Annotated in this window: 107 protein-coding genes, 2 pseudogenes and 2 riboswitches (2 of these 111 only partly in view); of the genes and pseudogenes, 30 read left to right on the forward strand and 79 right to left on the reverse strand. The window is 54.2% G+C overall.

The annotated features are described in order from the left end of the window. The 9 genes from atpA to upp form a co-directional block, all read right to left on the reverse strand. On the reverse strand, positions 1 to 904 hold the 5' portion of the coding sequence (gene atpA / locus AC0LWM_RS04640; RefSeq protein WP_474673731.1) for a F0F1 ATP synthase subunit alpha. Its footprint begins 611 nt before the window's first position; the window shows 904 of its 1,515 coding nt (coding positions 1-904); it begins with the start codon at positions 902 to 904; its stop codon lies beyond the left edge, outside the window. Between the two features lie 16 nt (positions 905 to 920). Next, complete coding sequence (locus tag AC0LWM_RS04645; RefSeq protein ID WP_474673732.1) at positions 921 to 1,469, reverse strand: F0F1 ATP synthase subunit delta; 549 nt, start codon at positions 1,467 to 1,469, stop codon at positions 921 to 923. Then, positions 1,466 to 1,951, reverse strand: coding sequence for a F0F1 ATP synthase subunit B (atpF, locus tag AC0LWM_RS04650; protein ID WP_474673733.1), 486 nt, complete (start codon positions 1,949 to 1,951; stop codon positions 1,466 to 1,468). The genes AC0LWM_RS04645 and atpF overlap by 4 nt, the downstream gene beginning before the upstream one ends. A gap of 93 nt (positions 1,952 to 2,044) precedes the next feature. Further along, positions 2,045 to 2,257: a F0F1 ATP synthase subunit C gene (gene atpE / locus AC0LWM_RS04655; RefSeq protein WP_474673734.1), complete on the reverse strand. Its 213-nt coding sequence runs from the start codon at positions 2,255 to 2,257 to the stop codon at positions 2,045 to 2,047. Between the two features lie 62 nt (positions 2,258 to 2,319). Next, positions 2,320 to 3,072, reverse strand: a complete 753-nt coding sequence (gene atpB / locus AC0LWM_RS04660; protein ID WP_474673735.1) for a F0F1 ATP synthase subunit A — start codon at positions 3,070 to 3,072, stop codon at positions 2,320 to 2,322. A gap of 9 nt (positions 3,073 to 3,081) precedes the next feature. Beyond that, entirely contained in the window at positions 3,082 to 3,462 is a 381-nt protein-coding gene (locus AC0LWM_RS04665; RefSeq protein WP_474673736.1) for an ATP synthase subunit I, read from the reverse strand. After that, a complete protein-coding gene (locus tag AC0LWM_RS04670; protein ID WP_474673737.1) occupies positions 3,455 to 3,685 on the reverse strand; it encodes an AtpZ/AtpI family protein in 231 nt (76 codons plus the stop codon). The genes AC0LWM_RS04665 and AC0LWM_RS04670 overlap by 8 nt, the downstream gene beginning before the upstream one ends. A 188-nt stretch (positions 3,686 to 3,873) precedes the next feature. Next, positions 3,874 to 5,022, reverse strand: a complete 1,149-nt coding sequence (gene wecB, locus AC0LWM_RS04675; protein WP_474673738.1) for a non-hydrolyzing UDP-N-acetylglucosamine 2-epimerase — start codon at positions 5,020 to 5,022, stop codon at positions 3,874 to 3,876. Between the two features lie 25 nt (positions 5,023 to 5,047). Continuing rightward, positions 5,048 to 5,677: a uracil phosphoribosyltransferase gene (upp, locus tag AC0LWM_RS04680; RefSeq protein ID WP_474673739.1), complete on the reverse strand. Its 630-nt coding sequence runs from the start codon at positions 5,675 to 5,677 to the stop codon at positions 5,048 to 5,050. Between the two features lie 243 nt (positions 5,678 to 5,920). Here upp and AC0LWM_RS04685 point away from each other — a divergent pair, with 243 nt between their 5' ends. Next, positions 5,921 to 6,832, forward strand: a complete 912-nt coding sequence (locus AC0LWM_RS04685; protein WP_474673740.1) for an S-layer homology domain-containing protein — start codon at positions 5,921 to 5,923, stop codon at positions 6,830 to 6,832. Positions 6,833 to 7,136: 304 nt separating this feature from the next. On the opposite strand, the gene AC0LWM_RS04690 is transcribed toward AC0LWM_RS04685, so the two are convergent. Further along, on the reverse strand, positions 7,137 to 7,610 hold the full coding sequence (locus AC0LWM_RS04690) for a MarR family winged helix-turn-helix transcriptional regulator (protein WP_474673741.1): 474 nt from the start codon (positions 7,608 to 7,610) through the stop codon (positions 7,137 to 7,139). A 153-nt stretch (positions 7,611 to 7,763) separates the two neighbouring features. On the opposite strand from AC0LWM_RS04690, the gene AC0LWM_RS04695 reads away from it, so the two are divergent. Together AC0LWM_RS04695 and AC0LWM_RS04700 are read left to right on the forward strand one after the other, a co-directional pair. After that, positions 7,764 to 8,180, forward strand: coding sequence for a DoxX family protein (locus AC0LWM_RS04695; RefSeq protein WP_474673742.1), 417 nt, complete (start codon positions 7,764 to 7,766; stop codon positions 8,178 to 8,180). A gap of 111 nt (positions 8,181 to 8,291) precedes the next feature. Continuing rightward, on the forward strand, positions 8,292 to 8,621 hold the full coding sequence (locus AC0LWM_RS04700; RefSeq protein ID WP_474673743.1) for a rhodanese-like domain-containing protein: 330 nt from the start codon (positions 8,292 to 8,294) through the stop codon (positions 8,619 to 8,621). A 216-nt stretch (positions 8,622 to 8,837) separates the two neighbouring features. On the opposite strand, the gene AC0LWM_RS04705 is transcribed toward AC0LWM_RS04700, so the two are convergent. The 16 genes from AC0LWM_RS04705 to AC0LWM_RS04780 form a co-directional block, all read right to left on the reverse strand. Beyond that, complete coding sequence (locus AC0LWM_RS04705; RefSeq protein ID WP_474673744.1) at positions 8,838 to 9,890, reverse strand: glycine-rich domain-containing protein; 1,053 nt, start codon at positions 9,888 to 9,890, stop codon at positions 8,838 to 8,840. Positions 9,891 to 9,942: 52 nt separating this feature from the next. Continuing rightward, positions 9,943 to 11,031 (reverse strand): acyl-CoA dehydrogenase family protein, encoded by a 1,089-nt coding sequence (locus tag AC0LWM_RS04710; RefSeq protein ID WP_474673745.1) that lies wholly within the window; start codon positions 11,029 to 11,031, stop codon positions 9,943 to 9,945. A gap of 270 nt (positions 11,032 to 11,301) precedes the next feature. Continuing rightward, positions 11,302 to 12,549, reverse strand: a complete 1,248-nt coding sequence (glyA, locus tag AC0LWM_RS04715; RefSeq protein WP_474673746.1) for a serine hydroxymethyltransferase — start codon at positions 12,547 to 12,549, stop codon at positions 11,302 to 11,304. Between the two features lie 72 nt (positions 12,550 to 12,621). After that, on the reverse strand, positions 12,622 to 13,239 hold the full coding sequence (locus tag AC0LWM_RS04720) for a TIGR01440 family protein (RefSeq protein WP_474673747.1): 618 nt from the start codon (positions 13,237 to 13,239) through the stop codon (positions 12,622 to 12,624). 39 nt (positions 13,240 to 13,278) lie between these two features. Beyond that, positions 13,279 to 13,737 (reverse strand): ribose 5-phosphate isomerase B, encoded by a 459-nt coding sequence (rpiB, locus tag AC0LWM_RS04725; protein WP_474673748.1) that lies wholly within the window; start codon positions 13,735 to 13,737, stop codon positions 13,279 to 13,281. A 187-nt stretch (positions 13,738 to 13,924) separates the two neighbouring features. Continuing rightward, positions 13,925 to 14,003, reverse strand: a riboswitch (ZMP/ZTP riboswitch). A gap of 98 nt (positions 14,004 to 14,101) precedes the next feature. After that, on the reverse strand, positions 14,102 to 14,686 hold the full coding sequence (locus AC0LWM_RS04730) for a low molecular weight protein arginine phosphatase (RefSeq protein ID WP_474673749.1): 585 nt from the start codon (positions 14,684 to 14,686) through the stop codon (positions 14,102 to 14,104). Between the two features lie 237 nt (positions 14,687 to 14,923). Beyond that, positions 14,924 to 15,496, reverse strand: a complete 573-nt coding sequence (locus tag AC0LWM_RS04735) for an Hcp family type VI secretion system effector (RefSeq protein ID WP_474673750.1) — start codon at positions 15,494 to 15,496, stop codon at positions 14,924 to 14,926. 167 nt (positions 15,497 to 15,663) lie between these two features. Beyond that, positions 15,664 to 16,224, reverse strand: a complete 561-nt coding sequence (locus AC0LWM_RS04740; RefSeq protein ID WP_474673883.1) for a manganese efflux pump MntP — start codon at positions 16,222 to 16,224, stop codon at positions 15,664 to 15,666. Between the two features lie 195 nt (positions 16,225 to 16,419). Beyond that, positions 16,420 to 17,547, reverse strand: a complete 1,128-nt coding sequence (locus AC0LWM_RS04745; RefSeq protein ID WP_474673751.1) for an L-threonylcarbamoyladenylate synthase — start codon at positions 17,545 to 17,547, stop codon at positions 16,420 to 16,422. Between the two features lie 170 nt (positions 17,548 to 17,717). After that, positions 17,718 to 18,557: a stage II sporulation protein R gene (gene spoIIR, locus AC0LWM_RS04750; RefSeq protein WP_474673752.1), complete on the reverse strand. Its 840-nt coding sequence runs from the start codon at positions 18,555 to 18,557 to the stop codon at positions 17,718 to 17,720. Between the two features lie 247 nt (positions 18,558 to 18,804). Continuing rightward, on the reverse strand, positions 18,805 to 19,209 hold the full coding sequence (locus tag AC0LWM_RS04755) for a pyrophosphohydrolase domain-containing protein (protein ID WP_474673753.1): 405 nt from the start codon (positions 19,207 to 19,209) through the stop codon (positions 18,805 to 18,807). A 46-nt stretch (positions 19,210 to 19,255) separates the two neighbouring features. Beyond that, the gene (locus AC0LWM_RS04760) at positions 19,256 to 20,299 is read right to left on the reverse strand and encodes a N5-glutamine methyltransferase family protein (RefSeq protein WP_474673884.1); all 1,044 of its coding nucleotides are present in this window, start codon (positions 20,297 to 20,299) and stop codon (positions 19,256 to 19,258) included. Between the two features lie 254 nt (positions 20,300 to 20,553). Then, positions 20,554 to 21,630 carry a peptide chain release factor 1 gene (gene prfA / locus AC0LWM_RS04765; RefSeq protein WP_474673885.1) on the reverse strand — a complete coding sequence of 359 codons (1,077 nt, stop codon included), beginning with the start codon at positions 21,628 to 21,630 and terminating at the stop codon, positions 20,554 to 20,556. A 229-nt stretch (positions 21,631 to 21,859) separates the two neighbouring features. Then, the gene (ychF, locus tag AC0LWM_RS04770) at positions 21,860 to 22,960 is read right to left on the reverse strand and encodes a redox-regulated ATPase YchF (protein WP_474673754.1); all 1,101 of its coding nucleotides are present in this window, start codon (positions 22,958 to 22,960) and stop codon (positions 21,860 to 21,862) included. Positions 22,961 to 23,230: 270 nt separating this feature from the next. After that, positions 23,231 to 23,701 (reverse strand): ferritin family protein, encoded by a 471-nt coding sequence (locus tag AC0LWM_RS04775; RefSeq protein WP_474673755.1) that lies wholly within the window; start codon positions 23,699 to 23,701, stop codon positions 23,231 to 23,233. Between the two features lie 150 nt (positions 23,702 to 23,851). Then, on the reverse strand, positions 23,852 to 24,664 hold the full coding sequence (locus AC0LWM_RS04780) for a DUF6612 family protein (protein ID WP_474673756.1): 813 nt from the start codon (positions 24,662 to 24,664) through the stop codon (positions 23,852 to 23,854). Positions 24,665 to 24,833: 169 nt separating this feature from the next. Here AC0LWM_RS04780 and AC0LWM_RS04785 point away from each other — a divergent pair, with 169 nt between their 5' ends. Then, complete coding sequence (locus AC0LWM_RS04785; RefSeq protein WP_474673757.1) at positions 24,834 to 24,977, forward strand: hypothetical protein; 144 nt, start codon at positions 24,834 to 24,836, stop codon at positions 24,975 to 24,977. A gap of 66 nt (positions 24,978 to 25,043) precedes the next feature. Here AC0LWM_RS04785 and AC0LWM_RS04790 read toward each other — a convergent pair whose 3' ends face one another. The 5 genes from AC0LWM_RS04790 to AC0LWM_RS04810 all read right to left on the reverse strand — a co-directional run bounded on the left by AC0LWM_RS04790 (position 25,044) and on the right by AC0LWM_RS04810 (position 31,682). Further along, positions 25,044 to 26,789, reverse strand: coding sequence for a hypothetical protein (locus AC0LWM_RS04790; protein ID WP_474673758.1), 1,746 nt, complete (start codon positions 26,787 to 26,789; stop codon positions 25,044 to 25,046). Positions 26,790 to 27,099: 310 nt separating this feature from the next. After that, the gene (locus AC0LWM_RS04795; protein WP_474673759.1) at positions 27,100 to 29,481 is read right to left on the reverse strand and encodes an S-layer homology domain-containing protein; all 2,382 of its coding nucleotides are present in this window, start codon (positions 29,479 to 29,481) and stop codon (positions 27,100 to 27,102) included. Positions 29,482 to 29,564: 83 nt separating this feature from the next. Next, complete coding sequence (locus tag AC0LWM_RS04800) at positions 29,565 to 29,828, reverse strand: DUF2651 family protein (protein WP_474673760.1); 264 nt, start codon at positions 29,826 to 29,828, stop codon at positions 29,565 to 29,567. A 22-nt stretch (positions 29,829 to 29,850) separates the two neighbouring features. Beyond that, on the reverse strand, positions 29,851 to 30,684 hold the full coding sequence (locus AC0LWM_RS04805; protein WP_474673761.1) for a DUF2339 domain-containing protein: 834 nt from the start codon (positions 30,682 to 30,684) through the stop codon (positions 29,851 to 29,853). Further along, on the reverse strand, positions 30,651 to 31,682 hold the full coding sequence (locus tag AC0LWM_RS04810) for a DUF2339 domain-containing protein (RefSeq protein WP_474673762.1): 1,032 nt from the start codon (positions 31,680 to 31,682) through the stop codon (positions 30,651 to 30,653). The genes AC0LWM_RS04805 and AC0LWM_RS04810 overlap by 34 nt, the downstream gene beginning before the upstream one ends. 164 nt (positions 31,683 to 31,846) lie before the next feature. On the opposite strand from AC0LWM_RS04810, the gene AC0LWM_RS04815 reads away from it, so the two are divergent. Continuing rightward, on the forward strand, positions 31,847 to 32,467 hold the full coding sequence (locus tag AC0LWM_RS04815) for a LysE family translocator (RefSeq protein ID WP_474673763.1): 621 nt from the start codon (positions 31,847 to 31,849) through the stop codon (positions 32,465 to 32,467). Positions 32,468 to 32,683: 216 nt separating this feature from the next. Here the strand turns inward: AC0LWM_RS04815 and AC0LWM_RS04820 are convergent, their stop codons facing one another. Genes AC0LWM_RS04820 through AC0LWM_RS04835 form a run of 4 tightly spaced genes read right to left on the reverse strand, consistent with a single transcriptional unit; the run spans position 32,684 to position 35,764 of the window. Beyond that, the gene (locus tag AC0LWM_RS04820) at positions 32,684 to 33,172 is read right to left on the reverse strand and encodes a DUF5946 family protein (protein ID WP_474673764.1); all 489 of its coding nucleotides are present in this window, start codon (positions 33,170 to 33,172) and stop codon (positions 32,684 to 32,686) included. 17 nt (positions 33,173 to 33,189) lie between these two features. Further along, positions 33,190 to 33,693, reverse strand: coding sequence for an NUDIX domain-containing protein (locus tag AC0LWM_RS04825; protein ID WP_474673765.1), 504 nt, complete (start codon positions 33,691 to 33,693; stop codon positions 33,190 to 33,192). A gap of 15 nt (positions 33,694 to 33,708) precedes the next feature. Further along, entirely contained in the window at positions 33,709 to 34,362 is a 654-nt protein-coding gene (locus AC0LWM_RS04830) for a response regulator (protein ID WP_474673766.1), read from the reverse strand. Beyond that, entirely contained in the window at positions 34,334 to 35,764 is a 1,431-nt protein-coding gene (locus AC0LWM_RS04835) for a sensor histidine kinase (protein ID WP_474673767.1), read from the reverse strand. Before AC0LWM_RS04835 ends, AC0LWM_RS04830 begins: the two co-directional genes overlap by 29 nt. 150 nt (positions 35,765 to 35,914) lie before the next feature. Here AC0LWM_RS04835 and AC0LWM_RS04840 point away from each other — a divergent pair, with 150 nt between their 5' ends. From AC0LWM_RS04840 to phnW, 4 genes are all read left to right on the forward strand, one after another. Further along, positions 35,915 to 37,183 (forward strand): copper amine oxidase N-terminal domain-containing protein, encoded by a 1,269-nt coding sequence (locus AC0LWM_RS04840; protein WP_474673768.1) that lies wholly within the window; start codon positions 35,915 to 35,917, stop codon positions 37,181 to 37,183. 66 nt (positions 37,184 to 37,249) lie between these two features. Continuing rightward, a complete protein-coding gene (locus tag AC0LWM_RS04845) occupies positions 37,250 to 38,551 on the forward strand; it encodes a stalk domain-containing protein (protein WP_474673769.1) in 1,302 nt (433 codons plus the stop codon). 179 nt (positions 38,552 to 38,730) lie between these two features. After that, on the forward strand, positions 38,731 to 39,528 hold the full coding sequence (gene phnX / locus AC0LWM_RS04850; RefSeq protein ID WP_474673770.1) for a phosphonoacetaldehyde hydrolase: 798 nt from the start codon (positions 38,731 to 38,733) through the stop codon (positions 39,526 to 39,528). 77 nt (positions 39,529 to 39,605) lie between these two features. Next, complete coding sequence (gene phnW, locus AC0LWM_RS04855; protein ID WP_474673771.1) at positions 39,606 to 40,736, forward strand: 2-aminoethylphosphonate--pyruvate transaminase; 1,131 nt, start codon at positions 39,606 to 39,608, stop codon at positions 40,734 to 40,736. A gap of 193 nt (positions 40,737 to 40,929) precedes the next feature. On the opposite strand, the gene tnpB (AC0LWM_RS04860) is transcribed toward phnW, so the two are convergent. Continuing rightward, complete coding sequence (tnpB, locus tag AC0LWM_RS04860) at positions 40,930 to 42,036, reverse strand: IS200/IS605 family element RNA-guided endonuclease TnpB (RefSeq protein ID WP_474673772.1); 1,107 nt, start codon at positions 42,034 to 42,036, stop codon at positions 40,930 to 40,932. Between the two features lie 342 nt (positions 42,037 to 42,378). Here tnpB (AC0LWM_RS04860) and AC0LWM_RS04865 point away from each other — a divergent pair, with 342 nt between their 5' ends. Both AC0LWM_RS04865 and AC0LWM_RS04870 read left to right on the forward strand, forming a co-directional pair. Beyond that, on the forward strand, positions 42,379 to 43,164 hold the full coding sequence (locus AC0LWM_RS04865) for a DeoR/GlpR family DNA-binding transcription regulator (protein ID WP_474673773.1): 786 nt from the start codon (positions 42,379 to 42,381) through the stop codon (positions 43,162 to 43,164). Between the two features lie 318 nt (positions 43,165 to 43,482). Beyond that, positions 43,483 to 43,655: riboswitch (cyclic di-AMP (ydaO/yuaA leader) on the forward strand. A gap of 8 nt (positions 43,656 to 43,663) precedes the next feature. Then, positions 43,664 to 44,329 carry a 3D domain-containing protein gene (locus AC0LWM_RS04870; RefSeq protein WP_474673774.1) on the forward strand — a complete coding sequence of 222 codons (666 nt, stop codon included), beginning with the start codon at positions 43,664 to 43,666 and terminating at the stop codon, positions 44,327 to 44,329. An 87-nt stretch (positions 44,330 to 44,416) separates the two neighbouring features. Here the strand turns inward: AC0LWM_RS04870 and AC0LWM_RS04875 are convergent, their stop codons facing one another. After that, positions 44,417 to 45,538 carry a polysaccharide deacetylase family protein gene (locus AC0LWM_RS04875; RefSeq protein ID WP_474673775.1) on the reverse strand — a complete coding sequence of 374 codons (1,122 nt, stop codon included), beginning with the start codon at positions 45,536 to 45,538 and terminating at the stop codon, positions 44,417 to 44,419. A 105-nt stretch (positions 45,539 to 45,643) separates the two neighbouring features. On the opposite strand from AC0LWM_RS04875, the gene AC0LWM_RS04880 reads away from it, so the two are divergent. After that, entirely contained in the window at positions 45,644 to 47,353 is a 1,710-nt protein-coding gene (locus AC0LWM_RS04880; protein WP_474673776.1) for a sigma-54 interaction domain-containing protein, read from the forward strand. Between the two features lie 94 nt (positions 47,354 to 47,447). Here AC0LWM_RS04880 and AC0LWM_RS04885 read toward each other — a convergent pair whose 3' ends face one another. Both AC0LWM_RS04885 and AC0LWM_RS04890 read right to left on the reverse strand, forming a co-directional pair. After that, complete coding sequence (locus tag AC0LWM_RS04885) at positions 47,448 to 48,779, reverse strand: TrkH family potassium uptake protein (protein ID WP_474673777.1); 1,332 nt, start codon at positions 48,777 to 48,779, stop codon at positions 47,448 to 47,450. An 89-nt stretch (positions 48,780 to 48,868) separates the two neighbouring features. Next, the gene (locus AC0LWM_RS04890) at positions 48,869 to 49,960 is read right to left on the reverse strand and encodes a branched-chain amino acid aminotransferase (RefSeq protein ID WP_474673778.1); all 1,092 of its coding nucleotides are present in this window, start codon (positions 49,958 to 49,960) and stop codon (positions 48,869 to 48,871) included. A 173-nt stretch (positions 49,961 to 50,133) separates the two neighbouring features. On the opposite strand from AC0LWM_RS04890, the gene AC0LWM_RS04895 reads away from it, so the two are divergent. Then, the gene (locus AC0LWM_RS04895) at positions 50,134 to 51,027 is read left to right on the forward strand and encodes a LysR substrate-binding domain-containing protein (RefSeq protein WP_474673779.1); all 894 of its coding nucleotides are present in this window, start codon (positions 50,134 to 50,136) and stop codon (positions 51,025 to 51,027) included. On the opposite strand, the gene AC0LWM_RS04900 is transcribed toward AC0LWM_RS04895, so the two are convergent. From AC0LWM_RS04900 to AC0LWM_RS04910, 3 genes are read right to left on the reverse strand one after another with little or no spacing between them, the layout of a single operon-like run. Beyond that, positions 50,975 to 51,307, reverse strand: a complete 333-nt coding sequence (locus tag AC0LWM_RS04900; protein ID WP_474673780.1) for a hypothetical protein — start codon at positions 51,305 to 51,307, stop codon at positions 50,975 to 50,977. The two genes, AC0LWM_RS04895 and AC0LWM_RS04900, sit on opposite strands and share 53 nt — an antisense overlap. Positions 51,308 to 51,344: 37 nt before the next feature. Further along, on the reverse strand, positions 51,345 to 52,925 hold the full coding sequence (gene pruA, locus AC0LWM_RS04905) for an L-glutamate gamma-semialdehyde dehydrogenase (protein ID WP_474673781.1): 1,581 nt from the start codon (positions 52,923 to 52,925) through the stop codon (positions 51,345 to 51,347). A 50-nt stretch (positions 52,926 to 52,975) separates the two neighbouring features. Beyond that, the gene (locus AC0LWM_RS04910) at positions 52,976 to 53,893 is read right to left on the reverse strand and encodes a proline dehydrogenase family protein (protein ID WP_474673782.1); all 918 of its coding nucleotides are present in this window, start codon (positions 53,891 to 53,893) and stop codon (positions 52,976 to 52,978) included. Positions 53,894 to 54,135: 242 nt separating this feature from the next. Between AC0LWM_RS04910 and AC0LWM_RS04915 the strand changes: the two genes are divergently transcribed. Together AC0LWM_RS04915 and pcp are read left to right on the forward strand one after the other, a co-directional pair. Further along, positions 54,136 to 55,197: a M42 family metallopeptidase gene (locus AC0LWM_RS04915; protein ID WP_474673886.1), complete on the forward strand. Its 1,062-nt coding sequence runs from the start codon at positions 54,136 to 54,138 to the stop codon at positions 55,195 to 55,197. 177 nt (positions 55,198 to 55,374) lie between these two features. Beyond that, complete coding sequence (gene pcp, locus AC0LWM_RS04920; RefSeq protein ID WP_474673887.1) at positions 55,375 to 56,028, forward strand: pyroglutamyl-peptidase I; 654 nt, start codon at positions 55,375 to 55,377, stop codon at positions 56,026 to 56,028. A 71-nt stretch (positions 56,029 to 56,099) separates the two neighbouring features. Here pcp and AC0LWM_RS04925 read toward each other — a convergent pair whose 3' ends face one another. The 19 genes and pseudogenes from AC0LWM_RS04925 to AC0LWM_RS05015 form a co-directional block, all read right to left on the reverse strand. Beyond that, complete coding sequence (locus AC0LWM_RS04925) at positions 56,100 to 56,978, reverse strand: hypothetical protein (protein WP_474673783.1); 879 nt, start codon at positions 56,976 to 56,978, stop codon at positions 56,100 to 56,102. A gap of 52 nt (positions 56,979 to 57,030) precedes the next feature. Further along, positions 57,031 to 57,750 (reverse strand): hypothetical protein, encoded by a 720-nt coding sequence (locus AC0LWM_RS04930; RefSeq protein ID WP_474673784.1) that lies wholly within the window; start codon positions 57,748 to 57,750, stop codon positions 57,031 to 57,033. After that, positions 57,726 to 58,262 (reverse strand): VanZ family protein, encoded by a 537-nt coding sequence (locus tag AC0LWM_RS04935; RefSeq protein ID WP_474673785.1) that lies wholly within the window; start codon positions 58,260 to 58,262, stop codon positions 57,726 to 57,728. The genes AC0LWM_RS04930 and AC0LWM_RS04935 overlap by 25 nt, the downstream gene beginning before the upstream one ends. A 19-nt stretch (positions 58,263 to 58,281) precedes the next feature. Further along, the gene (gene tuaD / locus AC0LWM_RS04940; protein WP_474673786.1) at positions 58,282 to 59,625 is read right to left on the reverse strand and encodes a UDP-glucose 6-dehydrogenase TuaD; all 1,344 of its coding nucleotides are present in this window, start codon (positions 59,623 to 59,625) and stop codon (positions 58,282 to 58,284) included. A 4-nt stretch (positions 59,626 to 59,629) separates the two neighbouring features. Continuing rightward, positions 59,630 to 60,532, reverse strand: a complete 903-nt coding sequence (galU, locus tag AC0LWM_RS04945) for a UTP--glucose-1-phosphate uridylyltransferase GalU (RefSeq protein WP_474673787.1) — start codon at positions 60,530 to 60,532, stop codon at positions 59,630 to 59,632. After that, positions 60,519 to 61,691, reverse strand: a complete 1,173-nt coding sequence (locus AC0LWM_RS04950) for a DegT/DnrJ/EryC1/StrS family aminotransferase (RefSeq protein WP_474673788.1) — start codon at positions 61,689 to 61,691, stop codon at positions 60,519 to 60,521. The genes galU and AC0LWM_RS04950 overlap by 14 nt, the downstream gene beginning before the upstream one ends. A gap of 76 nt (positions 61,692 to 61,767) precedes the next feature. Beyond that, positions 61,768 to 62,442: an acetyltransferase gene (locus AC0LWM_RS04955; RefSeq protein WP_474673789.1), complete on the reverse strand. Its 675-nt coding sequence runs from the start codon at positions 62,440 to 62,442 to the stop codon at positions 61,768 to 61,770. After that, positions 62,439 to 63,140 (reverse strand): sugar transferase, encoded by a 702-nt coding sequence (locus AC0LWM_RS04960; protein ID WP_474673888.1) that lies wholly within the window; start codon positions 63,138 to 63,140, stop codon positions 62,439 to 62,441. Before AC0LWM_RS04960 ends, AC0LWM_RS04955 begins: the two co-directional genes overlap by 4 nt. A 63-nt stretch (positions 63,141 to 63,203) precedes the next feature. Next, positions 63,204 to 64,253: pseudogene (locus AC0LWM_RS04965) on the reverse strand (glycosyltransferase family 4 protein); the annotation flags it as partial. Next, positions 64,250 to 65,266 (reverse strand): NAD-dependent epimerase, encoded by a 1,017-nt coding sequence (locus tag AC0LWM_RS04970; protein WP_474673790.1) that lies wholly within the window; start codon positions 65,264 to 65,266, stop codon positions 64,250 to 64,252. The pseudogene AC0LWM_RS04965 and the gene AC0LWM_RS04970, both read right to left, overlap by 4 nt. A gap of 4 nt (positions 65,267 to 65,270) precedes the next feature. After that, a complete protein-coding gene (locus tag AC0LWM_RS04975; RefSeq protein ID WP_474673791.1) occupies positions 65,271 to 66,482 on the reverse strand; it encodes a glycosyltransferase in 1,212 nt (403 codons plus the stop codon). Beyond that, a complete protein-coding gene (locus tag AC0LWM_RS04980) occupies positions 66,460 to 67,062 on the reverse strand; it encodes an acyltransferase (protein ID WP_474673792.1) in 603 nt (200 codons plus the stop codon). The genes AC0LWM_RS04975 and AC0LWM_RS04980 overlap by 23 nt, the downstream gene beginning before the upstream one ends. After that, a complete protein-coding gene (locus tag AC0LWM_RS04985; RefSeq protein WP_474673793.1) occupies positions 67,052 to 67,246 on the reverse strand; it encodes a hypothetical protein in 195 nt (64 codons plus the stop codon). Before AC0LWM_RS04985 ends, AC0LWM_RS04980 begins: the two co-directional genes overlap by 11 nt. Beyond that, positions 67,243 to 68,376, reverse strand: coding sequence for a glycosyltransferase family 1 protein (locus AC0LWM_RS04990; RefSeq protein ID WP_474673794.1), 1,134 nt, complete (start codon positions 68,374 to 68,376; stop codon positions 67,243 to 67,245). The genes AC0LWM_RS04985 and AC0LWM_RS04990 overlap by 4 nt, the downstream gene beginning before the upstream one ends. Beyond that, positions 68,373 to 69,716: a flippase gene (locus AC0LWM_RS04995; protein WP_474673795.1), complete on the reverse strand. Its 1,344-nt coding sequence runs from the start codon at positions 69,714 to 69,716 to the stop codon at positions 68,373 to 68,375. Before AC0LWM_RS04995 ends, AC0LWM_RS04990 begins: the two co-directional genes overlap by 4 nt. 73 nt (positions 69,717 to 69,789) lie before the next feature. Continuing rightward, positions 69,790 to 71,613 carry a polysaccharide biosynthesis protein gene (locus tag AC0LWM_RS05000; protein ID WP_474673796.1) on the reverse strand — a complete coding sequence of 608 codons (1,824 nt, stop codon included), beginning with the start codon at positions 71,611 to 71,613 and terminating at the stop codon, positions 69,790 to 69,792. A gap of 156 nt (positions 71,614 to 71,769) precedes the next feature. Next, positions 71,770 to 72,453: a CpsD/CapB family tyrosine-protein kinase gene (locus tag AC0LWM_RS05005; protein WP_474673797.1), complete on the reverse strand. Its 684-nt coding sequence runs from the start codon at positions 72,451 to 72,453 to the stop codon at positions 71,770 to 71,772. Beyond that, the gene (locus AC0LWM_RS05010; protein ID WP_474673889.1) at positions 72,434 to 73,198 is read right to left on the reverse strand and encodes a YveK family protein; all 765 of its coding nucleotides are present in this window, start codon (positions 73,196 to 73,198) and stop codon (positions 72,434 to 72,436) included. Before AC0LWM_RS05010 ends, AC0LWM_RS05005 begins: the two co-directional genes overlap by 20 nt. 22 nt (positions 73,199 to 73,220) lie before the next feature. Continuing rightward, positions 73,221 to 74,024, reverse strand: coding sequence for a tyrosine-protein phosphatase (locus tag AC0LWM_RS05015; protein WP_474673798.1), 804 nt, complete (start codon positions 74,022 to 74,024; stop codon positions 73,221 to 73,223). Positions 74,025 to 75,107: 1,083 nt separating this feature from the next. On the opposite strand from AC0LWM_RS05015, the gene AC0LWM_RS05020 reads away from it, so the two are divergent. Then, positions 75,108 to 76,193: a bifunctional 3-deoxy-7-phosphoheptulonate synthase/chorismate mutase gene (locus tag AC0LWM_RS05020; protein ID WP_474673799.1), complete on the forward strand. Its 1,086-nt coding sequence runs from the start codon at positions 75,108 to 75,110 to the stop codon at positions 76,191 to 76,193. A gap of 52 nt (positions 76,194 to 76,245) precedes the next feature. Here AC0LWM_RS05020 and AC0LWM_RS05025 read toward each other — a convergent pair whose 3' ends face one another. Together AC0LWM_RS05025 and AC0LWM_RS05030 are read right to left on the reverse strand one after the other, a co-directional pair. Continuing rightward, on the reverse strand, positions 76,246 to 76,785 hold the full coding sequence (locus AC0LWM_RS05025; protein ID WP_474673800.1) for a chromate transporter: 540 nt from the start codon (positions 76,783 to 76,785) through the stop codon (positions 76,246 to 76,248). 17 nt (positions 76,786 to 76,802) lie between these two features. After that, positions 76,803 to 77,417: a chromate transporter gene (locus AC0LWM_RS05030; RefSeq protein WP_474673801.1), complete on the reverse strand. Its 615-nt coding sequence runs from the start codon at positions 77,415 to 77,417 to the stop codon at positions 76,803 to 76,805. 255 nt (positions 77,418 to 77,672) lie between these two features. Between AC0LWM_RS05030 and AC0LWM_RS05035 the strand changes: the two genes are divergently transcribed. Next, positions 77,673 to 78,875: an ROK family protein gene (locus AC0LWM_RS05035; RefSeq protein ID WP_474673802.1), complete on the forward strand. Its 1,203-nt coding sequence runs from the start codon at positions 77,673 to 77,675 to the stop codon at positions 78,873 to 78,875. Between the two features lie 151 nt (positions 78,876 to 79,026). On the opposite strand, the gene AC0LWM_RS05040 is transcribed toward AC0LWM_RS05035, so the two are convergent. Next, complete coding sequence (locus AC0LWM_RS05040; RefSeq protein WP_474673890.1) at positions 79,027 to 80,094, reverse strand: HD-GYP domain-containing protein; 1,068 nt, start codon at positions 80,092 to 80,094, stop codon at positions 79,027 to 79,029. Between the two features lie 373 nt (positions 80,095 to 80,467). Between AC0LWM_RS05040 and tnpB (AC0LWM_RS05045) the strand changes: the two genes are divergently transcribed. Beyond that, positions 80,468 to 81,571 (forward strand): IS200/IS605 family element RNA-guided endonuclease TnpB, encoded by a 1,104-nt coding sequence (tnpB, locus tag AC0LWM_RS05045; RefSeq protein WP_474673804.1) that lies wholly within the window; start codon positions 80,468 to 80,470, stop codon positions 81,569 to 81,571. A gap of 97 nt (positions 81,572 to 81,668) precedes the next feature. Here tnpB (AC0LWM_RS05045) and AC0LWM_RS05050 read toward each other — a convergent pair whose 3' ends face one another. After that, positions 81,669 to 83,387 carry a methyl-accepting chemotaxis protein gene (locus AC0LWM_RS05050; RefSeq protein WP_474673805.1) on the reverse strand — a complete coding sequence of 573 codons (1,719 nt, stop codon included), beginning with the start codon at positions 83,385 to 83,387 and terminating at the stop codon, positions 81,669 to 81,671. Between the two features lie 207 nt (positions 83,388 to 83,594). Between AC0LWM_RS05050 and AC0LWM_RS05055 the strand changes: the two genes are divergently transcribed. After that, positions 83,595 to 84,428, forward strand: coding sequence for a protein-glutamine gamma-glutamyltransferase (locus tag AC0LWM_RS05055; RefSeq protein ID WP_474673806.1), 834 nt, complete (start codon positions 83,595 to 83,597; stop codon positions 84,426 to 84,428). A 331-nt stretch (positions 84,429 to 84,759) separates the two neighbouring features. Continuing rightward, positions 84,760 to 84,879: a DUF6254 family protein gene (locus AC0LWM_RS05060; RefSeq protein WP_474673807.1), complete on the forward strand. Its 120-nt coding sequence runs from the start codon at positions 84,760 to 84,762 to the stop codon at positions 84,877 to 84,879. 70 nt (positions 84,880 to 84,949) lie between these two features. Here the strand turns inward: AC0LWM_RS05060 and AC0LWM_RS05065 are convergent, their stop codons facing one another. Next, the gene (locus AC0LWM_RS05065; protein WP_474673808.1) at positions 84,950 to 86,611 is read right to left on the reverse strand and encodes a glutamine--tRNA ligase/YqeY domain fusion protein; all 1,662 of its coding nucleotides are present in this window, start codon (positions 86,609 to 86,611) and stop codon (positions 84,950 to 84,952) included. Positions 86,612 to 86,761: 150 nt separating this feature from the next. Here AC0LWM_RS05065 and AC0LWM_RS05070 point away from each other — a divergent pair, with 150 nt between their 5' ends. The 9 genes and pseudogenes from AC0LWM_RS05070 to AC0LWM_RS05110 all read left to right on the forward strand — a co-directional run bounded on the left by AC0LWM_RS05070 (position 86,762) and on the right by AC0LWM_RS05110 (position 95,950). Further along, complete coding sequence (locus AC0LWM_RS05070) at positions 86,762 to 87,133, forward strand: c-type cytochrome (protein WP_474673809.1); 372 nt, start codon at positions 86,762 to 86,764, stop codon at positions 87,131 to 87,133. Positions 87,134 to 87,319: 186 nt separating this feature from the next. Next, complete coding sequence (locus AC0LWM_RS05075; protein WP_474673810.1) at positions 87,320 to 88,918, forward strand: spore germination protein; 1,599 nt, start codon at positions 87,320 to 87,322, stop codon at positions 88,916 to 88,918. Beyond that, a complete protein-coding gene (locus AC0LWM_RS05080; protein ID WP_474673811.1) occupies positions 88,896 to 90,062 on the forward strand; it encodes a Ger(x)C family spore germination protein in 1,167 nt (388 codons plus the stop codon). The genes AC0LWM_RS05075 and AC0LWM_RS05080 overlap by 23 nt, the downstream gene beginning before the upstream one ends. A 9-nt stretch (positions 90,063 to 90,071) precedes the next feature. After that, a complete protein-coding gene (locus AC0LWM_RS05085; protein ID WP_474673812.1) occupies positions 90,072 to 90,296 on the forward strand; it encodes a hypothetical protein in 225 nt (74 codons plus the stop codon). A 27-nt stretch (positions 90,297 to 90,323) separates the two neighbouring features. Then, positions 90,324 to 91,613, forward strand: a complete 1,290-nt coding sequence (locus AC0LWM_RS05090; RefSeq protein ID WP_474673813.1) for a GerAB/ArcD/ProY family transporter — start codon at positions 90,324 to 90,326, stop codon at positions 91,611 to 91,613. A 22-nt stretch (positions 91,614 to 91,635) separates the two neighbouring features. Next, a pseudogene (locus AC0LWM_RS05095) lies at positions 91,636 to 93,024 on the forward strand (FMN-binding glutamate synthase family protein); the annotation flags it as partial. A 668-nt stretch (positions 93,025 to 93,692) separates the two neighbouring features. After that, positions 93,693 to 94,445: a YqjF family protein gene (locus AC0LWM_RS05100; protein WP_474673814.1), complete on the forward strand. Its 753-nt coding sequence runs from the start codon at positions 93,693 to 93,695 to the stop codon at positions 94,443 to 94,445. 190 nt (positions 94,446 to 94,635) lie between these two features. Beyond that, positions 94,636 to 95,592, forward strand: coding sequence for a helix-turn-helix transcriptional regulator (locus tag AC0LWM_RS05105; protein ID WP_474673815.1), 957 nt, complete (start codon positions 94,636 to 94,638; stop codon positions 95,590 to 95,592). A gap of 85 nt (positions 95,593 to 95,677) precedes the next feature. After that, positions 95,678 to 95,950 carry a zinc ribbon domain-containing protein gene (locus tag AC0LWM_RS05110; RefSeq protein WP_474673816.1) on the forward strand — a complete coding sequence of 91 codons (273 nt, stop codon included), beginning with the start codon at positions 95,678 to 95,680 and terminating at the stop codon, positions 95,948 to 95,950. Between the two features lie 54 nt (positions 95,951 to 96,004). On the opposite strand, the gene AC0LWM_RS05115 is transcribed toward AC0LWM_RS05110, so the two are convergent. Together AC0LWM_RS05115 and AC0LWM_RS05120 are read right to left on the reverse strand one after the other, a co-directional pair. Next, the gene (locus AC0LWM_RS05115; RefSeq protein WP_474673817.1) at positions 96,005 to 96,889 is read right to left on the reverse strand and encodes a pirin family protein; all 885 of its coding nucleotides are present in this window, start codon (positions 96,887 to 96,889) and stop codon (positions 96,005 to 96,007) included. A 213-nt stretch (positions 96,890 to 97,102) separates the two neighbouring features. After that, on the reverse strand, positions 97,103 to 98,437 hold the full coding sequence (locus AC0LWM_RS05120) for a uracil-xanthine permease family protein (RefSeq protein WP_474673818.1): 1,335 nt from the start codon (positions 98,435 to 98,437) through the stop codon (positions 97,103 to 97,105). A gap of 207 nt (positions 98,438 to 98,644) precedes the next feature. On the opposite strand from AC0LWM_RS05120, the gene AC0LWM_RS05125 reads away from it, so the two are divergent. Then, complete coding sequence (locus AC0LWM_RS05125; protein WP_474673819.1) at positions 98,645 to 99,622, forward strand: aromatic ring-hydroxylating dioxygenase subunit alpha; 978 nt, start codon at positions 98,645 to 98,647, stop codon at positions 99,620 to 99,622. A gap of 148 nt (positions 99,623 to 99,770) precedes the next feature. Here the strand turns inward: AC0LWM_RS05125 and AC0LWM_RS05130 are convergent, their stop codons facing one another. The 11 genes from AC0LWM_RS05130 to AC0LWM_RS05180 all read right to left on the reverse strand — a co-directional run. After that, on the reverse strand, positions 99,771 to 99,968 hold the full coding sequence (locus AC0LWM_RS05130; protein WP_474673820.1) for a hypothetical protein: 198 nt from the start codon (positions 99,966 to 99,968) through the stop codon (positions 99,771 to 99,773). Between the two features lie 271 nt (positions 99,969 to 100,239). Then, complete coding sequence (locus AC0LWM_RS05135) at positions 100,240 to 102,246, reverse strand: endo-beta-N-acetylglucosaminidase (protein WP_474673821.1); 2,007 nt, start codon at positions 102,244 to 102,246, stop codon at positions 100,240 to 100,242. A gap of 190 nt (positions 102,247 to 102,436) precedes the next feature. Continuing rightward, entirely contained in the window at positions 102,437 to 103,846 is a 1,410-nt protein-coding gene (locus AC0LWM_RS05140; RefSeq protein WP_474673822.1) for an ABC transporter substrate-binding protein, read from the reverse strand. Between the two features lie 248 nt (positions 103,847 to 104,094). Then, positions 104,095 to 105,054 (reverse strand): carbohydrate ABC transporter permease, encoded by a 960-nt coding sequence (locus tag AC0LWM_RS05145; RefSeq protein WP_474673823.1) that lies wholly within the window; start codon positions 105,052 to 105,054, stop codon positions 104,095 to 104,097. A 27-nt stretch (positions 105,055 to 105,081) separates the two neighbouring features. Further along, on the reverse strand, positions 105,082 to 105,957 hold the full coding sequence (locus AC0LWM_RS05150) for a carbohydrate ABC transporter permease (RefSeq protein ID WP_474673824.1): 876 nt from the start codon (positions 105,955 to 105,957) through the stop codon (positions 105,082 to 105,084). A 3-nt stretch (positions 105,958 to 105,960) separates the two neighbouring features. Further along, positions 105,961 to 108,273, reverse strand: a complete 2,313-nt coding sequence (locus AC0LWM_RS05155) for a DUF5696 domain-containing protein (protein ID WP_474673825.1) — start codon at positions 108,271 to 108,273, stop codon at positions 105,961 to 105,963. Beyond that, entirely contained in the window at positions 108,270 to 110,408 is a 2,139-nt protein-coding gene (locus AC0LWM_RS05160; protein WP_474673826.1) for an SMP-30/gluconolactonase/LRE family protein, read from the reverse strand. The genes AC0LWM_RS05155 and AC0LWM_RS05160 overlap by 4 nt, the downstream gene beginning before the upstream one ends. A 23-nt stretch (positions 110,409 to 110,431) precedes the next feature. Further along, positions 110,432 to 111,340 carry a carbohydrate ABC transporter permease gene (locus AC0LWM_RS05165; RefSeq protein WP_474673827.1) on the reverse strand — a complete coding sequence of 303 codons (909 nt, stop codon included), beginning with the start codon at positions 111,338 to 111,340 and terminating at the stop codon, positions 110,432 to 110,434. A 2-nt stretch (positions 111,341 to 111,342) separates the two neighbouring features. Next, on the reverse strand, positions 111,343 to 112,290 hold the full coding sequence (locus tag AC0LWM_RS05170) for a carbohydrate ABC transporter permease (protein ID WP_474673891.1): 948 nt from the start codon (positions 112,288 to 112,290) through the stop codon (positions 111,343 to 111,345). Positions 112,291 to 112,318: 28 nt separating this feature from the next. After that, positions 112,319 to 115,309 (reverse strand): extracellular solute-binding protein, encoded by a 2,991-nt coding sequence (locus AC0LWM_RS05175; protein ID WP_474673828.1) that lies wholly within the window; start codon positions 115,307 to 115,309, stop codon positions 112,319 to 112,321. 13 nt (positions 115,310 to 115,322) lie between these two features. Then, positions 115,323 to 115,343, reverse strand: the 3' end of a protein-coding gene (locus AC0LWM_RS05180) for an ABC transporter ATP-binding protein (RefSeq protein ID WP_474673829.1). 1,098 nt of this gene lie beyond the right edge of the window; only the last 21 of its 1,119 coding nucleotides appear in the window; the start codon falls outside the window, past its right edge; it ends in the stop codon at positions 115,323 to 115,325.

A 115,343-nucleotide genomic window follows, 5' to 3' on the forward strand; every position in this document is an offset into this window, starting at 1 on the left:
CAGCGCGCTCAAGTAGACGGGAATGCAAGTAGAATACGTCGCCCGGATAAGCTTCGCGACCCGGCGGACGGCGGAGCAAGAGCGACATCTCGCGGTATGCTGCCGCTTGTTTCGACAAGTCATCATAAATGATCAAGGCATGTTTGCCTTTGTACATGAAGTATTCGCCCATTGAGCAGCCTGCGAACGGAGCCATATACAGCAATGGAGCCGGCTCGGATGCGCTTGCTGTAACGATAATCGTGTAGTCCAGAGCTCCATGACGACGAAGCGTTTCGGTTACGCGAGCAACCGTCGATTGCTTTTGGCCGATAGCGACGTAGATACAAATAACGCCTGTGTCTTTTTGGTTCAAGATCGTATCGATCGCGATCGTCGTTTTACCTGTTTGACGGTCGCCGATAACGAGCTCCCGTTGGCCGCGGCCGATTGGGATCATCGCGTCGATCGCTTTGAGACCCGTTTGCATCGGCTCATGTACCGATTTACGGTCCATAACGCCTGGCGCCGGGGATTCCATCGGACGAGTTTGCGTCGTGTTGATCGGTCCTTTGCCGTCAAGCGGCTGTCCGAGCGGGTTTACGACGCGGCCGAGCAGTTCCTCGCCGACAGGTACTTCCATGATACGGCCCGTACGTTTAACTTGGTCGCCTTCGCGGATGTCCGTGTAAGGGCCGAGAATAACGACACCCACGTTGCTTTCCTCGAGGTTAAGTGCCATACCTACAACGCCGTTCGCGAATTCGAGCAGTTCGCCCGCCATCGCGTTTTCCAGTCCGTGTACGCGTGCGATACCGTCACCGACTTGGATAACCGTACCTACGTCAACGACTTGAATTTCGGATTTATATTGTTCAATTTGCTGTTTAATCAGCGTGCTGATTTCTTCAGGTCTGATACTCAATTCTCTTCACCCCTGTCTACAATGCTTGACTTTTCAAAGATTTTTCGAGCCGCGACAGCTTGCCGGACAAGCTGCCGTCGTATAGGCGATCGCCGATGCGAACCTGGATGCCGCCTAACAAGCCTTTATCGATCACGTTTTGCAAACGAATTTTCTTGCCCGTTAATTTGCCGAACGATTCGGCGGTATGCGCAAGCTCGCTTTCGGTGAGCGGCAGCGCCGAAAATACGGTCGCGTCCGCTTGTCCGAGCACTTCGCCTGCAATCTTGACGTAAGCTTCAAGCAGTTCGGCAAAAATGCTTTGTCTGCCCCGAGCGATCAGAAGCTCGATCGTGCTCATGACGGCAGGGGACACGCTGCCTTCGAACGCTTTTTTGACAAGCCCGATTTTGGCGGTTGCGTCAATGTTCGGATAGCTTAGAAACTTCTTGAACTCGGCATCGCCTTCCACGGTACCGACAACAAGCTTCAGCTCAGCTTCCACCTGGGAAACCGCGCCTGCGCCTTGAGCGACCTCGAACAGCGCCTTTGCGTATCTTTTCGCTACGACCGTTTCCTTGCTCATGGTTTTTCCCCTACCTCTTTCAGGTATTGGTCAACCAGCTGCTCTTGCGTTTTTTCGTCGACTTGCTTCTCGATGATCTTCGAAGCGATCATGACGGACATGCCGGCCACTTGGCTGCGCAGCGCCGCAACCGCTTTGTTCTTCTCGCTGTCGATTTCCTTGACCGCATCTTGCTTGAGTCTTGTCGCTTCGGACTTCGCCAGTTGAACGATTTCGTCCGCTTGCTTCACGCTAGTCGTTTTGGACAGCTCAATAATTTCATGCGCTTCTTTGCGCGCTTGCTGCAATGCTTGCTTCTGCTCCTCAAGCAGCTGTTCCGCTTGCTTGCGGCTCGTTTCCGCTCCGTCGATCTGCTCTTTGACCAGCTGTCTGCGTTTTTCCATGATGCCGAACAAAGGTCCGAACGCATATTTATTCAACAACCAGTACAAAATCCCGAAGGAGATGATCGCGAAAACGAATGTTTCCCATTTCCAATCCATAGCTGCCACTCCCTTCTTCCATGCATCATCTTAGGCAATCAAAACGAAGGCGTGGAGGGCTAAGGCCTTCCCCGCCAATGGCTGTCTAAACGATTATTTAAAGAACGCCAGGAAGCCGATAACGACGCCGATGATCGGAACGACCTCGACGATACCTACGCCGATAAACATCGTTGTTTGAAGTTTGCCTTGCAATTCTGGCTGACGGGAGATGCCTTCTACCGTTTTGCTTACGATCAGACCGTTACCGATACCAGCGCCAAGTGCGCCCAGACCTACTGCTAATGCTGCTGCCAATACTTCCATTGTTTAAAATCCTCCTCAAAATTGGGGTTATATATTTGGGTGATACTTTAATACCGGTTTCATCAATGCTCTTCGTGAATCGTCGCTTCCGAGATGTACACCATCGTCAGAATCGTAAACAGGAACGCCTGAATGGCGCCTACGAAAATACTGAAGCCTTGCCATGCGATCAGGAACGGAGTGCCTACCCAGCCCAACATCAAAATCGTTGAGATCAAAACCTCGCCGGCAAAAATGTTCGCGAACAAACGAAGCGCGAGCGTCAGCGGTTTGGAGACCACTTTCATCAGGTTCAACGGCAAGAAGACCGGGAACGGCTCCAGGTAGTGCTTGAAGTAATGCTTCGTGTTCAGCTTGACACCCAGGATGTGGATCAAGAAGAAAACGACGATGGCAAGACCCGAAGTCACAGAAAAATCTGCGGTCGGCGATTTCCACCAAGCGATTTCGTAATGCTCCTTCGCCGCCAGCTTGTCAGCGGTGATGCCCAGCCAATCAATCGGATGGTGCACCTCCGTTACAATCCCGAACGGAAGTCCGAGCATGTTGGAGACAAAAATAAACATAATCAGTGTCATCCCGAGTGAAACATAAGGCTTGACTTTATTCAGCGGCATTGTGCTAGCAATAACGCCTTGGACGAATTCGACGACCCACTCCATGAAGTTCTGCAGTTTGCCTGGATTTTCAACGGATAGATTGCGAACAGCCAAACGGGCAAGCACGAACGTAATAATGAAAGAGATGATAATCGTTCCAAACGCCGCGATGTCGATGTTAAGTCCGCCAACGTGCAGTATCGGAGATTCATGCATTTTTTAGTTTCACCCCTTTCCGCTGGAATCTTTGCTATTGTGATAGTACGCTGCGATAAGCGCAGCAAAAGACATAAAAAAACAGGCGGACAATACAGCGACGATATGAAAACGATCCGGGAATTTAAGCGCAACCATCGCAGCCAGCAATACCATCGCGAGACGGCTTGCGAGCCCCATGCCCACTTTGCGCGGGCCTTGCGAGGAAACCGCTTGTCCTAAAAACTCGACTCTTCTCCGAAGTAATAACGCATTCATAACACTTGCGGCCAATCCTAGCAAAAGGCCCGCCGCAACCGTTTTCCACTCCGGGAACACCGCCCAAACCAATAAACATAACGATGCAAAATAGAGCGCCGCACGTGTTGTCGTCTTCCAAATCTTATCCATCGGCTTCTCCTAACACCTTCTTTACTAGCATGAAGGCACCAAAAAGACCGGCAGCCAATCCGAACAGAATGCCTCCGACAAGCCAACCTGAACCGCCTCCCCAGTAATGGGACGCCAAACGACCGATGCCGTATCCGATCAGGATGCAAACAGCGACTTCTATGCCGATTGCGCCGACAACGCCGGCGGCAATCCAAGGGTTGTCTTTTCGACTTTCTTTCATGGCTACCCCCTGCCAATCCAACATTTATTGTAGCGAAGCGGTACTCCCTTTGTCAATTCCAAAAGCTGCAAACATTCAGTGAACGGAACCGCGAAAACCCTTGATTTTAAAGCCTTTTGCGTCTTCAAAACCGCACAGTACCACTGTATGCTAGATGCTTTTGACGTATTAGTCGAAACCCATGTCAATTATGAACGTTGTGTGAACCGTTCGGGAGGATTCGGGATGATGCCGAAATGATGAAGAATCGCCTGTACGATCCGCTGCGATGCTTTTCCGTCGCCGTACGGATTGGCGGCCTTGCTCATTTTGTCGTAAACGGCTTGGTCGGTGAGCAGCGTTCTCGCCCGCTCGAACACGTGCTGTTCGTCGGTGCCGACCAGCTCCAGCGTTCCCGCGTCGATTCCTTCCGGACGCTCCGTTGTATCGCGCAGGACTAGCACCGGCACGCCGAACGACGGTGCTTCTTCCTGTAGTCCGCCGGAGTCGGTCAGAATGAGATGAATATGCGGGAAGAAATTATGAACCTCAACGACGTCAAGCGGATCGATCAACTTAATTCGAGGATGGCCGCCCAGCATTTCGTGCGCCGGGCCTTTGACAGCCGGGCTTGGATGGACCGGATATACAATGGCGATATCTTCGAATTCGTCAGCAAGACGCTTCACGGCACGGAAAATTTGACGATGCGGCTCTCCCTGCGATTCACGGCGATGCGCCGTCATAAATACAAGCCGCTTGCCCTTCGCCCACTCGAGGATCGGGTGCTCGAAATGCTCCTTCACCGTGTATTGGAAAATATCGATCGCTGTGTTCCCGGTAATGTAGATGCGGTCCTCCGGCTTGTTTTCACTGCGCAAGTTCCCGGCCGACCATTCCGTCGGCGCAAAATGCAGGTCGGTGAGTACGCCCGTCAGCTGACGGTTCATCTCCTCCGGATAAGGCGCCATCTTGTCCCACGTACGCAGTCCCGCCTCGACGTGACCGACCGGGATTTTTTGCAGAAACGCCGCATAGCTGGCCAAAAATGTCGTAGCCGTATCGCCGTGAACAAGAATCAGATCCGGCTTCGCTTCGCTGAATACCGGCTCCAGTCCTTGCAGCACGCGGATGGCGACCTCGTTCATCGTTTGGCCGCCTTTCATGACGTTCAAGTCGTAATCCGGCTTGATGCCGAACAATTCGAGCACTTGGTCCAGCAATTCGCGGTGCTGTGCGGTGACGCACACGAGCGATTCGATGTGCTCGGGGTGCTTTTCCAGCTCCAGAACGAGCGGCGCCATCTTGGTCGCTTCCGGCCTCGTTCCGAAAATCGTCATTACTTTGAGTCGCTTCATTTAAAAAGGTCTCCTATTCGACAATTTATTTCGTGCCAAACAACCGGTCTCCGGCATCGCCGAGCCCAGGCACGATATATCCATGGTCGTTCAGGTAGTCGTCGACTGCAGCAACGTAAATGTCAACGTCTGGATGGGCTTTTTGTACCGCATGAACGCCTTCCGGCGCCGCGATGAGGCACATCAGCTTGATTTGGGTGCAGCCGCGCTTCTTCAGCACGTCGATTGCCGCATTCGCGGAACCGCCGGTCGCCAGCATCGGATCGATGACGATGTTGAGACGCTCCTGCACGTCCGTCGGCAGCTTCGTGTAATATTCCACCGGCTGGAGCGTTTCCGGATCGCGGTACAAACCGACATGCCCGACTTTGGAGGCGGGCAGAAGTTTCAGAATCCCGTCCACCATGCCGAGTCCTGCGCGCAAAATCGGAATGAGACCCAGCATGCGGCCGGAGATGATTTTGCTATCGGCTTCCGTTACGGGTGTTTTTACCTTGATGTCTTCCAGCGGAATATCACGCGTAATCTCGTACGCCATCAGTGTCGCCACTTCGTCGACAAGCTCGCGGAAATCTTTCGTTTTCGTGTTTTCGTCGCGGATATACGTCAGCTTATGCTGGATTAGCGGATGATCGCAGATAAATAATTTGCTCATAAGTTGTTCTTCGTCCCCCTACACGTTTTGCGAAGCAAAACTGTTTCGTCACCGTTCGTCACGAAATGCTCTGCAAACCTGATCTATTATATCACTGTCTTGGCTTGACTGCACGTAGCTTTTCCATTTTCGTCCCGATTCATCATTCTATTGTTGTATTTTTTGCCAACCCGCTATTCAAAGCCCCAGAACCTCAATTAATATAATGCTTGGGAACTATATCTCTAGGGGGAGTCAATCAAAATGAACAAAGGATTCAAGTGGAAATGGCTGCTGCTCGCCGCGCTTGCGGTTGCATGCATCATGCCGCAATTCGCATCCGCCGCAACGAATGCCGACGAGCAGGCTGCGGCCGCGCGCATGAAGGCGCTCAAATTAATCAGCGGGGACAAAAACGGCGATCTGCGTCTTAACGACAACATCACCCGCGCCGAGCTGGTCACGATCATCGTCCGCTCCTTCGGCCAGGAAAGCAGCGCCAAGTCACTTGCGGGCTCGAGTACCTTCGCCGATACGTCCGGTCAGTGGTACAGCGGATATATCGCCGCAGCGAAGTCGTTGGTTGAAAAACAAGGCGGGACCATCGGCCAGCCGGACGGTAAATTTAACCCGAACGGCAACGTAACTTCGGCCGAAGCGATCGCCTTTATGATGAAGTTTGTCGGCGTTAAGCCCGACACAACGAAGAAATGGCCGGACGACTACATATCAGCCGCAGTACAAGCCGGGTTAATTACGGCAGACGATCAGAAGCAATTGGACGGGAACAAGAACAGCAAAGCCGACCGGGGCCTCGTCTTTTATTTGGCCGATCAGGCTTTTTCCTCTTATAAGCTGGCAGGGGGCAAAACGGTATACACGACGTATCTCGACAAAACGCCGCCGACGCTTACCGTCGACAAATACGAAAGCGCGACGAAGGAAGAATCGATCCCGCTTAGCGGAACCGTCTCCGCGGATAGTACCGTTGCGATCGGGGACAACAAAGCGACCGTCGGCAAAGACGGCAAATGGAGAGGCACGGCCAAGCTGAAGGTCGGAGAGAAGCAGGAAATCGCCATTACGGCGACCGATCTTGCGGGGAATAGAACCGTAAAGAAAATTACAGTCGACCAGCAGGGCGAGTCGGTGCTTGATGAGGTTTACGCGAAGTAAAACAAATACGCCGTTTTTCGCATTCAATTGCTTCAGATGCGAAAAACGGTTTTTTGCCGGCTAATCGCCCCCGCCGGTACTTTAACGTCCCGGGTTTGCGGGAACGGCTTGCGATTCCTCTTTCGCGCAAAGGCAGATCGGCGCGGTCGCTAAAGCGGGAAGAGGATGTCGAAAGCTTGTTATTACGCATCCCGGCGATCCATAGGGCACATAGCGATAATCCCGCAACAAAGCGGCAATCCATAACATCGTACTCATCCATATCCCTCCAGACAGGATTGATTACACGTTTTAAGATGCAATCTTAGGACGGTTTACCCTCTTCGCCCCGCGGCGATTGCAATGCACGATACATCGCTCCAAAGGAACTGATGATCGATTGCACCTCGGCATCGGACAGCAACTTGGCGAAATATTGCTTGATTCCCTTTGCATATACCGGCCACGCTTTGCGCAATTGCATTTCTCCTTCCTGCGTAAGTACAGCATATGCTCCCCGCCGGTCTTCGTCGCTTCTTTCCCGTTGAATCAACCCATCGCGCTCCAGCCGGTCAACAAGCCGCGTCAAGCCGCTTTTGCTCAAGACTACCTTCCGATTGAGCTCCCCGAAGCGAAGCTTGCGGTCCGGCGCCTCGAACAAAGCGATCAGCACATCGTAAGTGGTCAGCGGCACTCTTTTTTGCTCGGCCAAATCCTGTTCGATGTTTTCGATAATTTTGGCATGCGTCTTTATAAACAGCCGCCAAGCGGCCAGTTCTTGTTCCGATACTCTTTCCATCAGGCTATCCTCCACTGCAATCAGGTTAAAATCAATATACGCCTTTTTTGTTGCGTAATCAACAAATAATTGTTGACTACGCAACTTTATTGTGTTAATTTTGTTGTGTGGTCAACTGTTGATTTAACAACAAATAAAGGAGTTGAAATTTATATGGATAACAGAAGCTTGCATGTTTATGCCAACATTGCCCTTCGATTATTGGTTGGATTCATCTTCATTATGCATGGAAGATTTAAGCTGATGTGGGGGTATTCCAATTTATCGGAATGGCTGCAAGGTCAAGGATTTCCGTTTGCGGATTTTTTCGCTTACGTGCTCCCTTGGATTGAGCTGCTTGGAGGCATCGTCATGGTCATCGGAATCGGCACGCGCTACCTGGCTTCCCTGTTCAGTCTAATTCTGCTGATTGCCCTGTTTAAAGTGAAACTCTCCGTCGGTTTTATCTCGAACACGGCGACAGGCTACGAGTTCGAACTGCTGCTGCTGATCGTCAGCTTGCATGTAGCGGTAACCAGCTCGAATTCGCTCAAGCAAGTCTGGAAAGTTTCCCGAAAGGAGGTGAGCTGAACCGTTTCCGGGCAAATGCCCTACTTTGCTGCCCCATGTCGATACTTCAACGAATGAAGGGCGTAACACGCCCTCGACACTAAAATAACGAAGAAAAAGGAGGTAACAACTATGGTTGTTACAAGCATTAGCCGTTCGGAAATTAAGGAAAAACTGGATCGGGGCGCGAGCGTGATTCTCGTAGAAGCGCTGCCTCCAAGATACTATGAAGACATGCATTTGCCGGGGGCTATCAATATTCCTCATACCGAGGTCGAAGCCCTGGCACCAAAAATGTTGCCCGATAAATCTGCGGAAATTATTACTTATTGCGCTAACTTGCCTTGCCCTAATTCCGAGATCGCGGCTAAACGCCTGATCGAACTCGGTTACACGAATGTCAGAGAATACCGGGAAGGCAAGCAAGACTGGTTCGAAGCCGGATATCCGGTCGTACAATAAGCGAACTAAATTTGAATCGTCATCGAAGACCCTCTAGCGAGTGTTGTGGGAGACTACAGTTCACACTCGATTAGAGGGTTTTTTGCCAGCCGCTGAAACCGGGCAAAACGCAAAAAGGCCCCTTCAAGCATCAGCTTTGAAGGAACCTTTCCCCTGGGATACCTAATATTTTGACCGGCACATTGAATATCGCTCTACCCAAAGCTCCGAGCTCCGTTAACTTCCTCCTCCACATCCGGAAGAGCAGCTCGAGGATGAACAGCTGGAAGACGAACTGCCGGATGAAGAGCAGCTTGACGAACCGCCGTCTGAACTGCTTTCGCCGCCCCCGCCGTCGTTGTCTCCGTTCGGGCCATCTCCATCCGAGGATGCGCTGCAAGCTAAAACCGACGAGCAGGAAGAGCCGTTGTACTGCTCTTCGCGACGTTCTTCCTCCATATGATGACCGAATTGCAGCGGATCGGAGATCGAATAAAAGAGCATCATGCCGGATAGCATCATGAGCGGGTCCATGCCCGAATAGCCGCTCGAATACCGCTCATATTCGTCCCGGTCCTCGCTTCGTTTCGCATCTTCCAGTTGACGGCGCGCCCGCTCGATAAGCGCGTCGATCGTGGCCGAAACCTCAGGCAGCGTCGCTGCGGTACGCGCGTTAAACAGCGTGCCTGCCAGTTCGTCCCGCGAGCTGCGGGCAAGCGTCTCCAGCCGATCCGGGGCAAGCGGCGACCGGAAAAAACCGCCCCATAGCCTTGCGCTGTACGGCGTATCCGTGAACAGCTGGGCGTAAACCCAGTCGAACCACGCGCGCTCGTTAGGCATCGGCCTTGGCTCCGTGTGGGGCGAATGGTGAATCGTGTAGCCGACGAAGCGATCTCCGAACTTTTCGTAGTCGCGGGTAAACATGAGCATCTCGTGCCAAACGTCGTCCACGGCGTTGCTGAACATCGGCACCTGGTGCAAGATCGAATTCATCAGGAAAAAGCGCTTCAATTCAAAAAACGTCCAAGCGAACTCCGCTTCCGACATCCGCGGATGCTGCTTCATCACCCGTTGCTTCAGCTGCTCCGCAAATTCCGCGCCAATCGCCGCTTCCAGCCGCTCCGCAAGCGGAACTAACGGCAATCCGGAACGCACGCCCAAATGGGCCGGCGGAACGCCCGTGAAGCCGTGCGGCTTTTGCGGAACGCGCGAAGGCGACAGCCGAGTCGATGTACGGCCGCTTTGTGGACTTCCCTTTTTTGCACCAAACAACTTCGACAACCAGCTCATTCGTATCCCTCCGTTCTTCTCCCTCAGAAGTAAGGTTGAAACTTATACTTACTTAGTATTTTTGAAAAGCGACAAGCATCGTATGATGGCAAACGGTTTGCAAATCGCGGAAAATACGGTTAAGCGGCGTATCCTCCATCACGGCCGCAATTCCCATGTAAGGGAACACGGAATTCGCGCAAGCAAGCGAAGTCTGGGCCGTTGCTTTGCACTGGCGGCTGATTTGCTCCAAATCCGGTTCGGAGAACGGCATGCCGTTCAGATGACGATCCCAGGAGCCGCCGATCATCCGATAAAAATCGTCTCCCGCCTGCCCCAGCTGCAATTCGGCTCGATCGATGAGTTCCGCGACAAATGCATACCGATTCGTTCGGGAGGCTTCCCAAGATTCCTTGTTTCGCGCAAGCATCGCCCTCGCCTCCTCGACAAAATGTCGCCCGACTCCAAGGCTGACCACCGCGAACGAAGCTTCCGCAAACGGCAGAAACGGATAAGTATAAATTGGATCGCGATAGTCCGATTGCGGGGTGAAAATATCGAACGTTCTTTCATCGGGAACGAATGCGTCCGCGACTTGGATCGAATGGCTTTCGGTCGCTTTTAACCCGAAGGAGTTCCAGTCTTTGATGATTTCTACCTGTTCCGGCATAAAAATAAACGAACGGATTCGCGGCACTCCGCCTGTCGCTTCCGGCACGCCTTCTTCCTCGATTACACAGTTCGCGGTAAACATCGTAGCATATGTAGAACCGCTGCAAAACTTCCATTTCCCGTTCACGCGAAAGCCGCCTTCCACCCGTTTTGCCACACCGGACGGATGCCCGCTTCCGGCAATGACGGCCTCCGGGCTGGCGAACAACCGCGCCGCGGAAGTCGTGAAGGCCGGCACGAAAAATCCGCCGCCCGAGCCAATTGTCACAAGCCAGCCGAAGCTTCCGTCGACCCAGGCTGCTTGCTCGAAAATGCGCAGTGCTTCCGGCAGCGGGGTCATCCATCCACCCAGCTCGCTTGGCACAAAAAGCTTAAACAGCTTGTGCTCATAGATGAGCGGCAGCAGCTCTCGGGCAAATGTTCCCGATTCCTCCATTTGCCGCGATCGCTCCCGTACGGCTTTTACCAGCTGTTCCGTAAATAACGACACAATCATCAACTCCCGCTCTAATTACTATACTCATTCTATCAAAGGAGAGGAATGGTGGGAAGAAGCCATGAATCGCTGCAGGCGGCCGGTCAAGGATAAATGGCTTACACCGTTCCAATCGGCACATTCGTTGGCCGAAGCAATTCGATGAAGTCGCTGCATTGCGGACCGAAGGCGTTCCCATTCGAAGAGCGTCATCAGCAGGCAGCTTTAACGCAAAAAACGGCCTTCCGCAGCATATGCGGAAAACCGTTCCTTCAAATTCCATTATTAATAGGACAAACCGTCGTACAACGGGAATTGCGCCGTCAGATCGCGAACCAGGCCACGCGCCGTTTCCAGCGTCGCTGCGTCTTTCGGGTTTTTCAAAGTCATCGCGATGACTTTGGCGATCGTCTTCATCGCTTCGCCGTCCATGCCGCGGGAAGTCACTGCAGGCGTACCCACGCGGATGCCGCTCGTAATGAACGGGCTCGTCGGGTCGAACGGAATCGCGTTTTTGTTCACTGTGATGCCTACTTCGTCCAATACGTGCTCCGCGTCTTTACCCGTAATGTTCAGGTTGCGCGTATCGATCAGCATCAAGTGGTTGTCCGTACCGCCGGAAACAAGGTTCAAGCCTTCGGCTACAAGTCCTTCAGCCAGCGTTTGCGCGTTGCTGACGACGTTTTGCGCATACGTCTTGAACGACGGCTGCAGCGCTTCGCCGAGAGCTACCGCTTTCGAAGCGATCACGTGCATCAACGGACCGCCTTGCGTGCCCGGGAATACCGCTTTGTCGATCGCTTGCGCCCACGGCTTGCGGCACAGGATCAGACCGCCGCGAGGTCCGCGCAGCGTCTTGTGCGTTGTCGTCGTCACGAAGTGCGCATGAGGCACTGGGTTCGGATGAAGGCCTGCTGCAACGAGACCGGCAATGTGCGCCATGTCGACGAAGAACAGCGCGCCGACGTCGTTCGCGATCGAAGCCAGCTTTTCGAAATCGATAATGCGCGGATACGCGCTGGCGCCGGCAACGATCATGCGAGGGCGGTGCTTGAACGCCGCTTTGCGCACTTCTTCGTAGTCGATGCGGAAGTCGTTTTCGCTTACGCCGTAAGCAACGAAGTTGTATAAAATGCCGGAAGCGTTAACCGGGCTGCCGTGCGTCAAGTGGCCGCCGTGCGCGAGGTTCATGCCGAGCACCGTGTCTCCTGGCTTCAGCGCGGCGAGATATACCGCCATGTTCGCTTGCGCGCCGGAGTGCGGCTGTACGTTTGCATGCTCTGCGCCGAACAGCTCTTTCGCGCGGTCACGGGCGATGTCCTCGGCGATGTCCACATATTCGCAGCCGCCGTAGTAACGCTTGCTTGGGTAACCTTCCGCATATTTGTTCGTCAGAACCGTCCCCATCGCTTCCATAACCGCGCGGCTAACGATGTTCTCCGAAGCGATCAGCTCGATGTTGTCGCGTTGGCGTTTCAATTCAAGGTTCAGTGCTTTGACGATTTCCGGATCTGCATTGCGCAAATGTTCCATTTTCGATTTCTCCTCTTCGCTTTGTAATAAATATCTTTATCAGGTCATCACAGGCCCATGGCCGATGTCATCTTATTCGCAGTGTTCCGACACAGGAGCGTCTGGGGCAGTCGGAGCAGCCGGCCCACCCGGTTCGACTTCAAGCGCATAGACGGCACGCGCGCCGCCGATCAGCTTCGGCCGCGTATAGGCCATGTTCACGTGCGCCTGTCCGATCCGCCGGATGGACGGACGCACTGGCACCGCGACCCGGCGCAGATGCATGCCGATCAGCGTGTCGCCGATGTCGATGCCGGCATGCGCCCGGATCGACTCGACCAGACACGGCCGCTGCATATGCCGGTATGCATGCGCGGCCATCGAGCCGCCCGCCTTGCGCACCGGCACGGCGGCGACCTCCTCCAGCGAGCCGTCTCGCTCGAGCAGCTCGCGTTCCACGACGAGCGCACGGTTCAGGTGCTCGCAGCATTGGAACGCGGCGTAGAAGCCGACCTCCTGCCGCACCGCCTCGACGCCGCGGTAAATGCCCTCCGCCACGTCAGCGCTGCCTTGCGTGCCGATCCGCTCGCCGATCACCTCGCTCGTGCTCGTGCCGATGACGACAATGTGCCCTCGGCCGATGCCTCCGGCTGCGACAAGCTCACGCAAGATCGTTTCGACCTGCGATGCAATCTCTTGGGCATTCAACATACCGGATCACCTCTCCTTTACAACTTGGTGTTGTTCCGTTTAAGGGTGAAGGTTGTATTTGTCCTCGATCGACTTGATTTTGTTCACGCGGTTTTCGTGGCGCGGCCCGTGCGAGAACTCGGTTTCGAGCCAGACGCGGATGATTTCCTGTGCGACGCCGGGGCCGATAATGCGCTCGCCCATCGCCAGCACGTTGGAATCGTTGTGCTCGCGCGTCGCTTTCGCCGAAAACAAATCGTGCACAAGCGCGCAGCGAATGCCAGGCACCTTGTTCGCCGCAATCGTCATGCCGATGCCCGTCCCGCAAATAAGAATGCCTTTGTCGGCATCGCCGGAAACGACTCTCTCGCAAACCGGCAGAGCATAATCGGGATAATCGACCGAGTCAAGACAGTTGCAGCCGAAATCTTCGACCGAATGGCCCAGCGATTCGATAAATCGAATCAGCTCATCCTTCAAACGAACTCCAGCGTGGTCAGCACCTATTGCAATTTTCACACATTCCGCCTCCTCGTAATTGGTTCTTCGCGTAGTATGTCCCAACGACGGCTTTCTGTTGTGTTGACGACATCCATTCGAGCCGCGGCCTGCCGGTGAACGATTTCAAGCGGCGCGCCTTGAAGGCGGGTACGCTCAAAATCACGGTTAAAGACAAAAAAGAGCAACACGCGCATCACTGCACGCTGCTCTTTGCCCAGGCGACCGGCCGTATCGCCCGGTGCTCCACTGTGGTATCCCACTCGTCGCCAGTTACACCGGGTTCTCATTCAACTATCCCCATCATAACGCAAACATCGCCAGAAATCAATCATCATTCCCGTGAAGGAAGAGTGAAATCGACTGAGCTCATTTGGCTCTACCGTTATTGCGACGCGCGCTTTAACTTCTCCAGGAGCTTATCGAGCGCTTGCTCGATTTCGGCCGCGCACGCTTGATAGTCCTGCAGCGATCCGCCGAACGGATCGGCGATGTCCGCATTCGGCAGGCGCCGCTCCAGCTCCGCTATTCGGCGACGATCGCCTTCCGTGATCGGTTCCCCGAGCGCCTGCTTCAGCTGTACGTCGGCGATGAGCCGTTCGAGCTCCGCAATGGCGTCCAGCGCGCCGGCGTTGTCCTCAACGTATTCTTTTAACGTGAATGTTTTATCGGCGGCATCCGGGTGACGCTGAACGACATGCCTTTTGTGGCTTGACGTCATCGTCAAGATCAGATCGGCCCAAGCCGCGGTTTCGCTTGTCAGCATCCGGGATGAATGGCGGCCGGCAACGTCCTTTTCCTTTAACACCGCCTGCGAATGCATGGACATCGGCATCCCGTCTACGGTCGATACGCCGGAAGAACGGATTTCGAGCCGAATGCCTTGTTTGCCCGCCCGGTCGCGCAACAGCGCCTCCGCGAGCGGACTTCGGCATGTATTTCCCGTACAGACGAACAATATTCGTTTCAAGGCCGCACACCTCCTGACCGATACGATTTTTTATTACGTCCATCTTACCACGTTCGTTCCTTCGTTGAAATGGCGCCCGCGCCCATCATTTGTATTAGCCCCTACAATTAGAAACCTCCGTGTGTATAATATTTCCGGCAGTTATAAAATTAAAACCCATATTCAAAAATACATCTGACGAAATCCAACTCCTAAAAAGAGCAGCCTCTTAGCCAGAAGAGACTGCTCGTTCCCATGCTATTTTATTGGCGAATACTGCGAGAAATCCCAGCCGCCGGTGATCGAAGGGGTGCCTGCCGAATTCACTGTCGAATATTTCATACTAATGGAACCGAATTTTAATCCAATCGATTCGTAACCATCGTTAAAACTATATTCGGATATCGTAATTTTTTCTAAATCGATAGTTAGAAAAGGATGGGGACTTTTGCCTTGGGTCACGAATGCAATCTGCCCGTTCTTGATCGTTGATCCGGATAACGAAGCCAAGAACAAGGGGATGGAGGATGCATCAAATATTTTAGCGATAACAAAATGGTTTAGGTTAGCTTTTCCCGAGCCTGATCCTGAACCCGCTGCATTTCCGGACGTATTGGATACATCGAATTGAACGTCGGAGAGCTCGATCCATTTTGCATATTTACTGGCGGTTGATTCGCCTGCAATGCCGTCCAATTTCAAATAAACATCAAAGGCAAGGCGAGGTTGTTCCTCGGAAGCCGCAGCCGGCGCGGCCGATAAGGGTCCGGAAACGATTGCCAATAAACAGACGATGATCATCGCAAGCAGCTTCTTGCTCATATTTTTCATGGATGTCACCCTTCTAATCCGATCATTTATGCAATGTATAGTTATTCCACGTCACAGGTGTTTAGAACTTCAACGGGGTACATCTTGCGGAAAGACCCGGAACGTCAAAAGCCGATGGATGCTTTCATCCGCCGGCGCTGAAATTCTTTTTTTGAAGTTGTATATTGTCAAAAAATAAAAAGCAAACCAAACACGAACAAAATAACGCCGCCAAACGCTTCCCCGTATTCCCCCATGCTGTAGCTCACGCGACGTCCGAGCGACAGGCCGAGGACGGACATGATGCCTCCGACAAAGCCAAACAGCAGCACGGTGAGCATAATATCGGTAGCGAACATCCCGAGCGATATTCCAACGGAAAAAGAATCGATGCTTACGCTAAGCGCAAATACGAGAATTCCCCATAACGTCCGGTGGTCGAACGGCCGCACCGCCTCTCCTCGCAGAGCGCTATAAATCATATGACCGCCCAGCAGGAGCAGCAATCCGCCGGCGGCGAATGTCGCTACATTGCCAAGCAATGAGCTGACATAATACCCCGCGTACATGCCAAGCAGCGGCATGACGATATGGAACACTCCAATCACAAAGCTCAGCTTCACGATGTCGAGCCGCCGGATGCCTCGCATGCCGATGCCGATCCCGAGGGAAAAAGCGTCCAGACCGAGCGCAAACGCCATGATCAGCACGGTGATGAGTTGTCCCGCCTGGGCCGAAGCCGTCTCCACATCCATCTCCCCTTGTCCCGCCGTTTCTTGTTTCAGCATATGCGGACAAACTGGGAAACATGACGTTTGTCCCGGGGTTGAGGGGAGAAAAATGAGTGAAGGGACTTGACGGGCAAAGCGCTGCGCTATGAATGATTCCCATCACGAATATAACGACGATTCGATCCATAGAAGCCGCTTAAAAAACTCTTAACGTTATACGTAGGTTACGCGGCCCGCGGCGGCCTTCGTCAGCCGGTTCATGACGGCGAGACCGATGCCTTCGTCGCTGCAGCCTTCGGCGGCGATGAAGCCGATGTCGGCGGCGTCGAAGCGGCGCAACGCGGCGTACAGCTCATGCGCCGTCGTTGCGAGGTCGCCCAGGCTGCCGCAGGCGACGACGAGGTCGGCGCGGTAGAGCGCGGCGTGCTCGGCATACGTCAGCACGCCGGTCGTCAGGCCGCGCCGCTTGGCGTCGTCGACCGCCGCCTGGATACGGGTGGCGACGGCGTCGGCGGACTCGCCGCAGACGAGCTGCAGCTCGCCGCGCGGCGCGTAGGGCGCGTACTTCATCCCGGGCGAACGTGGGATGAAGTCGGGGTTTGCCGGCGCAGCGGCGTCGGCGGCGGTGGCGGCGGTGGCGGTGGCGGCTGAGGCGCTCGCTTGCGCCGCGAGGGCGGGGTCGAGCGCGACGTCGGCCGCGACCGACCGCAGCTCGGCGAGCGTGACGCCGCCGGGACGAAGCACGGTGACGCGCTCGCCGTCGACGGCGACGACGGTCGACTCGACGCCGACGCCGGTCGGGCCGCCGTCGACGATGCCGTCGATGCGCCCGGCGAGGTCATCGCGCACGTGCGACGTCAGCGTCGGGCTCGGCCGGCCCGAGCGGTTCGCACTCGGCGCGGCGATAGGGCAGCCAGAGGCGGCGATCAGCGCGAGCGCGTCCGGGTGCGCCGGCATGCGCACGGCAACCGTCGCGAGCCCGGCTGTGACGCGCGGCGATACCGCGCCGGGGCGCGCCGGCAGCACGAGCGTGAGCGGCCCCGGCCAGAAGCGCGCCATCAGCTGGCGCGCGGTGTCGCCGTAGGGCAGCACGAGCTCGTCCAACTGCGTCGCATCGGCGATGTGCACGATGAGCGGGTTGTCCGACGGCCGGCCCTTAGCCGCGAAAATCCCCTCCACCGCCTCCGTCCGCCGCGCATCCGCGCCCAGCCCGTACACGGTTTCGGTCGGAAACGCGACCAGTTTGCCTTCTCGCAGCATCGCCGCCGCTTCCTGAATCGCCCGCTCCCGTTTTTGTCCATCTGTATGATCAATCGTCCAATAGGTTGTTTGAATGGTCATCACGTCATGCTCCGTTCTTTCACGTTGCTGTTTTTGGCATAATGCTCCCATTATAGCATGTTCCTAATGCCACGAAAAACGAAGGATAAAAGATTTACGATGTCCGAAAAATGAGGCCCTATAAGATAAAATAAAAAATCCTCTCCCGATCAAAGGAGAGGATTTCTGATCTATTTCCCGAACAGACTGCTGAAAAAGTCTCCAATTCCGGCGAAGAGATCCGCGAAGAAAAATCGTACCTCAGGCTCCTCCACAGGTTGCATTGGCTGGTCAGCATCCACTTCCGCCGACGCCAACGCTAGAGCAGGCCCCGCCGCTGCTTCTGCCTTCCCGCCATCTGCCGATTTTGCTTGTCCTGCCTCTTGCTTCCCAGCTGCTTGCTTCGAATCGCCCGCAACATCCGCATTGCTCTCGCCACCGCGGTCTGCGTCGGCCCCGACTTCTGCTGCCGCCTGTTCTTGCACAGCCGCTTCTTTCGCGGCGTCTTTCGCGTCCGAGACGGCTTCGCCGCTCGTTGAATCGATGAAGCATAGCGGCGGGAACAGCACGCACCACCAATTTTGACCTGCACCCTCGCCTAGTGTAACGCGCAGCGCTTCGTACATGCCGGCCGGGTACACTTTGTCGCCGTACATTTTGGTCGGGAACGGCACTTGGCCTAACTCGACTTTGTAGCCATAGCTGTATCCGTATAATTTCAGCTGACTGCCCACCAGCTCGCTCAGCTCAGGCAAATGCTCGCGTACCGTAGCACGCGCAGCTTCAATGCCTTGCGGCTCTTTCACCCAACGGTTCATTTGCTCCACGATCGCGTCGCGGATTTGCCTTTTTACCAACTGGTCCATCGGCGAATCCGAGTTGGCGAGAATGCGCAGTCGGATCGACTGCTCCGGTATCGTTTGGTCGATGACCGCCGCTTGCGCGCGGTTCGACTCCCAGCTCATGATCATCACAATAAGTGCAAATGCTAGATACATATAAAAGGATAATGATTTCGGCTTCCGTACCATTCCGTCCAACTCCCTTTCAGCGGTTCCTGATAATCAGTATGTCCGCCTCTGCGAGAGTTAAACCTCGGAATCTATTATTTTTTGCTAGAGAACAAGATTGCAAGTTTCAATAAAAGAAATACGTGTTCATGCCAAATTTCAATAGGGAGGGAAAACGCCGCATATGCAAAAAACCTCCGATTTTCTCGGAGGCTTTCATTGCATGCTTCTATAACTCTATGAAAATGACATTTGCGAGTCTGCTATCCTACTCGGAGGCTTGCTCAAGCTGACGCCGGATTTCGGCGCGGAGCTTGTCCCCCGGGTCTTGCCAACCCGGCGGTTTGACGACTTTGCCGTCTTCGGGACGCCGATGCACGGTCCCGTCAGGCCATACCTTCGCCATATTCGCCTGCTGCACGATGTTGAACAACGGTTGCGGGTCAACCCCCATCGAAACAAGCGTACCTAAGTTAAAATAAATTTCGTCGATGATCGCGTCGACTTCGTCCTCGAGCGTTTCCGCCGCTTCGAACTCGTCCAGCTCCTCACGCATCCACGCGAGGCGTGCCGCCTTATAAGCAGGATCAAGCCGCTGCGGCTTGGACGCAACCGGATGGTCGAACGTTTCGTGGAATTTTTTTACGTCTTCGAATGCGTTTTTCAAATTCATGTAGCCGTTTCCCCCTGATCTTGCCGCAGCTCACACGCTGCGACGATTATTCCATCATGCCGATGACATGACGCTCAATGCCTGCGTAGTCAAGCACGATCCGCGTCGCGTAACCGAGCTCGCGCAGCATCGCAGCGACATCCTGCGCTTGTCCGATGCCGACCTCGAAGCCAACGAGGCGCGGCATCGTCGCAAGCTGCGGCAGCTGACCGACCAGGCGGCGGTACAGGTCGAGCCCGTCCGCGCCGCCGTCCAGCGCGGACATCGGCTCGTGCAGCCGCACTTCCGGCTGCAGCCCGGCGATATCGCGCGTTGGGATGTACGGCGGGTTCGATACGACGATATCGAACCCGTCATACGCTGCTGAGGCACTGGCTATCGTTTCCGAACGGCTACCTAGCTCCGCGTCATCGCTCGGCGGCGCATCGGCTCCGCTCTCTCGAACCGCACCAACGTTCGATGCCCCCGCTCCGACGTACCGCGTCGCGCCCCCGCCCGGCGCATCCGCTGCGCTGGCTTGCGGCGCGGGCAAGCCCGCGCGCGCAAGGAACGGCCCGAGCAGATCGCCTTCGTGGAAGGCGATCTGCTTAGCCACGCCGTTCCGCTCCGCGTTTGCCCGCGCTACGCCGAGCGCCGCCGGCGAAATGTCCGAAGCGGCAATGCGCCACTTCGGACACAGCGTCGCCAGCGTCACGGCGATCGCGCCGCTGCCGGTGCCGACGTCAACGAGCGACGGCGCGCCGTCCGGCCACAGCCTGCGGCCTTCGGCGGCTAGCTCCTCGACGAGCAGCTCCGTCTCCGGGCGCGGGATCAGCACCGCCGGCGTCACCGCCAACGGCAAGCCGTAGAACGCTTGCTCGCCGATAATGTATTGCGCCGGCTCTCCGGCAGCTTTGCGCGCCAGCACGTCCAGCCAGCGGTCGCGAAGCGCTTCCGGCAGCGGCTCGTTCCATCGCAGCAAATACTCCGCCCGCTCCCAGCCGAGCACATGGCGAAGCAGCAGCTCGGCAATAAACGCCGGCTCCCCGATTCCCTTCGCCGCCAAAAAAGAAGAAGCCTTCATAAAGGCTTCGCGTATCGTTATCGTCATACCCTGCTTGCCTTCGGCAAGCTCTATCATAGCCGGATCGCGGCGAACTTCGGCAACATCATTGCTTTCGGTCTGATCCACGTCCTCGCTCCTCTCAATCACGCTCAGTACTTCATCACTTACCCTGCCGACCTGCCCTTCGGGCCGGAGAGCTTATTATCCCGTGGTCCAGCCTACAAAAAACGAAGGTGAATCAACGCCATCTGTCAAGCGTGACACTCATCAACGCATGATTCCTCCCGCTCAAATCCGGCTTACGCCAATTGCTCCCCACGATCCAGCAGCTCAGATTGCTCGGCAAGCGTCAGCGACGAAATGATCTCGTCCATGTCGCCGTTCATAACGGCGTCGAGCTTATGCAGCGTCAGGCCGATCCGGTGATCGGTCACGCGGCTTTGCGGGAAGTTGTACGTGCGAATCCGTTCGCTTCGGTCGCCCGTGCCGACTTTGCTTTTCCGCTCGCTGGCGTATTTCGCTTCCTCTTCCTGCCGCGCAATATCGAAAATCCGTGCCCGCAAAACTTGCAGCGCACGTGCTTTGTTGTCGTTCTGCGACTTGCCGTCTTGGCACGTCGCCACGATACCGGTCGGGATATGCGTCACGCGCACAGCCGACTTAGTCGTGTTGACCGATTGCCCGCCGGCGCCGCTCGAGCAGAACGTGTCGACGCGGATATCGTTATCCTTAATATCGACCTCGACGTCTTCAACTTCCGGCAATACGGCAACCGTCGAAGTCGACGTATGGATACGCCCGCCGGATTCCGTCGTCGGGATACGCTGCACGCGATGCGCGCCGCTCTCGTATTTCAGGCGGCTATAAGCACCCTTGCCCGTAATCATAAAAATTATCTCTTTAAATCCGCCGAGGTCGTTAATGTTCGCCTCCAGCACTTCCGTTCTCCAGCCTTGCGTATCGGCGTATTTCGTATACATCCGGTACAGGTCAGATGCGAACAAAGCCGCTTCGTCGCCGCCCGCCGCGCCGCGGATTTCCACGATGACGTTTTTGTCGTCGTTAGGGTCTTTCGGCAGCAGCAGAATGCGAATCTGTTCCTCCAGTTCCGTTTTGCGTTCGGTCAGTTCCTCGATCTCCATTTTGACCATTTCGCGCATTTCGTCGTCCAGCTTCTCGCCTTGCATCAGCTTGGCTTCCTCCAGCTGTTCGATCACTTGCTTATATTCAACGTATGCGTTGTACGCATCCTGCAGATCGGATTGCTCTTTCGAATATTCGCGCAACTTCTTGGTGTCGTTCGCCACGTCCGGGTCACACAGCAGCTCGCTGAGCTTCTCGTAACGGTCGGCGAGCGATTGAAGCCGGTCCAGCATAGCCATTCACCCTTTCTCCATTAAAAATGCTATCCTATATTATAACACAAAGAGAGCCCGTTCAGAAACGGGCGACAAAACATTCCACAGCGGTAATTGCCAACGCCGAATATCGTTCGACCACCGTCCTAGCGACGCCATCGATCTTCGCTAGGAAAGTGTGAAATTCGGCTCATTGCTTTTGCCGTGATATATAAATCTGCTTTTATCCGAAACTTATACAGAAAAACTAAACGTTAAAACGGAAATGCATGACATCGCCGTCCTGCACGACATACTCCTTGCCTTCCAAACGAAGCTGCCCTTTCTCCCGTGCGGCCGCCATCGAACCCGCGGCAACAAGGTCGTCGTAAGATACAACCTCTGCACGAATAAACCCGCGCTCAAAATCCGTATGAATAACGCCGGCCGCTTGCGGAGCCTTCATGCCAACGCGAATTGTCCAAGCACGAACCTCCTGAACGCCCGCCGTAAAATAAGTGTACAGCCCGAGCAAACGGTAAGCGGCGCGAATCAAGCGGTTCAAGCCCGACTCCTGCAGCCCCAGCTCCTCAAGGAACATTTCTTTGTCCTCGCCTTCCAGCTCGGCGATTTCGGATTCCACTTTGGCGCTGATCGGCACCACTTCGGCATTTTCCGCCTTGGCGTACTCGCGAACTTGCTGCACGAACGGGTTGTCGTCCGCATTCGCCGCTTCGCTTTCGCTGACGTTCGCCGCATACAGCACCGGCTTCATCGTGAGCAGGTGCAGTTCGCGCACGACCAGCTTTTCTTCGTCGGTCAGCTCTACGCTGCGCGCCGGTTTGTCGTTGTACAACGCTTCCTTGATGCGTTCCAGCACTTCGACTTCCTGTGCGTACTTCTTGTCGCCGCCCTTCATATTTTTGCGAGAGCGCTCGATCCGTTTCTCCACCGAGTCGACATCGGCAAGAATGAGCTCAAGATTAATCGTTTCGATATCGCTGATCGGGTCTACTTTGCCCGACACGTGCGTGATGTTCTCGTCCTGGAAGCAGCGCACGACGTGAACGATCGCATCCACCTCGCGGATATGCGCGAGGAACTTGTTGCCGAGTCCTTCACCTTTGCTCGCACCTTTCACGAGACCGGCAATGTCAACAAACTCGAATGCCGTAGGCACGACGCGGTTCGGCACGACGATTTCCGTCAGCTTCACAAGCCGCTCGTCCGGTACTTCAACGACGCCGACGTTCGGATCGATCGTACAGAACGGGTAGTTCGCGGATTCCGCGCCCGCCTGCGTAATTGCATTAAACAAAGTCGATTTCCCGACGTTCGGCAAACCGACGACTCCACATGAAAGACCCATATATCAATACAACTCCTTATTTTCAGAAAATATCCCTATTCATTATATAGTACTTGCCTGCCGCTGTCATCTTCCGTTCTTTGCAGCCTGTTCCAGAAGAGGCGCAAGCAACCAAGCTGTATTTGCCGGATGCACTCATCTTCCAATATCCTTACGAGCTTAATCCCGGGGAGACAGCCTTGCGCGATTTCAAGTGCACTCGCTTGCTTGCCTAGTAAGCATAAAAAATGCCCGCCGAGTTGAAAGGCAGGCTCATTCATCATTTTCAATTTATGCTGTTCGATTAAGCGTAAACAAATAGTTATACTTGCTCGCATGCTTCAGTTCGTCCAGGATGATTTCGAACAACATATCGCGGTACGGACCCACGGGTAGCGCCTTCCAAATGTCGCGATACCGTTCTACCGCAGACAATTCGCCGAACAACGCATGCTGGATTCCGTCCAGATACGTTTTTGGCTTGTAATACTGCTCGCTGCTGACACCTGTAATTTGCTGGCCGGTGAACGAACGGTAAATGTGACGAAACATCTGGTTATGTTTCCGCTCGTCATCGCGGATCGAAGTAATGATCTGCTTTTGCTCTTGCGTAGGGGCCAGCCGAATCAGTTCTTCGTAGAAAAGCTCGTCGTTTCTTTCGCCCTGCACCGATTGCTTGATGGATGCAAGCGCCTGCTGAAGCGCGGAATGATCCGGATAGCTTGCCTGCGGTCTGATATCGTAAGGAATCGTCCAATACACTTCGGGAAGCCTCCATTTCAGGTGAGAGTCTGGATGCTTCAACGTATGCACGATCGCCTAATTCCGTTCTTCCTTACTCCAACGCCTTTTTACAGAGCATGCATCGGCGATCATCTCCGAGTCCTTGCAGCAACCCTTCTTATTGGCTGGTCACTCTCCAACTACGGCTTCCTTCGCCTTCTCCAGCGCCTCCTCCGGTACCTTTATCGCCGGAATGCTGTCGAACTTGGAATACGTGCCGTTCATATGCTGAATGATGTGCACCGGCTTGCCTTTTTCGATCTCCATGGTCATGTCGGTATCAACGATGACGTTTTGCGGCAAAAATGTTTTTTTGTCGACGGTGAACGCGTATCCGGTATTCGTTATTTTCATCGTGTCCAGCACTTCCTTCGGCAGCGCCCCCGCTCCGGCGAACGAGTTCTTCATAATATCCTCCATCAGCTCCTTCATGCCCTCGCCCGATGCCGTCATCTTGAGCGCATAACGTTCGGCTTCCTCGGTCAGCGTAAATTGCCCGGCATACTTGCGCAGAAGCTCCAATTGCTTGCCCGGGTCGGTTTGCATCACCGAAATCGTATTTTTCAACTGCTCGACTTGATTGGATGGCATTCGAAGCCACTGCTTGGCGGCATCGTCGTACATGAATATTCCTTGGTCGGCCAAATACATTTCGAACACCATATTTTGACCTTGAAAAGACGTCGTCATCTTCTGGTGCATCGACAAAGGCGTGAGGATCGCGTCGGAATTCATTTTGAACGTCATGTCCATCTTGTTGCCCGCTTCCTCCATCGACTGCGTCATATCCATCATTAAGTTAAAGCTTTGCAGCGATTTGGACGCCTCGATCGTTTTGCCGAATACGACATCCGATGTCATCGGTTCTTTCCCGCATCCCGCGGCAAGCAGACAGAGTATCGCCAAACCGCCAAGCATCCGTATATACCTTAATCTTTTCACGAGAATAGTCCTCCATATCCTGTCGAAATCTTTTTATTCTCGCCTAATATTCCCAGTTCTTGCTTTTTCCATGTGCCTCAAATGAAACGAATTGCATAGCAATCGCCCGATTTGCAAACGATATAGCCGAACAAATTTATCCGAATGCGCAAAGGAGCTTATTCTCGCCATGGAAAATAAATCGCACAAGGGCAATTACAAAGGCACCACGCATATGAAAGCAAAAAACCAGGACATGGCCTTCGTCAACGATACCGTTGAAGGCGCAAAGTCGATTTGGCCGTATAGCAAGAAGGATAAGAAGTCTGACTAACGCCGCCTCATTTTGCAAAAAAACGCCCTCCTAAGCTTATAGGAGGGCATTTGTGCTTCGATTCGATTATTTTTCGGCCGAATAGGTGGACGATACTCTTTCGGACTCCAGCTTATTTTTGCCTGTCACTGTAATTTCAACAGACCCTCCGTCTACACCTAGCTGCTTAATAATAATATCCAGCTTTGTCCTGCCTTGGGCAACGACTCCGCTTCCAAGCAACGTTTTCTTGCCGGACACATAAACTTTAACGACATCTCCGGGCTGCAATCCGCCTACTGTAATGAAATCGGATAAACCTTTATTGTTTTCAATGGTAATATCCGTAGGTTGTTCCGTCTGCACTTCTTCCTCGTAGTCTAAAGCCACGACATCGCTTTCTCGTTTGTCTGGCGCCGTTGCGGTTGCATAGATGGTACCGGAGGTCGCACCCAGTTGAGATATAGAAATCGTAACCTCAGAACCGCCTTTCTTCACAATCCCCGATCCTAGTAGCTTGCCTTTCGTATCTTTGGAATAAAGCTTGATCGTGGTTCCTTCATCCAAATTCGAAACGGTAACGGTATCTGCCGCGTTCGCATTGTTGGTAACCACGCTATCAGCAACATCTACCGGTTTGGTTTGTTCCTCAGCAATGAAATTTACTTCAACAGTATCACTTTCTTTTTTGAACGGCTCCGTCGCCGTAATGTATACAGATCCATCCTCCGTACCCAATTGAGCAATCTTGATCAGGGCTTCCCCATTTTTCGTAATGGCAGAGCCTAATAGAACACCGTTGGTCGCTTTGTTGTAAACCTTGATTGTAACGCCTGCTTTTACCTCTTCAACGGTCACGAGATCCGCACTTCCGGCTTTATTGACGATCGTAACATTACCGGCATCCGGTACGTTTGTGACCTCTTCTTTTATAAAGGTTTGCTCGGTAGTTTTACTTTCTCTCTTGTTCGGTTCTGTCAAGGAGACAAATACCGAACCATCCTCTGAGCCGAGCTGCTTAATGCTAATAACAGCTTCTCTTGTTCCCTTTTTGGCACTCGCTTGTCCTAGCAATCGGCCATTTAAAGCTTGATCATATACTTTCGCCAAAGTACCCTCTGCGGACAACGCTACGGTGACCGTGTCAGGCGCACCCACTCGGTTCACGATCGTGATGTCGTCAGCCAGCGGTTCCTTCGTTTCCGCTTCTTTATCATAATCCTTCGAAACCCGGCTGCTTTCTCTCATGTTGGGTTCCGTAATCGTCACGTATACGGTTCCGTTCTCCACGCCTAGCTGTATGACGTTAATGATAACTTCGTTTTTTCCTTTCGTAACATTCCCGGAGCCTAGTAATTTGCCTCCCGTTTCTTGGTCATAAACTTTAATAATCGTTCCTACGTTTAATTGCTTGACGGTTATTGTATCTTTCATTCCTGAATTGTTTGAGATCGTAATTTTGTCGGCATCCAGAGCAGTCGAAGTTTGTTCGTCATCAAAACTTAATTCTTCGGTAGCCGATTCCAGCATTACGCTGACATAGATTTTCCCTGCCGGTCCGAGTTCTTTAATTTTTACGATCGCTTCCGTTTTCCCTTTGCCTACGGTTGCACTACCGAGCAAAGTGCCCTTCGTCGGCTTATCGTACACTTTAACGACAGCGCCTTCCGTAAGTCCTTTCACTTCAACGGTATCGGGGGTACCTACGTTATTCGTAATCGTGACATTTGCTGTATCCCACTCTGTAGTTGAAGTTGCCGCATGAGCTGTGGAATAAGCCCCAAGAGCAATCACCGAGCCCAATAAACCAACTAGAATCTTCTTGTTTAGCATCCTAAGATAACTCCCTTCACTTGTCCAAATGCCTTATTTGGAAAATATATAATTAATTTGGGTTCCCCCTACTAGTATCGGAAAGATATTCTTAAAACTTTAGCACTATTTTTTAGGGATAGGAAGGAACTTCTACCAAGCGCATCCATAAAATGTATAACTCAAGAACTACTCGCCATTTTGACTTGTAACGATGAGCTGTATCGCAATTTCATCCAAAAAAAGATGGCTCCCATCGAATACGGGAGCCATCTCCTTCTAAATTTCTGCTAATAAATTTATTATCCGACAGTTTGCCGGTACCACGTAATTAACGAAACCCGTAGCCCGGCGAATTCGCGAGCGTCTCGCGCTTCTGCAGGAAGCGGAAGAACGCAGTCGCCGCTTGGGCGCGGGTCACTTGCTGCTCCGGCCCGAACTTACCGTCGCTGAGCGACATGATGCCGAGGCCGACAACGATGGCGACTTGGCCTTTATGCTTGATCGCATCCGCGTCCTTCGCGCTTAATGCGAAAATGTCGCTGTACTGCGCCAGTGAGTTGAAGCCTAAGGCGCGCACGATCAGCTCGGCGACTTCTTCACGGGACATTTTGCCTTCGGGATTGAAGTTTTTCGAATCGCGATCGATCAGATTTTGGTCAACCGCCGTTTCCACGTAGGCGAAAAACTGGGAATCGGCTTTAACATCGGCGAATGAAGCGGTTTTAGCCGATTCGTAATAGATCGGGCTGCCGCCGTTCATCGAGGCGATCAGCATTTTGATCAGCTCGCCGCGCGTGATCGGCGCATCCGGGTTCACTTTGCCGTCTTTGACGTCGAGCGCTTTGTACTCCAGCATCAGTTCGAGTTCCTTTTGCGCCCAGTGCTTGTCGATGTCCGTCACTTTCACTTTCTCAAGCGAGGTCACTTCGCCCGTGTCGTAAGCGCGCCATTCGCCGGTTGTTGCGTCCAAGAATACGTTTTGATCATTCTGGATCGGCACAAGCTGGTAGACAAGCTTCGCTTTTTTGTTCTGCTGGTCTTTGCCCGGCTGGATTTCGCCTGCCGCCACCATCAGGTTGTATTTTTCAAGCGGAATGATGCCGCCGTCGCGATCGGTATATGGTAGCACGTAGCCGAGCTTGATGCGATATTGCGAGAAGAGCAGATCCGCCGCTTGCTGCTTGGCGATGAGCTTCGGCGTTTGGTCCGGGTAGGCGATGCCCGATTGGTAGCCGTAGAAGTTCGTGATCTCGCCGGTTTTCATATCGATGCTCACATTGACTTCTTCCATGCCGCCGATTCCATTCAGAATCCGCTTGAAATTGAAGCTGTAGTTGTTCATTTGCGCCAGTTTGGCCGCTGGAATCTGGCTCATATCCTGCTCCTGCAGGTACATTTGATGCACCAAATGCGGCAGCGCTTTTTTGACCAATTCAACCGCTTTGCTCTTCGCTTGGTCGTAGGTCAGCTTCGACGCGGCATTGTCCGTCTTGCCGCCGTTATCGCTAGGGAAATAGAAATAATTCGAGAAGTTGGTCACTTGGCCGGTTTTGCTGTCGACACTAGCCCATGCATCACCGTTGCCCTCCGGTTTCGTCCAGCGTAAGTTCCACGATGCCGATATAACGCCAGTTTCCGGATTCGTCGATTCATTGTAGGACGCATCTTCCAGCTTCATCTTGTCGTCCACCTTGAACAACGCCTTCACCCGCTCCACGGCCTGCTCCTTGGTCAAGTTCTGGTTTGCCTTCGGCGGCTCTGCCAGCGCTTTATCTGCTACCGGAACCGTCACATTCAGCTTATAACCGCCGTTGTTATCGGTCCAACGCTTGCCTGTCGCTGCGTCCAGCATAAATGGCGTCAAGTTGTAGCTCACAAACGGCTTCTTGACTCCTTGCTGACGGTACGGAAGCAGATAGTTCGGCATGAGCTGCGCCTGCTCGCGGAAAGCAGCTTCCGCTTCTTGCTGGCTAATATATTTGTCGGAGCTATCGAACTGCACATCGTCGTCCCAATTGTAGGTGTACTGCACGACATGGCCCTCGCCGTCTACGGTCAGGCTCACATAGTTCTGCAAATAAGGAACATCGCCCACGATGCGGTCGTATTGCAGCCTGTATTGGACGTTTCCGTTGAGCGGCGTTTTCATTTCATTCGCAGCGTCCTGGTCGTAACGGATCTCGGCTTGTTTGCCCGGAATGATTTTGGCGATAAATTGGTCCGCTACCGTTTTGGCCGCTTCCAGGTTCACTTTAGGCGGGTATTCGTATTTTTTGTCGGGATCGTTGATGTTGGAGTAGAAGCTAAGCAGCATGCCGTTGTCCGCATCGATGCCTACATCAATCCCCGCGTAATACCGGTTCTTGTCTTGCTTCTTGATATAGCTGATGTTCCACACGCCGCGGCCGCTATTGTATTGCTTGTTAAAGCTGACATTCTGCAGCTCGAAGCCCGCCGGGATCTGCAAGTATTGCTTCGCGAGCGCAATCGCCTTATCCTTGGAAATTTTGCTGTCCACCGGCGTAGAACCGGCATCGTCGAGCTTGACGGTTTCCTTCGTCGACGCAGAAGTGGCTGCGCCCGATTTCTCCGTCATTTTGACATTAACCGGCTCTTTGGCCGCTTCCTCCGCCATCGCTTGCATCGCACCCGTCGTCAACATCACGGCCGCTAGCCCCGCTGTGGCATATGTACGCTTCCATCGTTTCATCTTCCGAATCCCCCTCAGCACATTTAAACTTTGGTTACTCGCTAATCTAAACGCGCCGAGATGGGAATAAGTTGCAAGCCGAATTAACGAAATTTCCACAACAGCCATCCCATGCCATGGGCAAGAAAAGCATACACAATACCCCACATAAGCCAAGCATCCACGTTCGCCCGAAAGGTGGCCAGGTCCGTCGTAATGTACAGTAAGGGCAGCAGAAAGGCCAGCGCAGGCGCGAGCCATTTGCGGCAGCGGAAGAGGGCGAGAAACGCCCCCATCAGCAAGGAAATTAGCGGACAAATGACGATGACTAGGATGAACGGATTCGGATTGCACCAGTTGTAGATCATGACGTTCCTCCAGGTTTAAAGTTTAATCACCGATAGGCGGTATCGGAGCCGATGCCGGACGCTGTCCGCCGTTTGCAGGGGACTGGGCAGGTTGCTGATCCCACTGATCCCCATGCGCTTGTTGCTGTAGCTGCGACTGGTCTTCCTGCTGTTGCCTCGATTGCGGCTGCGCCCACTGCTGCCCTGATTGTGGCTGCCCCCACTGTGGCGGTACTTGCTGCCCTGACTGCGGCTGACCCCATTGCGACGGCACTTGCTGCGAGAACGTCTCATTCGGCTGCTGCGGTTGCGAACCGTTCTTATCGTTCCAGCGATTATTAATAATCGTGATGCCGAAGGAAATCGCCCCGAGAACGAGCAGCACAATGACCTTATAGATCGTATCCTGGCCGGCCAAATCGAGGAAAATCGTCTTCAAAGCAACAATCCCCAACACCACCGAACCGAAAATCCGGAAAATCGCCTGCCGGCTGTACGCCCCCCACAAAAACAGCAGCAGCGCATATACCCCCCATGAGATCGACAACGTCAGAGCCATGCTAGCCGATTCGCTGATCTTCTCATACTCCAGAAACAGGTTCATCACTTGAATGGTCAGCAGCCCTCCGACGACAAGATGACTCAATATGGAAGCAATCGTCGAAAAAGCTTGGTTCGTTCCGTCATGGACTTTGGCGAACCGCACCTTCAGCGAGATAAAAAAGCCAAGCGCAGCTACGAGCATCCAGGCGACCGCTCCCCAGTTGAGAAACGGAATGAACATGCCGAACCATTCGCCGCGCGGCGTATTCCAGGTGACGACGTACCAATATAACCCGGCCATCATCCAGATGACCATTCCCGCCGCTTTGAACATGTCGAGCTTGCGATACCCCCGATGCCTATAACAACCGTCGCCACGATCGTCCACAGAAACACGCTGATGAGCGGTTTCGCTTCCAGCCCGCTGCCGATCTGCGACGCCGCGATCAGGATCAGGAACGTGCCGCCGAGCAGCTTCGTCATCACCGGGACGGCGAACCGTCCGGACAAACGGTACACCGCGAACGCAGCCCCTACATACAAGAGCCCCATGGCAAACAACGGATAAGCGAAATGAACGATGCCATCAAGCAGCGTTACCGCCCATAGACCAAAAACTACCGCATTGGCGATGCCAAGATACAGATTCAGGCCGTCGAACTTTTGCCCGTCCCGCCAAGATGTCGCGAGAAACGCGATCACGTAGAACAGAAACGCCGCAGTCGCGTAGCGGAACGGCATGCTCCATAATTCTTCCGCCACCGGCTCGAAATGAAAGTAATACACCGCATACAGCAGCCATGTGCCGAGGAACGAGACAAGCCGAAGCTCCAGCCATGGCTTGCGAAGACTGAGCAAGAAGAACGTTGCGTTAATAACAAGCAAGTACAGGAACAGCGTAAACACTTGATCCGTCTCCGGCCGCATGACGCAAGGCGACATAAGGGCGCCGATCATGCCGATGCACATCAGAATGCGCGAATTGAATCGGTAAGAATAAGCCGCGGTGCCCACCGTGATGACGATCATGCCAAGAAACACGGTCATCGGGTCCCAGAGCGCATAATAAATCCCCGCAAAAGCACACGTCGTATACAAAATCGCCACGCCGAGCCCGGCCGCAATTTCGCCGAGCAATTGAATGTTACGGAGCGGCTTGAAGCGCAGTCCGATAACGATCATCCCGGCGCCTGCCAGCAAGCCGATGCCGATCTTAAAGCCGTTCGTCAGCCATCCCTGGTCGATGGAATATTTGAATAACGTCATCACCGCCGCGAGTACAAAAGCAACGCCGAGCAGCGATGTCCAATGCTTGCGAAACAGATTTCCCATCACGGTAACCTCCGTAAAATCGTGTTTTTTAGGACCTGGTCTTAGCTATATTGTAAAAAACGACCGTAAAAAAAATAGTACTAACTTTTCGTAGTACCTTATAGGCCAACCTCGGGCGAATCTATGATATGCTTTGAAAAAATAAAGGTGGGGAGCTAAAGCGCATGTGGTTTTTGTTCGCAAAAGGGCTGCTGATCGGCTTGTCGATCGCGGCGCCTGTCGGGCCGATCGGCGTATTGTGCATCCGGCGCACGCTGGCGCAAGGACGGGGCTACGGCATCGTCTCAGGGCTGGGGGCGGCGACGGCGGATGCCGTTTACGGATGTATGGCGGCGTTCGGATTGACCGTCGTGACGGGCTTTTTGGCGGGGCAGCAGTTATGGTTTCAACTAATTGGCGGGTTATTCTTATGTTACCTTGGGGTAAGAACACTGGGATCTCGGCCTGCAGAGCAAGCAGCGGCGGAGCGCGGCGAGCGTTATTTTCAAGCGTACGGCTCCACCTTACTGCTGACGCTTACGAATCCGATGACGATTCTGTCGTTCGCGGCGATTTTTGCCGGACTGGGCTTGTCGGCGACAGAGCAAAGCGGAGGCGGTTCCGCCCTGCTCCTTGTGATCGGCGTATTTCTCGGCTCGGCTTGCTGGTGGTTTTTATTGTGCGGAATTGTAGGGACCGTACGTAGACGCTTGAGTTCGAATGCATTGCTGTGGGTGAACCGGATTTCCGGCCTGATCGTGCTGGGGTTTGGTATTGCCTCGTTGGTTGGGCTGGCGGCAGGCTAGAAGGTTATCTCCTCGAGTTTCCTCTTATTACTTTCCTTCTGCCTTCATCTTGTTGAAAAAAGGCACAAAAAAATAGTACTAACTTTTCGTAGTACTATTTCATCGGCTTGCTATTTTGAATTTCATCTATATATCCTATTCCTCGGCATAATGTACCAAGCTTCCGGTCTCGAACGTTCGATCGATGATCCGCTTGGACATGCTGCCATCGTCCTCTCAAAATTGGCTGCACAACTCGCGGACCCACTCGTGCCGGTGCTTCCAGCTCCCCCAAACCGATGCAGACCATTCGCGGATCATGTCTTGCTTTCGCTCGTCAGTCTCTGCCAGTAGAACATCCTTGACGGTCACGATTCCCGGCTCTGCAGGAGGTTCTAGGATCGGCCAGCGATTCGGCCGTTTCGCAAGCTCCGTATGGGCTAACTGCACTTGTCTTCTCGAAAATCCTCGTTCATTGGCCAAGTACAGACCCGCCAGCGCAAAAACGGTATTAATCGGCTTCACGCTTCCCCCGGCATGCTGCGCACTATAAGCGTCAAGCGCAATCTGGTGAATGAAGAAAGTGTCTTGTAGGGTTAACGTAAATGCCGACAGCTCGCCGTAGAGCGCCCAACACGCTTCGGATGCGTTGAATCGGACGTCCCCTGCCTGATGAAGGTCCGGAAGCTCCAACCGGCACCCCGAACACGGGGTAATCGCATTCATCTCGGCCATACACCTCCCTACACAATTTCCGGATCAACCAGTACCGTCCAATCCATGGCCGGTTGTCCATCCATTCCCGTCGTCGCGATTCCAATGTAACAATCTTCTGTGTGGATGCCGGTTTGAAAATAATGGTCCAGCATCGTCTGTATAATCCAAGGTTTTGCCAGCCGGTCGAGCCGCTCAACGGCTATCCAATGCAATTCGCCTTCGTTTGTGTTCACGAAGCGCTGCTTCTCGGTCCTGCCAAAATATACGAACTGCTGCCGAATTTCCGATCCCTTCGCGCGGATCAGGATATATTTCAGCTTTATACCCGTAATCTCGTCTTGCACGATGCCGGTTTCCTCGGCGATTTCCCGATAGCAGGCGCGCTCAGGATCATCGATTTCATCCTGCTCCAGATGTCCGCCCACGCCGGTCCATAACCCCGGAGCAAGCTTACGGTCCGCGCCCCGCTTCAGCAGAAGCACTTGGTCCCCGCGGAATAAAAAGGCCGTCGCCATTAGACGTAATTTCATGAGCGCCCCTCCCTCCTACAACAACCCCATATCCTTCGCCTTCTTCGCCGCTTCCTTGCTGCTCTTGCCGTTCAGCTTGCGCAAAATATTGCCGACGTGTACCTTCACCGTTCTGATCGAAATGACGAATTTGTCGGCAATCTCGGTTTGCGTGTGCCCTTGCTCGATCATCGACAGCACCTGCAGCTCCGTCGGCGTAATCAGATCGCTCATCTGTTTCCGTTCATATTCGCGCTCCAACTGCTTCAGCCTGCGGAATTCCTCGCGCATCTGCTCGGCGGCCAGGGCATCGATCGGCGAGCTATGGCGAAATGCCTGTCGAACCGCTTCCGGAACCGCCTTGAAATCGGATTTCACGATGTAATTGACCGCGCCCGCCTTGAAGGCGTCAAACATCATTTCCTTCGCTTGAAGCGAGGTCAGCATAATGATGCGCGCATCCGACAAGCGGCTGATTTCCGCGGTCAAAGCGATTCCTTCCGCGCTGTCGGCCAGCATAATATCCATCAGCACGACGTCTAGTCGGGCCGTTGCGGCCGCTGCCAGAGCCGCTTCCGCCGTATCTGCGGCAGCCACGACCTCGATGTCGGTCTCTTTGGCCAAATAAGCGGACAACCCGCGCCGCCAATCCGGATCGTCCTCAACGATCATGACGCGTATGATCGACAACGTTCATTCCCCTCTCCATTTGCTGCTGACCGATCGATGGAACGGTCGACGCGGCGCTCAGCCTAGCTTTTTTCGGAAAATGCAAATAGACCCGCGTCCCTTTGCCGGGCTCGCTATGCAGCTCCAATGCGCCGCCATGCTTCTTCATCACCTGGTAGCAATAGGCGAGCCCCAGTCCAAAGTTGCTTTTGCTTCCACCTTTGGTCGTAAAGAAAGGCTCCAGCACTTTGCTCAAATGCTGTTTTTCGATCCCGCGCCCGGTATCGGCGATTTCGACGAGACGCATTTTTTTCGTTTGCAGCAGCTTAATCGATAATGCGCCTCCGCCCGGCATCGCCTCAATCGCGTTCCTTATAATATTGTTCAGCGTCTCCAGCAGCTGCGCGCGATCGCCATAGATGTCGCCGTCGCCTTCATTATCGCGGCTGACCGTCACTTTGCCTTGCACCGCAGGTGCAAACCCGGCAAGCGCTTCGTCGACCAGCTCCGACAGCCGGTTTACGCTTGGCCGAAGCAGCAGATCCTGCGTTTGGTCGTGGACGCGATGGATCATGTCCTGAATGTGCTGCGCCGCAGCCATCACGACGCGGATATCTTCCGCGAGCTCGGCGTCCCCGGTCTCCAGCGCTTGTCGGTTGATTTTTTCGCCGAACAGCTTGATTTTGCCGATATCGTTCTTGATCGCGTGGTTCAGAATCGCCGTCCCCGACGTGACCGCGCGAATCGTCAGATCGAGCTGGCGCCGCTGGATCAGCAGCTGTACGCCCAAGAAGCCGTATTTAAAAATCGCGATGAGGAACATCAGAAATGCAAAAGCGATGCTCCACGTATTGTACCGCCATAGCTCATAAACCCCGAAGCAAGGCAGCACGTAGTTCATCACTAGCGCGAACAACACGGCCGGCAATACGGCGATGCTCGTCAATACGCGGGCTCGCCGCTGCGCGGAATGCTGCTCCTTGCTCGCGAGTACGAGGAAAGCGCCGAACAACATATACGGCACCGCCCATATTGCCAGCAGCGGGAAGGAAACCGGATAAGGCGGAACGAACGGGAGCAACGCCAAAAACGGCAGCAGCAGCCCGTACGGAAGCTTGCGGACGATCGACGGCGCCGCGATTCGCCCATGATAGTGCACGGCGAACATGACGAACATATACGGCAAGCCGTAGTAGCTGACGCACGACGCGGAGATCTCCACCGTATGGAGCAAGCGGTCTAGCGATAGGCTGCCTCCATGCGAAAGCGCGTAAGGACGCAGCATATCTCCCACGATCGCGGCCACGGCTCCCGAACCGCCGCAGAACGTAACGCCGCTCAGCCAGCGTACCACCGGCCTGCGCGGGGCCGACAGCAGCAGCACGACCGTCGTCAGCCACAGCGCGATTAATACGAACACCATACCGTCCCAAGTCACATCCTCGCCGATTCGATTCGTCTTTTGCCAATCATTATACCATACCGCTTTTGGCTCATGATTAGTGAGAAGCAGAAACAAAAACGCGGGATCGTTCGTCTAATTCACATAACGATTGGGAGGGAAGCATTTTTTATGAAAAGATGGATTGTCATGATGATCGTCTGCTTGATGGCCGGATCAATCGCAAGCATCCCGACAAGTGCCGTTACCGCGGCGGCAGCTCAAAAGGCGGCGTCTGCAAAGCTGTACATAAACGGCCGGCTGCTGGAAAAAGAAACAGCACCGAAGACGGTGAAGGGGAACATCATGGTCCCTTTGGCCGCATTGTCCAAATTCCCCGACATCACGTCGGAATGGAACGGCAAAACGAAGACTGCCACCGTTCGCAACGGCAAAACAAAAGATGTCGTCACTTTGAAGCAAAACCAATCCACCGCCTACAAAAATGGGAAAGCGATCAAGCTTGACGCCCCGGCGAAAATCGTTTCCGGCAAAACATACGTACCACTAAGCTTCTTGACGAAAGCGCTGAGCGCATCCATGGAGCGGCAGGCAGCGGACAATACGATTTTCGTACGGAGTGCGGAGCATATTCAGGCGCTGAAAGATTTATTCTCCGGCGATCTGGCCAGCGCGCGGAAAGCCGCGATCGGTTTGCCGCGAAACTACGTTATCAATCAAATTCCGGACCCGGGGTCAGAAGGTTATACGACGACCTATCGTTTTCCCGAAGGCGAAGCTCTCCGTTATTACGAGAAATGGAGGAACGTCACAAGTTATGTCGTCATCAATAAGGATGGAATCGCCGAAGTCGTATGGCAATCCCGAGACGGCGGCAAAAAAATCGAGACGGGAACGAAGCCGCCCGAGGATAGGGAGCAAGTTTATTTCATCTCTGACCTTTTGAGCGAAAGCGTGTTGTACGGCAAAATTCACAACGAACAATGGGAACAGGTAGGTACTTATCAAGCTTGCAATTCCTCTCCCTGCCCGGCACAAGACACGATTATCGCCATCCCGGGCGAGCAGCGGATCGACGCCATCGCGATCGGCCAAGACGGAACCGTATATCTAAACGACGCGCTGTATCCGGCAGATTCCGCGGAGAAAGCATTGGTCGGCATCGTAAACACGTACGTCAAACTGTACAACAAGCGGGATGAAAAAGGGTTGTCCGAACTTTTCGATGCGGCCCCGAACGTGCCTGGACGCGCGATTTCGAAGGAACTGACCCTGTCCGGAGTGTACAGCATCAAATTCGAACAAAAGACAGACACCGAAATCACCGCTAATTTACGCGTTCAAACAGTGCCGAATAAATCCGGCAAGCAATTCCCTTATCGTACGTTCGTATTTAAATTGAACAAAGACGGCCAATGGAAGCTCACTGCCTTGAAATAAGCTCGCACCGGCGGTTGGATTTTGGTCATATTGAAATGTAACCTCTTTGAAGGGGCGGGGAATTCCGTGAAGAAAACGTTCGTTTTGATCTATTTCCTATGCTTCTGCTTATTTACGGCGGCGCTCCCGGACAATGCCGAGGCCGCTGCCGGCACGCAAAAAAACGGTACGGTGAAGCTCTACATCAACGGCTGGCTGCCGCCGAAGGATCACCCGCCCATCACGATCCGCAACCGCATTTACGTACCCTTGAACGATTTTTACATGCTGTCTCCCGACGTTTCGTTAGATTGGAACGAAAAAACGCAAACCGCAACGATCCAAAACAAAACGACGAAATCCACATACAAACTCGTTGCGAACAAATCAACAGCTTACCTTAACGGCACCCCCTTTAAACTGGAGGCCCCTGCTCAAATCATCAACAAGCAAGCTTACTTGCCGCTTCGATTCGTTGCTTACGCCGTTGGGGCACAGATCGACCGGGGCAAAGGAGCGGACGCAAATACGTTGTATTTTCGCACCCAAGCGCACCGCAAGGCGATACAAGCAATCCGCAGCGGCGACTTGCTCAGCGCAAGGAAAGCTGCGTTAGATCTGCCCGTCAACAATCCTTATCCCAATTTGCTGGCAGGAAAAGAAGGCCGATTGATCCGTTATCTGTTCCCCGAAGGTGAAGCAAGGGCTTATTATATCGACCAGCGGGGCGTCCTTACCTATATCGAAGTGAATGCCGAAGGCATCGCCAATGTCGTTTGGGAAGGCGAATCGGGAGTAGGTCCGGGGGGATACATTAAGCAATTCGGTCAATTCCGCGCTGAAGAAGCCGCTCAAGTATATTTTAATACGATATGGGATTCCGTCACTTACGGCACAATCGACGAAACAGGCAAGGAAACGGAGCTTGGTAACTTCTTTGCAAAAGGCAAGCCGGACGGACAAGGCAATATCGTAACCGCGACAAGCGACCTGGTCACGGCAGTCCCGAACGAGAAACGAAACGACGCGATTGAAATAAATACTGACGGCACCGTTTTTGCCGACGCTTCGCAATACGCCAAAGGATCGATGGAAAAGCAACTTATCGGGAGCATCAACCAATACGTGAAAGCCTACAACAAGCGCGATCCAAAGCTGCTTTCCGCGTTGTTTGCGCCGGGGACGGATCCGTTCTGGCAGAAGATCGACGGCAAGCTCGTTTTGTCCGGCGTCGACCGGGTGAAGTTCGACTACCGTACAGCGACCGAAACTGTCGCTTATGTCCGCATCGGAACGCAAGCCAATGCCGAACATAAATCGTATCCTTACCGGGAATTCGTATTTCAATTGGACGAAAATGGACAATGGAAGCTCGTCGGACTAGATTAATGTCGGTTCTCATGCAAGGCCCTCAACCATGAGGGCTTCTTTTTTGTCTCCATTCGCAACGAAAACCAACAAACAATGAAGGAATATCACATTTTTACGTGGAATTAATACTGGGTTAACATTCGAATCGTATACTGAACCCATGCACGGAAAAAACGGAAAAGAAAAGGAGCGTTACGATGAATCAAGCTGTTATTTTTGACTGGGCCGGCACAACGGTCGATTACGGCTGCTTCGCCCCGCTGAACGTATTTATCGAAGTTTTCCGCATACGCGGAATCGAGGTGACGGCGGAGGAAGCCCGCCGTCCGATGGGTCTCTTGAAGCGCGATCACATTCAAGCGATTTGCCGGATGGAACGGATTGCCGCGCTATGGAAGGAACGATTCGGCCAATTGCCTAACGAATCCGATGTAGATGCGCTATATGCGGATTTTGAGCCGTTGCTGTTCGAAATTTTGCCGAACTACGCCGAGCCGATCCCGGGCATTCTGGAGCTCGTTGACCGGCTTCGCGGAGACGGGCTGAAGATCGGTTCGACGACCGGCTATACGGCGGCGATGATGGACATCGTTGCGCCGGAAGCCCGCAAGCGCGGTTACGCGCCCGATGTGCTCGTCACGCCAAACGAAGTGCCGGCAGGACGCCCGTACCCTTGGATGATCTATTCGAACGCAATGCAGCTTGGCGTATATCCAATGAAGCATATCGTCAAGGTCGGCGACACGGTGAGCGACGTTCAAGAAGGCGCGAACGCCGGCGTATGGTCCGTCGGCGTCGTCACGGGCGGAAGTGAGCTCGGCATGAGCCTCGCGGAGGTTCAATCGTGCGATCCGGCCGAACTGGCGGCACAAGTGGAGATCGTCACGGAGCGTTTCAAGCAAGCGGGGGCGCATTATACGATTTATGAAATCGGTGAGCTGCCGAACGTCATCGAGCAGATCAACGAACGCTTGGCCAAGGGCGAGCGTCCGTAAGCCGCGCCACGAAACTATTCTTTTAACTCAATTCAATCTATAAAAAAAATATATATTATCGAGAGGATGGATTCCTTATGACGACGACTCATGAGCTCCCCGACAATCCGTATCTGCTGCTGACGCCGGGTCCGCTATCGACGACAAAAACCGTCAAAGCCGCCATGCTGCGCGACTGGTGCACGTGGGATAACGACTATAACGGACTGGTGCAGGATGTACGCGCCAAGCTGGTGCAGCTGGCTACGGCATCCCCGGAAGGCTACACGTCCGTATTGATGCAAGGCAGTGGCTCGTTCTGCGTCGAATCCGTCATCGGCACGGCGCTGCCGGACGGCGGCAAGCTGCTTGTGCTCGCGAACGGCGCCTACGGCCAGCGGATCGCGCAGATGGCCGGCGTGCTGCGCATCGACCATGCGGTCATCGACTTCGGTGAAGTCGATCGGGTCGATCCGGCGCGTGTCGCCGAAGCCCTTGCCGCGGACGCGGCGATTACGCACGTCGCCGTCGTGCATTGCGAAACGACGACCGGCATGCTGAACCCGGTCCGCGAAGTCGCCGCCGTGGTCAAATCGCACGGCAAAGTGCTGATCGTCGACGCGATGAGCAGCTTCGGCGGCATCCCGATCGACGTGGCGACGCTCGGCATCGATTTCCTCATCAGCAGTGCCAACAAGTGCATCCAAGGCGTGCCGGGATTCGGCTTCATCATCGCAAGAACCGAAGCGCTGCAGCAATGCAAGGGCCAAGCCCGCTCCCTGTCGCTCGATATGTACGACCAGTGGGCGACGATGGAGAAAGGCAACGGCAAATGGCGCTTCACATCGCCGACGCATGTCGTCCGCGCTTTCCATCAAGCGCTGGCCGAACTGGAAGCCGAAGGCAGCGTCGCCGCTCGCTACGAGCGCTATTCGACGAATCAACGCAAGCTTGTTGCCGGAATGGCAAGTTTCGGCTGCCCGGCTCTGCTGCCGGATGAGTACCAATCGCCGATCATCACGGCTTTTTATGAGCCTGACATGGGTTCCGTTACGGAGCAAGCCGCGTTTTTCGGACAATTCTACGCGCGTCTTAAGAAAGAAGGCTTCGTCATCTATCCGGGCAAGCTCACCTCGGCGAACACATTCCGCATCGGCAATATCGGCGACGTCCATGCGGACGATATCGAGAGGCTGCTCGAAGCAGTAGGCACGGCCCGCTTCTGGTAGGCGATTGTTGCGATAATGACGCTTACGCCTTATCATGAATAGTGTTTAGGTTTGTCGGAATTCGGTTGAACCCATCCACCAAATTCTGTATATTGGACCTCCCGTGACTAAAGCACGAGATTCTTGGGTAGTCTCTTCTACTGAAGAGAAGTTTACCAAGCTAACCCTGTCGTCCCGACAGTTCGTGTAAGGATTACACAGTAAGGAGCTTTTTACCTTCGGCAAGTATGTTTAGACTGGCGTTATAATCTCTGTCGTGATGCGCTCCACATTCAGGGCAGTCCCATTCACGCAAATTTAGGTCTTTCACGTCTTTGTTCTTGAAGCCACAGCAGGAGCATAATTGCGAAGATGGGAACGCTTTGCCCACCGTAACAATCATGCGGCCATACCATTTCGCTTTATACTCTAGCATCGAGCGAAATAGGGACCAGGATACTTCGCTGATCGCTTTGGACAGTTTACAGTTTCTGAGCATATTCACGACCTGCAAGTCCTCAATCACAATCATGTCGTGGTTTTTGACAATCTGCGTTGAGATCTTATCCAAGTAATCTTTTCTTCTGTGATAGATTTTCTCGTGGATACGTGCAACAGCTACTTTAGCTTTATGGTAGTTTCTGCCGCCTTTTTTCCTTCTGGACAGTCGCCGCTGTGCTTTGGCCAGCTTTTTCTCTAACGTGCGAAAAAATTTCGGGTTTCGGATGGGCTTCGTTCTATCAGACAACGTAGCAAAGTGCGTTAAGCCCATGTCGATTCCAATTTCTTTGCCGGTCTTTGGCAATTCCTGAGTTTCTACCTCCGTAAGGATAGATACAAAATATTTACCGGATGCACTGCGGCGAATGCTGGCATTAATAATACGTCCCTCGACTTCACGACTTTTGGCAAACTTCACGAGTCCAAGTTTCGGCAGCTTGATTTGGTTGCCGATAACGGCTATATTTCCATTGCTGAAGTTTGTCTGGTACGACTGGACAGGATTCTTTTTGCTTTTGAATTTGGGGGCATCGTTTTGTTTTTTGAAAAAACGGCTGTATGCATCGCTCAAATTTCGCAGTGCATTTTGCAAAGCAAATTTATCGGGTTCCTTGAGCCATTCCAGCTTTTGTTTTAGCTTGGTTAGCTGTGCTGAACACGAACCGTAGCTTAATCCTTTTCCTGTTTCTCTGAAGGTGTCGTTCCATAGCGCGAGAAAGCGATTGAACACAAATCGGCTGCATCCGATCGTCTTAATTATTAGCGTTGACTGTTCAGGTGTCGGGTAAATGCGGAACTTGAAAGCTTTGTTTACTAGCAATCCTGCTCACCCCATTTACTGATTCTGTTTTGTTCTTCTGTATGTTCGCTTACAGTCGCTACAAAATAAGAGGGTACCAGATAATACTCCAAACGCATCGTGCAAACGCTTGACTGATTCCATTATACCAAACTTATGTTCGTATAAAAAGAGTTTTCATATACTTTTAATGACATTGATGATATAAATTTATTATTGAATTACACATGAATTGGATAGATAGCGTGGTCAGAAATCAACTAACACCCCTATCCGAAGCTTTCTAACTCACGACTAAAGTCACGAGTGTGCAAAAGTTGTTAATCGTTCACAGATTGATAGACCGACAAGGAGGCTGCATGTATGTCATTGGTCGGCGAAGAGCGGAAAGAACTCATCCTTCAACAGCTCCATTTGCACGGCAAAGTGAAAACGAACGAGCTCGTTGAGCAGCTTCAAGTTTCTTCCGAAACGGTACGCAGATATTTGGAGGAGCTGGAAGAGGAAAACAAGCTGAAGAAAGTATACGGCGGCGCGATCAGCATCAAGACGGAGCGCGAAGAGCCGCCTCATATGAAACGCGAAATCATGCACATCGAGGAGAAGCGCAGAATCGGACGAACCGCGGCTTCTCTCGTGCAGCCGAACGACGTGATCATCATCGACGACGGGACAACCCCCGTACAGCTGCTTCATTTTATCGGCCATGTGCAGAACTTGAAGATCATCACCGTCTCCATCAATGCGCTGAACCTGCTGATCGACATGCAAAATCAGGGCAGCTTCAACGGCGAAGTGTTTTTCATCGGCGGCAAGGTCAATCCCAAGCATTACCGGACGTCCGGCGCGCTAGCGGAAAATATGATCGAGCATTTTTCGGCGGACAAAGCGTTTATCTCGATCGACGGTATGATGCTAGGCAAAGGGATGACCTGTTACGATACGGACCGGGCGATGATCGTCCGCAAGTTCATCGAGAACTCCTCGGAAACGATCGCGCTGACCGATCATTCCAAAATCGGCGTGAACACATTCTACAAAATCGCCGACCTGAAGGATATCGATACGATCATCTGCGATACGGCGGCACCAAAAGAATGGGAGCGCGAGCTCGAAGCGAAGTCCGTGCGCTGGTTGGTTGCGGAATAAGCAGCTTCTAACGCGCACAATGAAAGGCGTACAAGCCGTACTTACGGCCTGTGCGCCTTTTTACGCTTTATTTTCAGTTACAATTTTACCTTAAATTCAATATGTAATGTTTGCCAGAATGCGAGTCTTACAAGCCTAGTAACACGCCCTTCAGATTCCCTCATGGTCCGGCCTCAAACGCCTTTCCCCTCAAGCAATTGAGCGTTTATTACCATTCGTAAGCCCTTTCATTCCAGTCACTGCATCTATCATTTTTCATTTACATACATTTCCACTGTAAACATTTGTGGGGTTCAATTCATAGAAATGATATGTTAGCCTACTAAAAGGCCGAAACTTTTATAAGATTCCATTATAAAGGTGCGGGGGATGATTTTTCATGGTTTGTTTACATAAAGACAAGCCATTTGGGGTGAAGCGCGGCAACGCACAGGGTTGTATCCTCAACCCGAACCCGACAACTAACCTCGTAGGCAATTTATTTAAAAGGAGCACATAAATGAATATCAAAACGATCAAGAAATCGCTAGTCAGCATTGCTCTGGGGGCCTTCGCTCTAACAACCTTTTCGGTTTCGGCATTTGCCGAGGAGTATCGCATCAAACAGGACGATACGTTCTGGACGATTTCCCAAGCTTACGGGCTGCCGCTAAGCAGCGTGCTTGCTGCGAACAAAGGCGTAGACCCGCTAAACCTTCAGGAGGGGCAAACGATTCAATTGCCGACCAAAAACAGTGTGGCGAAAGCTCCAACCTTTACGGCCAAAGAATCGTCCAAGCCTGTCAAGATCGCATCCGCCGCGGATGATAACACGATCATTACCCCTTCGGGCAAAGCGTACGAGTTTAGAAAATCGTTTGACGTCGTTGCATCCGCTTACTCCGCAGATCCGTCGGAGAATGGCGGTTATGGAGCCGTCGATTATTTCGGGGATGCGCTGAAGCTGGGTACGATCGCCGTTGATCCGAAGGTCATTCCTTTCGGCACGAAACTGTTTATTACCGGATACGACTTCGCTGGCCTGCCTAAAGGCGGCATGATTGCAACCGCAAGCGATGCGGGCGGAGCGATCAAAGGTAAGCGAATCGACATCTTTATTCCCGGTTCGAAAAGCAAGGTCAACATGTTTGGCTTTCAAGACGTTAAAGTGTACATTTTAAAGTAATCATACTTAATTCCGTTAGGACAGCCGTTAAGCATTTGCTTAGCGGCTGTTTTCTATTTGATTCAACGCAAAAGTCGGTGTTTCTCGTTATTGGCTCGGCGGAATATGCAGCAATTGAGGGACGGTGACGATCCGGTATCCGTCGTCTTTCAGCTTCTGAATAATACGGGGCAGCGCTTTTACCGTTCCTGATAAATTTTGACGATTTCCCCCGGCCGAATGTTGCAGGATAATTGCACCAGGGTGAATGTACGGGATTACGTTATCCGTTACCTGCTGCATGTTCAGCTCTTTCCAATCCAACGAATCGATATCCCAGTTCACGACGACAAAATGGTTCCGCTTCATCCATCGCAGCTGCGGCTCCGTAATTTCCCCATAGGGTGGGCGAACCAACTTTGGTTTATAGCCGATAAGGCTGGATAGCACATGCTGAGTGCGCTCGATTTGCTGCTCGAAGTTAGGCACCGATATTTTTGTAAAAAGCGGATGATTGAACGAATGGTTGCCGATGACATGCCCTTCATTCACGATGCGCCGCACGACGTTCGGATTCTCTTGCGCCCGGGAACCGAGCAGGAAAAAGGTTGCCTTGACGCGATGCTTCTTCAAAATATCCAAGATTTGCGGAGTATACACGGAATCCGGCCCATCGTCGAACGTGAGGGCAACGCGTTTTAGATTGGAAGCCCCGTGCACCTTGAAGAAGCCCGAATATTTAACCCTCAACTCGGACAACGACAGGCGGCGTTGCGACATCTGCAATTGATGTACCGGCAACGATCGTTTCTTCGGTTTTGGTTTGATGTCCGGTTTTGATTTCGCTTTCGCAGACGGCTTGGACGATGAACCGGACGGCGGCTGTAATTGCAGCTTCGGTACGTTCAGCACGCCATCAGAAGCCTTCCGTCGGCCGGTTGTGCCCGAACCGGAAGTGGATGTCTTCGATTCCTCCTTGTTACCCGCCCTTGCTTGCAGCCGAAAACGCGGAGGCCGAAATTCCGGCTCCGCCGAGCGTCGCGACTGGGAATGCATGTTCGATGCCGCATGGTTCAGCTTATGATTCAACTCGTCCAGGGACGATAACGGTTCTTTCGTTTCCGAATGCGACGGCTTCATGCTGTTCGAACGGTCGCTGGATCCGCCGCAGGCGGTACATACCAATGCTGCAATGACGATTGTAAGATTCAGCTTGGCGGCAGCGTTCATGGCAATCCCCCCTCCGTTCTAGTGTGCTTGTTCGGCGCTGTTTTATGCGCAGTCCAATTGTGGTACACTCGAATTAACGATGCATGTCAAGGAAGGACGGCTATTATGGGTCAGATGCAACTGCCGCCGATCGATCGGTCTTTTATCGTAGTGGCTGCGGAGCTTTCCGCGGCCGAGGCGTTGTCTCGTTGTGCGGGACAAGCCTATATCGTCATTACACACGAACAACAGCCCTACGTTCTGCGAGTCGAAACGCTGAGGCGGCTTGCCGAACAGAATGCGCAGCAATCGCTGCTAACAGGGTTTATACATACAGGGTTGGTTATCCCTTCCCCAATTTGCAGACCGGATGAACTGATCGAACGGGATACGGATTGGTCCGTGCCCGTTCTTGTCGTCGATGAAGAAGGGAACCATCCGTACGCGGGCGTCGTCAGCCCCACGGCAATGGTGCGTTACTGGAAGGCGGAGCGCGAACGGCTGGCCGCTTATTTGCATACGATCATAGAGACCGTAGGTGATGCGGTAACCGCCGTCGACAAGGACGGCAAAGTATTGTATTGGAACCGGGCCGCAGAGGAGACGTATGGTATTGCCCGGGTGAGTATCGTCGGGCGTACGATCGGCGAGCATTTCCAGACGGAGTCGATTATGCTGTACGGCGTATTGGATGAAGGGCGCGAAGTGCGGCAAGTGTACCACCAGCCGACAGCCGACAAGCACGTGCTGATCAACGCTTCGCCGATCGTCGAGAACGGCGTCATTATCGGCGGCGTCGCGACGGAGCACGACATTACGCGAATCGTTCGCCTGAACGAAGAGCTATACGCGGCGCCGCTCTGGCTCGAGCAGGAACGGCTCGCGGAATCGGTGCTTGAGGCGGCCGGGGTCGGGCTCCAGCAAGCGATACGGCTTGCGCGCAAGGTGGCGCCGACGGATAGTCCGGTGCTGCTCATCGGTGAGCCGGGGTCGGAGACGGAAATGATCACCCGGCTCATCCACGAATCGAGCAAGCGTAAGGACGGCCCGCTGCTGACGCTGAACTGCGCCGCATACCCGGCCGGCGCGCTTGAAAGCGAACTGTTCGGCTACCAGGGCGGCGCGTTCTCCGGCGCCGATCATAGCGGCAAGCCAGGCCGGCTGGAAGCGGCCGACGGCGGGACGCTACTGATCGAGGACATCGACGAGATGCCGCCGGAGCTGCAGCTGAAGCTGTTCCAGTATATCGAGGAGGGGCAGCTGCAGCGCGTCGGGGCGAATCAGCCGACAGCCGCAGACACGCGAATCGTCGCCTCCGCGACGGCGGCGCTGTACGACAAGTGGAAGGACGGACGGTTCCACAATGCGCTGTACTACAAGCTTCACGTCGCCCAGATCGGCATCCCGCCGCTGCGCGAGCGGACAACCGACATCCCGGGGCTGATGACGGTGTTCCTGCGCGAATTCAGCGCGAAGTACCAGAAGCCGCTGCCGAAGCTGACGACGCCCGTGATGACGGCGTTGTTCAATTACGAATGGCCCGGCAACCTGCGCGAGCTTCAGCAAATCGCGGAACGGCTCGTGCTGCTGCACGATAACGGCATCGTCACGCTGGACGACCTGCCCGCGGACATCACCCCGGAAGATAAGGTTACCGGCATCGAGTCCTTCGCCGCCGAAACGCTGCTTCATGCACGCGGATCCGCTCAGCAGGAAGCGGCTTTGATCGAGGAGGCGCTCGCCAAAACCTATGGCAACAAAAGCGCCGCCGCCAAGCTTCTGGGCATCTCGCGGGGCACGCTGTACAACAAGATGAAGGAACTGGGGCTCGGATAACCCGCACACCGAGACAAACCATCCGTGCTCTACGAAAAAAACCGTTGGAAAACCGACTCGCGTCAGTTTCACAACGGTTTTTATCATTTCGGAGCTAGCCGATAATGATCTTGCCCTCCGGATAACGGTACAGCTGTTTCTCCGGCTTCATCTGGATCGCATACGCGAGCGTCACAGGCCCGAGCCTCCCCGCGAACATCATCAGAATAATGAATATTTTGCCCGCCACCGTCAAATCGGCCGTAATCCCCATGCTCATACCCACCGTGCCGAAAGCCGACGCAGCCTCGAACATGATCGCCAGAAACGGCTTGCTTTCGATCATGCAAAGCACGAGCACCGACGCAACGAGTAGAAACAGCCCGATCATCGTTACCGTAACCGCCTTATACGTCTGCTCCTTGGCGAGACGGTTGCGGAATAAAACGACGTCCTCGCGGCCGCGAATCATCGTGATGACGGCACCCAGCAGGATGACAAACGTCGTGATTTTGATCCCGCCTCCGGTTGACCCCGGCGCCGCTCCGATGAACATCAGGATGATCATGAAAAATTGCGTCGCCTGCCGCAGCTGCGATATATCGACGGTACTCGTCCCGGATGAACGAAGGCTTGTCGATTGAAAGAACGAGGCAAGAATTTTATGCTCCAAATCGAGCATCCCCATCGTCCGCATGTTCGTGAACTCGAATATAAAGATGACGACGGCACCCAGGGCGACAAGTACGCCCGATGCATAAAGCACCACTTTGCTGTGCAGCGACAACCTGCGCGTCTTCGGATATTCGATAATGTCGGACATGACGATAAAACCGATCCCGCCCAAAATAATGAGTACGATCGACACCGCATTAATCATGTAATCGTCCACATAGGGCGTGAGTCCGCCGAATAAATCGAAGCCGGCATTATTAAAAATGGATACGGCATGGAAGATGCCGAAATAGATTGCTTTGCCCGCAGGCATTTCGTAGGACCAGCGAATGGCGAAAAAGACGGCTGCTGCAAATTCGATCCCCATGGAATACAAAATGACTTTGCGTACGAGCCGGACGAGCCCTTCCAGCGAAGACTGATTCATCGACTCTTTCAGGATAAGCCTGTCCCGCAGCGTAACCCGCTTCCGCAGCATGACGGCGAACCACGTCGTCATCGTCATGAAACCAAGCCCTCCGAGCTGGACCATAACGAGCATGACGATCTGCCCGAACAGCGTGAACTGGGTGCCCGTATCAACGACAACAAGCCCCGTCACACAAGTGGCCGAGGCTGCCGTGAATAAAGCGTCGATAAACTTAAGCCCTATGCCGGATTTCGATGAAATCGGCAAAGATAGCAAAAACGCACCGATGATTATAATAATTGCGAATCCTAGCACCAAATATTTTTGCGGTGCAGGAGATACATGATACTTCACGACATCCATCTCTTTCTTTCTATGAAGTGATTAACCTGCTTCTATAGAATGTACAGGATTCGCCGCGAAATATCAAAGCAAAATTCAATAGAAGAATACTATTTGTTCGAAATCGTCAAATCCCGCTTGAGCCGTACCGTCCAGCCGAAAGGATCGGCCAGCTTGCCTGTTTGAATCCCTGTCAACGTGTCATAAAGACGCTGCGTCAAATCACCGATTTTGCCTCCGTTGATCGTAAGCGGCGACTTCCAGTTCAATTCGCCGACCGGCGATACGACCGCCGCGGTGCCCGTGCCGAACACTTCTTCCAGCTTGCCTTCGGCGTGCGCCGCTTCGATTTCTTCGATGGATACTCTCCGCTCGACGACAGGAACGTTCCAATGCTTCAACAGCTGGATCACCGAATCACGAGTTACCCCTTGCAAAATGCTGCCGTTCAGCTCCGGCGTCACAACCTCGCCGTCCATCTTGAAAAAGACGTTCATGCTGCCGACTTCTTCGACATACTTCTGCTCAACCCCGTCGAGCCACAGCACTTGGGCATACCCTTGTTCTTTGGCCTCCGCTTGTGCTTTCAGGCTGGCCGCATAGTTGCCTGCGGTTTTCGCATCCCCCATACCGCCGCGCACGGCGCGGACATACTTCGACTCCACGTTGATCTTGACCGGCTTTAAGCCGTCGGCGTAATAAGCTCCAACCGGCGACAAAATGACGATCAGCTTGTAATAATCGGAAGGCCGCACCCCGACGCAAGGCTCCGTTGCAATGATGAACGGACGAATGTACAGCGATGTTCCCTCCGCGGAAGGAACCCAGTCGCGCTCCACTTCAACAAGCGCTTTGATCGCCTCGACGACGAATTCCTCGTCCACCTGCGGCATTTCCAATCGGTCGGTCGAACGGTTCATCCGCTCCATATTTTTGTCCGGACGGAACAGGATGATGTCGTTTTCCTTTGTGCGAAACGCTTTCAACCCTTCGAAAATCGTTTGGCCGTAGTGAAGTACCATCGCCGCCGGATCAAGCACGATCGGCGCATAAGGCTGAATCGTTGCGTCGTGCCAGCCGCGTTCTCTCGAATATTCGATCACGAGCATATGATCCGTGTAATATTTGCCGAATCCGAGATTGTTCTCGTCCGGCTTTGCTTTGGGCGATTCCGAACGAATGATATTGATGTTGTTGCTCATCTGTACTTCCTCCTTTTGGTTCTTCTGATACTTTTACTATAGATAGAGTCTGTTGATTGATCAATACAATGATAACTATTATAATTATTGTCAACATCTATGGTCGAAATGTCAATGGAAAGGATAAACGGGTGAGCGCCGGACCGGGGCATCGTATAAAGGGGGCGATCGGATTGGAGCATCGGTTGCTGGAATATTTTATCGCCGTGTGCGAGGAGCTTCATTTCACGAAAGCCGCCGAAAGGCTCGGCATCAGCCAACCGACGTTGAGCCAGCAAATCCGCGTCTTGGAAGAACGAATCGGATCGCCGCTGTTCCGCCGGATCGGCAAAAAAACGCACATCACCGAAGCGGGGCAGCTGCTGCTCCACCATAGCCGCCGGATCTTCCACGAGCTGGATCAAGCAACGACGGCCATCTCGGAGCTTCAGGGCATTCAGCGCGGCAGCCTCAGGATCGGCTGCTCGGGCAATCATCTGCTGACCGCCTCCGTCATCGCGTTCCACCAGCGTTATCCCGGCATCGAAATGTCGGTGCTGGAGCTGGCGACAGAGGAGACGAAGGACCGGCTGCTGCATAATCAGCTCGACATCGGCGTTGTTTTCTTGCCTTTGCACGACGAGCAGCTGGAGAGCATCCCTTTGTTCGAGGAGGAGCTGCGTCTTGTCGTTTCGGTGGATCACCCTTTTGCCTCGGCGCCGCAGGTGGAGCTTGGGCTTCTTCAAGAAGTGCCGCTTGTGCTGCTCCCACGCAAGTTCCATGTCCGCCAAATGATCGACCGGTATTGCCGTGAAGCCGGGTTCCTGCCGAAGCCTACGGTCGAGATGTCGACCCTTGACTCGCTGCTCCATATGAGCAGCCTCGGACTCGGCGCCGCCGTGCTGCCCGGTTCCTTCGCCAAGCAAGCCGACACGAGCCGCGTCCGCTTCCTGCGCATCGTGAATCCGACGCCGCAACAGACGATCGGCATCGTCTACCGGAAGGACGCGTATTTGAGCGCTACGATGGACGCTTTCATGCGCCAGCTGATCCAGAACTTCCTTCCCTACCGGAGAACGCAGCGATAAGTAAGGCCAGGTCTGTATTCAGAAAAAATTGGCTGAAATTCAGAAATTTTTGGCTAAAAGCAGAAATTAATTTCTGAATACCACTCGAACGCTTCGTTTGTTCCATAAATTCAGCAAATAATAGCTGAATTTCAGAAATCCCTTTCTTACCTCTACCATATTTTTGTGGGCAACGAAAAGACCGGTAGCGGGCGATCGAATCGATCCCCGCGTTACCGGTCTTTTTTGCATGTACATTGTATGGAGCAGCTTCGTGGAACTGATTCACTTCTATTTGCACTGCTTCTATGCTCTGCTTCTACACCGTTTCTGTTGCCTTACAGCTTGCGCGAAGTCAATTTTGCTTGCGTGAACAGCAGCAAATAATCATGCCCGCCCGCTTTCGAATCCGTGCCCGACATATTGAAGCCGCCGAACGGATGGACGCCTACGAGCGCTCCCGTACATTTGCGGTTAATATACAGGTTGCCGCAATGCATCGTTTCCAGCGCTTCGGCAATGCGCTCCTCGTCCTTGGAGAAGAACGAGCCGGTCAAGCCGAATTCCGTATCGTTGTACATCTCGATCGCTTCGCGCCAGTCTTTGGCCTTGGCTAGCGCCAGCACCGGTCCGAAAATCTCCTCTTGCATGATGCGCGCTTTGCCGTTCACGTCGGCGAATACGGTCGGCTGAATGTAATAGCCGTTCCCTTCCGCTTTGCCCCCGCCTGCAACAAGATAGCCCTCTTCATGGCCGATTTCGATATAACGGAGAATTTTTTCATAGGAGCCTTTGTCGATAACCGGCCCGACGGCATAGTTCATCTCCGGCAATCCGACCTGCAATTGCTTCGTCAATTCGCCGACTTTGGCGACGATTTGCTCATAGACGTCTTCGACGATGATCGCGCGGGAGCCCGCCGAGCATTTCTGGCCTTGGAAGCCGAACGCCGAAGCGACGATCGCTTGCGCGGCTGCGTCGATATCGGCCGTTTCGTCAACGACGATGCCGTCTTTGCCGCCCATCTCGGCGACGATCCGCTTCATCCAGATTTGCCCCTGTGCCGTCTTGGCCGCCAGTTCGTTGATGTGCAGGCCGACTTCCTTGGAGCCGGTGAAGCTGACAAACCGCGTTTTCGGATGCTTCGTCAAATAATCGCCGATTTCGGCCCCGCTGCCCGGCACGAAGTTCAGCACGCCTGCGGGCAGGCCGATCTCCTCCATCAATTGAACGAACTTATAGGCGATGACCGGCGTCGTCGATGCCGGCTTCAGCACAACCGTATTGCCGCTCACGATCGCCGCCGTCGCCATACCGACGCAAATCGCCAGCGGGAAGTTCCAAGGCGGAATCACAACGCCTACGCCAAGCGGGATATAGGTCAAGTGATTGTCCTCGCCGTCGATTTTGACAAGCGGCTGACGGATCGAAGTTTCGCTTAGGCGCAGCATTTCACGCGCGTAATACTCCATGAAGTCGATCGCTTCCGCCGTATCGGCATCGGCCTCCGCCCAGTTTTTGCCCGCTTCGTATACCATCAGCGCGGAGAACTCATGCTTCCGCTCACGCATCAGCTCGGCCGCGCGGAACAAATACGACGCCCGCTCGGCTGCCGGAACGCGCTTCCATGTCTCGAAGCCGGAGGCCGCGGCTTGCATCGCTTGCTCGGCATGGCTTTGCGTCGCTTTGCTGACGCGGCCTATCACATGATCAAGATCGCCGGGGTTGATCGATACGATGCGGTCTTCCGTATGGATCTGTTCGCCATCGATCACGAGCGGGATATCGCCGCCGATTTCGCTTTTCACTTTGGCCAGCGCGGCGAGCATCGCTTGTTTTTGATCCTCCAGCGCGAAGTTGACGAATGGTTCGTTGCGGAATGGAGTCGGTGCGGCAAAGCTTTTTTGAGATTGGGTCATCGTAAGTAAGCTCCCTTCAACTTGTAAAATATTTTTATACGTCTTGTTTCTTACTTGAACATATTTTTTAGGACAAACCAGACATTGGCAGGACGCTCCGCCAGACGACGCATGAAATAACCGAACCAATCGATGCCGTAAGGAACATAGACGCGAACGCGGTAACCTTCGTTAACCAGCTTCTTCTGCAGGTCGACGCAGATGCCATAGAGCATTTGGAATTCGAACTGCTCGCGAGAAATGTTGTTCTCGCCAATGTAGCCGATGATTTCGTTAATGACCGCTTCGTCGTGCGTAGCGATTGCCGTATAATGGCCGCCGGATAAGTGAAGCTTAAGGAGATTCAAGAAATTGCCGTCGACATCCTTTTTGTTCGGAAAAGCAACCGACTCCGGCTCTTTGTAAGCGCCCTTCACCAGCCTCAGGTTCGCATCATACTGGGATCCCAAATCACGGACATCCTGTTCGGAGCGGTATAGGTACGCTTGAATGACGATGCCGACTTTATCGTACTCTTGGCGAAGCTCCCGGTAAATGTCGAGCGACATTTGGCAATGGCCGAAGTCTTCCATATCGATGCGGACAAAATTGCCGTACCGCTTCGCCCGCTCCAGAATGCAGCGCATATTGCGCATGCACAGCTCCCGGCTAATATCGAGGCCAAGCGACGTCATTTTGAGCGACAGGTTCGACTGCACGCCCGCCGCTGCAATCGCATCCAACGTTTGCAAGCACATTTCCGTCGATTCTTTCGCCTCGGCTTCCGTGAATACGAATTCGCCCAGATGGTCGAGTGTGGCCATTCGGCCTTCCCGGTTCAGCACCCGGACCGCTTCGATCGCCTTGGCGATCGTTTCGCCGGCGACAAATCGGCTCGCGCCAAAGCGGAGACCGTATTTTTTGGCGAGCCGGTTCGCCGATCTGCTTTTGGCCATCGATTGGAAAAGATTGCGCATCATAGCTTCCATCGCAGTTCAACTCCTATGCATGTACAATCGGAAAGCACATATGTTCATTTCTGTATACCGACTGCTTGTTGTTTATACAGTCATTATACACAATATTGAACACTTGTGTACATAAAAATTGTTTCATTGTTCACCCGTTATACAATATTGCATTTTAAATTGTAGATTTTTCCGAACTCTCATATAATAGAATGGTGGTCAATTAAGATGGAGGAGGAAATTCCTTGGACTCTACCTTGCAAATGTTAAAAGCTCTGACCGACGCTAACGGCGTACCCGGTCATGAGGACGAAGTACGCGACGTTATGCGGGAGCATATTGCTCCGTACGCCGACGAAGTAACTACCGATCATCTTGGCAGCTTGATCGCCAAAAAAACGGGCACCGTAGCTGACGGCCCCAAAATTATGGTCGCCGGACATCTGGATGAAATCGGATTCATGGTGACGCGCATCGACGACAAAGGTTTTCTATACTTCCAACCGCTCGGCGGCTGGTGGGAGCAAGTGATGCTGGCGCAGCGGGTCACCGTCATGACGCGTACCGGGAATATTCCCGGCGTAATCGGCTCGAAGCCGCCGCACATTTTGTCGGCGGAAGCCCGCAAAAATCCGGTCGACAAAAAAGACATGTTCATCGATATCGGCGCAACGAGCAAAGAGGAAGCGATGGAATTCGGCGTTCGTCCAGGCGATTCCGTCGTGCCGGTTTGCGAATTTACCGTCATGAAAAACGAAAAGTTCCTGATGGCCAAAGCATGGGACAACCGGATCGGCTGCGCCATTGCGATTGACGTGCTGAAGGGGCTGCAAGGCGTCGATCATCCGAATACCGTTTACGGCGTCGGCACCGTTCAAGAGGAAGTTGGCCTCCGCGGCGCGAAAACGGCGTCGAATACGATTCAGCCGGATATCGGTTTCTCGGTTGACGTAGGGATCGCAGGAGATACGCCGGGCGTGAGCGAGAAGGAAGCTTTGGCCAAAATGGGCAAAGGGCCGCAAATTCTCGTTTACGACGGATCGATGATTTCGCATCGCCGTTTGCGCAACTTTATTACCGATACGGCCGAAGAGCTGGGCATTCCTTATCAATTCGATTACGTGGCTGGGGGCGGCACCGACGCGGGCGCGATTCACGTGACGGCCGGCGGCGTACCTTCGCTCGCCATTTCGGTTGCGACGCGCTACATTCATACGCATGCCGCGATTCTCCATCGCGACGATTTCGAAAATGCGGTGAAGCTGATCACCGAAGTGATCAAACGACTGGATCGGGAAAAAGTAAAAGAAATTACGTTCGGCTAAGTCGGGGAGCCGGACTTTCCTCTTCTTGGTGATCCATTCTTTCACGGAAGAATGAATGTGCTCTGGGGACACCGGCTTCATGGATCTTGACTTGAAAAACAGGCGGCACGCACGGGGATTCCCGGCGCGGGACGCCTGTTTAGCTTAGGAATGGCGGGGGATTGCGGAATCATGAATATGCACCGAATAAAAGTATTGGTAACGGGCTTCGAACCTTTCGGCGGCGAGTCGGTGAATCCGGCCTGGGAAGCGGTCAGCCGGCTTCAGACGGTACCGGTCGAGGGAGTACAGCTCGATGTGCAGCAGCTACCCGTCGAGTTCGGGGTATCGGTCGAACGGCTGCGCGATCGAATTCGCGAGCTTCGGCCCGATGCCGTCATCAGCGTCGGGCAAGCGGGCGGTAGAGCCGACATATCCGTCGAGCGGGTCGCCATCAATGTCGACGATGCCCGCATCCCGGATAACGCGGGGCGGCAGCCGATCGACGAACCGATCGTGCCCGGCGGTCCGGCCGCTTATTGGTCGAGCTTGCCGATCAAAGCGATCGTCGCCCGGCTGCGCGAAAACGGCATCCCCGCGTCCGTATCCCAAACGGCCGGGACGTATGTATGCAATCATCTGTTCTACGGACTGGCTCATTTGATTGCGACCGAATATCCTTCGATGCGCGGCGGCTTTATCCATATTCCATATATGCCGGAGCAAGCCGCTCAGCACCCGGGATCGCCGAGCATGAGCCTAGAAACCGTTGTACGTGCCCTGCAAATCGCCGCGTTGACCATTTTCGAATATTCGGCCGATATCGTCACCGCCGAAGGGGCTACCCATTAGACGGTGTTTCAATTTTATGCAAAAAACCGGCAGTGTCGCTCTACGCGCCTGCCGGTTTTTTGCTGAAAGGGTTACTTTATAATGTTAAATAGAATATTTTGACCTCTGTCCCGTTCCCGATTGTATTCCTCCACATATCTGGAAATAATATCGCTGCTCATTTTGATCGATTTCAGCTGATCTGCCGCCGAATTGATAATTTCCGTGAATGACGACTCGCATTGCGATAGCTTGGCTTGTCCAGCAGCATAAAGCTCCGTTTTTTGATGCGTCGTTTTTGCCGATTTAAACTGAACCGCAAGGTTAATTAAATCCATTTGGCAGCTGTTGCGCAGTTGAACCAACTTCTGCGTCGTCTCATTAATAATCCGGTCTCTTTCTTTTTCCTTGTTGCCGCCGTTACCATTGCCATTGCCATTGCCGTTGCCATTACCGTTACCATTACCGTTACCGTTACCATTGCCGTTGCCGTTGCCGTTGCCATTACCGTTACCATTACCATTACCATTACCGTTACCGTTACCATTGCCGTTGCCGTTGCCATTGCCGTTGCCCTTGCCGTTATCCTTGCCGTTGTCCTTGCCATTGTCCTTGCCGTTGTCCTTGCCGTTGTCCTTGCCATTGTCCTTGCCGTTGTCCTTGCCATTGTCCTTGCCGTTGTCCTTGCCGTTGTCCTTGCCGTTGTCCTTGCCGTTGTCCTTGCCGTTGTCCTTGCCGTTGTCCTTGCCGTTGTCCTTGCCGTTATCCTTGCCGTTGATCGAAGGTGCAACCAACATACCAAAGATAGAGTCGAACAGGCCGTCCAAATCGATTGATTGCGAAGAGGACACAGCCTTCTCCGTTTCTGCTTTTGCCGTATTCGCGGCAGCTGCGGCATGGCCGCTAGGACCGATTGGCCCGAGCAGGCTCAACGCCACCGCAGCGGCAAGCATCATGCTTGTCGTGCGCAATTTTTTCCGTTTCATAGATCTCCCTCGTTTCACCATTCCTCGTGAAAGGAATTTATTTGCTTTCTTCCAGCGAATCCTTGTACCGCTTTCCTTTACTCAGCCCGTATTTGCTGGCAATGGCAATCAATTCGTCGTATTCTTCTTCGCTGAGCTTGTCCAAAATCAGTTTTTTGGCCTTTTTCTTCTCCTCCACCGTCAAGCCGCCGCTGAACATGTCGCTGAACAATTGGATGTCGTCGGCAGATAGCCTTTTGAGCAAAATCGACGTGACGGTCAGCTTCTCGGACAGCGAAATGCCTTCCTTGACGTTCTTCGCTTGATCGACCGAAATTTCCGCATGGTACCCGGACGACTGAAAAGGGGCTTCCCCATTCGTTTGTCCGGAACCTTCGTCTTCGCTCTCCTGCGCTGCATCGCTTCCTGGCTGTGTTGCATTGCCATCCGGCTGATTTGCACCGCTTCCCGACTGTGCGGCCTTGTCGCCCGGTCCTTTCTCTTGCTGCCCGCCGCCTTTCGATTCGGCGCCGCCGCCCTTTCCCGTTTGCCCAGTCGACTTGCCCGCCTGGCCTTTATTCGACGAAGGAGTCTCCTTATTCATCACCTCCTTCGGGGACGAACCTGCCTCAATTCGCTCCAGCAGTTCATCAGCTTGCGGTACCATTGCGTTCAATATCTTGTCCGTTACGTAATTCAATGCAAAATAGGCGGCGACAACCAATACCACCGCAATGGAGCCCGCCCACATCATTATTTTTTTCCAGCGTCTCGACATGATCCGCTCTCCTTTCCTCTTGACATTGTCCCGGCTCTGCGGACAACGAGACGAGCAACGGCAATCACGGCAATAACCCCCATGATGCCGCCCGCCGTATCCAGCAGCACATCGTAGAATGTGCTTGTCCGCTGCGCGAATCGAGCCTGGTTCCATTCATCAAGACTAGCAATTGCAAAACAATATCCCACGGCCAGCACCGCACTGCGTATAACTCCCGGACGCCAAAGCTTGCTTGCACGAAGCGCCGCACATGCGAGAATCGCGAGCACCGCATAAACGAACAGATGGGCGGATTTGCGAAAGAGAAATTCGGCGAACCGGTAAGGCGCCTCATGCGCGACGACGACGGCCTTGTCATAATGCACGGTCACGTCGGGCACGAGGCTTCGCAGGCTATCTGCGGACCAATAGCGGTGCAGCACCGGTTGAATGCTTTGAGCGGCATAGGTTTGCGAAGAAAACACAAAGATAAGCGCCGTCCATGCCAGGACCGGTCCGAATCGAATCAAGCCGCCGACCACCGGATGTTTAAAAATTGGCCGAATGCAGCTCCCCCCTCGCCATCCGCAAAGGCGCTCTCCCGATGGAGTGATACAGGAACCCGTATTTGTTCATCTCTTGCAGCGAGAAGCAATTGCGGCCGTCCACCACGATTGGCTGGCGCAGCAAACGCCGGGTCTTCGCCAAATCCATCTGCACGATTTCGTTCCATTCGGTCAGAATCAGGCAAGCATCGCAACCCGCAAGAGCTTCTTCGATCGAATCCTCATACTGCACCGACTCCGGCAGCTGCTTCTTCGCCGCTTCTGCGGCAATCGGATCGTATGCGCGAACGGTCGCTCCCTGTTTCAACAGCTCCGGCACGATCGTTAACGATGGCGCGTAGCGCATATCGTCGGTATTCGGCTTAAACGCCAAGCCGAGCACCGCAATTTGTTTATCCTGCAAGCTGCCGAGCGCCTCCTTCAGCTTGTCCAGCACGATCAGGCGCTGGCGGTCGTTCGTGGCGATAACCGATTTCAGCAGCGCAAAATCGTAACCCGCCTGCTCGGCGATATGCGTCAGCGCGAACGTATCTTTCGGGAAGCACGACCCGCCGTAGCCAAGTCCCGCTTGCAAAAACTTGCTGCCGATCCGGCTGTCGAGCCCCATCCCTTCCGCAACATGGGTAACGTCGGCGCCGGTCTGCTCGCAAATATTCGCGATCGCGTTAATAAACGAAATTTTCGTCGCGAGGAAGGCGTTCGCCGCATATTTGATCATTTCCGCGCTTTCGAGGCTCGTCGTAAAAATCCGCGTCCGGAACGGCGCGTGCAGCTCGGCGATGATTTTCGCCGCTTTGTCGCTCGTTGCGCCGATCACGGCACGATCCATATTCATGCAATCCGACAATGCCGATCCCTCGCGCAAAAACTCCGGATTGGAGACGACGTCGAAGTCGATCCGGCGGTTGATGCGGTTCTCCTTGACGATTTTGCGGACAAGCTCTCCCGTTCCGACGGGTACCGTGCTTTTGTTGACAATGATTTTGTACCCGTTCAAATGCTGGCCGATCGTCTTCGCCACTTCACGCACGTAGCGCAAATCCGCTTCGCCGTTATCCGCCATCGGCGTGCCGACGGCGATGTAAATAATGTCCGACGCCTCGATCGCCCCGCCGATTTCCGTCGTGAAGAATATGCGCTCCGCATCCGCGTTTTGCTGAATCAGCTCCTGCAGCCCAGGCTCGTAAATCGGAACCTCGCCCCGCTGCAGCATGCTGATTTTAGCCGGGTCCACGTCGCAGCAAATGACCCGATTTCCGATTTCCGCAAAACAAGCGCCCGATACTAAACCGACATACCCGCTGCCAATGACCGTAATTTTTTTCATTGGATCAATTCGCCACCTTGTTATAGATTGGGGAATGCTGCTCGTAAACCGCTTGAATATAAGCGAGCACGTCTTGCTTCAGATCGTCGCGCTGCAAGGCGAAATCCATCGTCGCTTTAATAAAACCGAACTTGTCGCCCACATCGTAACGAATGCCGTGAAAATTGTACGCGAGCACCGTCTTCTGATCGTTCAGCCGCTTGATCGCGTCCGTCAGTTGGATTTCGCCGCCTGCGCCCGGCGCCTGATTTTCGAGAATGTCGAAAATGTCCGGCGTCAATACGTACCGTCCCATGATGGCGTAATTCGACGGGGCCGCTTTGCGGGAAGGCTTCTCCACGAGTGTCTCCAGGAAGAAGACGTCCGGCTCGATCGACGAACCGCGAGGCGCGATAATGCCGTATTTCGGCACGTCCTCGTCGCTGACCCGCTGCACGCCGACAACCGATGACGAGTACCGGTCGAAAACGCGAATGAGCTGGTTCAGGCACGGCTCCTGCGATTGTACGATATCGTCGCCGAGCAGCACCGCGAACGGCTCGTCGCCGACGAAGCTGCGTGCGCACCAGATCGCATGGCCGAGCCCTTTCGGCTCCTTCTGGCGAATGTAGTGAATGTTCGCCATGTCGGAAATCGCCCGGATTTGCTCCAGCTCCTTTTTCTTACCTTTCTTGTCGAGTGTCTCCTCCAGCTCGATCGATTTGTCGAAATGGTCCTCGATGGCCCGTTTTCCACGACCGCTAATGATCAGAATATCTTCGATGCCGGAGGCGATCGCTTCTTCGATAATGTATTGGATCGTCGGTTTGTCGACGATCGGCAGCATTTCCTTCGGCTGCGCCTTCGTGGCAGGCAAAAACCGGGTTCCGAGACCGGCGGCCGGAATAATCGCTTTACGCACTTTCATAGGTGGAGCCTCCTTTGGACAATAAGGTTTGGATGCAATCGATGACCCGATTCTGATCTTCTTCGGTCAAGCTGGAGCCGGACGGCAAGCAGATGCCTTGCGTGAACAGCCCGTCCGAGACGCTCTTTCGGCCTTGATGCGGGTAATACAGGCATCGACGGTACAATGGCTGCAGATGCATCGGCTTCCAGACGGGCCGGGACTCGATATTCACGTCGGCGAGCGCCTTGATGATGCAGGTCGACGATAATTTCGCCTTGCGCGGGTCGATCGTGAGCGCCGTCAGCCAGCGGGTCGCCCTGCCGAAAGGCGCTTCCGGCATAAAGGTGACGCCGGGGATCGAACCGAGCTCGGCACGGTACCGCTCGAACACGGCACGCCGCGCTTCGACGCGGGCATCGAGCTTCTGCAGCTGCCCCCGGCCGATGCCGGCCAGAACATTGCTCATCCGGTAGTTGTAGCCGATCTCGCTATGCTCGTAATGGAGCTCCGGATCTCTTGCTTGCGTCGCCCAATACCGGGCCTTCTCCAGGGCGGCGACGTCGTTCGAGACGAGCATGCCGCCGCCGGACGTCGTAATGATTTTGTTGCCGTTAAACGAATATACGCCGAATTTGCCGAATGTGCCGCTCGCTTGTCCACGGTACGTAGCGCCAAGCGATTCCGCCGCATCCTCGATGACGGGGATGTCGTAACGGTTGCACAGCTCCAGCAGCGGAAACATATCGGCGCTTTGGCCGTACAAGTTCACGATGATGACCGCCTTCGGCAGCTTCCGCTCCCGGTAAGCGGCGTTCAGCGCCCGTTCCAGCGCTGCCGGCGACATGTTCCAGGTCGCCGGATCGGCGTCGATGAAGATCGGCGTCGCGCGCTGGTAAACGATCGGATTGACGCTGGCAACGAACGTCAGGCTGGAGCAGAATACGCGATCTCCCGGACCTACGCCGAGCAGTCGCAGCGCCAAATGCAGGCCGGCCGTTCCCGAGCTTAAAGCGAGCGCTCCACGCGTCCCGACGCGCTGGGCCGTCTCCTGCTCGAAGGCGTCCACGTTGGGACCGAGCGGGGCGATCCAATTCGAGGCAAACGCCTCACCCACAAATTTAGCTTCCTCGTCCCCCAGATGAGGGGGAGACAAAAAAATGCGTTGATGAACGGACATGCTGAACTCCCTCCAATTCGTTGATCCGGTTGAACCGGTCGTTTATTTGTGAATACACTTCGTCAGGCCGTTTCGGCTATTCAGCATCAGCGATCAACGGAACGACCGACGCGGGCGCATTGCGCAAAGCAACCGGTCTGGCGGGAATGCCGATCGCCGTACATCCGCCGGGAATCGGCCGGATGACCACCGCGCCGGCGCCGATCGTGCTCCACGCCCCGATCTCGATGCCTTGAATAATGTTGGCGCCGATTCCGACATGCGTTCCCTCGCCGATCGTGACATTACCCGCGATCGCGGTTCCCGGCGATAAGTGGGCGAACGATCCGATGCGGCAATCATGCTCGACGATCGCTCCCGTGTTCACGATGCAATGGCTGCCGACGCGGGCGCCGTAGTTGACGATCGCCCCCGGCTGTACGACGGTGCCCTTCCCCAACGTTACATAGCTGCCGAGTACCGCTTGGGGATGGACGAGCACGGCATACCGCTCCTCTGCCAGTCCGAGCTTCTCGGCGACGAGCCGACGCGTACGGTTGTCGCCGATCGCGATGACCGCCTCCATGGATTCGTCCTCCTGCAGCAGACGACGCCCCCAGGCCAGGGGACCATACCACAGCGCGCCCTTCTGCTCGGGGTGCGACCACCTGTCGTCGGCAACGGCAACCGGCATATAAGCGCCTTGCGCGCGGGCGACATCCAGCACGACCTTGCCATGGCCGCCTGCGCCAACGATCATCAGCTTTTTCATAGGTAACCTCTGGCGTTTTCGCCGCCCGTAAACCTTGCGTCGCCGCTGCCCGCAAATTTGCTTGTCGTCACATGCCCCTCTTGCGAGATGCCTTCCCGACGAAACACTTTAACGACGGTAAGCAGCAATATTTTCATATCGAGCCATAGCGACTGCCTTTCGACATACCATACGTCAAGCGCGAATTTTTGCTCCCACGAAATGGCGTTGCGGCCGTTCACCTGCGCCCAGCCCGTAATGCCCGGCCTTACGTCGTGCCGCCTTGCCTGCTCCTCGGTATAGAGCGGCAAATATTCCATCAGCAGCGGCCTCGGTCCGACGAGGCTCATATCGCCCCGCACCACGTTGAACAGCTGCGGGATTTCATCCAAGCTCAGCTTGCGCAGCAGCTTGCCGAACGCCGTCAGCCGTTGCGCATCGGGCAGCAGAGCGCCGTCCGCCCCCCGGCGATCGGTCATCGTCCGGAACTTGTAGACGTGGAACGTCTTGCCGTGCAGCCCCGGGCGCTGCTGCTTGAATAGCACCGGCGCACCGAGCTTCACCCGGACAAGCAGCGCAACGACGGCCAGCAACGGCGACAGCAGCACAAGCGCCGGAATAGTGGCAGCCAGATCCACCGTTCGCTTGACGAACCGGTTGATCCACCGCAATGTGCGCTTCCGCGCCCCCTCTCGGCCTTCGGCCAGTTCCGCATACATCCGCTCCAGCCTGCGGACGACCGCTTGCTCCGTGAAGCAAGCTTCGATCGCCTCCCGACCGGCTGTGCCGAAGCGGCTGCGGAGCGCTTCATCGCCGAGCAGCCGCGCAAGCGCCGAGGCCAGCTCCTCCGTCGCCTTGTACGGCACGAGCAGGCCGGTCCCTTCGTGCCCGACAAGCTCCCGCGTGCCAAGCACGTCGCTCGCGACGACCGGCTTGCCGAACGCCATCGCTTCCATGAGCACCCGAGGGATGCCCTCCTTCTCCGACGTCAACGCGACGAGCTCAGCCATGGCGATGAACGGATAGATGTTCGACTGGTGTCCGATGATCCGAACTTCCTGCTCAAGGCCAAGCGTCGCGATGCGATGCCGGATTTCCGCCTCCAGCGGCCCTTTGCCCGCCAGCAGACATACAAAATCCGTCTGCCCGCGCTCCTTCAGCAGCTTTATTCCTTCCAGCAGGAAGGCGTGATCCTTCACCGGCTCGAACCGCGCCGCCACAAGGATGACCTTCACTCCTTCCGCGATACCGAGCTGCCGGCGCAGCTCGGCAAGCTCCTTCGGCCCCGTCAAGCTGCGGACGGCATCGAGCCTCTCCAAGTCGACGCCGTTGCCTTCGTAATACACCTTCTTGCCCGGCGCAAGCTGCTCAAGCTGGCGGACATCCTCCTCGTTCTGCGAAGCGAGCGCATGGCTGAACCAAGCCCCGAACCGCTCCAAGCTCCGGTAGATGGTATGCGTCAGCTTCGGCTGTCCCTCGTAGAAGGGCAAGCCGTGACTCGTATGCACCACAACCGGAACGCCTGCGAGCCGTGCGGCAATCCGTCCGATGAGTCCGGCTTTCGCCGTATGCGTATGGACGATGTCGAACCGCTCCCGCTTCAGCAGCTTGCGCATGCGCAGGATGGAGCGCACGTCATCCAGCAGGTGGATTTTCCGGTTCATCGGCACAAAAGCCAGCTTGAAGCGGTACGATCTCATATACTGTTCATCATAGCCCTCGGGCGACGCGATCAAGGTCACGTCGTGCCCGGCGTTTTGCAGGACGGCGAGCTTGTCGGCCAATATTTTGTGGCTGATGCTCGATGTACAGATATGAGCGATTTTGTTCATTGCTGCTCCTCCCCGTAATAGCTTTTGTACCAGTCGGTGAACTTGCGGATGCCCTCCTCGATCGTCGTGGACGGGCGGAACCCGACCGCACGCTGCAGCTCGTCGATATTCGCGTACGTGGCCTGCACGTCGCCCGGCTGCATCGGTTTGTAGTCGATGATCGCTTGTTTGCCGAGGCAATCCTCGATCGTGCGAATGAACCTCATCAGCTCCACCGGCTGATTGTTGCCGATATTGTAAACGACGTATGGCGCATAGCTCGTGCTCGGATCCGGGTTCGTCCGGTCCCACCCCTCATTCGCGACCGGCGGTTTATCCAGCAGCCGGGCGATGCCTTCGACGATGTCGTCGACGTAAGTGAAATCGCGCATCATTTTGCCTTCGTTGTAGACGGTAATCGGTTTCCCCTCCGCAATTTGCTTCGTGAAGGAGAAATACGCCATATCCGGCCGTCCCCACGGACCGTACACGGTGAAAAACCGCAGCCCCGTCGTCGGCAAGCCGTACAGATGGCTGTATGTATGCGCGATGAGTTCGTTCGCTTTTTTCGTTGCCGCATACAGGCTGACAGGATGGTCCACGGGATCTTGAACGGAAAACGGCATTTTGACGTTCGCTCCGTACACCGAGCTGGACGAAGCATAGATAAAGTGCTTCACCGGAAACTTGCGCGCCGCCTCCAGCATATTGAGAAATCCGGCGATGTTGGAATCGGCGTAAGCCCGCGGATTCACCAAGCTGTAGCGTACCCCCGCCTGCGCCGCCAAATGGACGACAACCGAAATATCGCTGCTTGCAAACAGCGCCTCCAGAGCGGCATGATCGATCAAATCCTGCCGTACCCACTGGAACTTGTCGTATTCTCGCAGCTGCCGGAGCCGATCCTCCTTCAGACGTACGTCGTAATAATCGTTCATGCTATCGAGTCCGATGACTCGCAGTCCACTATGGAGAAGCCGGAGGGACAAATGGTACCCGATAAACCCGGCTGCTCCCGTAACTAGAATCGTCACGGCGTCACCCTCCTTTGCTGACATATTCGCGGAAATTTTCCCAGAACCGCTTGCGGTCGCGATCCAGTTTTACTTTCGTATACTCTTGCGATTTATGAAAATTTTTGCACGCCTGCTCCAGCATCCAGGACGAATCGCTAATTCGCTCCTTCAGCAGCCCCGCAAGACCATCAATGCTGCCCGGCTTGTGCAGATAAGCCGGATCGATCAGCTCGGGGATGCCTCCGGCTGTCGAACCGATCACCGGACAGCCCCGGCTCATCGCTTCGATCGTCGCTCTCGGCAGTCCTTCCTGGAAACTTGGTTGTAAGTACAAATCGATATCGTCCAGCCATTCGAAAACGGCTCCTCCGCTCGGGAGCACGCCGCAAAATTCCACCTCGTTCTCCAAGCCTAACTTGCGGACGAGCGCCTCCCACGGCTCCCGATTGCCATCGCCGAGAATGCGGAACTGAAACGGCGGAAGATGCGGTTTCGCTTTTGCAAGCGCCTGGAGGGCGATGTCGATTCCTTTCGTTTTTCCGTTCAGCGAGCCGATCAGCCCGATAACCGTCCGTTCAGCCTTTGTCCCTGTCCCTGCTCCCGATCTGCTCTTGATCCTATCCATACGCTGTTCCAGCACATCAACGGACATCTCCGGAATTTCCACGTTGGAGCAAGCTTCCGTATGACCGCTCGCGCACGGGTAACGCTTTTGCAGAAACTGTCTCGTCACATAGATCGCGAACGGCGCTTGCTTCACGAGCGATTTGGTTTTCATCGTGGCGAACGGGGCGTACATTTTCCCCTGCATATTGCCGTAGTTCCAGAGCCCGTCCCAAGCGCACGCCACTACCTCGACGGCGAACGGCTTGTTCAGCTTTTTGGCGATCTGGATCGCCTCCGCGCCGATTTCGCTTGGCAAACGGGCGATGACGGCGTCCGATTTCTCGATCGATTCGGTTAGGATGCGCTCCACGTATCCTTTTTTGGTCAGCTTGTTGACCGGATTGCTGAGCGAAGGCAGCGCGATAAAATCGACGTTCGCCCCGCTGGACAAGCTTTTGTTGCGAATTTCCGTCTCCGACGTCGCTTTCTTCGCCCTCGATACGACCGTGATCCGGTCAAATACGGACAAATACCGCTCCCATACCGCGTAGGGCAGCTTTCCGCTGGAGAAAAACTTGCCCGAATCGTTAAAATAAAACGTATGGTCATGTGCCCACAAAATATTCATATTCGAGCCCCCTTGAAATCGTTTTGATCGGCTTCGCCGGCACGCCGGCGGCTACCGTATGGCGGGGGACGTTTTTCGTCACGACCGCCCCGGCGGCCACGACCGAGCCTGAGTGAACGGTGACGCCGGCCAGGATGCGGCAGCCGCACCCGATCCATACGTCGTCCGCGATGGCGATTCGCCCGAGCCGGACCGGATTGTCGCGAATCGGCAGCGACGCGTCGTCCCATGTGTGCTCGAAGGAAATAAGCGACGACTGGTGGGCGATCGAAACATCGTCGGCAATGTCGATTCCACCGCACGCATCAAGGTAGCATTGCTTGTGAATGCTCACATTGCTGCCGATGCTAAGTTTGTCCCAATGCTTGATTTCCACCGACCGGCCGATGAAGACGTTGTCTCCGCACCGCTTCGCCAGCCGTTTCAGCAGGCAATAGCGCAGCGCCAGCCCCATTTTGTCCGGCAGCCCGTCGCTCAGCACCCACAAGTACACGCGCAAACCTTTCGGCAGCAGGCCAAGCAGCTTCGTGAAGAAGGCCAGCAGACCCCGGTACCGGTTGAACAAATCTCTACCTCTCATGGCCTCTCCCCCCTCCTTTGCGATAGGTGAACTTCAACCACCGAGCAACCGTGCGGGCGTTCATCATGTAGTGCATCGGCAGCACCGGCAGCTTTTTGCGGACCATGTTGTCGCCGATACAGGCGACGGTGAGCGGCCGCGCGTTACGAGCTCCTTGAGGGATACAGCCCGCCTGCCTCCTCAAGCCCCCCCGGCACGATAAATCGTCTCCAATCTGCGAACGCTGCTCGCAATATCGTATCCGCGCTGCGCCAGCGACTTGTACCGGACATCCCATTCCGGCCTTGGCGTACGCAGCAACCACTCCATCCGATCGGCCCAAATGTCCGGTTCCATCCGCAAGCTCAACCGCTCCACCAGCTCGATCTGCAAATTCGCCTCGGCGGGAATTTGCTCGGAGACGAGGCACGGCACGCCGCCGGCCTGCGCCTCGATCAGCACGATGCCGAGCCCTTCGAACAGCGAAGGCAGCAGGAACAAGTCGAAAGCCCCGATGACGTTCGGGATGTCCTTGCGTACCCCGAGGAAGGTGACATTCGCTTCGAGCCCCTTCTCCCGGACGATGCGCTCCGTCTGCTCCCGCAAGCTGCCGTCTCCGACAAGCACCAACTGGGCATTCGGCTTGTGGAGCAGAAACCGCGCGAACGTTTCGAGCAGGAACGGGTGGTTTTTCGCCTCGGTAAACCGTCCGATGTGCCCGATGACCGGCACCTCCGGATCGGTGATGCCGATGCCCTCCCGCAAGGCCGAGCGATCGGCGGGAAGCCGCTCGTACGGCAGCGGATCGATCGAATTCGGCAGCACCGCCACCCGCGAATCCTGCCAGCAGGCCGCTCCATACAACGTCTCGCAGGCGAGCTTGGAGCAGCCGAGCAAATGCGTGGCGGACCGGTCGATGAGCCGCCGCATATAGCGTCGGTACATGGCGCGAATCCACGTCTGCTCCGCCTTGTCCTGGGAGGTGTGGCTGTGGCATACCCGGATCGGCACGCGCAGCTCTTTCGCCAGCTTCAGGATATACCCGCTGAACTGGAAAATATGGCTGTGCACCGCATCGTAAGGCCCGTGCCGCATCACATTGCTGCGGAACTGCTTCCGAAACGCACGTAGCCCTTTCTTTGGGTGCGGCTGGAGGAAAATCGTTCCGCCCAGCGCATGGATCTCGTCGTCGTAAAACCCTTTACCGGCATGCTGTACCGCAAAATGAAACTCGTACCGGTCCCGGTCGATCGCCCGGTATACGTTCATGAGCAGCGTTTCGATGCCGCCGGGGTCCATTTTGCCGACGACGTGCAATATTTTAATTTTGCTCAAGACCGATCCCTCCCCGGTTTGCTGCGCCATGCAAGCACGCTTGTATGAAGATTGAGCCGTCTTTGAACGACGACGGTCATCGAAGCGTAGCAAACGACCGCCGAGATCAGGTTCGCCAGAGCCGCCCCGACCATGCCGAGCACCGGCACGAGCAGCACATTTCCGGCGACGTTGATCACGCAGGCGACCGTTAAAATATACGTTGACGTCCGCTGCTGTCCCGTCATGTTCATCACCGTGCCGCATTGGCCGAAGAAGGCGTGCGCCAGATGCGTGAACGACAGGATGATCAGCGCCGCATAGCCGGCCTGGAATTGCTCGCCGAACAAGCCGAGAATCCATTTGCCGCCGAGCAGCACGCCTGCGAACACAAGCACCGCGAAGGCGAAGCCGGACCGGGCCGATAGCGTGCAAATGCTCTGCAGCCGTTTCATGTCCTTTTTCGCGAATTGCTCGGAAATTAACGGCGCCGCAATCATGTTGATCGACGTGATCGCGAACGAAATCATCGTCGCCACGCGCACCGCTGCAGAGAAAATGCCCGATTCGTACGTGCCGTGTACGATGCCCAGCATGACGACGTTCAGTTGGCCGAGCACGAGATACATGCCCGCGTTGATCATCAAGGAAGCCGATACGGTCACCCACATCTTCGTTTCGAACTTGGCGGCGAAGGTGCGGGTAAGCGGCGTGATTTTCCGGTAGAGCACCCATGCCCCGAACATGTACGACAGCAGCATCGCCACGGCGAACATGATCATCGCGGAGGCTGCGCCCGCCTTCGTATTCAAGCCGTAGTTGAACGCATAAAGGAGCACGATGCACAGCACCGGGCGGAGAATTTTCTCCGGCAACTGGGCGTACATCACCTCATTTAGCGCAAGCAGCGAGCTCTGCCGCAGAGTCGTAAGCGCCATCAGCGGCACGGTCAGCATGCCGACGACGAACGTGTTCGTCAGTTCGCTTTGTCCCCCTCCGTACACGATGAAAATGACGGCTAACCCGACAAGCGCGATAAGCGCCGATGCGGAGAGCGAAAGCTGATTCGCCCGCCGCAGCAGCCCTTTCACTTCGCCCCAGAGCTGTTGCGCCTTGTAGGAGGAGAAGAACCGGACGATCGACGTATCGAACCCGAGCTTGGCAGGGAACACCAGGAACGTGACGACGGTCATCACATAGGAGTAATACCCGTAGTTCTCCGCGCCGAGCTCGCGGGCCAGCACGATTTGCACGAGCAGAGCGATCGCGACACCCGCTACGTTCATCAGGAACGATAAGCTGCCGCTTTTGGCTAAAATTTTGGAAATCGGAGTTTCTGCGACTCGCGTTGAACTGTTCATACGCTCTCTCTCTTCCACGCCTTCTCTTTATATGTTGGATATCGTTTTCGAGCTGATTGTTCGCATTGGAATACTAGGATACGTTCCGATACGTCGGCACCAAATGCTTGAGTACGGCCCGAATTTCTTCCTGATCCTGTCCGAGCACCCGCTCCAGCTTGCGCATTTCGAACTCCAGCTCGGAACGGTTGATTTGGAGCGGCTTGCCGATGAAAATCCGGTCGTGACGCGTCGAGGTCATGCCTTCTTCGTTCATCAGCAGCTCCTCGTACAGCTTCTCGCCTTCGCGCATGCCGCTGAATTCGACGGCGATATCGACGTTCGGCTCAAAACCCGACAGGCGAATCAAATCGTTCGCCAGGTCGAGAATGCGGACCGGCTTGCCCATATCGAGAATGAAAATTTCGCCGCCCATTGCAAAAGCACCCGCTTGGATGACGAGCTGCACCGCTTCCGGAATCGTCATGAAGTAACGAACCATTTCCGGATGCGTGACGGTGACGGGACCGCCTTGGGCGATTTGCTCCTTGAACCGCGGAATGACGCTGCCCCGGCTGCCTAAGACGTTGCCGAACCGGACGGCGACAAACTTCGTTTTGCTGTGCTTGTCCAAGCTTTGGATGAACATTTCGGCGATCCGTTTCGTCGTGCCCATAATGCTGGTTGGGTTGACGGCTTTGTCGGTCGAAATGAGGACGAAACGCTCGGCACCAATCATATCGGCGCACTCCGCCACGTTTTTCGTGCCGAAAACGTTGTTCTTGATCGCTTCGGACGGGTTGCGCTCCATGAGCGGCACATGCTTGTGGGCAGCGGCGTGGAACACGACCTGCGGTTCATGTTTGCGGAAAATATCCTCGAGCCGGGCGCGGTCCTGTACGTCGGCGATGATCGTTTCAAGCTGGAGGTTCGGCTGCAGCCTCCGCATTTCCATCTCGATCGAATAAATGCTGTTCTCGCCATGTCCGAGCAATAGCAGCTTGCGAGGCCGGAACGGCGCGATCTGGCGGCATAGCTCCGAGCCGATCGAACCGCCGGCGCCGGTGACGAGCACGATTTTATCCTCGACATAGTTGGCGATGCCGTCCAAGTCGGTCTGGATCGGGTCCCGGCCGAGCAAATCCTCGACCTGTACATCGCGCATCTGGTTCAAGGCCCGCCCTTGGATCAGTTCCTGCAGCTGCGGAACCATTTTCAGCCGGGCTTTGGTCGTTTTGCAGATGTTGATGATTTCGGATATTTGCGTTTTGGAGACGGACGGCATGGCGATGACGATTTCTTCGATGCCAAGCTCCTCGACAATGCGCGGGATGCAATGGCGTCCGCCAAGCACCGGCAAGCCATACACTTGCAAATGCTGCTTATATGGGTCGTCGTCGACAAATGCGACCGGCGACACGTGGTAATTGTCATTGCCCTTCAGCTCTTTGGCGAACATCGTGCCGCAGTTGCCTGCGCCTACGATGAGCGCTTTCGTGCTGCGCTCCTTCTTCGGCTTCGCCATATAACGGTCGCAGAACACGCGCCATAGGAAGCGGACGCCGCCGAGCAGCAGCAGTGTAATCGTTGTCGTCTGCACCGCAATGGACAGCGGCACGCGGATCGGCGACATGAGGCGGATCGCCACGTACGATGCGAGGCAGCTGACCGCAACCGCCTTAACGATGGACAGGAGTTCGCCAATGCTCGCATATTGCCAAATCCGGTTGTACAAACGGAAAGCAAACATGGTGCAGGCCGAGGCCACGACCGAAATAAGGCCGTACGACCAGAATAACGGCATCATGTCGGCAGGAATCGAGCCTTCGAATTGGAACGCAAAAGCGCAATACATACTGATCCACACAATCGCCATATCCAGCCCGGCCAGTATCGGAATTCTTCTCGAGTAACGCATTCTCTCACACTCCTTAAAGTTTTATGGAGCTTTGCTCCTTTGTATTGGCTTCGCAATAAAACTCGCTTCGGAAGCATATGCTTAGTTTTATGGAGCTTTGCTCCTTTGTATTGGCTTCGCAATAAAACTCGCTTCGGAAGCATTCGCTTAATAGTTTTAGTGCCCGTAATAATAGTCATAATCCGCCTTGGCATGCTTGCGGGACACATTGTTCAACACAACGCCGAGCAGCCTTGCCTGGACGAATTCCAGATTCTCTTTGGCCCGTTTCACCAGATCACGCTTGATTCGGCCCGAATCGACGACGAGGATGACGCCGTCGCATTGCCTGGATACGATTTGCGCGTCGCTGACGGCGAGTACCGGCGGCGTATCGATCAAAATGATGTCATAGCTCGTCTTCAGCTCTTCGAGCAGCCGGCTCATTTTACTCGAGCCCAACATCTCGGTCGGATTCGGGGGAATCGTCCCTGCCGGCAGGACGGACAAATTGGCGACTTCCGCGCCTTTTATCGCATCGTCCAGCGAACATCTCCCTGACAGCACATCGGTAAGCCCGAGCCGGTTAGACAACGAGAAGGTATGGTGAGCCGTCGGCTTTCGCAAATCGGCGTCGATAAGCAGCACCTGCTTGTCCCCTTGCGCATAAACGGCCGCCAAGTTGCTGATCGTTGTCGATTTCCCTTCCCACGGGCTCGCCGAGGTGATCATCAACGTTTGTAAGTCGCCGTCGATGCCGGAAAACTGGATGTTCGTGCGAAGCGTCCGATAGGCTTCCGATATCGGTGATTTCGGGTTGGTAACGGTGATGACCGGACGTTTAGGATTGGACTGTAACACTGGACGGCTCACCTACCTTTTTGGGCGAGGACTGCGGCGTTTGCGTATGCTTCATGTTCAAGTCCTCCTCCCGGATTTGCGTTATCATGACGAGCGTCGGCAAGTTCAAATACCGCCGTACGTCCTCTTCGGTTTTCAGCCTGTCGTCGAAATATTCGAGCAGCAGCGCGATGCCGAACGAAAGAATCAATGAAGCGATAAAAGCGATGGCGATATTCAGCTTCGGGTTCGGCTTGACCGGTTTCGGAAGCTTGGACGGATCGGCCTGGCTCAGCAGGAACACGTTGTCCACCTTCATGATCGCCGGGATTTCGCTCTGGAACACCTGCGCGATGGCGTTGACGATATTCGCCGCTTTTTCATAAGAGGCATCCTGAACCGTTAGCGTAATAACCTGGGTATCGCTCACCGAGCTTATTTTTGTTTTGCCGACCAGCTGTTCGGCGCTCAGGGCGAACTCCGGATGGCGTTTTGCGACGAGATCCATAATCGCCGGCGTTTTGATAATTTCTTTGTACGTTGTCACGAGACTGATATTCGTATTGACGGCATTCAAATCAAGCTTGGTCGTGCCTGATGAACTAGCCGCCGAATTGACGATGAGCTTCGTTGTTGCCTCATATACCGGCGTCATGACCATATAGCTGTACAGGCCGGTGGCGGTGCAGGAAATGAAGACCATGAGAACGATCAGCCAGATCCGTTTGCGAATGATGCCGATATACTCCTTCAAATCTAATTCCATTGTCACGCGATGACCTCCGCTTTCAACTTGGTTTTGAGGGCTCTGGCTGCAGCATGCTTAATAGCTTGGCAAATCGCAGAACTCCTCCCTTCCGGCGGACCGGTTTCCAGGCCCCAATCTTGCGTCCTTCGAGTACATGAACCGCATTCGTTTGATAATAGTCGACATAATCTTGACCGAGCTTGTTTCGGATCATCTCGTAAGCCTGCTGCAGATGGAACGGCCGGTCCGTGACATTATGCGCATCGGAAGCGATGACGTGGATCAGGTTCCGGCTGCATAACGCAAGGGCAAGCGATTGTACCTGCGGGCCGAATCGGCCGGTGATGGAATGAGAAGTGACTTGACATAATACGCCTCGCGACACGAGCTCGTATAGTCGATCCGGGCGCTCGGCGATTTCTTTGTTCCGCTCCGGGTGAGCGAGCATAGGTGTAAGTTTGAGCAGCGCAAGTTCGTGCAGCGTCTCGTCGATCGTTGCCGGAATATGCGACGACGGAAATTCGATCAGCATGCTGTTCGAGCCGCTGAGCGTCAGAAGCTTGCGCTCGAACCAATCGTCCAATAAATGAGGTCCGACATGAACCTCTTGGCCGGTGCGAACCTCCAAAGGAATACGTAGTTCCAGCAGCTGTGCATTAAAGCGGTTTACGGCTTCCCGAATGCCTTCCGCATCGTTAATAAATGATCCCTTGCGGTGATGCGGCGTAGCGATAACGATCGAGATCCCTTCGCTTACCGCCATTCGAGCCATCTTGAGCGATTCCTCCATACTGGGGGAGCCATCGTCCAGTCCGGGGAGAATGTGACAGTGAAGATCAATCATCCTCTATCCCTCCTTATCCCGGTATGTCTATGAGTATGACACAATTCCACGCCAAGCAAGAGTGAGTTAGGTTTCAATTATGCTTAGTCAATCCAGATTATTCATGTGGCGGCTGCCATGAGCACGAAAGCCCGAGTCAACCCATTTTATACCATTTTTTGTATGAAAATATCCAGCCAATGCCTCGTCATCATATTGACCTTTTGTACGTTAAATATCCTTTAACCAGGAATATTCCCTTATTATGGGACTACGAAAGTTTAGACCTTTTCGGCTAACCGCCCCAAAGAACTTCATCACTTGAAAATCGCGCTCTGGAGCCATTTTCAGAAAGTCTTTAACTTTTTGTAAAATGACATCATTCATTGTCTTTCGTTCCCTGACGACAAAGTTATAGGTCGATTCAGCTAACCTAGGTCTTGAAGTCGCACCAATTCCATAAAAAGCTTGCAGAAGGTTTGACGTGATTCGACATTTTTTACGACGGTGGACGCTTCGGCGATACGGTCTTTGCTCCTACTAAGGGTTACTTGCTTGCTATTGAACGAAGGGATTCCGAGAAAAAGGCGACGTTTTCGGCTTTCCGGCGCCCCAATGCCGCGCCTCTCCGCTTTACCGCAGCGACGCTTTTGCGTATTATTTTTTTTTGGTTTTTATGCGAATTGCTTATTGACATTCTCCCGCGGCTGCTGTATTTTTGATAGCAATACATGATGCGATTTTGTCATAAGCGATGATGGAGACAAGTACACGGCACCAACGCCGACAGGGATGCCGCGCCGGAGATTGAGAGCGCGACAAGGATGACGGGCCGTCGAAATTCACTCCGAAGCTGACGCTTGAACGATCGTTTCCGGAGCGCGACCTGCCGAAATGCCGGGGGTTCGTATTATCCAGGCGATCCAGTAGAGAAGTCCGGCGCACACCGTTATATGTGCTCAAGCGAGAACGCGCACTCCGTCTTGAAGGCGGCGGCCTGCGTTCTAATCAGGGTGGTACCGCGGTTCCCCGTCCCTTTATAGGACGGGGATTTTTTGTATACATTTTTCCATATGGAATCATATCTGAAGGAGGCGTATTGGAATGGATAACAATCAGAACGAACTGGAGCAATTGCGTTTGGAAATGGATGAAATGAACCGCAGCCTGCTGGCGCTCTTATCCGAGCGCGCTCGAGTGGCGCAGCGAATCGGCGAGATCAAGCAGAAGCAAGGTGTTCCCGCTTTTGATCCCGAGCGCGAGAAAAACATGCTTGAAACTTTAACCGAACTGAACGAAGGTCCGTTCGATCACGCCACCATCCGGCATTTATTCAAAGAAATTTTCAAGGCGTCGCTTCATTTGCAGCAGGCGAACCATAAGAAAAAGCTGCTCGTCAGCCGCAAGACTAAAGCCGAAGACACCGTGATCGACATCAAAGGACTGCCGATCGGCGGAGGCCCTTCCGTGATGGTGGCCGGACCGTGCTCGGTCGAAAGCTACGAGCAAACTCGCGCCGTTGCGGCCGCGCTTAAGGCGAGCGGCGTTCGCGTATTGCGGGGCGGGGCGTATAAACCGCGAACATCGCCGTACGATTTTCAGGGACTGGGTCTTGAAGGTTTGAAAATCATGAAAGAAGTCGCCGACGAATTCGGCCTCATCACCGTCAGCGAAATTATGAGCGCAAGCGAGCTGGAGACGGCGGCGCAATACATCGACATCATTCAAATCGGGGCGCGCAACATGCAGAACTTCGATCTGCTGAAGACGGCTGGCGAAACGCGAATTCCGGTGCTTCTGAAGCGGGGGATCGCGGCAACGATGGAGGAATTCGTGCTCGCGGCCGAATATATTTTATCCGGCGGCAACAAGCAGGTCATGCTCATTGAACGCGGCATCCGCACCTACGAGAAATGGACGCGCAACACGTTGGACATTTCCGCCGTGCCGATTTTGAAGCAGGAAACGCATCTGCCGGTATTCGTCGACGTCAGCCATTCCACAGGCCGCAAAGACATCGTTGCGCCTTGCGCGAAAGCGGCGCTCGCCGCAGGGGCCGACGGCATCATGATCGAGGTTCACCCCGATCCGAAAACCGCGTTGTCCGATGCGGAGCAGCAGCTGACGATCGAGCAGTTCCACGAATATTTCGCGCAGGTGAAAGCTTCCGGGTTGTACAAGGAAAGCTAATAAAAAAAATCGCTCTTGCAGTCCTAAGCTGCAAGAGCGATCCGATTCGTTGTCATGCATACAACGCTATACCGACAAGCCCCGAGACGAGGATAATCGCAAGCGGATGTTTGCGGTAAAACATCAAAGCGCACAATGATCCCGCGAAGATAAGAAACTGACTGAGCGTAAACCAGGATAACAGGGGCGATTGCCCGCTATTCTGCGCAAACACGATTGCCGCGTAGATAATCAGCCCGGTGACGACGGGACGCACGCCATAGAAGAACGAACGAACCAGCTTATGGTCGGACAGCTTGAAAAATATCGCGCCGACCGTCAGGATGATGATCAGCGACGGCAATACCATCGCAAGCGTCGTGACGATCGCGCCGATAACACCCGCTTCCCGGTAACCGACGAAAATCGCGATGTTGGTCGCGATCGGTCCCGGCGACATGCCGGCAACGCCAACGATGTCCGTCAACTGGGAGGCATCCATCCATTGATGGCGATGGATCACTTCTTCCTGTATGAGCGGAATCATCGCATATCCGCCGCCGAAGGAAACAAGTCCGATGAAGAAGAAGGTGACGAATAAACTAATCAGCATAACCATTCCCCATTCATTCAGATCATATAGTCATATACGACATGCTCTTCTTTTTTCACTTTCGTTTCTTTGCCCAGCATCGCGCGAACCTTAACGGCGACCATGCCGATTGCGGCACCCCCTGCAAGCAGAAACACCGGATGGACGAAGCTGCGTCCGAACCACATGAGCAGCACCGTAGAGATAATGAGCAGCACCGACAAACGATCGACCGCCGCCGTTTTCCACGTTTTGATCGCGGCATACGCGATCAATGCGACAATCGTCGGCCGAATCGCCATAAACGCGGCCTCGATTTTCGGCTCGCTTTTTACTTGCATATAAAAGACCGATAAGGCCATCACGATCATAAACGCAGGGAGCAATATTCCTAGCAATGCGGCAATCGCTCCGGAGACTCCGGCGATCCGATAGCCGATGAAGGTGGCCGAATTAATCGCGACCGCCCCCGGAATCGAACCGGACACGGCGACGATGTCCGTCACCTCCTCCGAACGAAGCCAGCCGCGTTTCTCCGCGACCTCCCGCTCAATTACGGGGATGAGTACATAACCTCCGCCGAACGTAACCGGACTCATTTTCAGAAAAGTAACAAAGATAGAACCGAGCAGCTTCCATTTTGACGTCAGCATGTTGTCTCTCCTCCTCCGTTCTACTCTTCTATCTTTATTTCATTTTGGTATTAAGTATACACGATTTATCACAAGAACTCTACCATATATTCATTTGACTCTCCATTCACCCCCCTACTTATTATCATTATGACGTTTTCTGTAAAACCATACGGATTTCATCGTATAATGAGTTGTAGCCTGCACACCGTAAAATACGCTATAATGCTAATATATTATTTCCTATGCGATTACTCGGATAAGTGAGGATTCACAATGAGCAAACCATTCAATACCGCTTTGCCTTCTTCGAAAAAGCTGATCTATGTCCGTATCGCCGAAAAAGGCGTCGTGTCCAAAGCGGAATTGCTGTCGGAGTTCGCGATGACGAGCAGCACGTTAACCCGCCTCCTCGACGAGATGGTTACGGAGAAGCTGCTGCTCGCTTCCGGCTTGGGTCCGTCCAGCGGAGGCCGGAGGCCGATCCTGTACGAAACGAATCCGGCCTACGGTTATTTTTTCGGCTTGGAAATATCCCGGCGCATTTCGACGCTCGGTTTTTTCGATATGCATATGAACCCCATGTCGTTTACCCGCTGGCGCATGGATGAGGCGATGACGCCCGCCCAGCTTGTCGATCACGTATATGCGAATATGAGATCGATCCTGAACGATCACCGGATCGAAGCGCGCCAAGTGATCGGGATCGGGATCGGCGCCGTCGGGCCGCTCGACCGGGACAAAGGGGTTATCCTGAAGCCGCTCTATTTCCCGGCTCAAGGGTGGGTGAACGTCCCGATCTGCGAGATGCTCCAGGAGAAAAGCGGCATTCCGGCTTACCTCGAAAACGGTGCGAACACCGCCCTCTTGGGCGAACAGTGGACGATGCGCCGCTCCAACCTGCAGCATATGCTTTACGTCCATGCCGGCGTAGGGCTGCGGTCGGCGATGATGTCGTACGGCCAAATCGTACATGGCTCCATCGACATGGAGGGCGCGATCGGCCAGATGATCATCCAAGCGGGCGGCCCCAGGCTGCACGACGGCGGCAACTATGGCGCCCTGGAAGCTTACGTATCGGTGCAGGCGCTGGAGAAGACGGCACAGGCGCATGCCAAGCTCGGCCGCGGCCGCCTTGCGGAAGCTTATGCCGTAACACCGGAGCAAATCCGCTATGATTTGCTGCTGCAGGCCCTTTCGCAGGAAAACGGCTACGTCATGGATTTGTTCGCTGAGTCCGCGTCCTATTTCGGCATCGGGCTGGCCAATTTGATCAATATGTTCCATCCGGAAGCCATCATTCTCGGCGGAGCCTTGATCAATTCCCACGAATCGTTCTACAAGACGGCGATTGAGGTCGCTCGCAAGCATACTTATTATTACCCCGAATACCAGCCGGTTTTCTCCAAGGGAGAACTGAAGGAAGACGCCGTCGCGACCGGAGCGGCGCTTATGGTGTGGAAAGGCCTGGAGTTCTAAGCCGGCCGAACAAGGATAAACGGCTGGCGCCGCCCTGACCGGCGCATCGTTTACCGAGAAATATAAGCCAAGTATAGAATGAAACTTATACTTTCTTATATTGTAATAAAGGCTCTCCCGGAGAACATTCCGACGGAGAGCCTTTATTGCTTTAAGCCAATACTTTGTCTATATGCAAAGCCGCGATTTTACTAAGATCAATGAACCGCTCGTCCACATGAACAAGCGGGTGAAGAGGATCGTGCGGGTTGATCATGACGATTTTGCCCATTTTCCCGTCGGTCAGCAGCACGTCGTTGCCGACCAGTGACTGCATCATCTTGTCCATGAACAAACGGACGATCAGCGCATCGAATTCGCCGAACGCATTTTGTTTCATCTGCCGCAGCGTTTCATAAAAAGGCGACTCCTCTTTATACGCCCGCTTCGACATCATCGCGTGGAATACGTCCGCTACGGACACAATGCGGCTGAAAAAATCGATTTTATCGCCCTTTATGCCGAAGGGATAGCCTGTACCATCCAGACGTTCATGATGCTGCAAGGCGACGAGCGCTTGACGATGCGTCGTGCCTACCGTCTCCTTGATCATTTCGTAGCCCCAAATCGTATGCCGCTTCATTACGGCGTATTCGTCCTGGGTCAGTTTGCCGGGCTTGTTCAATATTTCGAGCGGAACCTTCGTCTTGCCGACGTCATGCAGCGTAGCTGCCGTAGTGAGCTGAAGCAAATCGGAGTCCTTGACATTCAGCCATCGGCCAAGCAATGTGGCAATTACCCCCACTCCAATGTTATGCCGGTACGTATAGTCATCCTTTGCCTGCAAGGAGGCAAACAAGCCGAACAAGTTCGGATGCTCCGTCGATTCATGAATGATCGGAACGATTTCGTTGCGGATTTCGGCAACCGCTACCTGCTTGGATACACGGATTTGGTCAAAAATGTGCTTAATATGGTCCACAGTTTCATCGACGGCTCGGGCATGCTCTTGATACACCGTCTTCGCAGGAGCTTTGTCCTGGTTAAGGAAAGACTCATCAGGCTGATCCGGCGTATACGTATCATATTCGGTAATCCATATTCGATGCGATTCAAGCTTGTGCAAATGATCCCGCGACAATTCCGTCGCCGCCGGGATAACCAACACGCCGTAGCTGTTGTAGATATCGTCCTTGACGCGTCGTCCCAGCAGCTTCACATAGGTTTGCGGACCATACATGACCACCGCGATTTACCCCCTCGATTTCTAGTTCTGGATCGTATCGCTAACCTTAATTTACCATGACACACGATAATTGCAATACAATTATCCGCATTCATTTACAGATTAAGCAATAGATTGTGCCGTTTCGTCAAAAAAAAGAGCGGCCGTCCTGCGAAAGCGTTACGCCTGCGCCGTACGGCCGATCTTCTGGGATGCGGACAAAGCTTGTTTGTCCGATTTTATCTTAGAGTTCGAGAAGACCCCTACTTCTTAAAGTAGGGGATGAATCGGACAGGTTTTGATTTTAGCTTCCTGGCTTAAAAATGAGAACAAATATTCCTATAAACCTTCCCTTGTGGTATAATTGAGCATAAAGGGGTGAATAAGAATGATCGTGCAGAAAGCGTACAAGTATCGGATTTTTCCAACCCCAGAGCAGCAAACGCTGATCCATAAAACGATCGGCTGTAGCCGTTACGTGTTCAACCACTTCCTTTCCTTACGCAATCAAGCCTATCGGGAAACCGGGAAGGATCTCAGCTACGGCGACTGCTCGGCTCAATTGCCGCAAATGAAACAGGAAATGCCGTGGCTTAAGGAAGTCGATAGCATCGCGCTGCAATCTGCACTTCGTCATTTGGACGATGCCTATAGACGGTTTTTCAAGAAGCAAAGCGACGCACCAAAGTACAAAAGCAAGAAAAATCCCGTCCAGTCATACACCACCAGACAAACGAACGGCAACATCGCGATCGTCGGTCGTACCGTCAAATTGCCGAAGCTTGGACTCGTCAAATTTGCCAAGTCTAGAGAAGTCGCAGGGCGGATCATTCATGCAACGATTCGGCGCAGTCCGGCGGGCAAATATTTTGTGTCTATTCTTGCTAAAGTCGAAGTGACGTCGCTGCCGAAGACGAACAAGGAAGTCGGAATCGACCTGGGGCTGAAGCAATTTGCCGTTTGTTCAGACGGCGAAGAATATGGTAATCCGCGGTTCCTGCGCCGGATTGAGAAGAAGCTGATCCGTGAGCATCGTAAATTGTCAAGACGAACGAAAGGATCGGCGAACTGGAATAAACAGCGGATTAAGGTAGCTCGTATCCATGAGCGCCTGACAAACGCCCGTAAGGATTACCTGGATAAAATTTCAACGCATCTTGTCAAAAACCACGACCTGATTGCGATTGAAGATTTGCAGGTAACGAATATGCTACAAAATCACCGATTGGCTAAAGCGATCACGGAAGTATCGTGGAGGCAGTTTCGCACCATGCTGGAATATAAATCAGCTTGGTACGGCCGCACGCTGATCGTTGTAGGCGAAACCTATGCATCATCGCAACTATGCTCGGTATGTGAATACCGGCATAAAGAGGTGAAAGACCTTCACCTTCGGGAATGGCAGTGTCCGTCCTGCGGAACGAACCATAACCGTGACCTTAATGCAAGTCGAAATATTCTTCGCGAAGCGAAAAGATTGCTGTCGGCATAATGCCTTAACCATCGGAACGACGGGGATAGCTTGGGTTTGAAGTTGGTGGTAGCTGACTGTTTCCAAGAATCTCCCATCCTCTATAGGTGGGAGAGGTTCAAAGCTTAAACGATTGAATTTGCTCTTGCAGTTCTTGCGCCATCTTGCTCAGCGCATCGGTGGACGCGGAGATCTCCTCCATCGCCGACAGTTGCTGCCCGGTACTCGTCACAATGCTGCGAATCAAGTCACCCGATCGGGCCGAGATGCCGGAGTGCTCGACAACGGAAGCGGTCACTTCCTCCGAGCTCGCCGCCATTTGCTGCGAAATGGCCGAAGCTTCGTGCACTTGCTCGTTCATGCTGCGGATCGAAGCCGCGATCGCATGGAACGAGCGGCCCGCTTCCCGTACGGCTTGGGCTCCGGCGGCCACATCGGCCGTGCCTCGGCCGGCCGCTTCTACCGCAAACGTCGTATCGCGCTGAATTTCTTCAATGGAAGCGACGATTTGCTGCGCAGACTGCTGCGACAGCGTAGCCAGCTTGCGAACCTCTTGCGCGACGACGGCAAACCCGCGCCCGTGTTCCCCGGCGCGTGCCGCTTCAATGCCCGCATTCAGCGCGAGCAAATTCGTTTGGTTCGATATATTCGTAATGAGATCGACCATCTGTCCGATCGCTTCCGACCGCTCGCCCAGCCTCTTGACGGTCTCCTCCAACTGGCGCATCGTTTCGGTCACGGAATCCATGCCGGCCACCGCTTGTTCGATCGCCTCCGTGCCGCCTGCAGCTTCCGTCTCGGCGCCCGTCGACGCCTCGGCCACGACCCCGGACACTTCGGCGATCCGCTGAATGCCTACGGACATTTCCTCCATCGCCCGAACCGTCTCTCCGGCGCTATGCTGCTGGGTTTCCGAGCCGACCGCCACCTCTTGCACCGAAGCGACAATATGATTGGTCGTTGCGGTCGTTTGCTGCGCGCTCGCAAGCAGCTGCTGCGAGGAAGAAGCGACCTGCTCGGAAGCCATCATGACCCGGTAGATCAAAATGCGCAAATTGCCGACCATGTCGTTCAGCGACGCCGCAAGCTCGCCGATCTCGTCCCGATTGCGAACCTGCACATCCGCCAGGTCCAGCCTGCCGTCCGACACTCCCTTGATTTGCGCCGTCACTTTGCGCAGCGGACGCGTCAAATTCAGCGTCAGCCACACCGCGATCAGGATCGCCAGAACCAACGCAATGAGGCCGATCGTCGTGCCAAGCGAGTTCGAGCCTCCGCTGATCTCCCTCGAATCGGCCACGGCTTGCCTGATGCCCGACTGGTTCAGCCCGACGAGCGAATCAATCGTCGCGTTCACCGAGTCGAATGACTTCTCGGATTGGGCGTAAGCGTCCATCGCTTTCTGCCAGTCTTTGCCTCGGTTCAACTCGATATTGCTGTCGTTCGCCTGTTTGAATTGTTTCCACTCGGTAAGCAGGCGTTCGGACAGTTTCCGCTCCTCCGCCGAGTCTTCCGCGGCGATCGCTTGAGCCGCCTGCGCATATTTGGCGATCCCCTGCTCGATGCCCGCGATAATATCCGCCCGCTCCTTCTCAAGGGCAGCACGGGCTTCGGCATCGTCCGCGTTCAAATGCCGCAAAGTAAGCCCAGCCAACTCATGCAAATGGTTATCGATTTGACTGGCCGCTTCCACCTTGGGCATCCATTGCGACTCGATGGAGGCGATCCTTTCCTCCAGCTGCGTGATCCCGCGCGAGTAAATCGTTCCCGCCATCGACATAATGACCAAGATGACAAGAAAGCTGAATGCAAGCTTTTTGCCCACGTTTATTTTCAAAAAAAGTCCCTCCCAAACTACGGATTTTCCTACACCATTCGACATAAGGGAATAAACTCCTTTACGACTTAATACCGATCTATTGCGGACAAGACGGCTCAGGCCCCGTGAAAGAAAGCACCCTCCCGGTCTTCTTTGTCGCTTCCGCTCATATAATGGCTATATCGTTTGTTGCCTATATCGTTTACCGGGAAAGAGGGTGCTCACATGATTGTCGTCTACGAAATGACGCCTTATTCGCAGCTCAATCCGTCGATGTTCAGAGGGCTTGAGCGAGATATTTTCGTGAAAAAGCAGAACAGCCCGATCGAATATCGCTACCAAACGGTCGATCAGCTGAGCTTCGAGCTGCGCGTGCGCGCCGAAACCGTCGAGGCGTCGCGGGCGTTGTTCCAAAGCCACGCCAGTTTCGCCACGTTCGAAGATTCCAGGTGCAATCCGGCTTATTGGCAATTGACCCGCGAGGGCGGATTCCGTCTGAGGCCGAACATGCCGCCGGCGAGGGCGATTCGCGATATTTTCATGAACGGGAGGCTCTATGCGTTCGAATGCGCCGTCGCTATGGTCATCGTTTTGTACAAAGCCGTGCTGGAGACGATCGGCGACGACTTGTTCAATCAGTATTTCGCCCGCCTTTATTTGTATTCCTGGCATTATGACAGCGACCTCAGGTTAACGACGATTTATGGAGGGCGGGAAATGTTCGCCGGCGATATCGTTTATTTTAAAAATCCGGAATTTGATCCGGCAACGCCGGAATGGCAAGGAGAAAACGCGGTTAAAATGAACGAAGTCTATTATTTCGGCCACGGCATCGGCATCGTCCCGGAGGATCGCATGATTGCCGAGCTCAACGCGCACCGCCGGCGCGGAGCGTTTCGCTCCGCCTATTTGCTCGATCAAACGACGAATCCCGACTATGTCTACCTGTACCGGATTTCCACGGGCCGCGAGCCACACCCTTCCGCACGATGGGAGCGGCCTTACGCCGACCGCGCCGTCATCGCCACGATCGGCGCCGCGACTCACATCATGGTTTGAGGTGGCGATAAACTTCGTCCTGCGGCTGCCCGCAGGAGATGCATCAAGGATAAACGGCTGGCGCCGTCCTGACGGTGCGTCGTTTACCGAGAAATTTAAGCCAAGTATAGAGTGAAACTTATACTTTCTTATATTTGAACAGAACCGGGACAAGCAGCGGTATGGACTGCCGTCCGCCAAACCGCAAAACCGGCTTCCCGGTACCGCGGCGCCGGCGCCCGGTCGCTCCGCATTTGCGCCACCGGCGGCGATTATTTTGACTTATCGCACAACATACTAGTACAGCGGAGCGCAAGACATCCGCAATTCGCTTAATGAGGAGGATCTTCCTGTGAGCCAATCCAAACGAAGACGGGAAAACGAAGACAAGATGCGCAAGCAAAACCCGAAACCGCATGGTAAAGTCAGAACATTCAAAGAGCTGACGGAGGAAGTCGGCCAGGGAGAATAACGAATCGGCAAGCAAAAAAGGCTGTTGGTGCCAAGCCCCTGACGGGGCTGCATCAACAGCCTTTCCTATTTTATATTTCGAACGAGCTCTTCAGCGATACGATTCGGTTAAAAACAAGCTTGCCGTCCTTCGTATGCTTCGGATCCACATTGAAGTACCCGTGGCGGAAAAATTGGAACTTCTCTTGCGGCTGAACGTCCGCCATATTCGGCTCGACGAAGCCGTGCACGATCTCCAGCGAGTTCGGATTGAGCCGGTCGAAGATCGTTTCCCCTTCTTCCTGATCGCCGTCGAGCACAAGCGGTTCGTACAACCGGAATTCCGCAGGCACCGCTTGCGAAGCGTCGACCCAATGTATCGTCCCTTTCACCTTGCGGCCGGTAAAGCCGGAGCCGCTCTTCGTCTCGGGGTCGTACGTGCAGCGCAGCTCGACAACGTTTCCGGCATCGTCCTTGACGACTTCCTCGCAGCGGATGAAATAAGCGTGCTTGAGCCGTACTTCGTTGCCTGGGAACAGGCGGAAATATTTGCTCGGCGGATTTTCCATAAAGTCGTCGCGTTCAATATAAATCTCGCGGGAAAATGGAATTTGACGGCTTCCCATCGCTTCGTTCTCCGAATTGTTCTCCGCTTCGAGCATCTCCGTTTGCCCTTCCGGATAGTTCGTAATGACGACCTTGAGCGGCTGCAGAACGGCCATCGTCCGAAGCGCCTTCAGCTTCAGGTCCTCCCGAATGTAATGCTCCAGCATGCGGGCGTCGACGGTTCCGTTCGTTTTGGACACGCCCGTTTCGCGGCAGAAGGCGCGAATCGCTTCCGGCGTATAACCTTTGCGTCGCAAGCCGGACAATGTCGGCAGACGCGGGTCGTCCCAGCCGTCGACGAAGTTTTCCTCGACGAGCCGCTTCAGGTTCCGCTTGCCGCCTACCGTATTCGTGAGCGTCAGCTTGCCGAACTCGTATTGGCGAGGCACGCTTTCCATTTCGCAATGCTCGACCACCCAATCGTAGAACGGACGCTGATCCTCAAACTCGATCGTACAGATGGAATGCGTGACGCCTTCGATGGCATCCTCAATCGGGTGTGCGTACGTATAAAGCGGGTAAATGCACCATTTGTCGCCCGTTTGATGATGATGAACATGAGCGACGCGGTAAATGACCGGGTCACGCAGGTTGATGTTCGGCGACTGCATGTCGATTTTGGCGCGAAGCACCCGTTCGCCGTCCTTGAACTTGCCCTCGCGCATTTGCTGGAACAACGCCAAATTCTCTTCAATCGAGCGGTTGCGGTAAGGACTGTCCTGTCCCGGTTCGGTGAACGTTCCGCGCGTTTCCCGAATTTGATCCGCCGTCAGGTCGCATACGAACGCCTTGCCTTTCTTGATGAGCAGCACCGCGCGCTCGTACATCTCTTCGAAGTATTCCGACGCAAAACGCAAGTTGTCCCATTCGTAACCAAGCCATTTGACGTCCGCTTGGATCGATTCGACGAACTCCATGTCTTCCTTCACCGGATTCGTATCGTCGAAACGCAAGTTCGTCCGGCCGCCGAATTCGTCCGCCAGATCAAAGTTCAGAACGATCGATTTCGCATGTCCGATGTGCAGATAACCGTTCGGTTCTGGAGGGAACCGGGTTACGACTTGTTTGACTTTGCCTGACGCCACGTCATGTTCGATAATATTTCTAATGAAATTCGAAGCAGCAGATTTATTCTCCGCGTTCTCCATTCGTCATCCACCTTTCAACACGTAACAAAAATGATTATAAATTCTATCATACGGAAAAGCTAACGTCGACGCAAATGAAACCTATAACCTCAGAACTTTCTTGCGTTGGTTCATTCTCGAAAGTATCTGATTACAGGGAGGCATATTCCGATGAAACGTCAACCCTTACATGCCGGTATCGTAAAAGCCGTCGGCATCGTGTCACTTATGCTCGTTCTAGCCGGCAGCATCGCCGCTTGCGGCAACAAACCGACGGCACCCGCTCCCGCTCCGCAAACCGGCGGCGGAACAACAACCACAATCGATGCACAAGCCGTATTCAAGCAAAATTGCATCAGCTGCCACGGAGATCAGCTGCAAGGCGGCGTAGGCCCGAATCTACAGAAAGTCGGCGCAGCGTTGACCGCCGATCAGATCGCAACGACGATCGGCAACGGCCGCGGCGGCATGCCTGCTTTCAAGGGTCAGCTGAAGGACGACGAAATCGCGGCGCTTTCCAACTGGCTCGCCGCCAAGAAATAGCCGGCAAAAACACATGTGTCGGTTCCATCCGATAAGCTCCAGGCCGCATCGTTAATGATGCGGCCTAATCTTTGTTTATTTCGGCCGGGCTACCGGGCTGTTACGCACCCAAATTTGCATAATTACGGGAAAGCTGGCGATACTAAACGCAATTGTGCGGGCAGGATAGGGGCTGAAACGACCAAGATGAATCAACATAAAACGAAGCCGAAACCGAACAAGAAGCCTTATGAGGACCGTTTGTATATCGATCAGCTGAAGTCGGTTCCGTTGTTCGTCTCGATCGATGAGAACAAGAAGTTCCTGGACGACATCTTCAAGGATAGCTCCGATGCCGTCGTCAGGCTGTTTCAAATCGAAAAAGGCCCTCGTGCGCTTATCGTCTATATCGACGGATTAGCCAAAACCGATGCCGTCGATCTCGCGGTCAAATCGTTGATGTTCTACAACGAAAGCTATACTTTAATCGATCGAATTACGAACGCTTCGCTGCCCGTGACGCAAGTGTCGCAAGCGAACAACTTCGGCGATTTGTTGTCGCAAGTGTTGTCGGGCGATAGCGCCTTGCTTGTCGACGGCAACGTTACCGCCATCGCCATGGGGCTTCGCGGCTCCGAACACCGTTCCGTATCCGAGCCGGAGACGGAATCGGTCATCCGCGGTCCCCGTGAGGGCTATACCGAAAATCTGCGCACGAACACCGCCCTGCTGCGCAAGAAGATCAAATCGCCGCGGCTGAAGATGAAGCCGCTTGTCGTCGGGCGCGACACGAATACTAACGTCGTCGTTTCGTATATGGAGCATCTCGCCGACCCCGCTCTCATCGATGAGGTGGTAATGCGGATCCAGAAGATCCAAATCGACGGTATTCTGGAAACCGGTTATATCGAAGAATTGATTCAAGATCAAGGCTTCTCTCCGTTCCCGCAAGTGCAATATACCGAACGGCCGGATACGACGGCCGCCGCGCTGCTGGAAGGACGCATCGCGGTATTCGTCGACGGAACGCCTTTTGTGATCATTGCGCCGATGTTGTTCTGGCAATGGATTCAGGCTAGCGAGGATTACTACGAACGGTTTTTTTACGCGACGCTTCTGCGGATCCTTCGGTTTATTTTTTTATTCGTGGCGATGCTTACGCCCTCCTTGTATATCGCGATCACGACATTTCACCAGGAGATGATCCCGACCAACCTGCTGCTCAGCATCGCGACATCACGCGAGCCGATTCCTTTCCCGGCCGTCGTCGAAGCCTTTATTATGGAAATCGCCTTTGAAGCTTTGCGGGAAGCGGGCATCCGGCTGCCCCGCACGATCGGGCAAGCCGTCAGCATCGTCGGTGCTCTCGTTGTCGGCCAAGCGGCCGTACAGGCCGGCATCGTATCCGCCGCGATGGTTATCGTCGTGTCGGTTACCGGCATCGCGTCGTTTACACTGCCGCGGTACAACGCGGCGATTTCAATCCGTATCCTGCGTTTCCCGCTCATGGTACTGGCTTCGATCTTCGGCTTGCTCGGCATCATTATCGGGATCATGTTTATCTTCGGACATTTATCCCGCCTGCGCTCCTTCGGCATTCCTTATTTATCGCCGCTCGGTCCGATGTCCGTTCCGGATTTGAAGGATACGCTGCTTCGCGCGCCATGGTGGAACATGCGGAAGCGTCCGTCCTACATGGGCGTCGCGCATGCCGATCGGCTGGGAGACACCGTGACCGCCGATATCGCCGCGGAGAAAGGACAAACGGGGGCAAAAAACGAACATGGCCATTCGGAAAAAAATTAAAACGATACATAAATGCATGGTTGTCTTCCTTTGCACTCTGTTCCTGGCAGGGTGCTGGGATCGTCGCGAGATCAACGACATTGCCATCGTGCTGACGACCGCCATCGATAAGGAGCCGAACGGCTATCGGGTCAGCGTGCTGTTCCCGCTGCCCGGCAACTTGGGCGGGCCTGCCGGGGGCGGCGGCGGGAGCGGCGGCCAAAAGCCGTTTGCGATCGATACCGAGGTCGGAACAACATTATTCGAAGCGACGAGCAAGCTGCAGACGCGATTGTCACGGCAGCTTTATTTTTCCCATCGCAGGCTGATATTGATCGGCGAAGAGTTCGCCAGGTCGGACTTGTCGAACATGTTCGACGGCATCGCCCGTCATCCGGAAAGCCGAATGACCACTTTTATTGCCATTACGAAAGGCAAAGCCTACGAATTGATGAACGCGCCGACCCGGATCGAACGATTTTCGGTTGAGGAAATCCGCGAGCTGGTCCAATCGAACGCAACGCTGCCGACCCGGTTAAAAGACGTATTCAATAAAGTGAATACAAAAGGGGTAGACGTATATTACCCTTATTTCGAAGTGGTGGATCCCCCGCTGAAAAAAGCCAGCTCCAGCCACATTCAAGCGTCGGGATTTGCGATATCGCATTACGGAAAAATGGTCGGTGTGTTAAAGGGCAAAGATGCCCTCGGTCTGCGCTTGCTGGCGGACAAATTCAGACCGTACACGGAAATCGCTCAGGTCGACAACAAGCGCGTGGCCGTCGAGATCAGTCACGCCCAAAAGAGCATCAAGCCCGTTCTGGTGGGCAAAGATATCCGTTTCGATATTACCGTAAAAGCTGAAGCGACCGTTGTGGAGTCCAATCTGAAGAAGGATTTGGGCATCCCCGCCAACCTGAGCAAAATCGAGGAAGCGATCGAGAAAAACATCCGCAGTCAGATGGAGCAGACCATTCGCGTATTGCAGCAGAAAAAAAGCGATGCCGTAGGCTTCGGGCAATCCTTGTACCGATCCTTTCCCGACCGATGGAATTCCGGTTTGAAGGAAAATTGGTATGCCGCATTTCAGACATGCACCTTTCAAATCAAAGTCGATTGCCAAATCTACCGGATGGGAATGCTGCGCGAAAATGTGTTGAAATGAGGGGCCTTCATGCCGTTCAACAAATTGTTCGTCCTATTTTATGTCCTGTTTTTCGTCGGCTCCTGGCTGACCGATCGAAAGCTGCTTCAACATGGCGGCAAAGGACTGTATTATACGATCGCAGCGCTTGCGGTCATACTATTGGTTATCTATTGCACGGGCGGAACCTATTTATATATCCCCCGTTGGATTATCGATCATGTCTTTCCTTTCTTTAAGCGAATGAAATCGTAGGCCAAGCGGTGGAAAGGGGGTAGTTGCATGGATGCCCAAAGAAAGCTAGACAACAAACAATTGATGATGCTAGCCAGCTCGTCGCTTATTGTCGCCAATATGCTGAGTTTGCCCTCGACGCTTGCCAAATCATCCGCGCAAGACACGTTGTTCGTGTTCGCTTTTGCGACCCTGTACGCCCTTGTCATTGCATTCCTGCTCTATCGGCTGGCTTCGGCGGTCCCCGGCAAAAATATATTCGGGATTTCGAACGAGCTTTGCGGCCGGGGAATCGGCGGATTGCTCAATTTCATGCTGACCGCCTATTTGATGTATGATCTTGCCCGGCTCATTCGCCTGTATGTCGACTATTTCAATTCGTCGATTTTATTGCGTACCCCCAAAGAGTTCATCGCCGTCATCTTCGTATCGCTCCTCGTTTATTTCGGACGGGGGACGATCGAGCATGTCGCCAGAACGAACGAGCTGTTCTTTCCGTTGTTTGTCGTGCTGAATATATTGCAGCCGGTTTTTATTATCAACGAGATTAACTTTCACTTCCTGCAGCCCGCGTTGGCCGATGGGTGGAAGCATCCCGTGGTCGGCGGAATACTCAGCCTCGGCGCTTTTGACGACTTGATCGTATTCGGGGCGTTTCTGAACAGCATCCGGCAGGCCAAAGGTTTTTATTTCTCCATGAAACTGGCCGTTGCCTTATCTGCGTTTACGCTCACGATCTGGGTCTTTTTGTATCTCACGGTGATTAGTCCGATGACCGCGGGCAAAGTAAACTATATCGGGTGGGTGCTAGTTCAGCAGGTGCATGTCACCGATTTCCTCGACCGGGTCGATTTGATTCTGATTTCAATCTGGATGCCGATATCTTTGATCAAGATGGTCACGTTGTATTTTGCCGTTCTACAGGGCATCGCCTCCTTCACCAAACTGGGCAGCCACCGCGAATTTAATAGCATGACCGGATTGCTGGTCGTTATCCTCTCCATGGTCTCGTACAGAAACGTAATCGACGCGATCGAATTCAGCGATTTCGGGTTAATGCCTTTGTCTATCGCCTTGCAGTTTATCGTTTTCGCCGTCTTATTCGCGGCTTTGCGTCGAAAGAAAGCCGCGATGCCGAATTGCCGGGACAGCCGCGCAAGCAAAACGGGCCTATCCTGGCTCGCCATTGCGGGTTGCATGGGCTCCATTGCGTTCGGCCTCATGTTCAGCCATTACAGGGGCATGTACGGAAATATCAGCATTATCGCTTACCTGACGCTCATGGGACTTTATATGGTTTTTGTATATCGGGAATACCGGAGCATCAACGGCATTTAATTTGAACATACGGGTGTAGCTCATGGGACAATGGTTATGGCCGATCGTTTGGTCGTTTGTCGGCGCTTTAATCGCGATACTGTTCGTTGTGATGATTGCCATGGGGCAGTTTCGACCGCTCGTTCAGCGATTGTTGAAACATTTCATTACGACGCTGATGAACGAACGCTATCCGGAAAATATTTGGGAGATGGTCACCGCGCTCACGCGAACGAGCCCGACCAAAGTCGTGGAAAACAGCCTTCGCGCCGCTTCCGGGGCGATTATTGAACGTCCCTTCGGTTCACCGCGCAAATATCTCCATTATGACGGCCTGATGTTCTCGCCCGCCCAGCTTGCGATATTTCCGGCGCATGAGGATGCGGGCGTCGACATGAGCATTACGATCGGCCCGGCTGCCAAAAAACCGCTCAAGCTCGACATTCCGATCATGTGCGGGGCGATGGGATACGGCATCGGCGTCAGCGAGCGGGTGAAAGTCGCCATGGCCCGCGGAACGGCCGCAGTCGGCTCGCTGACCAACACGGGGGAAGGCGGATTTCTGCCGGAGGAGCGAAGCAGCGCCAAGTATATGATCATTCAATACAATTCCGCCCACTGGAACAAAGAACCTGCGATTCTGCAGCAGGCCGATGCGATCGAAATCCATATCGGGCAAGGCGCTACGGTCGGAACGGCGAGCGTGATTCCGCCGGAATACATCACAGGCCGAGCGAGGCAAATCATGAAGCTGAAGGGCAACGGGCCTACCGTCATTCCCGCCCGTCATGCGGAAATTCAACGTCCCGAGGATTTGGGCGTGCTGGTTACGAAACTGCGAGGCATAACGGGCGGCGTTCCGATCGGAGTGAAAATATGCGCCAGCGCGCGTTTGGAGGAGGATTTGGAGATCATCATCCGGGCGAACGTCGATTTCATTAGCATCGACGGCTCGCAAGCCGGGACAAAAGGCGGGCCTCCGATTCTGGAGGACGACTTCGGGCTGCCGACGATGTATGCCGTATGCCGGGCGATCCGTTATTTGCAACAGCGCGGTGTGAAGGAACACATCAGCCTGCTGTCGGGGGGCGGCTATTCGATGCCCGGCGAATGCTTGAAGGCGCTCGCCCTTGGCGTAGACGGCATCTATATGGGCACGTCGCTGCTATGGGCAATGACGCACGACCAAGTGACGAAGGCGGTTCCGTGGGAGCCGCCGACCCAGCTTGCGTATTACCCCGGCGAATTGGACGACGCCTTCGATGTCGATAAGGCTGCGCAATCGCTGCAAAATTTTTTCACCTCTTACACGGAAGAGATGAAGCTGGGAATCCGGGCGCTCGGCAAAACATCGCTGCGCGATTTGAATCCCGGCGACCTCGTCGCGCTGGATGAGCCGACGAGCCAGCTTACGCAGCTGCCGCTGGCGTATGGCCCGCCGCCCCCGCAGTGGAGCGTCGCGCAAGGTGCCGCTGTCGGCGGAGCGCCGGCAGGCGCAGCGGCGCAGCAGCTCGCCGGGAATGGCGGAGCGATGGCATGCGGCGGCGGGCAGCCGCAGGGCGGTGGCTCAGGCGCTATGCAGCAGCTCGCCGGGAGCGCAGGCGCGGCCATGCAGCAGCTCGCCGGGAGCGGGGGGGCTGGGGCGCGCGGCGGCGCCGGGCAATCGCAGGGCGGCAGCGCAGGCGCGGGGCAGCAGCTCGCCGGGAACGGCGGGGCTTCCGCGCGCGGCTGCGCCGGGCAGGCGCCAGGCGGCAGCGCCGGCGCTATGCAGCAGCTCGCCGGGAGCGGCGGAGCGATGGCGCGCGGCGGCGCCGGGCAGATACAGGGCGGCGGCGCTGGCGCGGGGCAGCAAGCTGCCGCGAACGGCGGAGCCATGGCACGCGGCGGCGCCGGGCAGATGCAGGGCGGCAGCGCAGGCGCGGGGCAGCAGCTCGCCGGGAGCGCCGGGGCTTCTGCGCGCGGCGGCGCCGGGCAGATGCAGGGCGGCAGCGCAGGCGCTGTGCAGCCGCACGCCGGGGGCTCCCCGCGACCAACGGGAAGGCGAAGCATCGACTGGCGAACGTTTCGCTCCAGATTATGAAGAAATGGCAGGTGCCGGATATGTCGAACTATACCCGCTCGACGCCCAAGAAGATCGCCGGGCGAAAATGGATCATATCCCAAACGTGGAGCCGGCTGCTGTTCGCCCACTGGCCGGTTTCCGTCCAAGCGGTTCGCGATCTTGTTCCCGAGCCGCTTGAAATCGATACGTTCGAGGATCAAGCCTGGCTCGGCATCGTCGCGTTTCGGATGAGCGGGATACGCATGCGATTCCTGCCTTTTCTGCCCTACCCGTTCCCGTTCAACCAATTGAATGTCCGCACGTATGTCCGCGACGGCGAAAAACCTTCGATCTACATATTCAGCATGGATGTTTCCGACCCTCTGTTCTTTGCCGGGTCCAGACTGACGCTCCGGCTCCCCACCTATAAGGCGGACATCTCGCTACAAACGCACAATAGGCGCATGTCCATCCAATGCAGGCGCGCATCGCCGCAAAATAGCATCGCCGTATTCAACTGTGAATATGAGCCGATATCCTCCCCTTATCTCAGCGAACCGGATACGTTGGAGCATTGGCTGACGGAGCGTTACCGCATGTATTGCCAGCCGCCGCGGCACAACGCAGCAACGCTGATTAGCGGCGATGTCCATCATATGCCATGGAGGCTTCAGCGCGCCGCCGCCACGGTCGCGAGCAACACGATGGCCGAAGCTCTGAACATCCCGCTTCTTGCGGCGGCGCCGCTCGTTCATTATGCCGAAGGGGTGCATGCCCATCTCGACCCGATCCGCCGATTCACCGGTCGATAACGGCCGCCATACCCTAAAGCCAACTATCCGCCACCTCATCCATTCCATACCTTCAGCCTTACCACCTTCCCCGCCAACTGCCCGGGCAGCCTTTCTATTCCGCTCTTCCGTTCCGCTCCGCGCTGCGTTATGCTAGAACCAACGGCAAACCGGCGCTAACGAACGCGCCGCAACCTATCGCGGAAGGACGATGACTCCGATGAAGCTCGACCGGCTGCTGGCCATGGTCATGATTCTGATCAACAAAAAACGGGTTCAGGCCAAAGATTTGGCCGACATGTTCGAAATATCGGTTCGCACCGTGTACAGGGATATCGAAACGATCAATCAAGCGGGTATCCCGATCGTCACGTATCAAGGCGTGAACGGCGGCATTGCGATCGCCGACGGCTACAAGCTGGACAAACACGTCATGACGAACGATGAGCTGGCCTCCATCGCGATCGCGCTCCGCAGCGTTTCCTCCTCCTACGACGACCGCCATGCGGATGCCGTGCTGCAAAAAATCGAAGGCATCATTCCCGATGGCGAATACGATCGATTCAAATCCAGAACGGAGCAATTATTCGTCGATTACAGTCCCTGGGGCGACGATCCCATACAGAAGGGCAAGCTGAGCCTGCTCAAAGAAGCGATTCAAACATCACAACGCGTCCTCATTACCTACTATAGCGCCGAAGGCAACCTTACCCGCCGCGAAGCGGAACCCTACACCCTCGTCTTCAAGGGGCAAAAATGGTATCTCTACGCTTACTGCCTGCTACGTCAGCAGTTCCGTTTTTTTAAAGTGCTGCGCATCAAGGACATCGAGCCCCTCGGCGCCACCTTCGAACGCAAGCCGATCGAGCTGGAGGAACCGCCGTGGAACAAGGAATGGAACGAGCTTCCCCCCATTGAGCTTGTGCTTCGTTATGAAAAAAGCATGGTGCAGATCATCGAAGAATGGTTCGGCGTGGAATCGCTGCAGGACGACCCGGACAGTCCCAATCACGGCATCGTGAAGGCCAGCCTGCCGGAAAATCAATGGCTGCACGGCTTCTTGCTCGGTCTCGGGCCATCCGTCGAGGTGCTTCGCCCACAGCATATTCGCGATATTTTGGGCGCTTCCGCCGCTTCGATCGCCGCTCTCTACGGCACCAATAATTAAATTCAATAAACATGACAAACAGTTGTCCGGTTTACTCCCGTATGATGGTCGTGAGAGATCCATTTCAAATACGGGAGGAACTACAATGAGCCAAATCCACTGTCAAAGCTGCGGAATGCCCCTGCCGGACGAAAACGTATACGGCACGGAAGCCGGCGGGACCAAAACCGCCGAGTATTGCGTGTACTGCTACGAGGAAGGCGCATTTAAGCAGCCTGAGCTCACGATGGAGCAAATGATCGAAGTTTGCGTGCCGTTCATGACCGAAGAAGGGATGCCGGAAGCCGAAGCACGCGCCATTCTGGGCCGTCAACTGCCAACCTTAAAACGTTGGAAGGAACGAAAATGGAGCAGTTAAACAAAGAAGACTCCAAAACCACCGTTACAGTGGGATTGGAGTCGCGGCCTCATCTTAAAAATCCATGCTGCCCATTTTGCCCGATTGGAAATCCTGGAAAGCTTCGATGATCTCCTCCCGGCTGTTCATTACAAACGGCCCGTGCTGGTAAATCAGCTCGTCGATCGGCTCCCCGCTTAAAATAATGACAAGCGTATCGTCGGTTAAGCCTTCGATAGCGATATTCCCAGGCGTATTGCTGAACAGGACGAAGTCGCCTTCCTTCACGGCTTGCGTATCGTTGATTGTCACGTTCCCTCGCAGCACCAGGGCGGCGGTGTTGAAGGAAGACGGCACGTTGAACTCAGCTCTTCCGTTCGCCTTGAACGCAATGTCGAACAGATGAATCGGGGTGAACGTTTGCGCAGGGCCTTTGACCCCTTCATACTCGCCGGCGATGACGCGGACGGTACCGCCGCCGTTCGGCAGCTCGGCCCGGCCCATCTGCTCCTTCAGCAGCTCCTGATATTTCGGAGGATGCATCTTGTGCGCCCGCGGCAGGTTCACCCACAGCTGGATCATATGGAATAAGCCGCCCCGCTTCGAAAATTCCCGCTCGTGGTATTCCTTATGAAGCAATCCGGAGCCGGCCGTCATCCACTGCACGTCCCCAGGCCCGATAATGCCGTGATTGCCGTGGTTGTCGTGATGCTCGATATGCCCCTCGTAAGCGATCGTTACCGTCTCGAAACCGCGGTGCGGATGCGCCCCCACCCCTCTTACTTCACTGCTAGGCGGAAATTCGTAAGGTGCATTATAATCGAGCAGTATAAACGGACTGAAGCGATATTGAAAATTCGTTCCCGACGGAAAATAGTTCGATACGCGAAACCCGTCCCCAACCATATGGAACGGTGCTCCTTTATAAATGCCTTCGATCGTGCGCCATGTCGTTGTCATCGTACAAAACTCCTTTTCGTTATTTAGTATGAACGTTTATTGATGATCGAATCCAACAGCATTGAATGTTTTGAAATTAATTATCTTAAATTTAAGATATATGATTTTTTTGTTTTTGTCAACAACCCTTATCGGCTCGAAAAAAAGGATCGAGCGGAAAACGTTCCACTCGACCCTCTATTCAATGTTCAACCTGAAAGCACATGGTTCCACTTAACTCGGTTGGCTGACAGCCGCCTGCTTCTTCCCTTCGGGGATGATCAGGTTCAAGACGACCGTGGCCAACGCGCCGACCGTAATGCCGGAAGACAAGATGTAGTTCGCGAAATCCGGAAGACCGTACAATACATCCTTCGGCAGCACCGTTACGGCAATCGTCAGCAGAATCGGCAAGCCGATGACCATCATATTCCGTTCGTTGATCTCGACGTGCTGGATGACTTTCATGCCGTTCGTCACAATCGCCACGCAGACGATGCCGAAGATACCGTTAATGACCGGCTCGGGAATGCACGTAATCGCCGCCGACAGCTTCGGCACAAGGCCAAGCGCGATCAGCAGGATGCCGGCAGCCATAATCGCTCTGCGGCTTGCAACGCCGGTAACGGCGATCAGACCTGCGTTGGACGAGTAGCCGGTCATCGGCGTGCCGCCGAACAAAGCGCCGACGAGGCAGCCAAGCCCTTCACCTGCAGCAGCGCGGTTCAATCGGTTTTCCGTCAGCTCGCTGCCCGTTACGGAGGAGACGACAAACCAAGTGCCTGTCGTTTCGATCAAAATGATCAGGTAGACGAACACCATTGTAAGGGTAGCGCCCCAATTGAATACCGGTGCGCCAAACGGGAACAGCTTCGGAAATGATACCCAATCGGCGTTTTGCACCGGCGTGAAATCAACGGAGCCGAAAAACGATGCAGCGATCGTACCGACAACGATCGAAATGATAACCGAGACGAGGCGGAAAAACGTGCCGGTGCCTCGCATTTTCCGTCCCAGAAGCATACAAACGACAAGAACGGCGGCGGAAATCGCTGCAATAAGCACATTCGTGCCGATATCCCCTTTGGCGTTGTAGATGTTGCCCATGCCGATCGGCATCAGCGCAATGCCGACGATGACGATAACCGTGCCGCCGACAAGCGGCGGGATGATGCGGCGAACCGCTTTGGCGAACCATTTCAGCGGATAGCCGAGCAGCGCAACGATAATCGCCCCGGGGATCAAGCTTCCGGCCATGGCGCCAAGTCCCAGCTTGCCGCCGATGGCAGCGATGGCTCCGATCGGGACGTAGGAAGGGCCTTGCACGACCGGCAGCTTCATGCCCACCCCGGTCTGAATGAGCGTTGCGATGCCCGTTGCCAAAAAGCACATTTGGATGAAAAACGAGGTGTTGCTCTGATCCAGTGCCAGCAATCCGGCGATAATGATCGGCGCGATGTACAGGTCCATCGCCAGCACGTGCTGCAAGCCAAGCAAAAACGCGCGACCCGCCCCGATTTTGTCATCTACGCCAACGACTAGATTGGCGCCGTTCTTTTGTTGTTCCACTTCTGTGTGGCCTCCTCAAGGTTTGTTGTTGTTAGCTTATCCTGTGCATGATACGTAACATTATAGTCGAAACTTGTCGTATTGTACATAAAAAACGTACATTTCATTATATGGACGTAATTAATGTTCGGATTTTCGTTGACTTCCCTCCCCCTACGGCCTAGAATATACTTATACAATTATCGTGAAAAAGAAAGGAATGTTGACATGATCGTTCAAGATACGGTGCTGCGCCAAGGTTGGATCGCGGTATGCCGTTCCGCAGACGTGCAGGAGAAGCCTGTCCAAGCTATCGTTATGGGAGAACGCGTCGCCGTGTTCCGTACGGAAGACGGCATTCACGCTTTCCGGGATTTATGCATTCACCGCGGCGCAGCATTGTCGCTCGGCTGCGTGCGCGACGGCAAACTGGTTTGCCCTTATCATGCTTGGGAGTATGATTCGACGGGGGCCTGCGTCAAGATCCCGCAGCTTCCTGCAGAGCAAGCGATTCCGGGCAAAGCTCGTGCCACGGCTTACGGCTGCATGGAGCGGTACGGTTTCGTTTGGGTTAACCTTAGCGGCAACGATCCGGCAATGATCGCATTACCTGAGTTTGGAGACCCCTCATTCCATAACGTCATCTGGGGCCCACAGGAGGTTCATGCCAAGCCGCCGCGCATCGTCGAAAATTTTCTGGACGTCGGCCATCTGGCTTTCGTGCATGAAGGCTATCTAGGCGTTTCGACACATGCCGAAATCGGCGATTATCGGGTCATTCGCGATGAAGACGGCATCCGTTCCGAAGAAATCGCGATTTTCCAGCCGGATCCGGACGGGTCGGGTATTGCCAAGCACGTGTATTACACTTATGAAATATTAAGCCCGTTATCGGTCAAATTTACGAAGCGCGACAAAGAAACCGGGCAGCTGATGTCCATTCTGTTGACCGTTCTTCCGGTCGATGCGGACAAGTCGATCGCCTTCGGTGTGATCTCGTTCAATTACGATACCGGTATTCCCGATGAAGAGGTTATCCGGTTCCAGAATCTGATCTTTGCCCAGGACAAGCCGATCGTAGAAAACCAGAAGCCGGAAGACCTGCCCCTGGATCTGCAGATCGAGCTGTCGCTCAAATGCGACCGGATGAGCATCGCCTACCGGCAATATTTGACCGAGTCCGGCGTCACGCACGGCACGGCTTAACAAGCCTTCTTTCATTGAAGTGCGGCTCGGGCTCGTCATTCCGCCATTAGAGAAGAGGACAACCCTCCAACATAAAGCCGCCCCCGGGTGATCTTCACCGGGAGCGGCTTTATTACGCACATATACGGCATCCGTCTTGCGGTCGTCATTATTTTTTGCCGTGATGATGGTGATGATGGTGATGAGGGTGGTGGTGGTGATGGTGGGCGGCGCCGACATCCACGTTTTTGACGGAATACGTATAACAATGTTGAGGGACCGGAACGCAATGGTGTCGGTTAATAATTTCGACGGGGTGAATGACTTGAACGATTTGGGGATGGTAATAGTCTCGGTACACTTGCACTGGCGGATCAACCACCTGAGCTGTTGGGCAATACGGGCGACATGATGACATGCGCTATCGCTCCTTTCCGGAAGTTGATATTAATATACTCCAGATGCCCTGATCAATCTTGTTCGGATGCCTATGCCCGTTTACTTTTTTGGGGCGCTTGTCTCGGTGGCGTTCGTCCAGCCCTTGGCGGGACTCTAAGTTTATACGTCCTTATGTCTAAAAAGAAAAAATGGGGACTACCCATCAGGTGATCAACACCTTCCGGGACGGCCCCATTCCGTTAACCAAACACAATTTGCAGGCGCGCTGGGTCGCTCGCCGTTCCGTCGAAGCCGACTCCCGTCAGCTCAAGCTCGACTGAGGCCTCGTCGCCGATTCGTTCCAAACCCTTCACATAATACACTTCATCGTAGATTCTGCCGACAACCATTTTGTCTCCGTCAGCATTCAGCCGGCAAATCTCGTAATACCAGATGCCGGACGGCTCAAAATCCCATGACAGAAATAGTTCCGCTTCGTTTCCGGCAAAATAGGCCTGATCCACACGGAATCCCGTTGGTGCATGCGGTTTAGGTGCAGACCCTTCGGTCAGAGCCAGCTCGCCGATATGGAAGGAATGTTCGGATTTTGAAGCTGACTCCAATCCAAGTCCGATTGCGGCAATCGTTCTTCCCGAGTACGGCTCTAAATTAACCGTCTTCCTATCCCATGCAGCGCCTGTGCCGCCGCCGATGTCCAGCCAGACAAAATGAGCCGGATCGTCTTCGAAAATAAGCCCGACCTGCACGTTTAACGCTGCGTCCGCCGCCGCATCCGTTCGATACGTTACCGACAAGTCAACTTCCGGCGATACGGCAAGCTTTGTTTTGAACAGCCTGACCTCCGTTCGGTTATCCGGTCCAAGCATGCCCGAAACCTTCAGCGAAGAGCCCCCGTTATAGGCTATGCCGTAATCGTATGAAACGCGAAGAGGCGCTTCGGAACCGCCGCTGCGAACCCACCACTGCCAGCTTGGCAAAATATCCTGAATGCCGGCGTTATTCCATTCCTTCGTGCCCGCGACATTTCCTTCCAAGTAGAAAGCTCTCCCGTGGCCTGTGTTGAACCGGGTAACGAACGGATAACCGCCGATCACCGAACGCTCCGGAATGTAATGCGCAACGCCGTCCCACTTCCGATAATTCCAAGGATCGACTTCATGATACGGATCCGGGTACGGTTCGTACAATGTCCGCCCGACGCGGTCGGTCGGATCTTCGGTCGGTCCCGACCAATACCGTCTTTCCCGCTGGTGCACCGCCTCCTGGTCGTCCGGATCCAGCTTGTTTTCGTAACGGTCCCATGTAAAATCGGTGCCGAACAAAGCCCAGCTCGTACGCGGCTCGCCGCCTTCCGGAAAGATCGCCCTCGTATCGTAAGGCGGATTGTAAGCGTATTTATAATTCTCCGTACCTGGATACAGCACCTCATAAGGATCAAGTCCAAGGCTTTTGGCGAATTCGGCGGAATCGATAATTCTTTGTTCGTTCCAAGCATAGTTGACGAACATGCTGTGGATGCCCGGTTCGCCATTGTCGATCATCCAAGGCGCATTTTTTCCGTTGAATTGATTTTGATAACGCAACGATCCGTCGGGCAGCATGGCATCATACCATTGGATATGGAAATGAGCGGGCGCTTTTTTGCGCAAATATTTGACCATATCGAGCAGTTTCGCGGCATCCTCCGGCGAAACCGCCGCTTCCTGATTGAAGAAATAACCGTCAAATCCGAAATATTCGGCCATCTCGATCATTTTGTCCGCAATTGGGAACGAGCCGTCCGGCAGCTGTTCGAGCAATTCGGAGAACTGGACCTCCCTTGGCCAGAACCAGCATCCAAGGCTTAATACGCCGTTGCGATGAGCCGCGTCGGTATACGCGGGATTCGGAATATTAATGACACCATAGTCCGGATTGTCCGCCGGGGAGCCGATGACCGGCAAGCCGTGCCAGGAGCCGTAAAAATCGGTATAATGCCAAAACTTCAGCAAATTGCAGCAAAACGTATCGTTGTATTTATACGAGGTCTTCCTGTTGTTGTAGTCCGGGGCCAAGTTCATGACTTGCGGCTTCGGACTTAGCTGCGGATTGGCCTGGGTTGCCGCAAACGGAGGAATCCGTTTTGCCAGCGGAACCCGGGAACGCAAATATTTGGCGTTCGGATCCGTCTCCGGGCTCCAATGTTTCATATCCTTCGCATGATAGCCGTGCATGGCCGGCTGATGCGAATTTACGTTTTCTTTCATTTCTTCACCTCGGTAAGAACGTTTTTGTTTGATTTGTTACGTTTCCCATTATATCAGGTTGCCGAAAATACTTCATAAGATTCTTCGCCAGCGGCGCAGCTAAAAATGCACCCCTTGGCATTCATCGGATCACCCTAAGGTAATTCCAATGATCGAGCCAAAGGGTGCACTTTACGGTTCGTACGAAACGTTATTCCTTCGCTTTCATTTCCTTCACGAGTGCTGCATATTCGTCATCCAGCTTCCGCAGGAACGTTTGCGTGTCTTCGCCGGAATCGATGAATTCGCGCAGCTTGCCCGGGATAAACATGTTCGTTGGGCTGCCGCCGTAGAGCAATGCTTCAGGACCATACTTCGAATACGGAGCAGGAGGAGCCGGCTTCAGCTTGTACAGCGCCTCGATATTGATTTTTTGATTTTTCTTGGCGATCGGATCCGCTGCGAACTGAAGAAGAATGTTCGGATCGTTCAGAACGGATGGAACCTCGCTGCGAGTCATCTTCGTTTGCTGCTCTTCCGACATCAGGAACTCAAGTACTTGGAACGCTTGCTCTTTGTACTTGCTTTGCTTGCTGATCGCGATTGTAAGCGGCAGGGAGCTTGGTCCGACATCCGGCAGATTCGGCCACGTCGGGAACGTCACGATGTCATATTTCAAATCTTCAGGCCAGTGCGGAATCGTATTCGCCACAAGGCCAAGCGTCATCGCTACGTCCTTATTCGCGAAATTGTATGCAATGTCTTTCTCGTAGTTGCCTGGGATGCTTGCAATGCGTTTGCCCAGCTCCAGGAACTGCGCAAAGCCAGGATTTTTCGAAAATTGCGGTTCGCCCGTTTCAGGGTCGGTTCCGGCCAGGGAAAGCTGCGAATAAGCTTGGGAAAGCGTATTCAAAGCAAATCCGCGGTATTTCACGCCATCGCGCTCGCCGGTTACTTTCTTGGCCAGATCGACGATTTCATCCCAAGTCATGCCGTCAGTCGGGTAAGGCACGCCGAACTTATCGAAAATTTCCTTGTTGTAGTGCAATGCGACGGCATTGTCCTCAACTGGAATACCGATCATACGGCCTTGGCCTTCCGGATCGCGCGCACGGATCTGTTCAACCGTACCCGGACGCAGCTTATCGATGTTGAAATCGAATTGCTTCATCATGTCGTCAAGCGGGAACAGCAGGTCTTTCTCTTTGAGCAGGCTGAAGTCTTCCGTCATCAGCATCAAATCCGGCACTTCGCCTTTGGCGAACAGCTTGTCGAGCTCTTCCGCGTTAACCCAAGTTCCCGCGTACGGTTTGATCGTAATGTTCGGATACTTCGCCTTCAGCGCGTCCGCGAAGCGGCCGTTAACTTGCTCTACGCTCCATGGCGCCATAAACGTCAGTGTAACGGGATCGCTTGGCGGCGTGTATTTCTCTTTAGGCTTTTCCTCTTCCGCTTTTTCTTCCGTTTTTTCTTCCGTTTTACCCGAGTTGTCGGTTTGACCTGCATTGTCTTTCGGTTGTTCGGCGCTGTTTTTGTCTTCTGATTTGCCGCACGCCGCGAGTAGTGAGATCATCATTACGCAGATCATCATAAGTACCGAAAACTTCTTCACTTTTCCCATTGTTACCCTCCTCATTTTTTGAAACAATGCTGGTACTTGCAAACTGCTTATAACGCGATTTGTCGTTTACCCTTCGCGGCATCACCTCCCCAAAGTTTTCGGGCCGCGGAGCCCTGCGCCCTAAGGCGCAGATCCATTACTCCACGAGTCCAGTCCGTTCGACGCTTTCCACAAAATAACGCTGGGCAAAGACGAATATAAGGAGCGGCGGCAGCAGCGCCAGGAAGCTGGCCGACATCTTGATCGCCTCAATCAAGACTTGAGGCGCATCCTCTTTCAGCAGCATGCTCTGAATGCTCGTATCGAGCCGGGACATTTGCAGCGCCAGCGGCACATCCGGAANCCTCAATCAAGACTTGAGGCGCATCCTCTTTCAGCAGCATGCTCTGAATGCTCGTATCGAGCCGGGACATTTGCAGCGCCAGCGGCACATCCGGAACTTCGCCCAAGAACATTTTCGGGAAATACGTATCGTTCCACGTCCAGACGAACGAAAACAAGGCGACGACAAGAATCGCCGGTTTGGCGAGCGGGAACATGACCCGCCAATAAAACTTGAACGCGCTCGCGCCGTCAATTTTCGCCGCTTCCTCCAGTTCTTTCGGCTGCGTCGAATAAAACTGCCTGAAGATAATGACGAACAGCGCGCCTTTGATTCCGAAGCCGAAGATGGACGGTATGACGAGCGATACCAGATGATTCTGGAAGCCCAGCTTCGTATAAAGCATAATCATCGGCAGCACGGTCACCTGCGGCGGAATGATAAAGGTCAGGATCAGAAAAGCAACAAGCAACTTCTTGAACGGAAACTGCATCCGGGCTAGCGCGTAGCCCATCAATCCGCATGTGATCACATGGAACAAGGCAACCAGTATCGAGGTGACGAGACTGATCAGCACGGCGTTATCGTAATTAAGCGCATTCCACGCCGTGCCGAGGTGTCCGAAGTAGATCTCGCTTGGAATCCATGTAACGGTCGGATCGATCAGATCCTTCTCGCTCATGACCATCTTCGTGATCATTTTCAAAATCGGATTGATATAAATATACGAAGTGATGAGCAGAATCCAGTAAATAAACAGTTTGAACAGAAGCCCGCGATTCACTTCCCGGCCGAGTATCACATACCGGGCAGAGCGCAAGCCGGTCTTTAATGTTTTTGTCGTTGCGACGTTTTTAAGCTTTGCAGTACTTAATTTGCCGAGCATCCGCCCTCGCCCTTTCGTTAAACGGGATTATTTGCCGAACCGGCCCGATTGCTTGTTGACCCGGAGGAACAACAGAAGAACTAGACCCAGGAAGGCTACGATAATTAGGAAATACACCCAGGCGAGCGCGCTGTTGTAGCCGTAGTTGCCGGTCGTAATCAACTCGATGATCGGGTTGAACGGGAACGTGAACATATCGACAACGGTATAAATCAAGTTGAGCATAATAAATGGCGACATGGCGGGAAGCGTAATTTTCCAGAACACTTCCCACGGTGTTGCTCCGTCAATTCTTGCCGACTCGTAGGCGGATTTCGAGATCGTCTGCCTGCCCGCCAGGAAAATCATGATTTGCACCCCGGAATACCAGAGCACCAGGACGAACCGGTTCAATACGTCCATCACCGGTTTCGACCACGAACTGTTAGACAAGTACTTTTCCAAAAATTCACCGATGGCAAACCGTTCGAGCAATCCGAGCGTCCCTTGCCCCTGGTTGACAAATTCCATCAGGATGTAGCCGGACGTAAAGATGACCGGCAGGAAGAACACAACGCGGAACACCAGACGGCCGGGGAAATCCTGGTTTAGCATGATCGCGATAAATAGCGAGAACACCAGAATAACCGGAACCATCAGCAAGATTTCCTGAAAGAACGGAATCAGCTTATCGTATAGCGCCGAGCTGCCAAACAGGATTTCCTTGAAGTATTTCAGCCCGTAAAACTCGTATTTGAATCTCCCCGGAAGGAGAGTCACCTTATGAAAGCTCATGTACAGCGAAAATCCGATCGGAAAAGCCATGAACATTAAAAATCCGAATAACCAGGGAGCGACGAACAGGAGCGCTTCCATATTGCGGACGGTTTTGGCGCCGGCCTTCCTTTTTTTAAGCGTAGCCATCGGTTAGTTCCCCCCTGCAACGACGGTAAAATCTTTCGCCCCGACCCGGATGTCGTCCTTGGTATACGGAGCGGCGTTGTAGTTGACGATGATCCGCTTTCCGTTCGAGTATTCCGTCTCGTAAACGCCGTCGTCCAGCTTGCGATGTCCGGTAATCCATTTGTCCTGCACATCGCCGAGCGTTTCGTTAAAGATTTGGTATTTTTTGGATATTTCCTCGACCCAATCCTGATAGTACGTGCTGTAGTACATTTTGAGCCTGGTCGAACGAAGCAGATCCTGCGATTCGGCATAGGTCAGAATAAAAGAAGGCAGAGAGCCGTATTCGATATTTTTCAAAATGTACGTCTCGTAGTTGTCCGCCAAGTTGGCATAACCCGAGGAATAGGGAACGAGGCCGTGCAATGTAATTTGCATAAACGGAACGATGTCGTCGGCGAACAGGTCGAACGAATACTCATTAGGTACAGCGTTTGCATAGGACGCATATTTTAAGGCGTAATCGTTCGGCGCATCGACGTCCACCCGGCCCAGTGCAGCCTCAATCTCTTGAAGCACATGCTCCTGAATGCCCTTCGATTGCTGGCGCGTGACGGCATGCCTGTCGTTATAATCGCTGTTCAGGCCGGAGCCGAGCGTTCCTCCGAACGTTAAGCCGTCGATGCCCAGCGACTTCAATTTCTCCAGATCGTCCAGAATGAGCTTTTCCGAGAACTTCGGACTGACGAGGTCGTGGATCGTCACCCGGCCAAGATCCTGCAAACCGTCGCGACTGCGTCGGAAGCCGTCGCGCCCCGTATTGTTGAACAGGTACGGCGATCCGTCAAGCATGACCGTGTGTCCTTTGGCGCGGGCGAATTCGGCGAAGCTGCGCATCCCTTCGTTGCCGCCAAGCTTGCCGTCGACCGGGAGCGGGCCGCCGAATTTGCTGAAGCCGCCGTCCTGCCAGCCGGAGTAGAGCAAGGACAAGTTTTTGACGCCCATCTTGCCGAGCTGGTTAACAATATCCTTCGCCTGGTCTGTTGTCGTGAGCGGCAGGTACGAATCCCATATGAAGCCTTTCTCCGTATCGCCGCCTAGAATATTGACCGAAAAACTGATATCGGTATTGCCCTCCTTCACCGGCTTCATGCCCGTTTCTTCCATCAAATATTGACGGTAGCGCTCGGCCATCCCGACGTAATCGGCTTTCCCCTGATCGAGAAAATAATAACGCACGGATCGGTCGGCAACCGATGCATCCTTGCTGTAGGTTAGAAACCCGTTGATTTTCCGCTTATCCGTCGGCTGGAAAAACTTGTAGCGGTATCCGTGCTCGGCCGCCGCCCAGTTGTACTGGTTAAGCGCCTTGGACGGCGCAGCGAGCAGGCTTGCATATTCAACCCCGTCGCGAACGACGGCGAGAAGCGCTTTATCCCCCGACTTGATGCCGAATACAGGCATAAGAACCGGTTTGCGGATCGACATCGTGTTGTTGTTGCTGAAGGCCAGGTCGTCTCCGTATATTCTTTCGTAATAATAGTTGTTGCTCGCGGGACGGTCCTTCTTATATTGGAGCAGCGTCCCCGGACCATCCGGGATCATCAGGTAGCCGTTCTCCTTGTCGGAAGGCTCGGCGCCCAGAAACGAATAGAGGCGAATGGCCGTAATTCGGGCATTGTTGTCTTTTTTGTTATTCTTCTTTTCGAATTCTTGCATCTCTTGCGTCGATTTGCCGTCCTTCAATCCATCCTTCAGCACGGTTGCTTCCACGAAGTCATCCTTCAGACGCACCTGCACCGGAACGACAAACCCGATATTCGGCATGGAGAACGTTAGCTTGAACCCGTCCGCCGTCATTTCAAAATCGGCAATCGTCCCGTTCTGCTCGATAACGTTGGTCTCCTTGACCTGATCCTTGCGCATGTTGAATTCGACATATTTGATGAAAAGCGGAGACTGCATATGCTTCGTCCAAGCCGGCGTATTCTCTTCTTCCTTGTAAAGATTCAAATCCGGATAAGATCTCCATATATTCCCGTTTCTCTTGTCCTCCACGAGGAAATGGCCGGTGCTCCGATCGACCTTAAGCCGCAGCGTCGCATTTTCCGCAGCCAGGGCGAAGTCCGCGTCGAGCGGAAACTCCGCCTTCACCGCCGTACCGCCAGTTGGCGCCTTGCCGGACCCTCCGCCTGTCTCCGCCGTACCGCCGTTTGTTTGCCCTTCTCCCGCGCTGTCATTGCCGGATGGAATCAGGCTCACGATCGCATACAATCCGATGATTGCAACGGCGGCTGCGACGATCCATAAACGTTTGTTAGATAAGAGCCGCTTCACATCGATACCTCCTGATAGATCGTGTAGACGAAATCCTGCAGCTCGGTTGACAAGCCAAATGCGATCGAGATGAGCACCCATAGGATGGTCATGGCAATAACGGAATACAAAATATTCGCAATCGTTTCGCCTACGCCGTAGTTTTGCAGCGCCTGGATTTTCCAGAAAAACAGCAATCCGCACCAAATGTACATCGCCGAGTCGAAAAAGCTATAAATGGCGAGCTCGCTATGCGTCATCACGTTCGATAGCAGCGCAAGCGGCAGTCCCAGCAAGATGATCGGGAACAGGGAATATGCGCCGCCGATAAACACGTCCTTGAACCGGGCTTCGCCGTGTTGGATCGAGCCGATCAAATAGTTGCATACGACCCAAGTGAGCCAAGTGACGCCGAATATCATAATGAACGTTGTGCTTCGTTCGTTGTTCATGACCGGCATGAAGCTGAAGCTCGTCATATATTCCTTGATCAGCAGCACCGCTACAACGGAGGCGAGCAGGATCGAAGCGCTCAAGTAGCTGCCTTTGTTGCTGAACCGCAAGTCGCTGAAGCCTTCGAGCGGAGACTTCAAAATCGTAAAAGCATGCTTCAGCTGCTGCATGATTGTAAGCTTGCTCCATGGCGTTTCGCGTTTTTTGCGTTTGAACCAGCCTAATTTTTTGCGCAGTCTCCCCGTAATAAGGAAGACAATGCTTAGAATGACGAATAAATTCGCAATAAGCGGGAAGTTGCTTTGGAACCATTTCAACCGGATTTGCCAGAAGGCGTCCGAATAACCGTCATCGTCGCCGGCAAGCTGGTACAGCTTCATCGCTTCGGCGTAATCCTCCCGATGAAATGCGGCTTGCGCGAGTCCGCGGTATGCCGGGGAATACAGCGCATTCAGCCGCAGCACCTCTTTCCAGTGCGTTTCGCTTTCCTCGTATTTGCCTTCCTGGGACAATTCGGATGCCTTTTGACGGGCAATTCCGAATTCCGTCGGCTGCAGAACGTGGATGAGCCCTTGCGATTCATCCAGAATGAACAGTTCGTTCCGGGAGTTGGACGCGACCGACACCGGGCTTTGGCTGATGCCAAGCTGCGGCGTTCCGAACGTCACCGGCCCGGTCCAGAAAAACAATAGCTCACCGCCCTCGCCGTACTGCGTCACGGTATTGAAGTTTTTGTCAATGACGGTCAGATTGCCGTTCCGATCGACCGTAATATCCGTAAGCAGCGGTTTATCCAAATCCTTCTTGCTTGCATCGGCAGGCGTCTGGCTTTCGACCCGTCTGGAGCCTCCAAATCCGAATTTTTTGTCTTTCCACAAATTTTCGCCTCGAATGTTCAGCTTCTTGACCTGCTCTTTATCCGAGCCGGACACCGTATAAATGAAGCCTTCCTGATCCAGATAAATGTTGCGGATCGATGTCGGCAGCGTGCGAACCTGACGGCTGCGCTGCTCCTTCGTGTAGAACGATTGGCGAATGATGTCCATCAGGGTGACATCGGTTTGGTTCGTGCCGTAGAAGCCGTAGAACTTTCCTTCCGGATCCAGCTGGAGCACGCCCTGGTAGCTGCCGCCCGAGATGATGTACAAAAATCCGCGATTGTCTACGACCATATTGGTCGGTTCATATTGAAACGTCTCGTTGATATATCTTGATTTCGGTCGATTGATCTCCTGGACCAATTTTCCGCTCGGATCGAGCTTTACGATTCTTTTGTTGCCCGTATCGGCAATATAGATCATGCCGTCTCCGCTTACGAACACTCCGCGCGGTTTGTTCAGCTTGCTTTCCGGCACATCGATGAAGCGCTTCAGCTCCCCGTCCTTATCCAGATGGACGATCCGATTGTTGTCCGTATCCGCGACATAAATCTCGTCCCTCGCGTCGATGAACAGATCCTGCGGATTTTTAAGCGGTGAATATTCGCGAACAATGACGCCCTCTTCGGACTTGGCCGCATAAATGTCGTTGCCGATAACCTTTTGCGGATAATATGCAGCCTGCGTCGAAATGATTCGGCCGTAGCCGTCCCTGCTTAACGTATCGTAAGGAGGGATCGCGCCGGCGGGTACCGGGGCGATTGTCGCGATAAGTATAGCCAGCCCGATAACGAGCAATAACGATCTGCTTAGACGCCGTTTCATGACTCTCCCCCCGTTTACTTTGCCTACTTGATTCCAGAATGCGCCATGGTCGTAATCACCTTGCGCTGCGATACGATAAAGATAAGCAAATTGGGGATGAACATCACAAGCGATGCCGCAGCCGCAGCCCCTTGTCTTGCAACGGAGTTGGCCAAATTGGACGTTAACGTTCCGATGTAGAAAGGCAATGTCTTCATCGCATCGCTCTGCATGAATAAGGCGGATGTCTCCGAATTGCCCCATGCCGTCTGGAAAGCAAGGATCGTAATCGTGGCCATCGCCGGCGATACGATCGGAATGACGATTCTCAAGAAAACTCTCATTTCGGATGCTCCGTCCAGCTTAGCCGCTTCCAGCAGTTCGTCGGGTACTTGGTCCATAAATTGCTTGAGCAAAAATACCCCTACCGGCAGCGCGAGAATCGGCAGCAAGTGTCCCCAATACGTGTTCATGATGCCCAGTTCCTTGACGACGACATACCTTGGAATGCCCATCGTCTCCACGGCGATCATGAGCGATACAAGAATCATGCCGAACACGACGGTGCGTCCTGGAAACTTGTGCTTGGACAGCGGGTACGCGCACATCGCGCCCAATACGACCATGCCCACCGTCGCCAGTACGGTCACGATCACGCTGTTCAATATAAAACGGGAGACCGGCAAAAACGTATTTTGCGTCAGGTTGAGCAAATCGATAAAGTTTTGCGTTGTCGGCTGCTGCACGAAAAAAGTCGGCGGAAACAGGAACAGCTCATGCAGCGGCTTGAACGCGTGATTGAACAAATAAACAAGCGGCAGCAGCATAAACGCCGACAGCACCGTCAGAAACAGGATCAACCATTTTTGCGTGCCGTCCAAGCTGCGTATATCGTGCCAATACATCTCTAACGTTAAGGACATGCGTTTCCCGATGGATCTCCATTTGATCATGTTCATTCACCTTCCTTGGGACCCAGCAGAGAAAAGATGAGCCTGCTTAGCATCAATGTTGCGAATAACAGCACAATCGACACGGCCGACGCATACCCCAGCTCCAAACGCGTAAACGCGTAATCCTGGATATGGTTCTCGAACAATTGTCCGGCGTAGTCCGGCGTCGGGTTCATCCCCGACAGCTGCGTTCCGATACCGCCCGACCGAAGCGTGCCGACAATCGACATGACGGCGGCAAACAGCATCTGCGGCTTCATCATCGGAATCGTAATATGCCAAATTTCCTGCAACCGGCTGCGAATCCCGTCGATGCGTCCGGCCTCGTACAGCTGCTTGTCGACGTTAAGAATGCCCGCGAGAATGGCCAGGAAGCCGAGGCCCATGCTTGCCCAGATCGACACGACGATCATAATCGTCATCAAGTAATCCTTGTCGATCGTAAACAGCATCGGCTGCTCGATCAGGCCCCATTTCAGCAGCAAGCTGTTAATATATCCGTTCCGGTCGCCCGTGAACATGACCTGCCAGACGACGGCCAATGCAATGCCGCCGGTGAGCGACGGCGTATACATGGCCAGCGCATACCATACACGCAGCGTACTGGGCAGCTGGGCGATGAGCCAAGCAAGCAGAAAGGCCATCACATAGCCGACCGGGCCGACGAACAAAGCGAACTTAAACGTGTTCGGGATGACATGCTTCAGGAAGATGACATCCTGGGAAAACAAATTTTGATAGTTGATCCAACCCGCCCAGGTCGGAAACTCGATGGAGTTGAAGTGCGTAAAGCTGAGGCCAACGCCAACGATAACCGGGACGGTGATGAACAACGTAAAGATGATCAGGAATGGCGCAATAAAAGCATATGAAAGACGATACTTCCATATTTCCCGCAATTTATGTTTCAGCTTGCTGCGAAAGCCTGAGCCTGTGCGCGGAACTGCCATTTGGTTCTGGTGCGATAGAGGCTGCACGCTATTTGGCAATATTCTCTACTCCTTTCCACGGTTCGGTCACTTGCGGGAGATTCAGCGATCGGATCTTCTCGCCTTTTTCGTCGACGAATTTGAATTCCTGCGATTTGCGAATAAGCTCGCGTTTAATTTCTTTAATCGCCTTCTCAAGCGAGATCCGGTAGTTTTCGCCGTCGACCGTCGTCCGGTTCCATGCGAATCCAAGCTCCCTGGTCGTCATATAACCGCCAGGCACGTTCGGAAGTTCCTTGGTCCACTTCCACTGCTCCAGAATGATCGCCAGATCGTCGCGCTTCCACGGCATATTGGCGAACGCCTGCACGTTGGCCGAGTTCCAACGGAACGTTTCCCCGTAGAACTGCTCCAGGTTGAGGCCGTATTCGGTTTGCGTTTCCGTCGAGGCGAACCATTGAAGAAACTTCCACGCCTTTTCCAGACGTTCCGGCGATGCCTGCTTGAACAGCATCGAGTTTTGCGGGTTCGAGCCCCCGGCCCATCTCGCCAATGTACCGTCCGGCTGCGGCGTTCCGGGAATCGGCGCGATGCCCCATTCGTTCGTCAGCTCCGGAGCCGCTACAAGAAGCTGCATGTACATGTTGAAGTCCGCGATCCCGACCGGGGTTTCCCCTCTTCGGAACTGGTTGTAGAAGCTTTGCACGACGCGGTCGAGACCGTGCCGGTTATAGAAATCGGTCCATTGCTTATACGCCTGGAACGCCGCCGGCGTATCCAGGCCGGTGTTCAGCCCGTCTTGCGTGTACAGCTCGACGTTGTTCTGGAACATCATCGGCGTAAAATCGTTCGGATCCATATAGAAGTTGTACTGGTTTTGCAGCAGCGTCGGCAGCATCCGGTACACGTCGGCCCACGTTTGCGGAATTTCCAGATTCAGCTGCTTCAAAATATCTTTGCGATAGAACATGACCTTGAAGTTGATCGTCTCCGGCAAGCCGTAATACCCGCCGTCGTAGAAGAACGGCAGCAGCGTTCCCGGATGGTACCTAGCAAGCAGCTTGTCGGCCCCCGGCATCTTGCTGAGATCCAGCGCCGCGTTCCGCAGCGCCATGTCGAACGGCGTATTCGCCGGCACGCCGAGCGCAACATCCGGCATCATGCCCGCTGCATTGGCAAGCGTCAGCATATCGGACGAAGGAATCAAGTTCAGCTTGACCTTAATGCCGGTTTCCGGCGTGAATCGTTCGTTAACTAGCTGTTGAAGCTCGTCGACGTAATCTCTGCCGTAGATCATCCATACGTTCAGCGTATCTTCCGTAGTCTCCCCAAGCGGATCGGCCATCGTAAACGAATACGTCAAGGAATTGATCACGCCCTGCGTCTTCTCCAGGAAGTTCGCCGTCAATCTCGGCGTTTCCGCCTCAATTGGAGCAACGTATACCCGATCGAGCTGCAGCGGGGAATCGGCCAGCATCACCCGCTTGGACTCCAGATCCTCCTGAATCGTCGCGAGTCTGACGATCGAATTCGGGATTTCGTTCGGCTCGGCGAGCAGCTCCGCCAAATCCTCCGCGCTGTTCTTAAGCGAATGCGCGATATCGTCCGTATATTCGTTAATTTTCTGCATTTCTCCGATCATGGCGGCGATGTCTTTGCGAATTTCCGCAAGCCGGTCCGCCATGCCCGGAATATCTTTCTCCGCATTCCACACTCTGTACTTGTCGGTCTTGTTGCCGGTTACCATGCGCAGCTCATGCAATATCGCTCTCAGCTCGCGCGAAACGCTATCCATTTTGACAACAAACGGCATATATGGCGCATACCCCGCCTCCATCGTCAGTGTATGCTTCCCTTTCGTCAGGAAAAACCCGTAAGGGTCGCCTTTGTCGTCCGACAAAGTGATCTGCTGCCAGCTGGAACCGTAAGGAATTTTGTAATTTTCCATTTCCGCAAACGGGATTTTTCCGTCGACATAGACCGTGCGGAATACGGCCAAGTTCTTGCGCGCATTCTGCTGCGCTCGGGCGACGATTTTGTAAATGCCGTCCTCCGGCACTTCAATGTCCCAAGAAACGGCCTGGCCGCCCTTCATCCAGCGCGATCCGCCCAGCACGTTATATGCGATCGTTTTCAACGAACTCGGCGTTGTTTGCGGATCGCGGTCGTACAAGTTCTGAATCGCAGTCGAATTTTTTTTGCTCAGCTGCTCTGCCTCAAGGGTAATGATGTCGCCCTGCTTGCGCGCGTCTGCGGGAAATCGCCCTTGGACGGCGCTGTATGCCGGCAGCTCCTCTTGCGGTTTCAACGTAAACGTCTTGAACGCCGCAGGCTCGCGAACCGCCTCGATGCGCAGTACGTTCCGCCCTTTCTGCAAATGCCACTCCAGAGGGCGGGAATACGCGCCGTTCGAATCGCGGAACGACTTCTTCTTCCAGCCGGCGATTTCTTCTAGCTGCGAACGGAGCTGATTGCCCGCCGTATCGTATTTGACCGGCTGCACATCGCGGTATTCGCGCTCGAAATTCATGGAACGCGCTTCCCGGAACGGGAATTCGCCGTTGATCCGGGCGGCCAGCGTTACCGGCTGGCGGCTGCCTCCATCTCCGGCGGCGTACGGATAGTATTCCGCCTCGATTTCGTACAAGCCGTCCTCCGGTACTTGCACTTCATATTCGATCCAGCCTTTCGGAGCCGACCATAGCAATACGCCGTTCTCGCCTCCGTAAGCGCCTGTCTCGACCTTTGCGTCATCGGATTTCCGAGCGAAATTGCTCGCATCGATGACGATCTCGCGATCGGCCTTCTTAATTCCTTGCTTCCGCCATGCGGCAATCTGATCGTAGTAATAAGGCTCAAATGTCTCCACCGACAAGGTATCGACTGGCTCGCCGGCAGTGCCGACGCTTTCTTCGGCTGCGGCTTCCTCGTTCAAGGCGTCTGGGCCGGAAGGCCACGCGAAAGCGGCGATGCTCACGATCAAAGCGGCAATGAGCAATAGCGATATATATTTCTTTTTTGATGACATACGTTTTGCCACTTCGTTCCCCCCTTCAATCCGTCAGCAAATTTCC

This window comes from Paenibacillus sp. sgz302148, from assembly GCF_056120465.1.

Excerpts from the sequence above, each read along its gene's own strand:
- AC0LWM_RS04645 (WP_474673732.1), bottom strand. The coding sequence starts at position 1,469 with ATGAGCAAGGAAACGGTCGTAGCGAAAAGATACGCAAAGGCGCTGTTC.
- atpF (WP_474673733.1), bottom strand. The coding sequence starts at position 1,951 with ATGGATTGGAAATGGGAAACATTCGTTTTCGCGATCATCTCCTTCGGG.
- atpE (WP_474673734.1), bottom strand. The coding sequence starts at position 2,257 with ATGGAAGTATTGGCAGCAGCATTAGCAGTAGGTCTGGGCGCACTTGGC.
- atpB (WP_474673735.1), bottom strand. The coding sequence starts at position 3,072 with ATGCATGAATCTCCGATACTGCACGTTGGCGGACTTAACATCGACATC.
- AC0LWM_RS04665 (WP_474673736.1), bottom strand. The coding sequence starts at position 3,462 with ATGGATAAGATTTGGAAGACGACAACACGTGCGGCGCTCTATTTTGCA.
- AC0LWM_RS04670 (WP_474673737.1), bottom strand. The coding sequence starts at position 3,685 with ATGAAAGAAAGTCGAAAAGACAACCCTTGGATTGCCGCCGGCGTTGTC.
- wecB (WP_474673738.1), bottom strand. The coding sequence starts at position 5,022 with ATGAAGCGACTCAAAGTAATGACGATTTTCGGAACGAGGCCGGAAGCG.
- upp (WP_474673739.1), bottom strand. The coding sequence starts at position 5,677 with ATGAGCAAATTATTTATCTGCGATCATCCGCTAATCCAGCATAAGCTG.
- AC0LWM_RS04685 (WP_474673740.1), top strand. The coding sequence starts at position 5,921 with ATGAACAAAGGATTCAAGTGGAAATGGCTGCTGCTCGCCGCGCTTGCG.
- AC0LWM_RS04690 (WP_474673741.1), bottom strand. The coding sequence starts at position 7,610 with ATGGAAAGAGTATCGGAACAAGAACTGGCCGCTTGGCGGCTGTTTATA.
- AC0LWM_RS04695 (WP_474673742.1), top strand. The coding sequence starts at position 7,764 with ATGGATAACAGAAGCTTGCATGTTTATGCCAACATTGCCCTTCGATTA.
- AC0LWM_RS04700 (WP_474673743.1), top strand. The coding sequence starts at position 8,292 with ATGGTTGTTACAAGCATTAGCCGTTCGGAAATTAAGGAAAAACTGGAT.
- AC0LWM_RS04705 (WP_474673744.1), bottom strand. The coding sequence starts at position 9,890 with ATGAGCTGGTTGTCGAAGTTGTTTGGTGCAAAAAAGGGAAGTCCACAA.
- glyA (WP_474673746.1), bottom strand. The coding sequence starts at position 12,549 with ATGGAACATTTGCGCAATGCAGATCCGGAAATCGTCAAAGCACTGAAC.
- AC0LWM_RS04720 (WP_474673747.1), bottom strand. The coding sequence starts at position 13,239 with ATGTTGAATGCCCAAGAGATTGCATCGCAGGTCGAAACGATCTTGCGT.
- AC0LWM_RS04735 (WP_474673750.1), bottom strand. The coding sequence starts at position 15,496 with ATGAAAAATATGAGCAAGAAGCTGCTTGCGATGATCATCGTCTGTTTA.
- AC0LWM_RS04745 (WP_474673751.1), bottom strand. The coding sequence starts at position 17,547 with ATGACCATTCAAACAACCTATTGGACGATTGATCATACAGATGGACAA.
- spoIIR (WP_474673752.1), bottom strand. The coding sequence starts at position 18,557 with ATGGTACGGAAGCCGAAATCATTATCCTTTTATATGTATCTAGCATTT.
- AC0LWM_RS04755 (WP_474673753.1), bottom strand. The coding sequence starts at position 19,209 with ATGAATTTGAAAAACGCATTCGAAGACGTAAAAAAATTCCACGAAACG.
- AC0LWM_RS04760 (WP_474673884.1), bottom strand. The coding sequence starts at position 20,299 with ATGACGATAACGATACGCGAAGCCTTTATGAAGGCTTCTTCTTTTTTG.
- prfA (WP_474673885.1), bottom strand. The coding sequence starts at position 21,630 with ATGCTGGACCGGCTTCAATCGCTCGCCGACCGTTACGAGAAGCTCAGC.
- ychF (WP_474673754.1), bottom strand. The coding sequence starts at position 22,960 with ATGGGTCTTTCATGTGGAGTCGTCGGTTTGCCGAACGTCGGGAAATCG.
- AC0LWM_RS04785 (WP_474673757.1), top strand. The coding sequence starts at position 24,834 with ATGGAAAATAAATCGCACAAGGGCAATTACAAAGGCACCACGCATATG.
- AC0LWM_RS04790 (WP_474673758.1), bottom strand. The coding sequence starts at position 26,789 with ATGCTAAACAAGAAGATTCTAGTTGGTTTATTGGGCTCGGTGATTGCT.
- AC0LWM_RS04795 (WP_474673759.1), bottom strand. The coding sequence starts at position 29,481 with ATGAAACGATGGAAGCGTACATATGCCACAGCGGGGCTAGCGGCCGTG.
- AC0LWM_RS04800 (WP_474673760.1), bottom strand. The coding sequence starts at position 29,828 with ATGATCTACAACTGGTGCAATCCGAATCCGTTCATCCTAGTCATCGTC.
- AC0LWM_RS04805 (WP_474673761.1), bottom strand. The coding sequence starts at position 30,684 with ATGTTCAAAGCGGCGGGAATGGTCATCTGGATGATGGCCGGGTTATAT.
- AC0LWM_RS04810 (WP_474673762.1), bottom strand. The coding sequence starts at position 31,682 with ATGGGAAATCTGTTTCGCAAGCATTGGACATCGCTGCTCGGCGTTGCT.
- AC0LWM_RS04815 (WP_474673763.1), top strand. The coding sequence starts at position 31,847 with ATGTGGTTTTTGTTCGCAAAAGGGCTGCTGATCGGCTTGTCGATCGCG.
- AC0LWM_RS04820 (WP_474673764.1), bottom strand. The coding sequence starts at position 33,172 with ATGAATGCGATTACCCCGTGTTCGGGGTGCCGGTTGGAGCTTCCGGAC.
- AC0LWM_RS04825 (WP_474673765.1), bottom strand. The coding sequence starts at position 33,693 with ATGAAATTACGTCTAATGGCGACGGCCTTTTTATTCCGCGGGGACCAA.
- AC0LWM_RS04835 (WP_474673767.1), bottom strand. The coding sequence starts at position 35,764 with ATGGTGTTCGTATTAATCGCGCTGTGGCTGACGACGGTCGTGCTGCTG.
- AC0LWM_RS04840 (WP_474673768.1), top strand. The coding sequence starts at position 35,915 with ATGAAAAGATGGATTGTCATGATGATCGTCTGCTTGATGGCCGGATCA.
- phnX (WP_474673770.1), top strand. The coding sequence starts at position 38,731 with ATGAATCAAGCTGTTATTTTTGACTGGGCCGGCACAACGGTCGATTAC.
- phnW (WP_474673771.1), top strand. The coding sequence starts at position 39,606 with ATGACGACGACTCATGAGCTCCCCGACAATCCGTATCTGCTGCTGACG.
- AC0LWM_RS04865 (WP_474673773.1), top strand. The coding sequence starts at position 42,379 with ATGTCATTGGTCGGCGAAGAGCGGAAAGAACTCATCCTTCAACAGCTC.
- AC0LWM_RS04870 (WP_474673774.1), top strand. The coding sequence starts at position 43,664 with ATGAATATCAAAACGATCAAGAAATCGCTAGTCAGCATTGCTCTGGGG.
- AC0LWM_RS04875 (WP_474673775.1), bottom strand. The coding sequence starts at position 45,538 with ATGAACGCTGCCGCCAAGCTGAATCTTACAATCGTCATTGCAGCATTG.
- AC0LWM_RS04880 (WP_474673776.1), top strand. The coding sequence starts at position 45,644 with ATGGGTCAGATGCAACTGCCGCCGATCGATCGGTCTTTTATCGTAGTG.
- AC0LWM_RS04885 (WP_474673777.1), bottom strand. The coding sequence starts at position 48,779 with ATGGATGTCGTGAAGTATCATGTATCTCCTGCACCGCAAAAATATTTG.
- AC0LWM_RS04890 (WP_474673778.1), bottom strand. The coding sequence starts at position 49,960 with ATGAGCAACAACATCAATATCATTCGTTCGGAATCGCCCAAAGCAAAG.
- pruA (WP_474673781.1), bottom strand. The coding sequence starts at position 52,925 with ATGACCCAATCTCAAAAAAGCTTTGCCGCACCGACTCCATTCCGCAAC.
- AC0LWM_RS04910 (WP_474673782.1), bottom strand. The coding sequence starts at position 53,893 with ATGGAAGCTATGATGCGCAATCTTTTCCAATCGATGGCCAAAAGCAGA.
- AC0LWM_RS04915 (WP_474673886.1), top strand. The coding sequence starts at position 54,136 with ATGTTAAAAGCTCTGACCGACGCTAACGGCGTACCCGGTCATGAGGAC.
- pcp (WP_474673887.1), top strand. The coding sequence starts at position 55,375 with ATGCACCGAATAAAAGTATTGGTAACGGGCTTCGAACCTTTCGGCGGC.
- AC0LWM_RS04930 (WP_474673784.1), bottom strand. The coding sequence starts at position 57,750 with ATGTCGAGACGCTGGAAAAAAATAATGATGTGGGCGGGCTCCATTGCG.
- tuaD (WP_474673786.1), bottom strand. The coding sequence starts at position 59,625 with ATGAAAAAAATTACGGTCATTGGCAGCGGGTATGTCGGTTTAGTATCG.
- galU (WP_474673787.1), bottom strand. The coding sequence starts at position 60,532 with ATGAAAGTGCGTAAAGCGATTATTCCGGCCGCCGGTCTCGGAACCCGG.
- AC0LWM_RS04950 (WP_474673788.1), bottom strand. The coding sequence starts at position 61,691 with ATGTCCGTTCATCAACGCATTTTTTTGTCTCCCCCTCATCTGGGGGAC.
- AC0LWM_RS04955 (WP_474673789.1), bottom strand. The coding sequence starts at position 62,442 with ATGAAAAAGCTGATGATCGTTGGCGCAGGCGGCCATGGCAAGGTCGTG.
- AC0LWM_RS04960 (WP_474673888.1), bottom strand. The coding sequence starts at position 63,140 with ATGTATGCGGAACTGGCCGAAGGCCGAGAGGGGGCGCGGAAGCGCACA.
- AC0LWM_RS04975 (WP_474673791.1), bottom strand. The coding sequence starts at position 66,482 with ATGAATATTTTGTGGGCACATGACCATACGTTTTATTTTAACGATTCG.
- AC0LWM_RS04980 (WP_474673792.1), bottom strand. The coding sequence starts at position 67,062 with ATGAGAGGTAGAGATTTGTTCAACCGGTACCGGGGTCTGCTGGCCTTC.
- AC0LWM_RS04995 (WP_474673795.1), bottom strand. The coding sequence starts at position 69,716 with ATGAACAGTTCAACGCGAGTCGCAGAAACTCCGATTTCCAAAATTTTA.
- AC0LWM_RS05000 (WP_474673796.1), bottom strand. The coding sequence starts at position 71,613 with ATGCGTTACTCGAGAAGAATTCCGATACTGGCCGGGCTGGATATGGCG.
- AC0LWM_RS05010 (WP_474673889.1), bottom strand. The coding sequence starts at position 73,198 with ATGGAATTAGATTTGAAGGAGTATATCGGCATCATTCGCAAACGGATC.
- AC0LWM_RS05015 (WP_474673798.1), bottom strand. The coding sequence starts at position 74,024 with ATGATTGATCTTCACTGTCACATTCTCCCCGGACTGGACGATGGCTCC.
- AC0LWM_RS05020 (WP_474673799.1), top strand. The coding sequence starts at position 75,108 with ATGGATAACAATCAGAACGAACTGGAGCAATTGCGTTTGGAAATGGAT.
- AC0LWM_RS05025 (WP_474673800.1), bottom strand. The coding sequence starts at position 76,785 with ATGCTGATTAGTTTATTCGTCACCTTCTTCTTCATCGGACTTGTTTCC.
- AC0LWM_RS05030 (WP_474673801.1), bottom strand. The coding sequence starts at position 77,417 with ATGCTGACGTCAAAATGGAAGCTGCTCGGTTCTATCTTTGTTACTTTT.
- AC0LWM_RS05035 (WP_474673802.1), top strand. The coding sequence starts at position 77,673 with ATGAGCAAACCATTCAATACCGCTTTGCCTTCTTCGAAAAAGCTGATC.
- AC0LWM_RS05040 (WP_474673890.1), bottom strand. The coding sequence starts at position 80,094 with ATGTATGGTCCGCAAACCTATGTGAAGCTGCTGGGACGACGCGTCAAG.
- tnpB (WP_474673804.1), top strand. The coding sequence starts at position 80,468 with ATGATCGTGCAGAAAGCGTACAAGTATCGGATTTTTCCAACCCCAGAG.
- AC0LWM_RS05055 (WP_474673806.1), top strand. The coding sequence starts at position 83,595 with ATGATTGTCGTCTACGAAATGACGCCTTATTCGCAGCTCAATCCGTCG.
- AC0LWM_RS05065 (WP_474673808.1), bottom strand. The coding sequence starts at position 86,611 with ATGGAGAACGCGGAGAATAAATCTGCTGCTTCGAATTTCATTAGAAAT.
- AC0LWM_RS05070 (WP_474673809.1), top strand. The coding sequence starts at position 86,762 with ATGAAACGTCAACCCTTACATGCCGGTATCGTAAAAGCCGTCGGCATC.
- AC0LWM_RS05075 (WP_474673810.1), top strand. The coding sequence starts at position 87,320 with ATGAATCAACATAAAACGAAGCCGAAACCGAACAAGAAGCCTTATGAG.
- AC0LWM_RS05080 (WP_474673811.1), top strand. The coding sequence starts at position 88,896 with ATGGCCATTCGGAAAAAAATTAAAACGATACATAAATGCATGGTTGTC.
- AC0LWM_RS05085 (WP_474673812.1), top strand. The coding sequence starts at position 90,072 with ATGCCGTTCAACAAATTGTTCGTCCTATTTTATGTCCTGTTTTTCGTC.
- AC0LWM_RS05090 (WP_474673813.1), top strand. The coding sequence starts at position 90,324 with ATGGATGCCCAAAGAAAGCTAGACAACAAACAATTGATGATGCTAGCC.
- AC0LWM_RS05100 (WP_474673814.1), top strand. The coding sequence starts at position 93,693 with ATGTCGAACTATACCCGCTCGACGCCCAAGAAGATCGCCGGGCGAAAA.
- AC0LWM_RS05105 (WP_474673815.1), top strand. The coding sequence starts at position 94,636 with ATGACTCCGATGAAGCTCGACCGGCTGCTGGCCATGGTCATGATTCTG.
- AC0LWM_RS05110 (WP_474673816.1), top strand. The coding sequence starts at position 95,678 with ATGAGCCAAATCCACTGTCAAAGCTGCGGAATGCCCCTGCCGGACGAA.
- AC0LWM_RS05115 (WP_474673817.1), bottom strand. The coding sequence starts at position 96,889 with ATGACAACGACATGGCGCACGATCGAAGGCATTTATAAAGGAGCACCG.
- AC0LWM_RS05125 (WP_474673819.1), top strand. The coding sequence starts at position 98,645 with ATGATCGTTCAAGATACGGTGCTGCGCCAAGGTTGGATCGCGGTATGC.
- AC0LWM_RS05135 (WP_474673821.1), bottom strand. The coding sequence starts at position 102,246 with ATGAAAGAAAACGTAAATTCGCATCAGCCGGCCATGCACGGCTATCAT.
- AC0LWM_RS05140 (WP_474673822.1), bottom strand. The coding sequence starts at position 103,846 with ATGGGAAAAGTGAAGAAGTTTTCGGTACTTATGATGATCTGCGTAATG.
- AC0LWM_RS05150 (WP_474673824.1), bottom strand. The coding sequence starts at position 105,957 with ATGGCTACGCTTAAAAAAAGGAAGGCCGGCGCCAAAACCGTCCGCAAT.
- AC0LWM_RS05160 (WP_474673826.1), bottom strand. The coding sequence starts at position 110,408 with ATGAAACGGCGTCTAAGCAGATCGTTATTGCTCGTTATCGGGCTGGCT.
- AC0LWM_RS05165 (WP_474673827.1), bottom strand. The coding sequence starts at position 111,340 with ATGATCAAATGGAGATCCATCGGGAAACGCATGTCCTTAACGTTAGAG.
- AC0LWM_RS05170 (WP_474673891.1), bottom strand. The coding sequence starts at position 112,290 with ATGGCAGTTCCGCGCACAGGCTCAGGCTTTCGCAGCAAGCTGAAACAT.